The organism is Azotobacter beijerinckii, assembly GCF_900110885.1.
GTDB classification, from domain to species: domain Bacteria; phylum Pseudomonadota; class Gammaproteobacteria; order Pseudomonadales; family Pseudomonadaceae; genus Azotobacter; species Azotobacter beijerinckii.
In genome coordinates this window covers 56,489-171,831 of record NZ_FOFJ01000002.1, presented here as the reverse complement: position 1 = coordinate 171,831, position 115,343 = coordinate 56,489, and the positions used below count along the sequence as shown (strand labels likewise).

Annotated in this window: 84 protein-coding genes and 1 pseudogene (2 of these 85 running past the window's edge); 17 read left to right on the top strand and 68 right to left on the bottom strand. The window is 65.5% G+C overall.

Annotated elements, in window-relative coordinates:
- Nucleotides 1-1,542, bottom strand: the 5' portion of a protein-coding gene (locus BMY22_RS01640; RefSeq protein WP_244158771.1) for a tetratricopeptide repeat protein. It extends 168 nt beyond the left edge of the window; 1,542 of the gene's 1,710 nt are visible here — the first part of the coding sequence; the start codon lies at nucleotides 1,540-1,542; the stop codon falls past the left edge of the window.
- Between the two features lie 136 nt (nucleotides 1,543-1,678).
- The gene (locus BMY22_RS01635; RefSeq protein WP_143068438.1) at nucleotides 1,679-4,327 is read right to left on the bottom strand and encodes a VWA domain-containing protein; all 2,649 of its coding nucleotides are present in this window, start codon (nucleotides 4,325-4,327) and stop codon (nucleotides 1,679-1,681) included.
- 941 nt (nucleotides 4,328-5,268) lie between these two features.
- Between BMY22_RS01635 and BMY22_RS01630 the strand changes: the two genes are divergently transcribed.
- From BMY22_RS01630 to BMY22_RS25180, 6 genes are all read left to right on the top strand, one after another.
- The gene (locus tag BMY22_RS01630; protein ID WP_208599209.1) at nucleotides 5,269-7,338 is read left to right on the top strand and encodes a CHAT domain-containing protein; all 2,070 of its coding nucleotides are present in this window, start codon (nucleotides 5,269-5,271) and stop codon (nucleotides 7,336-7,338) included.
- A 67-nt stretch (nucleotides 7,339-7,405) separates the two neighbouring features.
- Entirely contained in the window at nucleotides 7,406-9,076 is a 1,671-nt protein-coding gene (locus BMY22_RS01625; protein WP_167363685.1) for a ShlB/FhaC/HecB family hemolysin secretion/activation protein, read from the top strand.
- A 13-nt stretch (nucleotides 9,077-9,089) separates the two neighbouring features.
- The gene (locus tag BMY22_RS01620; RefSeq protein ID WP_090619034.1) at nucleotides 9,090-15,581 is read left to right on the top strand and encodes a two-partner secretion domain-containing protein; all 6,492 of its coding nucleotides are present in this window, start codon (nucleotides 9,090-9,092) and stop codon (nucleotides 15,579-15,581) included.
- Between the two features lie 239 nt (nucleotides 15,582-15,820).
- On the top strand, nucleotides 15,821-16,621 hold the full coding sequence (locus BMY22_RS01615; protein ID WP_090619033.1) for a PP2C family protein-serine/threonine phosphatase: 801 nt from the start codon (nucleotides 15,821-15,823) through the stop codon (nucleotides 16,619-16,621).
- Between the two features lie 16 nt (nucleotides 16,622-16,637).
- Nucleotides 16,638-18,365, top strand: a complete 1,728-nt coding sequence (locus BMY22_RS01610) for a serine/threonine-protein kinase (protein ID WP_090619032.1) — start codon at nucleotides 16,638-16,640, stop codon at nucleotides 18,363-18,365.
- A gap of 57 nt (nucleotides 18,366-18,422) precedes the next feature.
- The gene (locus BMY22_RS25180; protein ID WP_090619030.1) at nucleotides 18,423-19,259 is read left to right on the top strand and encodes an FHA domain-containing protein; all 837 of its coding nucleotides are present in this window, start codon (nucleotides 18,423-18,425) and stop codon (nucleotides 19,257-19,259) included.
- A gap of 34 nt (nucleotides 19,260-19,293) precedes the next feature.
- Here the strand turns inward: BMY22_RS25180 and BMY22_RS01600 are convergent, their stop codons facing one another.
- From BMY22_RS01600 to BMY22_RS01555, 10 genes are all read right to left on the bottom strand, one after another.
- Nucleotides 19,294-19,887, bottom strand: coding sequence for a PqiC family protein (locus BMY22_RS01600; protein ID WP_244158770.1), 594 nt, complete (start codon nucleotides 19,885-19,887; stop codon nucleotides 19,294-19,296).
- Nucleotides 19,884-21,503 (bottom strand): PqiB family protein, encoded by a 1,620-nt coding sequence (locus BMY22_RS01595; RefSeq protein ID WP_090619029.1) that lies wholly within the window; start codon nucleotides 21,501-21,503, stop codon nucleotides 19,884-19,886. The genes BMY22_RS01600 and BMY22_RS01595 overlap by 4 nt, the downstream gene beginning before the upstream one ends.
- A complete protein-coding gene (locus BMY22_RS01590) occupies nucleotides 21,496-22,122 on the bottom strand; it encodes a paraquat-inducible protein A (RefSeq protein WP_090619027.1) in 627 nt (208 codons plus the stop codon). The genes BMY22_RS01595 and BMY22_RS01590 overlap by 8 nt, the downstream gene beginning before the upstream one ends.
- On the bottom strand, nucleotides 22,119-22,727 hold the full coding sequence (locus tag BMY22_RS01585; protein WP_244158769.1) for a paraquat-inducible protein A: 609 nt from the start codon (nucleotides 22,725-22,727) through the stop codon (nucleotides 22,119-22,121). The genes BMY22_RS01590 and BMY22_RS01585 overlap by 4 nt, the downstream gene beginning before the upstream one ends.
- 7 nt (nucleotides 22,728-22,734) lie before the next feature.
- Nucleotides 22,735-25,947, bottom strand: coding sequence for an efflux RND transporter permease subunit (locus BMY22_RS01580; protein ID WP_244158768.1), 3,213 nt, complete (start codon nucleotides 25,945-25,947; stop codon nucleotides 22,735-22,737).
- 13 nt (nucleotides 25,948-25,960) lie between these two features.
- Nucleotides 25,961-27,262: an efflux RND transporter periplasmic adaptor subunit gene (locus BMY22_RS01575; protein ID WP_244158767.1), complete on the bottom strand. Its 1,302-nt coding sequence runs from the start codon at nucleotides 27,260-27,262 to the stop codon at nucleotides 25,961-25,963.
- A gap of 75 nt (nucleotides 27,263-27,337) precedes the next feature.
- Nucleotides 27,338-28,120 carry an enoyl-ACP reductase FabI gene (gene fabI, locus BMY22_RS01570; protein WP_090619022.1) on the bottom strand — a complete coding sequence of 261 codons (783 nt, stop codon included), beginning with the start codon at nucleotides 28,118-28,120 and terminating at the stop codon, nucleotides 27,338-27,340.
- Between the two features lie 19 nt (nucleotides 28,121-28,139).
- Nucleotides 28,140-29,324 carry an acetate/propionate family kinase gene (locus BMY22_RS01565; protein ID WP_090619020.1) on the bottom strand — a complete coding sequence of 395 codons (1,185 nt, stop codon included), beginning with the start codon at nucleotides 29,322-29,324 and terminating at the stop codon, nucleotides 28,140-28,142.
- 4 nt (nucleotides 29,325-29,328) lie between these two features.
- Entirely contained in the window at nucleotides 29,329-30,285 is a 957-nt protein-coding gene (locus BMY22_RS01560) for a phosphate acetyltransferase (RefSeq protein ID WP_090619019.1), read from the bottom strand.
- 27 nt (nucleotides 30,286-30,312) lie between these two features.
- Entirely contained in the window at nucleotides 30,313-32,643 is a 2,331-nt protein-coding gene (locus BMY22_RS01555; RefSeq protein WP_244158766.1) for a DUF3141 domain-containing protein, read from the bottom strand.
- A gap of 221 nt (nucleotides 32,644-32,864) precedes the next feature.
- Between BMY22_RS01555 and BMY22_RS01550 the strand changes: the two genes are divergently transcribed.
- The 5 genes from BMY22_RS01550 to BMY22_RS01530 all read left to right on the top strand — a co-directional run bounded on the left by BMY22_RS01550 (nucleotide 32,865) and on the right by BMY22_RS01530 (nucleotide 38,193).
- Nucleotides 32,865-33,680 carry a sulfite exporter TauE/SafE family protein gene (locus BMY22_RS01550; protein WP_341865004.1) on the top strand — a complete coding sequence of 272 codons (816 nt, stop codon included), beginning with the start codon at nucleotides 32,865-32,867 and terminating at the stop codon, nucleotides 33,678-33,680.
- A 160-nt stretch (nucleotides 33,681-33,840) separates the two neighbouring features.
- The gene (locus tag BMY22_RS01545; RefSeq protein ID WP_090619016.1) at nucleotides 33,841-34,362 is read left to right on the top strand and encodes a rhodanese-like domain-containing protein; all 522 of its coding nucleotides are present in this window, start codon (nucleotides 33,841-33,843) and stop codon (nucleotides 34,360-34,362) included.
- Between the two features lie 99 nt (nucleotides 34,363-34,461).
- Nucleotides 34,462-35,439, top strand: a complete 978-nt coding sequence (gene epsC / locus BMY22_RS01540) for a serine O-acetyltransferase EpsC (RefSeq protein ID WP_090619014.1) — start codon at nucleotides 34,462-34,464, stop codon at nucleotides 35,437-35,439.
- Between the two features lie 56 nt (nucleotides 35,440-35,495).
- Complete coding sequence (locus tag BMY22_RS01535; protein ID WP_090619013.1) at nucleotides 35,496-36,428, top strand: family 2A encapsulin nanocompartment shell protein; 933 nt, start codon at nucleotides 35,496-35,498, stop codon at nucleotides 36,426-36,428.
- Nucleotides 36,403-38,193, top strand: coding sequence for a family 2A encapsulin nanocompartment cargo protein cysteine desulfurase (locus BMY22_RS01530; protein WP_208599208.1), 1,791 nt, complete (start codon nucleotides 36,403-36,405; stop codon nucleotides 38,191-38,193). The genes BMY22_RS01535 and BMY22_RS01530 overlap by 26 nt, the downstream gene beginning before the upstream one ends.
- A gap of 48 nt (nucleotides 38,194-38,241) precedes the next feature.
- Here BMY22_RS01530 and BMY22_RS01525 read toward each other — a convergent pair whose 3' ends face one another.
- Nucleotides 38,242-40,731: a heavy metal translocating P-type ATPase gene (locus tag BMY22_RS01525; protein ID WP_143068437.1), complete on the bottom strand. Its 2,490-nt coding sequence runs from the start codon at nucleotides 40,729-40,731 to the stop codon at nucleotides 38,242-38,244.
- Between the two features lie 366 nt (nucleotides 40,732-41,097).
- Between BMY22_RS01525 and BMY22_RS24775 the strand changes: the two genes are divergently transcribed.
- Nucleotides 41,098-41,394 (top strand): hypothetical protein, encoded by a 297-nt coding sequence (locus BMY22_RS24775; protein WP_244158765.1) that lies wholly within the window; start codon nucleotides 41,098-41,100, stop codon nucleotides 41,392-41,394.
- Between the two features lie 52 nt (nucleotides 41,395-41,446).
- On the opposite strand, the gene BMY22_RS01515 is transcribed toward BMY22_RS24775, so the two are convergent.
- The 22 genes and pseudogenes from BMY22_RS01515 to puuE all read right to left on the bottom strand — a co-directional run bounded on the left by BMY22_RS01515 (nucleotide 41,447) and on the right by puuE (nucleotide 69,030).
- Nucleotides 41,447-43,105: a carboxylesterase/lipase family protein gene (locus tag BMY22_RS01515; protein ID WP_090619011.1), complete on the bottom strand. Its 1,659-nt coding sequence runs from the start codon at nucleotides 43,103-43,105 to the stop codon at nucleotides 41,447-41,449.
- Between the two features lie 88 nt (nucleotides 43,106-43,193).
- Nucleotides 43,194-43,592, bottom strand: coding sequence for a response regulator (locus tag BMY22_RS01510; protein WP_090619010.1), 399 nt, complete (start codon nucleotides 43,590-43,592; stop codon nucleotides 43,194-43,196).
- Between the two features lie 61 nt (nucleotides 43,593-43,653).
- The gene (locus BMY22_RS01505; protein WP_167363684.1) at nucleotides 43,654-48,321 is read right to left on the bottom strand and encodes a PAS domain S-box protein; all 4,668 of its coding nucleotides are present in this window, start codon (nucleotides 48,319-48,321) and stop codon (nucleotides 43,654-43,656) included.
- Between the two features lie 76 nt (nucleotides 48,322-48,397).
- Nucleotides 48,398-50,209: a glycosyltransferase family 2 protein gene (locus BMY22_RS01500; RefSeq protein ID WP_090619007.1), complete on the bottom strand. Its 1,812-nt coding sequence runs from the start codon at nucleotides 50,207-50,209 to the stop codon at nucleotides 48,398-48,400.
- Nucleotides 50,206-51,378: an acyltransferase family protein gene (locus tag BMY22_RS01495; RefSeq protein WP_090619005.1), complete on the bottom strand. Its 1,173-nt coding sequence runs from the start codon at nucleotides 51,376-51,378 to the stop codon at nucleotides 50,206-50,208. Before BMY22_RS01495 ends, BMY22_RS01500 begins: the two co-directional genes overlap by 4 nt.
- 51 nt (nucleotides 51,379-51,429) lie before the next feature.
- Complete coding sequence (locus BMY22_RS01490) at nucleotides 51,430-51,858, bottom strand: ATP-binding protein (protein ID WP_167363683.1); 429 nt, start codon at nucleotides 51,856-51,858, stop codon at nucleotides 51,430-51,432.
- A 4-nt stretch (nucleotides 51,859-51,862) separates the two neighbouring features.
- Nucleotides 51,863-52,201, bottom strand: coding sequence for an STAS domain-containing protein (locus BMY22_RS01485; protein WP_090619002.1), 339 nt, complete (start codon nucleotides 52,199-52,201; stop codon nucleotides 51,863-51,865).
- The gene (locus BMY22_RS01480) at nucleotides 52,194-53,441 is read right to left on the bottom strand and encodes a PP2C family protein-serine/threonine phosphatase (protein ID WP_167363682.1); all 1,248 of its coding nucleotides are present in this window, start codon (nucleotides 53,439-53,441) and stop codon (nucleotides 52,194-52,196) included. Before BMY22_RS01480 ends, BMY22_RS01485 begins: the two co-directional genes overlap by 8 nt.
- A 1-nt stretch (nucleotide 53,442) precedes the next feature.
- Complete coding sequence (locus BMY22_RS01475) at nucleotides 53,443-55,401, bottom strand: glycoside hydrolase family 3 protein (protein ID WP_090618999.1); 1,959 nt, start codon at nucleotides 55,399-55,401, stop codon at nucleotides 53,443-53,445.
- Nucleotides 55,402-55,419: 18 nt separating this feature from the next.
- On the bottom strand, nucleotides 55,420-56,940 hold the full coding sequence (locus BMY22_RS23575) for a hypothetical protein (RefSeq protein ID WP_143068436.1): 1,521 nt from the start codon (nucleotides 56,938-56,940) through the stop codon (nucleotides 55,420-55,422).
- Nucleotides 56,937-58,310: a DUF3131 domain-containing protein gene (locus BMY22_RS01470; protein ID WP_090618997.1), complete on the bottom strand. Its 1,374-nt coding sequence runs from the start codon at nucleotides 58,308-58,310 to the stop codon at nucleotides 56,937-56,939. The genes BMY22_RS23575 and BMY22_RS01470 overlap by 4 nt, the downstream gene beginning before the upstream one ends.
- A gap of 39 nt (nucleotides 58,311-58,349) precedes the next feature.
- Nucleotides 58,350-60,041 (bottom strand): DUF3131 domain-containing protein, encoded by a 1,692-nt coding sequence (locus tag BMY22_RS01465; RefSeq protein WP_090618996.1) that lies wholly within the window; start codon nucleotides 60,039-60,041, stop codon nucleotides 58,350-58,352.
- On the bottom strand, nucleotides 60,038-60,406 hold the full coding sequence (locus tag BMY22_RS01460; protein ID WP_167363681.1) for an Hpt domain-containing protein: 369 nt from the start codon (nucleotides 60,404-60,406) through the stop codon (nucleotides 60,038-60,040). The genes BMY22_RS01465 and BMY22_RS01460 overlap by 4 nt, the downstream gene beginning before the upstream one ends.
- 230 nt (nucleotides 60,407-60,636) lie before the next feature.
- Nucleotides 60,637-60,873: pseudogene (locus tag BMY22_RS24770) on the bottom strand (IS630 family transposase); the annotation flags it as partial.
- Nucleotides 60,874-61,093: 220 nt separating this feature from the next.
- Nucleotides 61,094-62,185 carry an enoyl-CoA hydratase/isomerase family protein gene (locus BMY22_RS01455; protein ID WP_090618993.1) on the bottom strand — a complete coding sequence of 364 codons (1,092 nt, stop codon included), beginning with the start codon at nucleotides 62,183-62,185 and terminating at the stop codon, nucleotides 61,094-61,096.
- Nucleotides 62,182-63,078 (bottom strand): 3-hydroxyisobutyrate dehydrogenase, encoded by an 897-nt coding sequence (mmsB, locus tag BMY22_RS01450; RefSeq protein ID WP_090618991.1) that lies wholly within the window; start codon nucleotides 63,076-63,078, stop codon nucleotides 62,182-62,184. Before mmsB ends, BMY22_RS01455 begins: the two co-directional genes overlap by 4 nt.
- A gap of 18 nt (nucleotides 63,079-63,096) precedes the next feature.
- Nucleotides 63,097-64,608 carry a CoA-acylating methylmalonate-semialdehyde dehydrogenase gene (locus BMY22_RS01445; protein WP_090618990.1) on the bottom strand — a complete coding sequence of 504 codons (1,512 nt, stop codon included), beginning with the start codon at nucleotides 64,606-64,608 and terminating at the stop codon, nucleotides 63,097-63,099.
- Nucleotides 64,609-64,811: 203 nt separating this feature from the next.
- The gene (locus tag BMY22_RS01440; RefSeq protein ID WP_090618988.1) at nucleotides 64,812-66,002 is read right to left on the bottom strand and encodes a urate hydroxylase PuuD; all 1,191 of its coding nucleotides are present in this window, start codon (nucleotides 66,000-66,002) and stop codon (nucleotides 64,812-64,814) included.
- 38 nt (nucleotides 66,003-66,040) lie between these two features.
- Nucleotides 66,041-66,541 (bottom strand): ureidoglycolate lyase, encoded by a 501-nt coding sequence (locus tag BMY22_RS01435; RefSeq protein WP_090618987.1) that lies wholly within the window; start codon nucleotides 66,539-66,541, stop codon nucleotides 66,041-66,043.
- A gap of 43 nt (nucleotides 66,542-66,584) precedes the next feature.
- Nucleotides 66,585-67,580, bottom strand: coding sequence for an allantoicase (alc, locus tag BMY22_RS01430; RefSeq protein ID WP_090618985.1), 996 nt, complete (start codon nucleotides 67,578-67,580; stop codon nucleotides 66,585-66,587).
- Nucleotides 67,581-67,588: 8 nt separating this feature from the next.
- Nucleotides 67,589-68,104, bottom strand: coding sequence for a 2-oxo-4-hydroxy-4-carboxy-5-ureidoimidazoline decarboxylase (gene uraD / locus BMY22_RS01425; protein ID WP_090618984.1), 516 nt, complete (start codon nucleotides 68,102-68,104; stop codon nucleotides 67,589-67,591).
- Nucleotides 68,101-69,030, bottom strand: a complete 930-nt coding sequence (puuE, locus tag BMY22_RS01420) for an allantoinase PuuE (RefSeq protein WP_090618982.1) — start codon at nucleotides 69,028-69,030, stop codon at nucleotides 68,101-68,103. Before puuE ends, uraD begins: the two co-directional genes overlap by 4 nt.
- 115 nt (nucleotides 69,031-69,145) lie before the next feature.
- Here puuE and uraH point away from each other — a divergent pair, with 115 nt between their 5' ends.
- Nucleotides 69,146-69,496 carry a hydroxyisourate hydrolase gene (gene uraH / locus BMY22_RS01415; RefSeq protein WP_090618981.1) on the top strand — a complete coding sequence of 117 codons (351 nt, stop codon included), beginning with the start codon at nucleotides 69,146-69,148 and terminating at the stop codon, nucleotides 69,494-69,496.
- Between the two features lie 46 nt (nucleotides 69,497-69,542).
- Here the strand turns inward: uraH and guaD are convergent, their stop codons facing one another.
- The 6 genes from guaD to BMY22_RS01385 form a co-directional block, all read right to left on the bottom strand.
- Complete coding sequence (guaD, locus tag BMY22_RS01410; RefSeq protein WP_090618979.1) at nucleotides 69,543-70,850, bottom strand: guanine deaminase; 1,308 nt, start codon at nucleotides 70,848-70,850, stop codon at nucleotides 69,543-69,545.
- 112 nt (nucleotides 70,851-70,962) lie between these two features.
- Nucleotides 70,963-71,805, bottom strand: coding sequence for a xanthine dehydrogenase accessory protein XdhC (xdhC, locus tag BMY22_RS01405; RefSeq protein ID WP_090618977.1), 843 nt, complete (start codon nucleotides 71,803-71,805; stop codon nucleotides 70,963-70,965).
- A complete protein-coding gene (gene xdhB / locus BMY22_RS01400) occupies nucleotides 71,802-74,246 on the bottom strand; it encodes a xanthine dehydrogenase molybdopterin binding subunit (protein WP_244158764.1) in 2,445 nt (814 codons plus the stop codon). Before xdhB ends, xdhC begins: the two co-directional genes overlap by 4 nt.
- Nucleotides 74,239-75,687, bottom strand: a complete 1,449-nt coding sequence (gene xdhA, locus BMY22_RS01395; protein WP_090618976.1) for a xanthine dehydrogenase small subunit — start codon at nucleotides 75,685-75,687, stop codon at nucleotides 74,239-74,241. The genes xdhB and xdhA overlap by 8 nt, the downstream gene beginning before the upstream one ends.
- A 102-nt stretch (nucleotides 75,688-75,789) precedes the next feature.
- Nucleotides 75,790-76,737 (bottom strand): adenosine deaminase, encoded by a 948-nt coding sequence (locus BMY22_RS01390; protein ID WP_090618974.1) that lies wholly within the window; start codon nucleotides 76,735-76,737, stop codon nucleotides 75,790-75,792.
- 363 nt (nucleotides 76,738-77,100) lie between these two features.
- Nucleotides 77,101-78,015 carry a TauD/TfdA dioxygenase family protein gene (locus BMY22_RS01385; RefSeq protein WP_090618972.1) on the bottom strand — a complete coding sequence of 305 codons (915 nt, stop codon included), beginning with the start codon at nucleotides 78,013-78,015 and terminating at the stop codon, nucleotides 77,101-77,103.
- 417 nt (nucleotides 78,016-78,432) lie between these two features.
- Between BMY22_RS01385 and BMY22_RS01380 the strand changes: the two genes are divergently transcribed.
- On the top strand, nucleotides 78,433-79,470 hold the full coding sequence (locus tag BMY22_RS01380; protein WP_090619104.1) for a sigma-54 interaction domain-containing protein: 1,038 nt from the start codon (nucleotides 78,433-78,435) through the stop codon (nucleotides 79,468-79,470).
- A 94-nt stretch (nucleotides 79,471-79,564) separates the two neighbouring features.
- On the opposite strand, the gene BMY22_RS01375 is transcribed toward BMY22_RS01380, so the two are convergent.
- The 4 genes from BMY22_RS01375 to BMY22_RS01360 all read right to left on the bottom strand — a co-directional run bounded on the left by BMY22_RS01375 (nucleotide 79,565) and on the right by BMY22_RS01360 (nucleotide 83,741).
- Nucleotides 79,565-80,605, bottom strand: a complete 1,041-nt coding sequence (locus BMY22_RS01375; RefSeq protein WP_090618971.1) for an NADP(H)-dependent aldo-keto reductase — start codon at nucleotides 80,603-80,605, stop codon at nucleotides 79,565-79,567.
- Nucleotides 80,606-80,685: 80 nt separating this feature from the next.
- Nucleotides 80,686-81,306, bottom strand: a complete 621-nt coding sequence (locus BMY22_RS01370; RefSeq protein WP_090618969.1) for a glutathione S-transferase N-terminal domain-containing protein — start codon at nucleotides 81,304-81,306, stop codon at nucleotides 80,686-80,688.
- Between the two features lie 60 nt (nucleotides 81,307-81,366).
- Complete coding sequence (locus BMY22_RS01365; protein ID WP_090618967.1) at nucleotides 81,367-82,320, bottom strand: TauD/TfdA dioxygenase family protein; 954 nt, start codon at nucleotides 82,318-82,320, stop codon at nucleotides 81,367-81,369.
- A 59-nt stretch (nucleotides 82,321-82,379) separates the two neighbouring features.
- The gene (locus BMY22_RS01360) at nucleotides 82,380-83,741 is read right to left on the bottom strand and encodes an LLM class flavin-dependent oxidoreductase (protein ID WP_090618966.1); all 1,362 of its coding nucleotides are present in this window, start codon (nucleotides 83,739-83,741) and stop codon (nucleotides 82,380-82,382) included.
- Nucleotides 83,742-84,160: 419 nt separating this feature from the next.
- Between BMY22_RS01360 and BMY22_RS01350 the strand changes: the two genes are divergently transcribed.
- Complete coding sequence (locus tag BMY22_RS01350) at nucleotides 84,161-85,240, top strand: ABC transporter substrate-binding protein (protein ID WP_090618964.1); 1,080 nt, start codon at nucleotides 84,161-84,163, stop codon at nucleotides 85,238-85,240.
- A gap of 3 nt (nucleotides 85,241-85,243) precedes the next feature.
- On the opposite strand, the gene BMY22_RS01345 is transcribed toward BMY22_RS01350, so the two are convergent.
- From BMY22_RS01345 to BMY22_RS01335, 3 genes are all read right to left on the bottom strand, one after another.
- On the bottom strand, nucleotides 85,244-86,233 hold the full coding sequence (locus BMY22_RS01345; protein ID WP_244158762.1) for a PhnD/SsuA/transferrin family substrate-binding protein: 990 nt from the start codon (nucleotides 86,231-86,233) through the stop codon (nucleotides 85,244-85,246).
- Between the two features lie 73 nt (nucleotides 86,234-86,306).
- On the bottom strand, nucleotides 86,307-87,542 hold the full coding sequence (gene codA, locus BMY22_RS01340; protein ID WP_090618961.1) for a cytosine deaminase: 1,236 nt from the start codon (nucleotides 87,540-87,542) through the stop codon (nucleotides 86,307-86,309).
- A gap of 115 nt (nucleotides 87,543-87,657) precedes the next feature.
- Nucleotides 87,658-88,128: a MaoC family dehydratase gene (locus BMY22_RS01335; protein WP_039803644.1), complete on the bottom strand. Its 471-nt coding sequence runs from the start codon at nucleotides 88,126-88,128 to the stop codon at nucleotides 87,658-87,660.
- A 304-nt stretch (nucleotides 88,129-88,432) separates the two neighbouring features.
- Between BMY22_RS01335 and BMY22_RS01325 the strand changes: the two genes are divergently transcribed.
- A complete protein-coding gene (locus BMY22_RS01325) occupies nucleotides 88,433-90,121 on the top strand; it encodes a long-chain fatty acid--CoA ligase (protein ID WP_090619102.1) in 1,689 nt (562 codons plus the stop codon).
- 49 nt (nucleotides 90,122-90,170) lie between these two features.
- Here the strand turns inward: BMY22_RS01325 and BMY22_RS01320 are convergent, their stop codons facing one another.
- Genes BMY22_RS01320 through glcD form a run of 5 tightly spaced genes read right to left on the bottom strand, consistent with a single transcriptional unit; the run spans nucleotide 90,171 to nucleotide 96,592 of the window.
- Entirely contained in the window at nucleotides 90,171-92,348 is a 2,178-nt protein-coding gene (locus BMY22_RS01320; protein ID WP_090618959.1) for a malate synthase G, read from the bottom strand.
- Between the two features lie 37 nt (nucleotides 92,349-92,385).
- Entirely contained in the window at nucleotides 92,386-92,793 is a 408-nt protein-coding gene (locus tag BMY22_RS01315; RefSeq protein ID WP_090618958.1) for a heme-binding protein, read from the bottom strand.
- On the bottom strand, nucleotides 92,772-94,025 hold the full coding sequence (gene glcF, locus BMY22_RS01310) for a glycolate oxidase subunit GlcF (protein ID WP_090618957.1): 1,254 nt from the start codon (nucleotides 94,023-94,025) through the stop codon (nucleotides 92,772-92,774). The genes BMY22_RS01315 and glcF overlap by 22 nt, the downstream gene beginning before the upstream one ends.
- A gap of 9 nt (nucleotides 94,026-94,034) precedes the next feature.
- Nucleotides 94,035-95,093 (bottom strand): glycolate oxidase subunit GlcE, encoded by a 1,059-nt coding sequence (glcE, locus tag BMY22_RS01305; RefSeq protein WP_090618956.1) that lies wholly within the window; start codon nucleotides 95,091-95,093, stop codon nucleotides 94,035-94,037.
- Nucleotides 95,093-96,592, bottom strand: coding sequence for a glycolate oxidase subunit GlcD (gene glcD / locus BMY22_RS01300; RefSeq protein ID WP_090618955.1), 1,500 nt, complete (start codon nucleotides 96,590-96,592; stop codon nucleotides 95,093-95,095). The genes glcE and glcD overlap by 1 nt, the downstream gene beginning before the upstream one ends.
- A 235-nt stretch (nucleotides 96,593-96,827) precedes the next feature.
- Here glcD and glcC point away from each other — a divergent pair, with 235 nt between their 5' ends.
- Nucleotides 96,828-97,604, top strand: coding sequence for a transcriptional regulator GlcC (gene glcC, locus BMY22_RS01295; RefSeq protein WP_090618953.1), 777 nt, complete (start codon nucleotides 96,828-96,830; stop codon nucleotides 97,602-97,604).
- Nucleotides 97,605-97,760: 156 nt separating this feature from the next.
- Here glcC and BMY22_RS01290 read toward each other — a convergent pair whose 3' ends face one another.
- The 15 genes from BMY22_RS01290 to BMY22_RS01215 form a co-directional block, all read right to left on the bottom strand.
- Nucleotides 97,761-98,912: a polysaccharide biosynthesis/export family protein gene (locus tag BMY22_RS01290; protein ID WP_090618952.1), complete on the bottom strand. Its 1,152-nt coding sequence runs from the start codon at nucleotides 98,910-98,912 to the stop codon at nucleotides 97,761-97,763.
- A 580-nt stretch (nucleotides 98,913-99,492) separates the two neighbouring features.
- The gene (locus BMY22_RS01285; RefSeq protein ID WP_090618950.1) at nucleotides 99,493-100,536 is read right to left on the bottom strand and encodes a glycosyltransferase family 2 protein; all 1,044 of its coding nucleotides are present in this window, start codon (nucleotides 100,534-100,536) and stop codon (nucleotides 99,493-99,495) included.
- A 144-nt stretch (nucleotides 100,537-100,680) separates the two neighbouring features.
- A complete protein-coding gene (locus BMY22_RS01280) occupies nucleotides 100,681-101,667 on the bottom strand; it encodes a glycosyltransferase family 2 protein (RefSeq protein ID WP_090618949.1) in 987 nt (328 codons plus the stop codon).
- An 82-nt stretch (nucleotides 101,668-101,749) separates the two neighbouring features.
- Complete coding sequence (locus BMY22_RS01275) at nucleotides 101,750-102,751, bottom strand: glycosyltransferase family 2 protein (RefSeq protein WP_090618947.1); 1,002 nt, start codon at nucleotides 102,749-102,751, stop codon at nucleotides 101,750-101,752.
- Between the two features lie 95 nt (nucleotides 102,752-102,846).
- Nucleotides 102,847-103,683: a glycosyltransferase gene (locus tag BMY22_RS01270; RefSeq protein ID WP_090618945.1), complete on the bottom strand. Its 837-nt coding sequence runs from the start codon at nucleotides 103,681-103,683 to the stop codon at nucleotides 102,847-102,849.
- A 108-nt stretch (nucleotides 103,684-103,791) separates the two neighbouring features.
- Complete coding sequence (locus BMY22_RS01265) at nucleotides 103,792-105,870, bottom strand: polysaccharide biosynthesis protein (RefSeq protein WP_167363680.1); 2,079 nt, start codon at nucleotides 105,868-105,870, stop codon at nucleotides 103,792-103,794.
- A gap of 152 nt (nucleotides 105,871-106,022) precedes the next feature.
- The gene (locus BMY22_RS01260) at nucleotides 106,023-107,198 is read right to left on the bottom strand and encodes a DegT/DnrJ/EryC1/StrS family aminotransferase (protein WP_090618944.1); all 1,176 of its coding nucleotides are present in this window, start codon (nucleotides 107,196-107,198) and stop codon (nucleotides 106,023-106,025) included.
- A 761-nt stretch (nucleotides 107,199-107,959) separates the two neighbouring features.
- A complete protein-coding gene (locus tag BMY22_RS01250; protein ID WP_090618942.1) occupies nucleotides 107,960-108,577 on the bottom strand; it encodes an acetyltransferase in 618 nt (205 codons plus the stop codon).
- Nucleotides 108,574-109,170, bottom strand: coding sequence for a sugar transferase (locus tag BMY22_RS01245; protein ID WP_090618941.1), 597 nt, complete (start codon nucleotides 109,168-109,170; stop codon nucleotides 108,574-108,576). Before BMY22_RS01245 ends, BMY22_RS01250 begins: the two co-directional genes overlap by 4 nt.
- Nucleotides 109,170-110,294 carry a glycosyltransferase family 4 protein gene (locus BMY22_RS01240; RefSeq protein WP_090618939.1) on the bottom strand — a complete coding sequence of 375 codons (1,125 nt, stop codon included), beginning with the start codon at nucleotides 110,292-110,294 and terminating at the stop codon, nucleotides 109,170-109,172. The genes BMY22_RS01245 and BMY22_RS01240 overlap by 1 nt, the downstream gene beginning before the upstream one ends.
- Entirely contained in the window at nucleotides 110,291-111,511 is a 1,221-nt protein-coding gene (locus tag BMY22_RS01235) for a hypothetical protein (protein WP_090618938.1), read from the bottom strand. Before BMY22_RS01235 ends, BMY22_RS01240 begins: the two co-directional genes overlap by 4 nt.
- Before the next feature lie 17 nt (nucleotides 111,512-111,528).
- Nucleotides 111,529-112,614: a glycosyltransferase family 4 protein gene (locus tag BMY22_RS01230; RefSeq protein ID WP_090618936.1), complete on the bottom strand. Its 1,086-nt coding sequence runs from the start codon at nucleotides 112,612-112,614 to the stop codon at nucleotides 111,529-111,531.
- Nucleotides 112,611-113,864, bottom strand: a complete 1,254-nt coding sequence (locus BMY22_RS01225; RefSeq protein ID WP_090618935.1) for a glycosyltransferase family 4 protein — start codon at nucleotides 113,862-113,864, stop codon at nucleotides 112,611-112,613. The genes BMY22_RS01230 and BMY22_RS01225 overlap by 4 nt, the downstream gene beginning before the upstream one ends.
- Nucleotides 113,861-114,991: a glycosyltransferase gene (locus tag BMY22_RS01220; RefSeq protein ID WP_244158761.1), complete on the bottom strand. Its 1,131-nt coding sequence runs from the start codon at nucleotides 114,989-114,991 to the stop codon at nucleotides 113,861-113,863. Before BMY22_RS01220 ends, BMY22_RS01225 begins: the two co-directional genes overlap by 4 nt.
- On the bottom strand, nucleotides 114,960-115,343 hold the end of the coding sequence (locus BMY22_RS01215; protein WP_090618933.1) for a glycosyltransferase. The gene runs 759 nt beyond the window's last position; only the last 384 of its 1,143 coding nucleotides appear in the window; the start codon falls outside the window, past its right edge; it ends in the stop codon at nucleotides 114,960-114,962. Before BMY22_RS01215 ends, BMY22_RS01220 begins: the two co-directional genes overlap by 32 nt.

Sequence of the window (115,343 nt, the reverse complement as noted above, 5' to 3'; positions counted from 1 at the left end):
CTCGGCCTCCTCGTTCCGGCCCGCCGCGAGCAGCACCAGGCCGAGTTCCTCGCGTACCGGCACCGTCCATTCCGGGGGTTCGCCGTAGATCAGGCCGTCTTCGAGGCGGGCGGCTTCGCGCAGGTGGTCGATGGCCTGGGGGACAGCCTTTTTCCCCGCCGCGATCTGGCCGGCGAGCACCTCGGCGGCGATTTTCAGTATCGCGCCCGAGCTGTTGAACTCCAGGCGCAGCGCGGTCATCCGCGGGTCCTGCGCCGTGGCGCGCAGTGGCGCCAGGTCCGCCTCGGCGCCCGGCAGGTCGCCGCGCGCCGCCAGCGCCCGGCCGTGGGCGTAATGCCAGAGGGCGCGGGCATGGGGCAGGTCCTGCGGCGGGGCCGGCACCTCGAGGATTTCGTCCCAGCGGCCGAAGCGCACCAGCATCTGCAGCTGCCGGGCCTGGTGCTGCTGCAGGAAGGTCATCCCGGGCTCCCGCAGCATCGGTTGCGGAACCAGTTCGGCCATCTTCCGTGTGGCGGCCAGCGCCTGTCCGCTGCGGCCGATCATGCTCGCGGCGAAGGCCAGGAAGTCGTAGTTGTGCGGGTAGTAGCCGGCCAGGTAGACGCCGAACGCCGGGTTCTGGTCGCGGATGAAGGTTTCGTCGGCATGCACCGCGTGCTCGTTGGCCTTGATGGCGTCCTCGTAGCGGCCGACGCGGATGTAGATGTGCCCGGGCATGTGCACCAGATGGCCGGCGCCGGGCATCAGGCCGGCGAGCCGTTCCGCGCAGGGAACCGCCCGCTCCGGCTGGGTCGCCTCGACGGCATGGATGAAGAAGTGGCACGCCCCCGGATGATTGGGGTTCGCCGCGATCACCCGCTCCAGCTGGGCGAGCATCTCGGGGGTATCCGGCCGCGGCTGGCCGTCCTGGCTCCAGTACTGCCAGGGGCTCAGGTCCATCAGGGATTCGGCGTAGAGGGTCGCCGCTTCCTGATCCTCCGGGTAGGCGCGGACGACCTCGCCCATTGCGCGGGCATAGGCCGCATCCAGGGCGCTCCGCTCGGCGGGCGGGGGCACGGCGTAGCGCGTCGCCAGGGCACGGATCAGCGCCTGTTCCGTCGGATTCGCCTTGCGTTCGAGCGCCTTCTGGACCGCGGCATGCGCGGCGGTCCCGGCGGCGGCGTCCATCGGCGCGTTGATGTTGGGGCCGAGGGCGAGGGCGATGCCCCACTGGCACATGGCACAGTCCGGATCGAGCCGGGCGGCCTCCTCGAAGGCGCGGATCGCCTCCTGGTGGTTGAACGCGTAGTAGAGCCGCAAGCCCTGGTCGAAATAGCGCTGGGCGAGGGGCACCGAGGTGGTGATGGGGTAGTGATGGCTGCCGAGGTTGTCGTACAGCGGGACCGCGGGGCGCTCGGCCTGTTGCGCGTGGATTACGGGCGCCATGCCCCCCAGCACGAGGGCCACGCCCAGGGCAGGGAGGAGGCGACGGCACAGGGCCTTGGGCGGTTGGCGGAGCAGGAAACAGGAGAGGGTAGGCAAAAGCCCGATGATCCGGTCGCTCACGGTAGCGCTCCCTTCCAGGGTGCTTCGGAACAGCCCCGTACGAAGCGGCGCCGGCCGAACGCAGAGTGGATTGCCGGGTTGATGGATGGGTTGTTCGGGATGTCGAAAGAAGTTTTCAACGGCCTGTCAAGCCTCCTCACGGCAAGGTCTCGGCTTCCGCTTCCGTCTCGTGGGCATCGGTTTTGCCCTTATCCTTGCCATCCACGCGGATCATCTTCTGCTGGGTCAGGCGCACGTCTCCGAATTGCAGACTCAGGTTGCGGGTACCCGGTTTGGCATCCTGCCGAACCTTGTAGGTCAGCTCGATGCTTGTGGCCAGCCCCTTGTCGTCGTCCTCGGACTTCACGGAGGTAGCTTTTGCTTCGATCCCCTGCCCAAGCGAGACAAGAACTTGGTCAAGAATTGGTCTGGCATCGCGGACGCTCACCCGGATCACGCCTTCCGAGCCCGGCTCGACACGGGCCGTCTTGCGGGGCGAAATTACCTGCATGGAGGGGGCCGGAGGTTCGTCGGGAGATACATGGGTGGTTTCGGTCGAATAGGCGGTGAATTGCGTTACGCCGAGCTTGCGGTAGTCCTCGACCAAGGCGGCGAGGTCGGTGCCGGTCTCGTAATGGGCGTTCGGCGCCGGTACCGTGGTTGGGGTCACCGAGTACTGCACGTCGATCCGGACCTTTTTCGGGGATTTGCTCTTCTGGGTATCGGTATCGGACGACTTGATCGGTTTGATATCCAGGATGCCCGAATAGACACCATCGCCTGCATCGCTATCGTGGCCTTGCTTACCGTCGTCGAACATATCGATGGTCTGGATCTGTTTGGCGCCGTCGTAGATATGGGCCACGACATTCAGGTTTGTCAGAGGATATCGGTAATCCAGTCGGGCCTTGATGAGCCTGGACTTTTGATCTTTCTTCTTGTAGTCGAGCCACATATGTCCCTTCAGTTCCCGATTGTCCGCGAAGGCGATGATCTCGATGTTGTCGTCGAGGGGAAGCTTGCCGCTGAAGTTGTCGCCGGCGACAACCCGGAACGTCCACTTGCCCGCTTTGGCATCCGGTACGCGGATACCGTTGAAGCGCCCTCGTTGTGCCAGGCTCTGGGCGGCAATATCGATCTGCTGTCCATCGCTGTCGATCAGTTCGATGTTCAGGTTCGCGGCATTGTTTCTTTCGAGGAATACATAGAACAGTACGTTCTGGGTTTTCGGGGGAACCTGGAACTCCGAGGAAAAGTATTCCTTGCCGGCGCTTTCGCCGGTTTTGGTGACGATTCCCTTGTGGGTGAAGATCGGACTGTTGTCACGCAGTGTAGTGAGCTTGCGCACCATGTTCAGCTTGAGTTCCGCAGCGCTGTCGAGTTCCGACATTGACGTGGTGCTGCCTCCCGAACTGTCGGCAATCTGCTGCATGGTCGTGGCGTCGGCATTGCCGAAGGTCAGGGTATGGATCTGGATGCCCAGCCCGTTGGCGCGATCGACCTGCTCCCAGAGGCTGTCGCCGGTGGTCTGCTTGCCGTCTGACATCAGGACGATCTGGCCGGAGTTGACGCCCCCCTCGCCATGCTTCGCGATCATGGCGTCTATGGCCTCTTCCAGGGCCAGGGCGATGTTCGTCAAGCCTGAGGCCGTGCGGAAGCTCGCGGTGGGGAGCTGGTTGGCGGGGTCGTACAGATCGTAGTCGAACAGTTTTTCCACCGCGTCGTTGTACAGGAAGGTGCCGGCGTAATCCCCTTCTTCGGAGCTGTGATAGAGGTAGAGGCCCGCCTCCTGCACATACTGGCTGGCCGGTACGCCGTTGGTCTGTACGCTCATGCTGCCGGAGCGATCCAGCAGCAGCACGGTTCCCGGGAAGGGAGAGTCGACGCCGATGAAGCGCACGTCCACGGCGGGCATGGCGCCCAGCCCGGGAGAGCTGAAGTCGCCCTCGGTGTGGACGCCGGCGAGGTCCACATGCGTACCTGGAATGACGCTCCATTCATCCTGCGCAAAGGGTGTGGTGAACCCGTGGTGCGCTCGATCCGGTCCATCGTTGTTCGGGTTGCCGTCGGCGAGTAGGTCGGGGGTCAGTTCCTCGCCGCTGGTGGTACCGGGTCCGGGCTGGTCGTAGCTCAGGACCAGACGGGCATTGGTGGTATCGACGAACCGGTGCGGAAAGTTGCTCGCCATGACGGTGTTGGGGTCGCCTTCGTCCACGTCCACATTGAAGACGGTGGCTCCATTGTCTAAGGAACCCTTGTAGTAGTCGCCGCTTCTCGCGTACCGATCCGGCAGTTCATAGAAATAGTGCCCAAGTTCGTGGTGGAGAACATCGTGAATGCATTTGCGGGTGGCCGAGTTGAGGCTGAGCTGCAGGTCGACATTCCTCCAGCCGGCAGGCCAGGCACTTGAGCCGCCGCCGCCGATGTTCCACTTGATGTCCGCGGTGCTCCAGGCGCGTCCCCGGTCGGCGACATAGACGCGACGCAGGTAATGGGTGCCATGGGTGGAGGTGTAGATGTATTCGGCGAGATTGGAGATATCGCCCAGTAGCTTGTCGCGACCGCTGCAGGTGTCGCCACCGGCCGCGGGGCATGAGCCGGGGCTATCGGGTGCACCTTGTGCGGAGCGGGCGTTGTTCGTGGGGGTGCAACTCGCGGCGGCAGTGCTGTTTATCTGGGTAACGTTGTCGTCCACGCTTGCCCCGGGGGCATCGACATTATCGTAGGAAACCCACAGGGTAATACCGCCATCGGCACCGATAATCGATGAGTGTGCAGGCGTGGCAATCCACAGGGTGGAACTCAACAGCAATGCTGTCTGGAGGAGACGGTCCTTCGCTAGATGATTCACGGCTATCCCTCGCAATATGTTTTATACGTCACCTTCTGGGTTGCAGCCAAACCGAACGATAAACAGCAGTAGTTTCCGGATGAAATTACCGGTTTGTTCGGGGCGATCTCTCCGGATGTCATGCCAGCTATGGGCTGGCAACCTGTGCCGAGCGCGTTCTGAATCTAGACGGTCAATCTGTGGCGCGCTACCGGACCCGGGTTTGCCTATGCAGTGGTATGGTTAATTCCGATGAGCGGCTCGGCAGGCCGCCCTGTTTCGGCAAGTTCAAGCTCTGTGCATGGTGTTGTTCGGGAAAGTTCGAATTAGCCCCGACATTTCCTGCCCTCGTGCTCGATGGCTCGAAAACGGTAGTTTCGTGGCAATTCAGGCCGATACCTCTTTGCAAATCCATGCTTTGCCTTTGGTGAGGTGTCCGGAACGATCTCAAACCAGTGGCTAATCTTTCCCTGATTCGGGATGCCACCTGGTTTCTGAATGTAAATGTAAGAGAGCATGCTCAGAATGACAGGATAGTTAAAGTTCAGGGACGTACAGTTCTTGTACAGGCTGTCCAGATGTTTTACGACCAATGGCTGAATGTTTGCCAGCAAAACGGCAGGAGGTGGATGAGGCAGCCGTTTTAATAAAACTTTCCGAAAAATCAGCGCGGTAGAGCTTCAAGGTGTTTGCGGGGGCTGGAACTCTGGTTGTCGTTAAATCAGAGCAGCCCCATCTATCCACTTCGCTCTATCCCTTCCGGCCAATCAAGCGTCCCCGGCGCTCTCCTAGACTTTTGCATTTGACGGAGCGGCCACTACGTGTTGGTGGCCGGAGCGACGCACGAGCGGGCTTTCCCGCGGGCGGAGGCAGGACGGATGGGCGGAGCGGCGGGTTGGCGGAGGATCTGGGCGGGCTTGGCGCTGCCGTTGCTCGTGTGGCCGGTGTTCGCCGGCGCCGCCGGCGAGGCGGAGGTCGATCCGCAGGTGCCGCCGCTGGCTTCGCTGGTGCTGAAGGATGCCGACACCCTGCTGGGGCTGACCGAGGAGGGGGCGCTGCTCTACGAGCGGGACCCGCTCAAGCTCAGCGGCTACCAGTATTGCAGCCAGGCCGTGGCGCTGGCCGAGAGCGGCGAGCTGCGGCTCAGTGCGCGGGCCTCGAGCAAGGCTCTGCATCTGGGCCAGGCGTCCGGCGACGGCAACCTGCAGGCGCTGGCCAGCCGCGATCTGGCCATCGCCTTCAGCTATGCCGGGCAGTTGGACAAGGCCGAGGCGTTCGCCCGCGAGGCGTTGCGCCTTCCCGCCAAGGAGCCGGAGAAGGTGGTCGGTCCGGCCTACAAGGTGATCGGCGACGTGCAGGCCCGGCGGGGCGACTACGCCGCGGCGGTGGGCAGCTACGAGACGGCCCTGGCCGGCGCTTCCGAGCGCTACCGGCCGCTGATCCAGGCTTCGCTGGTCAATGCGCTGATCGACGCCGGCGATCTCGGCCGCGCCCGGCAGTTGCTGGAGGCCGCGCCGCCGCCTGCCGAGCCGGCCCTGGCGGCGCAGTGGCAGCGCACCGAGGCGCGCCTCCTGCTGGCCGAGCGGCGGCCCGCCGAGGCGGCCGAGCGCTATCGCCGGCTGCTCGACCGGCCGCCCGGCCTCGACAGCCTCTACTACCAGGTCTGGGCCTGGGACGGCCTGGCCCGCAGCGAGGCCGCGCTGGGGCATCCGCAGGCCGAGGGACAGGCGCTGGAGCAGGCGCTGGCGGGGCTGGATGCGGTGCGCGCGCGCTTTCGCAGCGAGGAGTTCCGGATGGGGCTGTTCTCCGACGTGCAGGATATCTTCGAGCGGGCGGTGGATTTCCACGCCGGGCAGGGCGACGAGCGGGGCGCCTTCGAGACCAGCGAGCGCAGCCGCGCCCGGGCGCTGCTCGATGCGGTGCGCGGGCGCGCCAGCCTGCCCGACGACATGACCCGCCTGGTCGGCCTGGCCCAGCTGCAGGAGGCGCTGGCCGAGGACGAACGGGTGGTGCAGTTCCATGTCCTGCCCGAGCGCCTGCTGGTCTGGGCGGTCGGCCCGCACAGCCTGGAGAGCCACAGCCTGCGGATCTCCGCCGCGGATCTGGCGCGGCTGGTCGAGGCGTTCCGCGATGCTCTGGCCGGCGGGCGGCGCAGCGTGGTGCCGGTCGCCGACCGATTGGGCGCGGCACTGCTCGGGCCGCTGCGGCTGAGGCCGGGGCTGCGACTGATCGTGGTGCCCCACGGGCCGCTGCACTACCTGCCGTTCCAGGCGCTGCGCCTCGACGGCGCCTGGCTGATCGAGCGCCATCCGCTGTCCCTGGCACCGTCGACCAACATCGCGGTCGGCCTGCTGAAGCGCGGTCCGCGGGCGCCGCCGGAACTGACCGCCTTCGGCAATCCGCGGGTGAGCGACGAGTACGAGCTGCCCGGCGCCGCCCGCGAGGTCCGCGAGCTGGGCGCGCTGTTTCCCCACCAGCGGCTGTTCCTCGGCCCGGCCGCGACCCGCACGGCCTTTCTCGGCAGCGCCGGCGACGCATCGCTGCTGCACCTGGCCGCCCATGCCCAGGCCGATCCGCTCGATCCCCTGCATTCGCGCATCCTGCTGGCCAACGAGGAGGGCCGGCGCAGTTTCCTCGAAGTCCGCGACCTCGGCGGGGTGGACCTTTCCGGGACTGCGCTGGTGACCCTCTCGGCCTGCGAGTCGGGGCTCGGCCGGGTCGAGCGCGGCGACGAGGTGCAGGGCTTTCCCCGCGCCTTCCTGGCCTCGGGCTCCTCGGCGCTGATCGCCTCGCTTTGGCCGGTCTCCGACGAGGCGGCGGAACGCCTGATGCGCACCCTCTACCGGGAACTGGCCCGCGGCGTCGACCTGCAGCGGGCGATGCAGGCCGGCCAGCTGGCGGTGCTGCGCCAGCCTCAGACCGCCCATCCGTTCTTCTGGGCACCGTTCAACCTGATCGGCAACTGGCGACTCACCTTGAGGGACTGAGATGGGCAAACCGGCGAAAGCAACCCCGGGCGGCAGGCCGACACGCTCCCCGTCCGCCTGGCGCAGGATGGCGCTGGCCGGCCTGCTGGCGTGCGCCGGACAAGCCCTCTGGGCGGCGCCGCGGGTGAATGAGAGCGACCTGCAGCGCCTGCCCGGCAGCCAGGGCAATCTGTGCGTGGGCTGCACGCCCGAGCAGCGCCTGGAGGCGCCGGCCGGCGGGGAGCCGGCCCAGCCCGCCGCTCCGCCCGCCGGCGGGCCGACCTTCGAGCTGCGCGAGGTGCGCTTTCGCGGCGCCACGCAGATCCCCGCGCAGCGCCTGCAGGCGCTGGCCGCGGAGTACGTGGGGCGTCCGGTGGGGCTGGCCCAGCTCGACGAGCTGGCGCAGCGGGTGACCGGGCTGTACCGCGACGAGGGCTACTTCCTGGCCCAGGCCCTGGTGCCGGTGCAGACCGTGCGCGACGGGGTGGTGGAGATCAGCGTGCTGGAGGGCAAGCTGGGGCGGATCGTGGTCGAACTCGACCGCGACGCGCCGCTCTCCGAGGAATGGGTGCGCAAGTACCTCGCCGCCCTGCAGCCGGGGCAGCCGCTGCGCGCGGCCAGCTATGAGCGGGCGATGCTGCTGCTCTCCGACCAGCCGGGCATCCAGGTGCGCTCGGGGCTGCAGGAGGGGGTGGAACCCGGCACCGCCGATCTGGTGGTGGAAGTCACCCGGGCGCCGCGCTGGTCGTTCGCCGCGAATGCCGACAACCACGGCACCCGCGAGACCGGGCGCAACCGCATCGGCGCCTCGACGCGCTGGGCCAGCCCGAGCGGGGTGGGCGACAACCTCGACCTGAACGGGCTGCTCGCCGAACACAACGACGTCAACTACGGGCGGATCGCCTACGAGCGCCCGCTGAACGGCGACGGCCTGCGCGCCGGCCTGGCCTTCTCGCGGGTCGAGTACAACCTCGGCGGCCAGTTGTCCGAACTGGACGCGACCGGCACCGCCTATCTCGGCGAGGCGCTGCTGAGCTGGCCGCTGCTGCGCCAGCGCTCGCAGAACCTGTTGCTGCGCGGGCGCCTGGAGTACCGCGATCTGGAGGACCGCTTCGAGGAGTTCGACTGGAAAAGCCGCAAGGACATCTACGGGGCGGGCCTCGGCTGGGCCTGGGAGCGGCGCGACGGCTGGCTGGGCGGCGGCTACTGGGCGAGCAGCGGGGAAGGCTATTTCGGCCACCTGAACTTCCGCGGCCAGGACGAGGAGGAGGCCGACCGCGGCCCCTACGGCCTGCACACCGGCGGCGACTTCTTCAAGCTCGGCGGCAACCTGGCGCGTCTGCAGGCGCTGGCGGCGCGGCACAGCCTGTACTGGGCGGTCGGCTTCCAGCTGGCCAGCCGCAACCTGGACTCCTCGGAAAAGCTGGCCCTCGGCGGCCCCCACGCGGTGCGCGGCTACGCCTCCAGCGAAATGCTGGTGGACGACGGGCTGATCTCCAACCTGGAGTGGCGCTGGTCGGCCAGCGAGTCGCTGACCCCCTACCTTTTCTACGATTTCGGCCGCGGCCGGCAGATGCACGACGCCCCCTTCCCGGGGGAGAACTGGCGCACCCTCACCGCGGCCGGACTCGGCCTGGCCTGGGCGCAGCCGGGGAACTTCCTGGTCAACCTGTCGCTGGCCTGGCGGCTGACTGGCCCGGGAGAAACCGACAAAGACCGGCAGCCGCGGCTGTTCGTGGAGCTGCAGAAATGGCTCTGAGAGGAGTGGCGAGATGAATACCCCCATCGGTTCTTTCCTGCAGCCCTTCCTGCAGCGCGCCGGCTGCCTGTCCCGCCTGGCGCTGGCCTGCCTGGCCGCGCCGCTGGCGGCAGCGGGCGAGCTGCCCACCGGTTTCAAGCCGGTCAGCGGCTCGATCACCCAGGACCTCGGCACGCCGGGGGCGCTGAATCTGCAGCAGAACAGCGAGCGGGCGATCGTCAACTGGAATTCCTTCTCCATCGGCCAGGACAACGCGGTGAACATCAGCCAGCCGGGGCGCAGCAGCATGCTGCTCAACCGCGTCCAGGGCGGCCTGCCCTCGGAGATCGCCGGGCGCCTCACCGCCAACGGCCGGGTCTTTCTGGTCAACCCCAACGGCGTGGTGTTCGGCTCCGGGGCACAGGTCAGCACCGGCGGTCTGGTGGCCTCCAGCCTGGACATCGCCGACGACGACTTCAACGCCGGCCGGCTGAAGTTCAGCCGCGCCGACGGCAACCAGGCCGCGGTGATCAACCGCGGCGCGCTGCAGGCGGGGCCGGGGGGCACGGTGGCGCTGCTCGGCGCGGTGGTGCGCAACGAGGGCACGATCAAGGCCGACGGCGGCACCGCGGCACTGGTGTCGGCGCGCCAGCTGTCGCTGGATTTCGAGGGCGACGGGCTGACCACCTTCCGCATCGACGCCGACAAGCCGGCCAGCCAGGCCCTGGTGGAGAACGCGGCCGGCGGCGTGGTCCAGGCCGACGGCGGGCGGGTGGCGATCCTCGCCGACCCGGCCTCGGCGGCGCAGCTGGTGGTCAACCAGCAGGGCGTGCTGCGCGCGCGTTCGCTGGAGCAGCGTGCCGGGGAGATCGTCCTCGGGGTGGGCGCCGACGACCGGGCGGAGGTCGCCGGCCGGCTGGACGCCAGCGGCGGCCCGGGGCTGCAAGGCGGCACGGTGGTGATCGGCGGCGGCGGCCTGTACCTGAACGAGCGGGCCGAGGTGGATGCCGGCGGCGGAGCGGGCGGCGGGCGGATCGAGGTCAGGGCGAGCCGGTCGGCGGCGCTGGCCGCGGGATCGCGGCTGAACGCCGATGCCCGCGACAACGGCAAGGGCGGCACCCTGAATCTGCAGGGCGGCGACAGCCTGCGCGCCCACGGCAGCCTGCAGGCGCGCGGCGCCGGCCAGGGCGCCGGCGGCTTCGTGGAAACCTCGGCGCGGGCGCTGGATTTGACCGGCGTGCAGGTGGGCACGGCCGGCGCGCCGGGGCAGCCGGCGGGAAGCTGGCTGATCGATCCGTTCAACATCACCGTGCTGCCGTGCTGCGATACCGGCGAGTCTTCCGACCCGGTCCTGGACAGCCCGTTCGACCCGGTCGTGGCCGACTCGATCGTCTTCGACAGCGCCATCAGCGCCGCCCTGGATGCCGGCAGCAACGTGCGCATCCATACCGGCCCGGCCGCTGCCGGGGAGATCGGCGGCGATATCGTCATCGGCGACGGGGTGTCGATCCTGCGCCAGGAGGCGACCGGCGGCGCGCTCGAGCTGCGCTTCGACGCCAACCAGTCGATCAGCGGCGGCTTCTTCAGCATCGCCTCGACGGCCGCGCCGCTGAACCTGGTGTTCAACGCCAATGCCAACGGCTTCCGTCCCGAGGCGGGCTTCATCCGCTTCGTCGGCAACGTCGAAGTCGCTTCCCGCCTGCGGACCCAGGGCGGCAGCGTCCATTTCATCGGCCAGAGCGACCCCGACAACGGCACGGCCTCGAACGCCTTCGGCAGCGGCATCCTCATCGACGGGATGGAGATCGACACCCGCGACGCGACCCTCGGCGGCAGTGGCGCGGTGGTCATGCGCGGGCGGGCCGACGTGTCGTTCAGCAGCGAGGATGCGCCCGATGCCGGGGTGAAACTGCAGAACGCGCGGATCGACGCCGCCGACGGGCGGGTCCTGGTCCAGGGCAGCGTCGCCGGGGCGGGCAGCTTCGGGCTGTACGGCGCACTGGTCGGGCAGAGCGAGATCGCCACCCGCGGCGGCGCCATCGAGTTCGACGGCACCGCGCTGCCGGGCGGCAACGGCGGCCTGCAGGTGAGCGGCAGCAGCCTTCTCTCGCAGGCCGGCAACATCCGCCTCGCGGGCCAGGGGCAGGCCAGCGACTTCGGCCTGGCGATCTTCCAGAGCACCCTGAGTACCTCGGCCGGCACGGTCGAGCTGGACGGCACGACGGCCGCCGGCACCGTCGGGGCGGTCGTTTCGGCCAGCCAGATCGGCTCGGGCAGCGGCGACACCCTGATCCGGGGGCGCACGGGCAGCGGGCAGTTCGGTCTGCTCCTGGCCAGCAGCGACGTCGGCGCGGACAGCGGCGATCTGACCCTGATCGGCCTGGCCGGGCAGGCGGACGCGGCGCCGGCGGCCCGGATCGGGCTGGCGGTGGCGGGCGGCAGCCTCGTCGCCGGGCAGGGCGACATCGACCTGCGCGGCCGGGTCGCAGCGGCGAGCGAGACGGACGGTTCGTCCTCCGCCGGACTGCTGTTCGGTTTCGGCGAGATCGGCAGCGGCGAGGTACGCGCCGACGCCGGCAACGTCAGCCTGGCCGGCGAGGCGGCCGAGGGAAGCAGCGTCGCCGGGCTGCGCTTCGCCGACAGCGGCGCCTCGGTGTTTGCCGGCAACGAGCTGCTGATCCGTGCGGCGTCCGCCGATCCGGCGCAGCCGGCGCTCGACGTCGCCGCCGCCAGCGCACTGGGCGGCGCCGCGCTGGTCAACCTGCGCCCCGGCGGCGTGGCGGCCGACGGCAGTCTGACCGACCATTTCGCGACGCCGATCCAGATTGGTGCAGACCCGGTGGAGGGTGGCCTGTCCGTCAGCAATTTCCTGATCGACCAGACTCTGATCGACCGGCTGTCGGCGACGCCCCGTCTGGCGCTCGGTAGCGATGGCCAGGCGGGGAGCATCGTGGTCGTCGGCTCGCCCTCGTTCGCCGAAAGCACGCTGGGCGAGCTGACCCTGCAGGCCGAAGGCAGCGGCGGCGCCATCGACCTCAGCGCGCCGCTGAGCCTGCCGGGCGGCGGCCTGGCGCTGCTCGCCGACGGGCCGCTCACCCAGCAGGACGGTGCTCCGTTGACGGCTGCGCGACTGGTCGCCAGCTCGCGCAGCGACTCGGTCCAGCTGGCGGCGGCCAACGGGGTTGGCGCACTGGCCGGCCGCGCAGCCGGCGCCTTCCGTTTCCACAATGCCACCGGGGATCTGCGCCTGGCGGAACTGACCTTCACCGCCATGAGCGGCGAGGTGGGCGGCGAACGCAGCCAGGCCGGCGTCCAGGCCGGCACCACCCTGGTCCTGAATGCCGAGGGCGGCAACCTCACCCAGGACAGCCCGGCCAGCCTCGCAGCCGCCAGCTTGCTGGCGACCAGCAGCAGCGGCGTGCTGCTGGATAATCCGGACAACGAGACGGGCTCGCTGGCCGGGGTGGCCGGGCAGAGCTTCAGTTATCGGGATGCCACCGGCATCGTTCTCGGCAGCGTCGACGGGGTGAGCGGCGTCCGGGGCGACCAGGTATCGCTGCGCGCCGGGAGTGGCGACCTGAGCCAGAACGCCGGTGCTGACATTCTTGCGGATAGTTTGCTGGCGAGCAGCGAGACGGGCAGCGTGTTGCTGGGCAATGCCGCCAACGAAACCGGCTCGCTGGCCGGGCTGGCTGGACAGACGTTCAGTTACCGGGATGCCACCAGCATCGTCCTCGGTGGCCTCATCGATGAGGTGAGTGGTGTCCGGGCCGCTCAGGTATCGCTGCGCGCCGGGAATGGCGACCTGAGCCAGAGCCCCGGAGCCGATATCGCTACGAATAACCTGCTGGCCAGTAGCGAGACGGGCAGCGTGCTGCTGGCCAATGCCGACAATAACACTGGGTTGCTGGCTGGGCGCGCGGCGAGGGCATTCGCTTTCGTCAATGCGAACGATCTGCGCATCGGTACCGTAGACGGAGTGAGCGGAATCCAGGCCAGCCAGGTGCTGCTGGGCGGAGATGGCGATCTGAGCCAGAACCCCGATGCCAACATTCTCTCGGACAACCTGTTGGCAGCCGGCAGCGGCAGTGTCCGGCTGGACAATCCGGGCAACGAGACGGGCTCGCTGGCCGGGCTGGCTGGACAGACGTTCAGTTATCGGGATGCCACCGGCATCGTCCTTGGTGGCTTCGATGGGGTGAGCGGCGTCCGGGCCGCTCAGGTATCGCTGCGCGCCGGGAATGGCGACCTGAGCCAAAGCCCCGGAGCCGATATCGCTACGAATAACCTGTTGGCCAGTAGCGAGACGGGCAGCGTGCTGCTGGCCAATGCCACCAACGAAACAGGTTCGCTGGCCGGGGTGGCCAGGCAGACCTTCAGTTACCGGGATGCCACCGGCATCGTTCTCGACAACATCGATGACGTGAGCGGTGTCCAGGCCACCCAGGTGTCGCTGCGGGCCGGGAAGGGCGATCTGAGCCAGAACGCCGGCGCCGATATCGCTGCGGGCAGTTTGCTGGCGACCAGCAGCAGCGGTGTGCTGTTGGACAATCCGGACAACGAAACCGGCTCGCTGGCCGGGCTGGCTGGGCAGACCTTCAGTTACCGGGATGCCACCGGCATCGTTCTCGACAATATCGATGACGTGAGCGGTGTCCAGGCCGCCCAGGTGTCGCTGCGCGCCGGGAAGGGCGATCTGAGCCAGAACGCCGGGGCCGATATCGCTGCGGGTAGTTTGCTGGCAACCAGCAGCAGCGGCGTGCTGTTGGACAATCCGGGCAACGAGACGGGTTCGCTGGTCGGGCTGGCTGGGCAGACCTTCAGTTACCGGGATGCCACCGGCATCGTCCTTGGTGGCTTCGATGGGGTGAGCGGCGTCCGGGCCGCCCAAGTGTCGCTGTGGGCCGGGAGGGGCGATTTGAGCCAGAGCGCCGGCGCCGATATCCACTCGGACAGCCTGCTGGCCAGCAGCGAAACGGGCAGCGTGTTGTTGGCCAATGCCACCAACGAAACGGGCTTGCTGGCCGGGCAGGCCGGGCAGACGTTCAGTTACCGGGATGCCACCGGCATCGTCCTCGGCAGCGGCGTCCGGGCCGCTCAGGTATCGCTGCGGGCCGGTAAGGGCGACCTGAGTCAGCAATTCGGTGCCGACATCCTTGCGGACGGCCTGCTGGCCAGCAGCGAGACGGGCAGCGTGTGGCTGGCCAATCCCCGCAATGCGCTGCATGCCTTGGCCGGGCGCGCGGCGGGGACGTTCGTTTTCACCAATGCGGACGATCTGCGCATCGGCAGCGTCGACGAGGTGGGCGGAATCCAGGCCAGCCAGGTGCTGCTGGTCGGAAATGGCGATCTGGATCAGGAGCCTGGGGCCGATATCGTCGCGGGCCGCCTGGTGGCGGTCGGCACCGGGAGTGTCCGGCTGGAAAATCCGGGCAACGAGATGAGCCTGCTGGTCGGGTTGGCGGGGCCGACCTTCAGTTATCGGGATGCCACGGGGATCGTTCTGGGCGTCATCGATGAGCGGAGCGGGGTTAAGGCCAGCCAGGTATTGCTGCAGGTCGGGAAGGGCGATCTGAGTCAGATCGTCGGTGCCGACATCCTGGCGGACAGCCTGCTGGCGATCAGCGAAACGGGCAGCGTGCGGCTGGAAAACCCGACCAATGCGCCGTATGTCCTGGCCGGGCGCGCGGCGGGGGCGTTCGTTTTCGTCAATGCGGATGCTCTGCGCATCGGCACCGTCGACGGGGTGAGCGGGGTGGTGGCGGGCAGCGTGCTGGTGCGCAATCTGCTCGGCGACCTGACCCTCGACGCTCCGGTCGCGGCGACTGCCGGCAGCGCGGTGCTGGCGACCGGCGGGCGCCTGCAGAACCCGGGCGGACAAGGGGTGACGGCCCGCAGTTTCTGGCAGATCTGGGCGGACACCTGGATCGGCGAAACTCGCGGCGGACTCGCCGGTTCCGGCCCGACGCCGAATCTCTACGGCTGTGCCTACGGCGGGGCCTGCGTCAGCGCCGCTGCCTTGGCGTCGAGCGCCGCCGACAACCATTTCCTCTACCGGCAGCAGCCGTCGGCCCGGATCGTCTTCAACTCCTACGCGCTGCCCCTGGGGACGCTTCCGGGGCCGCTGTTCGGGGTCGATGGGTTGGTCCTGGACGACGCCGGCAACGGCATCGAGGTTTCGCCGCAAAGCGACGGATTGCGCGGCGGCCCTCCGGGCGTCCATGTCCTGAATGGCTCGTTCACCTCGGCCGAGGGGTACCTGCTGACGTCGGTGCCCGGCACGCTCACCTACTACCTGAGTCCGGAAGTGGTGCAACGCCCGGACTGGGTGCGCCGCCGTCCCGATACCTGGCTCTACGATCACAACCTGGCCAGCGCCAGCATGTGTCCGGCGCCGGGGATTACCACGCCGTCGCGGGTCGAGGAGGGCGACGAGCTGTCCCGCGAGTGGTCCCTGGTCAAGTCGCGGCCGAGGCTCGGCTCTTGCGTGCCCGGAGACAAGCGCAACGGCTGCGCCGATTTCTGAGCACCGTCCTGGTTGGCGCAAGGCTGGATCGGCAACGACCAGCCTTCGTCGCGCCGCGCCACCCGGCCCTGCTGCGCCATCCGCCCGTCCGTTCCCGCGAACTGTGCGTCCTTTCACCTTCCTGACGTCGTGTCCGGCAATCGGCTGCCGGGGCGGTGGCAGCGGAGTATGCTGCCGGCCAATAGCCATTGGCTCCGTCGCCGCCCCCGCCAACGTCGTCCCCGAGATTTTTCACCGTCATGTCGATCACTTGGTCTTCCGATCCCGCTTTGGGATATGCGGCGCTCACGGCCGTGGGCCGGGTGCGTCGGCACAACGAAGACGCGCTGCTGTGCTGTCCGCAGCTGCGTTTGTGGGCGGTGGCCGACGGTATGGGCGGCCATCGGTGCGGCGAGCTGGCCAGCGCTCTGGCGCTGGATGTCCTGCGCCGGCAGATCGCCCGCGGCGAGGGTCTGCACAGCGCCGTCCTGACCGCCAATGCCGCCGTCCTCGCCGCCGCCGAGGCCGAGGAGGGGCGGCGCGGCATGGGCACCACCCTGGTCGCGGTGCGTTTTTCCGGGGCGGATTTCCAGCTCGCCTGGGCCGGAGACAGCCGCGCCTACCGGATCGGTACCGGCTCCATCGAGCAACTGACCCACGATCACAGCTGGGTGCAGACGATGATCGACGCCGGCCGGCTGAGCGCCGAGGAGGCCAGCCGGCATCCCCTGCGCAACATGGTGACTCGCTGCCTCGGCCAGAGCGGCGAGGCGCTCGAGGTGGCGCTGGTGCAGGGCCGCTTGGGCCACGGCGAGCTGCTGCTGCTGTGCAGCGACGGCCTGACCCGCGAGCTGGGCGATGCGCAGATCCTGCAATTGTGTGCCGGCGCCGCCACCCTCGACGCGTTGGTCGGTGCGCTCGTCGAGGCCGCCAACCGCATGGGCGGCAGCGACAACATCACCTGCATCGCGCTGGGGCTGGCCTCGCCGCCGCCGATGCAGGCCACGGCGCAAAAGCCGCGCAGCTTCCTCGACAAACTGTTGAAACCCGCAAAGAACTGATCCGGCGCCCGATTCCATGAACGACAGCGTGCTCGATATTCCCGGTTACCGCCTGCATGGCCTGCTCGGCAAGGGCGGCATGGCCGCCGTCTACCTGGCCACCCAGCAGTCGCTGCAGCGCCAGGTGGCGATCAAGGTTCTGGGCAAGGCCGAGGAGCGGAGCTTCACCCTGCGTTTCATCCGCGAGGGGCACCTGCTCGCTTCCCTGCATCACCCGGCGATCATCACCATCTACGACATCGACCGGTTGCCCGACGGCCGCCACTACCTGGCCATGGAATACCTCCCCGGCGGCGACCTGGCCCGTCACAAGGGCGAGCTGTTCGCCCCGGAGCGGGCCCTGGAGATCGTCCGGCAGATCGCCAGCGGTTTGGCGGTGGTGCACACCAAGGGGCTGGTGCACCGCGACGTGAAGCCGGCCAACATCCTGTTCCGCGGCGACGGCAGCGCGGTGCTCACCGATTTCGGGGTGGCCAAGGACCTCGATCTCGACAGCGAGCTGACCCAGTTCGGCATCGCCGTCGGCAGCCCGGCCTACAGCAGCCCGGAGCAGGCGCAATGCCAGCCGCTCGACGCGCGCAGCGACATCTACAGCCTGGGGGTGATCCTACTGGAGATGCTCATCGGCACCAACCCCTTCCGCGGCAGCAACTATACCCAGACCGTGATGAACCACATGCAGCTGCCGCTGCCGAGCCTGTCCGGCGCGCTGGGGCCGTTTCGCGGCGTGCTCGAGCGGATGCTCGCCAAGGAGCCCGGCCAGCGCTTCGCCGACTGTCGGGAAGTGCTGGCGGCGCTGGACGAGATCGAACTGGGCGACCCCGACGAAACCCGCCTCGGCCCCGGCCTGCCGCCGAGCGCCAGCCGCGCGGCGGAGGCATCGCCGGCCGAACCGGCGCCACGCAGGGCTCGCCGTGCGCGGTGGCCGGCCGTGCTCGGTGTCCTGTTGCTGGGCGGCGCCCTGGCCGGTGGTGGTTTCTACTGGCACCAGCAGCGGCAGGTCGACGAGTTCCTTGCCAAGGCCGAACGGCGCCTGGCCGAGGGACAGTTGCAGGCGCCGGCGCAGGACAACGCCGAACACTACTTCCGCGAGGCGCTGCGCCTGGACGCGCGCAGCCTGGCGGCCCGGGTCGGCCTCGAACGGGTCGGCAGGGCCGCGCGCATCGCCGGCCTGCTGGCCCTCGGCGAGCAGCGCCTGGCCGAGGGCCGGCTGCAGGAGCCGGCACAGGACAGCGCCGAGCACTACTTCCGCCAGGTTCTGGAGCTGGAGGGCGGGCATGCCGGCGCCCTCGACGGCCTGAGGCGGCTGATCGAGGCGCGCATCGCCGGCCATCTGGCGCGCGCCGAGCAGAGCATCGCCGACAAGCGCCTGCTGCTGCCCGAGGACGACAGCGCGGTCTACTACTACCGCCAGGTCCTCGGCTGGATGCCCGACAACGCGCAGGCTCTGGCCGGTCTGCACCGCATCGCCACGCACTACCGCGACCTGGCCAACGCCACCTACCGGCGCAAGGACTTCCCCGGTGCCCTGGAGATGATCGAGCGAGGGCTGCAGGCCGAGCCGGAGAACCCCGAGCTGCTGCGGATGCGCGAGGAGCACCGGGAGCTGCTGGCCTCGGCGCGGGCGGCCAGGGCGGCCCAGGCCCGCCGGCCCGTGCAGCGGGCGCCAGCGCCGCGCAGCGAGGCGCCCAGCGAGGACGGCAACCCGATCAAGCAGGCCTGGAACAACCTATTCGGCAACTGACCGGCAGTCGCCGCCCCCCACCGAGTCTGCGTCACGAGAACAGGGCTCATACCGCATATGCTCAAGCTGAACTTCAAAGACAGTCGTCAGGCGCCCATCTGGTTGGTCGAGGAACGCTTCACCATCGGCCGGGACCGTCGCAATCACCTGGTGCTCGACGATTCCGGGATAAGCAACTTCCACGCGGAAATCCGCCAGCGGAACGGCCTCTACTACCTCCATGACTGCGAGAGCGAGAACGGCACCTTCGTCAACGACGCGCGCATCGCCAGCCACTACCAGCTGCGCGCCGACGACCTGCTGCGGGTCGGTCCGGTGGAGCTGCTGCTGCTCGACCCGAGCAAGGCCAAGCCGCGGGCGGAGGCCGCGCCGCGCTGGTTTTTGCAGGTGATCCAGGGCGAGCACGAGGGCCGCAAGTTCCATGTCCAGGGCTCGATGACCTTCGGCCGCTCGACCAAGTGCGAGCTGTGCTTCGGCGATCCCGAGCTGTCGCGCCGCCACGGCGAGTTCTTCCTCAAGGGCGACGTGCTGGAAATCAAGGACCTGGCTTCGGCCAACGGCGTCTACGTCAACCGCCAGCGGATCGACAGCGCCGTCCTGCAGCCCGGCGACCAGGTGCGCATGGGCTCGGTGACCCTGCTGGTGATCGGCCCCAGGGTCGAGGTGCCGCAGGCCGAGGACGAGGACGCCACGCTGTTCATGGCTGCGGTCGACCTGCCCAGACCGGAGAAACCCAGGACGAGCGACCGCGCACCCGTCGCCAACCCCCTGCACGTCGCTGCCCAGGCGGTGGCCGCGTGCCCGCCCGAGGCGAAGGCCGGCGCCAGCCGGCTGGTGCTGGGACTGCTGGCCGGCGGGGCGCTGCTGGCGGCGGCGGTGCTGGTGGTGTGCTAGGCCCGGTCCAGGCGGAACGCTCGGCAGGGAAGGTTCATGGCGCCGGGCGGGTGCCCGGAAGGAACCGGGCGATGTCCCGGCTCAGCGTTGCCAGGGCCCGGTCATGGGCCGCCACCAGGGCTTCGGTATCGCTCCCCGGGGCCGGTTCGCTGACCGTCGTGCGGCCCGCCTTGAGCACCGTGCCCTGGGCGCTGCGGATCGTCCACAGGGCGTCGAGGCTGGCCGCGGTGCCGGGTGCCGACTCGAAGCGCTGCACGTCCACTGCCACCCGGTAGTCGGGATCGGTCGTGGCGTTCTGGGGATAGGCCGCCACCCGGGCGCCGCCCAGCAACTGCGCCAGGTTGGCGGCGACGACCTGGCCGATGCCGCTCGACAGCGGGGCGGCCCAGCGCGTGTGCTCCTGGATCGCCACCCGGTTGGCGTCGAGCCGCAGCACCAGCTGCGGCCGGTCCACCGTGTCGGGTACGGTGATCGGCCCCACGGCCACCGTATAGGTCGCCCGGGGCGCTGCCGGATTGGCCGTAGCGACCGCGCTGAGGGTATAGAAACGCTCCTCGGGGGCGCTGGCGCAGCCGCCGAGCGTCGCCAGGGCCAGGCCGGCCGCAAGAACTAGAACATGGCGCTTCACTTCTTATCCTCCTGCTTGCCCCAGAGCAGCGCTTCGGGATGGCGTTCGAGATAGTCGGACAGGGCGCGCAGGGACTTGGCGGTGCGTCCCAGCTCGCGGATGGCCTCGCGGGTGTCGTACTGCAGGGGCTTGTCGGCGGCCATCATGCCCTGGGCGGTGTCCACGGCCTTGCGCGCTTCGCTCAGGGTCGCGACGACCTCGGGGGCTACCTGGGCGTCCAGCCGGGTCATCAGGCGATTGGCGGCCTGCAGGGTCTGGCGCAGGTCGGTGCTGATCTGCTCCAGCGGCAGTTTTTCCAGCTTGCCGGCGACGTTCTTGAGGGTCGCCTGCAGTTCGCCCAGGCTGCCCGCGGTGGTGGGCAGTTGGGGGGGGGCGCTGCTCCAGTCGATCCCGGCCTTGGGCGCGTCGGGGAGGAAGTCGAGGGCGATGTAGAGTTGCCCGGTGAGCAGGTTGCCGCTGCGCATCTGCGCGCGCAGGCCGTTGGCCACCATGCCGTCCAGGAATCGTTTGCGTGCCTCGTCCGACAGCGGGGGCTGGTCTTTTTCCTTGGAGCGTAGGCGTAGCCGCTGCGGATAGAGGTTTACCTCGACGGGCATGATGATTCGCCGGCTGACCGGGTCCAGTTCCACCCGGATGGCGGACACTTCGCCGAGGGCGATGCCGCGGAAGTCCACTATGGCGCCCGGTGCCAGGCCCCGCAGGGATTCGTCGAAAAACATGACCATCTTCAGCACGTCGTGCTCGGGGTTGCGCATGGCCTGGCCCCGGTCGGCGAACAGCTCGAAGGGGGTATCCGCCGCCGCGACGGCCCCTGCGGCGGACTCCGGCGGGGTTTCGAAGGCCACCCCGCCGAGCATGATCGACACTATGGACTGGGTATTCACCTCGATTCCGGAGGCGTCGAGCTTGACGTCCAGCCCGCTGGCGTTCCAGAAACGGGTGTTTTCGGTGACATATTGGTCATAGGGGGCGTTGACGAAGATGCGCAGGTCCACCCCGCGGCCGTCCTGGTCGAGCCGGTAGGACACCACCTGACCGACCTGCAGGCGGCGGAAGAAGATCGGCGAGCCCATCTCGAGCGAGCCCAGGTCGCTGCTGCGCAGAATGAACTCCCGGCCCGGCGTGTCGACCTGGATGACCGGCGGCACCTCCTGGGCGGTGAAGGCCTTCTGCGCCTGGGCGGATTTGCCCACGCCCACCCCGATGAAGGAGCCGGACAGCACCGTGCCGAGCCCCGACACGCTGCCGCCGGAAATGCGCGGCTTGACCAGCCAGAAGGTGGTGTCCTCGACCAGGTGGGGCTTGAAATCCTTGACCAGCTCGGCGGTGGCCACCACCTGCTTGAGGTCCTGGGAGAGGGCCACGGTGGTGACCAGGCCGATCTCCACGTCCTTGTACTTGAGCTTGGTCTTGCCGGCCTCCAGGCCTTCGGCGTTCTTGAAGACGATGGTGATGATGGGGCCCTGATCGAGGACGGACTTCACCGCCAGCCAGCCGCCGATGAGGGCGGCCACCAGGGGCACCAGCCAGACCAGCTGCGGCTTCCAGCGCGACTTGGGGGCCGCCTCGGCCTCCGGAAGGGTGGATAGATCGGGGGGCGGGGGGGCGTCAGGCATCGTCTTTCTCCATGGAATCCCAGATCAGGCGAGGATCGAAGCTCATCGCCGCGAACATGGTCAGCACTACCACGGCGCCGAAGGCCAGGGCCCCGGCGCCGGGGCGGATGGTCGCCAGGGCGTCGAGTTGCACCAGGGCGACGAGCAGGGTCACCACATACACGTCGAGCATCGACCAGCGCCCCACCAGCTCCACCAGGCGGTAGAGCTGGGTGCGCTGCACCGGTTGCCAGCGGGAACGCAGCTGCACCGACACCACGAGGACGACTAGGGCGAGGAGCTTGGCCATCGGCACCAGGATGCTGGCGATGAACACCACCAGGGCCAGGTGCCACGAACCGCTTCGCCACAGATACACCACGCCGCTCATGATGGTGTCCTTCTGGGAGCCGAACAGGGAGCTGGTTTCCATGATCGGCAGCAGGTTGGCGGGGATGTAGAGGATCGCCGCGGCGAGGATGAAGGCCCAGGTGCGGGCGATGCTCTCCGGCTTGCGTCCGTGCAGGGGGGTGCCGCAGCGCGGGCAGCGGATGGCGTGGCCGTGGCCTGCGCGGGCCAGCAGGCCGCAACCATGGCAGGTCGCCAGGCCCTGGCGGGCGGCGCTCGGCGGGCCCTTCATCGCGGCGGCCCCAGTCGTGTCCACAGATCGCGGGGATCGAAGGCGGCGGCGGTGGCCGCCATGAGCATCATCACCCCGGCGAAGGACCACAGGGCGATCCCCGGTACCACGATGGCGAGGTGGGCGAGCTTGACCAGGGACACCAGGATGCCGAGCACGAACACTTCCACCATGCCCCAGGGCTGGACCAGGGTCATGGTGCGAAAGACCAGCTCGGCATGGGGCGGCCGGCGCCTGAAGCAGGCCGGCAGCAGCAGGTAGGTCATGGCCAGCATCTGCGCCAGAGGCGCCGCGAAGGTGGTCGCCAGCACGAGCCCGGCGACCAGGCGCATGTCGTCGCGGTACATGACCTGCGCCGCACCCAGCAGGGTGGCCTGCACGACGTCCCCGCTGAGCTTGAGGCTGACGATCGGAAAGACATTGGCGACGAGAAAGAGGAGGAGGGCGCCGAGGGTGCAGGCCAGGGCGCGCTCGGTGCTCTGCGGATGACTGTGGAAGAGGGTCGCTCCGCAGCGCCGGCAACGGGCCACGCCGCCCTGGGGCAGGTGTGGCTCGCGCTGCAGGAGATCGCATTCGTGGCAGGCGATCAGGGGCTGCTCCGCCATGGCCATTTCAGTCGCCCTCGTGTCGCTGCTGCGGGACGCTGCCCGGCGTCCCACCCGGCACCGCCGGTTCGGTGGGCAGCGCGGCTTTCCCGGTGTCCTTGGCTTTTTTCTCGGAAAGCCGCTCCACCAGGTAGTAGAACACCGGGATGAAGAACACCGCGATCACCGTCGCCGCCAGCATCCCGCCGATCACCCCGGTGCCGATCGAGTGGCGGCTGTTCTCCGAGGCGCCGACGGCGATCGCCAGGGGTACGCAGCCGAGGATGAAGGCCAGCGAGGTCATCACGATGGGGCGCAGGCGTTCCTTCGCCGCGGTCATCGCCGCATCGAAGACCGACATGCCCTGTTCGCGGTTCAGCACGGCGAACTCGAAGATCAGGATGGCGTTCTTCGCCGCCAGGGCCACCAGCATGGTCAGGCCGATCTGGAAGTACACGTCGTTGACCAGCCCGCGCAGCAGGATCGCCAGCAGGGCGCCGAACAGCGCGAAGGGCACCGCCAGCAGCACGCCGACCGGCAGCGACCATTTCTCGTACTGGGCGGCGAGGATCAAAAACACCATGATCAGGCCGAAGACGAAGACCTGGGAGGTGGTGCCGCCGGCTTTCTTCTCCTCGAAGGCCTCGCCGCTCAGGGCCAGGCCGTAGTCGCTGGTCATGGTCTCCGCGGCCACCGCTTCGAGGGCCGCGAGCGCCTGCCCGGAACTGAAGCCCGGCGCCGCGTTGGCGGTGATCTTCACCGCCGGGAAGTTGTTGAAGCGGGTCAAGAGGTCGGGGCCGGTGACGTAGCGGGTGGTCAGCAGGGCCTTGAGCGGGACCATCTCGCCGCTGCGGCTGCGCACGTAGATCTGCTGCAGGTCGTCGACCTTGAGGCGATAGGCGGGCTCGGCCTGCAGGATCACCTGCCACAGACGGCTGAACTTGTTGAACTGCGACACGTACAGCGAACCGAACATGGTCTGCATGGTGCTGTACACGTCCTCCACCGGTACGCCCAGGGTTTCCGCCTTTTCCCGGTCCACGTCGGCGAGCAACTGCTGGGAGAAGGCGTTGAAGGTGGAGGTGATCGCACCGAGTTCCGGCCGCTGTCTGGCCTTGGCCACGAAGTTGTTCACCAGCTCGGCCAGCTGGCTGACGGTGCCGTCGCCCTTGCTCTGAATCCACACCTCCATGCCGCCGGTGGTGCCCAGGCCGGGAATGGACGGTGGATTGACCGGCAGGATGAGCCCCTCGCGCACCTGGGAGAGTGTCTGGCCGGCCGCCTTGATGACGGCGGAGGCACCCTGCGCCCGGATGGTTTCCGCGTCCTTGTAGCGCTCCTCGAAATCCTTGAAGCCGACGAAGAAGGTGCCGGCATTGTTCTTGTTCTGGCTGTCCAGCAGGCTGTAGCCGTTGACGACGGCCACCCCTTCGACGGCCTCGTTGTTCATGAAGTAGTCGCTGGCGACCTTGCCCACCTCGCTGGTGCGATCCAGGCTGGCGGCGTCGGGCATGATCACCGCGCCGAGCAGGTAGCCCTGATCCTCCGGCGGCAGGAAGGCGCCGGGAATCCGCTGCGCCATCAGCACCGTCAGGACGATCATTCCGGCGAACAGCAGCAGGGCCAGCACGAAGCGCTTGATCATGAAGCCCACCGAGCGGGAGTAGCCCTCGGTCATGCGCTCGAAGCTGCGTTCGAACCAGCGGAAGAAGCCGCGCTTCTCGCCGTGGCTGGGCTTGAGCAGGATGGCGGCCAGGGCCGGCGACAGGGTCAGGGCCACCAGGCCGGAGATCACCACGGAAATGGCGATGGTGATGGCGAACTGCTTGTAGAGCTGGCCGGTGATGCCGCCCATGAAGGCCACCGGAATGAACACCGCGCACAGCACCAGCACGATGGCCACCACCGGGCCGGCCACCTCGTCCATGGCCCGCTTGGCGGCGTCCTTGGGATTCATCTTGTGGACGTGCATGTTGCGCTCGACGTTCTCGATCACCACGATGGCGTCGTCCACCACGATGCCGATCGCCAGCACCATGCCGAACAGGGTCAGCATGTTGACGGAGAACCCCAGGGCGGTCATGCCGATGAAGGTGCCGACGATCGACACCGGCACCGCCAGCACCGGGATCAGGGTGGCGCGCAGGCTCTGCAGGAACACGTAGACCACCACCACCACCAGCACCAGGGCCTCGAAGAAGGTTTTCACCACCTCGTCGATGGACGCGCGGGTGAAGGCCGTGGTGTCCATCACGATCGTGTACTCGATGCCGGCGGGGAAGCTCTTCTCCATCTCCGCCAGGGTCGTCCGGACGGCGTTGGACACCTCCAGGGCGTTGGCGCCGGGCTGCTGGTAGACCGCCATCAGGGTCGCCGGTCGGCCCTGGTAGGTGCTGCGCAGCGAGTAGTCCTTCTGGCCGAGTTCGGCACGCCCTACGTCGCGCAGACGAACGATGGCCGCCCCGCCGCTGGCGGCGCGGATGATGATGTCTTCGAATTCGGTGGGTTCGGTCAGGCGGCCCTTGGTGGTGACGGCGAAGGACTGCTCCACCGGCTGGCCGGTGGGGGACTGGCCGATGCGGCCCACGGCGAACTGCTGGTTCTGGTTGGCCACCGCCTGCTGCACGTCGGTGGCCGAGATGCCCAGTTGGGCCATCCGGTCCGGCTTCAGCCAGATCCGCATGGCGTAGTCCGGGGTGCCGAAGATGGCGGCCTGGTTGGCCCCGGGGATGCGCTTGATGGCATCCAGGAGATAGATGTTCGTGTAGTTGGCGATGTAGGTGCTGTCGTAGCGGTTCTCGGGGGAATACACCGCAATGACCATCATGAAGGCCGAGGACTTCTTCTGTACGTTGATGCCCTGGGCCTGGACCGCCGACGGCAACTGCGGCAGGGCCAGGTTCACCCGGTTCTGCACGTCCACCTGGGCGAGGGAAGGGTCGGTGCCGATCTCGAAGAAGACGTTGAGGGTCATGTTGCCCGTCGCCGAACTCGACGAGTACATGTAGATCATGTTGTCGGAGCCATTGACCTGCTGTTCGATGGGCGCCGCCACGTTGTTGGCCACCACTTCGGCGTCGGCGCCGGGGTAGGTGGCCGACACCGTGATTTGCGGCGGGGTGATGTCCGGATACTGGGCTACGGGCAGATTGAACATGGCCACCGCCCCGGCCAGGGTGATGACGATGGAGATCACCGAGGCGAAGATCGGCCGGTCGATGCAGTAATGGGAGATGCTCATGGGGTCCGTCCGCTCATGGCGCCGATCCTTTGTCGGATGGGCCAACCTTCATCCGCTCCTGCTGGCCGGGCAAGGCTTCGGCCGCCACCGGGCGCTGGCTATCGCTCGTGTCCCCGGCGGATTCCGCTGCGGGAGACGCTTCGACGATCTTCAACTGGGCTCCGGGCGCCACCCGGATCGCGCCGTCGACCACGATGCGCTCGCCGAGGCGCAGCCCCTGGCTGACGAACCAGTCGTCGCCGTGCCAGTCGCCCATCTCCACGACGCGCTGCTCGGGTTTGCCGTCGTTGTCGATCACCCACACGTAATGGCTCCTGGGGCCCTGCAGGACCGCCCGCTGGGGCACCAGCACGGCCTTGGGCCGGATCGCGCCCTTGACGTGGGCGCGCACGAACTGGCCGGGACGCAGCAATCCCTTTGAGTTGGCCAGCTCGGCCCGGATCAGGAAGGTGCCGGTTGTCTCGCTGAAGGCGAAATCGGCAAAGCTGAGGCGGCCGCGATCGGGCACCACCGAGCCGTCGGCCAGCACCACTTCGACTTCGAAGGCGTTGTTCGGCGGGAACCTGAGCTGGTTGGTGGCAATTTCGTTGCGATACTTCAGCATCTCGTTTTCCGAGAGGCTGAAGTTGACGTACATGGGATCGACCTGCGACACGTAGGTCAGCAGGCCCGCTTCGCCCGGCGTCACGTAGCTGCCATCCTGCTGCTTGGCGAAGCTCGACACGCCGGTGAGGGGCGAGGTGATGGTGGTATAGCCGAGATTGATTTGCGCCGTGCGCACCAAGCCCTCGGCGCTGAGCACGGCGGCCTGGGCCTGCCGCTCGTTGCCGATGGCATCGTCGAGACTCTTCTTGCTGAGTGCCCCGATCTTCACCAGGGGGCGGACACGGACCAGGTCGGCCCGGGCCATTTCCAGAAGCGCCTGCTGCTGGGCGAGTTGTCCCTGGGCCGACTGCAGCGCCGCTTCGAAAGGCTTGCGGTCCATCTGGAACAGGACTTGCCCGACCTTCACCAGGTCGCCTTCTTTGTACAGCCGCTTATCCAGGAAGCCCGCGACGCGGGCGCGGATTTCCACCTCCCGGGAACTCTCGGTCTGGGCGACGAACTCCAACGTCACCGGGGTATCCCGTGCGGCCAAGGTCATGGCGGTCACTTCAATGGGCGGCCGCGTCGGGGCGGCCGGCTTTTCGTCGCAGCCGGCCAGTAGGGCGAGGCCCCCGGCCAGGCAGGCGATCCGCAAACCGAGACGGCTTGGGAGCCTGCCGAAACCCGGACGCGTGCGCCGGAAAGAACGAGTGATCATGGGAAACCCCACGTGATGAGTGTGCCGCCAGCCTTGCCTGCCGGACTTGCTGCAGATTTCTCCGGGCTTTTCGGTTCTGCGCAGTTCTCAGGCCATGATGTGAACGCCGCCGTCCACATACAGCGTTTCGCCGGACAGGCGGCGAGCGTAGGGGCTGGCCAGGTAGGCGCAGGTGAAGCCCACGTCCATGATGTCCACCAGTTCCCCGAGGGGCGCGCGCTGGGCGGCCTCGTTGAGCAGCAGGTCGAAATCCTTGAGGCCGGAGGCGGCGCGGGTCTTGAGGGGGCCGGGGGAGATGGGATGCACGCGGATGCCTTTGGGGCCGAGTTCGTAGGCGAGATAGCGGCAGCACGCCTCCAGCGCGGCCTTCACCGGCCCCATCAGGTTGTAGTTGGGCACCACCTTGTTGGCCCCGTAGTAGCTCATGGCGAACAGGGCGCCGCCGTCGGTCATGAGGGGCGCCGCCAGACGGGCCATGCGCACGAAGGAGTGGCAGGAGATGTCCATGGCCAGGCCGAAGCCCTCCGCCGAGGAGTCGAGCAGGCCGCCCTGCAGGTCTTTTTTGGGCGCCCAGGCGACGGCATGCACCAGGATGTCCAGTCGTCCCCACTGTCGGCCGATGGTCTCGAACACCGCCTCGAGTTCGCCGGCCTTGGCGACATCCAGCGGCATGAAGATCGGCGCCTTCAGTTCCCTGGCCAGGGGTTCGACGTAGGGGCGGGTCTTGTCGTTGGCGTAGGTGATGGCCACCTCGGCACCGAGTTCGGCGAAGGCCTTGGCGCAGCCGTAGGCGATGGAGTGTTCGTTGGCCACGCCGACCACCAGTGCCTTGGTGCCCTTCAAGAGGGTGCGGGGAGTCTCCGGAGTCATGTCCTTTTTCCTCGGGTTCTCAGGTAGACGAAATCGTCTGCCGAGTATGGCGGGCGATCATCAGTTCTTCGTTGGTGGGGATCACCCAGGCCGACACCGGGCTGGAGGCCGTGCTGATCCGAGGCCCGCCGGCCTCGTTCGCGGCTTCGTCGAACGCCAGGCCCAGCCAGGCGGCGTCGCGACAGACGCGCTCGCGGATCGCCGCGGCGTGCTCGCCGATGCCGCCGGTGAACACCAGGGCATCGAGCCCGCCGAGGGCTGCGGCCAGGGAGCCGATTTCGCGGCCGATGCGGTAGACGAAGAGATCCACGGCGAGGGCGGCGCGTGGCGCGTCGCTGTCCAGCAGCTCGCGCATGTCGCTGGAAATTCCCGACACGCCGAGCAGTCCGGATTCCTTGTAGATCAGCGTCTCGATGGCCCGGGCGTTCATCTTCAGTTCGTCCATGAGGTAGAGGATCACTCCCGGGTCGAGGTTGCCGCAGCGGGTGCCCATCGGCAGGCCGTCCACGGCGGTGAAGCCCATGGTGCTGGCCATGCTCCGCCCGGCGGCCATGGCGCACAGGCTGGCGCCGTTGCCCAGGTGGGCGACCACTGCCCGGCCGGCGGCGGCCTCCGGGGCGAATTGCGGCAGCACGCTGGCGATGTATTCGTAGGATAGCCCGTGGAAGCCATAGCGCCGCACGCCGCGCTCGGTGATCGACGGCGGCAGGGCGAACAACTGGGCCAGTTCGGGCTGGCGGCGGTGGAAGGCGGTGTCGAAGCAGGCCACCTGGGGCAGCTGCGGCGCCCGTTCGGCCAAGGCGCGGATCGGCGCCAGGTTGTGGGGCTGGTGCAGGGGCGCGAGGGGAATGAGTTTCTCGAGCTTTTTCAGCAGCTCGGCGTCCACGCGTACCGGCAGGGAATACTCCTGGCCGCCGTGGACCACCCGATGGCCTACTGCCAGCAACCGGTAGCGGTCCCGGTAGTCCTGCAGGAACTCGACCAGATGGTGGGCGGCGCCGTCGTGGCCGAGCTGGGTGCCGTCGGCCCAGCGCCGCTCGTCGAGGATGGTGCCCGCGGTGTCCCGGGCGATGAAGTGCGGCGCCCCGTTGAGCCCCTCGATCTGCCCGCGCAACTGGAGTTCCGGTTCATCGGGATGGTCGGCGAAGAGCGAGAACTTGAGGCTGGAGGAGCCGGCGTTGAGGACCAGGATCGCGTTCTGCATGGGCTCACCCGATCGCCTTGCCGGTGCTCTCGCGGCGGGCCTTGGCCACCAGGGCCGCCACCGCGCAGGACGCCAGGCGAGTGGTCAGCGAGTCGGCGCGGCTGGTCAGGATGATCGGCACCCGCGCGCCGAGCACGATGCCGGCGGCATCCGCGCCGGCGAGGAAGGACAGGCTCTTGGCGAGCATGTTGCCCGCCTCCAGGTCGGGCACCACCAGCACGTTGGCGCGGCCCGCCACCGGCGAGTCGATCTTCTTGATCTGCGCCGCCTCCAGGCTGATGGCGTTGTCCAGGGCCAGGGGGCCGTCGAGGATAGCGCCGGTGATCTGCTGGCGGTCGGCCATCTTGCACAGGGCGGCCGCCTCGACGGTGGAGGGCACCGCGGGGTTGACGGTTTCCATCGCCGAGAGGATCGCCACCCGCACCTCCTTCTTCTCCGGGCTGACCTGCAACAGTGCGTGGGCCAGGTCGATGGCGTTCTGGGTGATGTCCCTCTTCTCGGCCAGGGTCGGCGCGATGTTCACCGCAGCGTCGGTGATGATCAGGGTGTCCGCGTGCCCCGGCACGTCCATCACGAAGCAGTGGCTGACCCGGCGCGCGGTGCGCAGCCCGGTATCCCGCTTGACCACCGCGCCCATCAGCTCGTCGGTGTGCAGGCTGCCCTTCATCAGCGCCTCGGCCTTGCCTTCGCGCACCAGCGCCACCGCGCGGGCGGCGGCGGCCTGGCTGTAGGGGGCGTCCTCGATGGGCAGCCCGCCGATGTCGATGCCGTGCTGTGCGGCCAGCGCCTCGATGCGCTCCCGCGGGCCGACCAGGATCGGCGCGATGAGGTTGTTCTTCGCCGCGTCCACCACGCCCTGCAGGGAACTCTGGTCGCAGGGCCAGGCCACCGCCGTGGGGGTGGGCGGCAGGGCGCTGCAGTAGTCGATCAGGCGTCGGTATTTTTCGTGGCTGCCGGTCATCGGGAGGCTCCCTTCTCGGTGTGGCGTTCAGGCTTTCCGGGCGGCGGCGAGGCGATGCCGGGTGGCGGGTTTGCCGCCCAGCACGCCGCGGATGCGCTCCAGGATGGCGCGCTGCTCGGCGGTCGGTTTGGAGCGCTGGACGCGCGGGTCCGCCACCAGGCGGTCCAGCAGCGTCAGCAGCCGCTCGCGGTCCGCTGCCTCGGCCAGCAGGTCCGGCAGGGTGGCGATGGCCCGGTCGGGTTCGTAGCTGACGATGATTTCCTGTTCGCCACGGATGCGCCGCCAGGTCTCGGGCGGCAGGTCGGGCAGGTACTCGGCATAGTCCCGGGCGATTTCCTGCTTTGCCACCAGCCGCGACAGGGGGACGTCGCCCTTGTGCACGAGCAGGGCCGCGACCCGGGCGAAGGCTTCGCCGTAGCCGCCTTCGCCGATGGCGGCCAGGGCTTCCTGGACGAAGGCCTGTTCCCGTGGCTCGGCTACGCCGGCCGCAACCGGCTGCTCCGCGCCGGGCCGGTCGGCCAGGTACATGCAGAACAGGCTGCCGTAGACTTGGAAGAACAGTCTCTCTCTGAAGGCATCGCGTATCGCCCGGTAATAGTCCAGGGAGGCGCTGATCAGTTCGGACGTCAGTCTTTCGCTGCGGTGCGGCAGGTCGTTCGTGTCCGCCGCCTGGCGCTGCGCCTTGACCGCGGCGGCGGTGGGACCCAGCCACCAGAGCCAGGGGTTGCGGTCGGAAATGGCCCAGTGCTGCACCCGCAGGGGATGAAACTCCCGCAGCAGTTTGGCGGAGCGCTCGTTGGACAGGGCTTGCACCAGGGGCTGGGCGAAGATCTGGTAGGCACGCTGGTTGAACTCGGACAGCGCGGCCACCGCCTCGAAGGGCTTCTCGTCGGCCCGCTGCAGGCGATTGAGGCGGGCGCTGACGTCCTCCAGGCGGTGCTCGTGGAACTCCACCTCGTACTCCACCCGGCCGTCGTCGCCCTTGCGCTCGCCGATGGACATGCCGTACAGGCCGGGCGGCAGCATCTCGATGGATTTCAGGACCTCGACGATCTGTGCGTGTTCCTTGCGGGCCACCTTGCCGGACACGAAGATCCCCAGGTGGCCGATGTCTTGGTGCAGCAGGCCGACGATGACCTGGCCGCGCGCTTTGATCTCCTCGGTGCTGCCGTAGACGTCCGCCACCCAGTTGAAGGCCTGCTGGGGCGGGGTGATGTTGTCGCCCAGGGAGGCGAACAGGATGATCGGCGACTTGATGTCGCGCAGGTCGAAGGCCTTGCCGCTAGCGCTGCGGGTCTCGCCGGACCAGAGCTTGTTGCCGACGAAGAGGTTGCGGGTGATCCACTCGATCTCCTCGCGGTTCATCAGGAAGTAGCCGCCCCACCAGCGCTCGAACTCCAGGAAGCGCGGCGGCTCGGTGTCGACGTTGGCGAACAGGTGGTAGTACTTGTCCCAGAAGCTGTTGGCGGGATTCAGGCTCTCGAAATTCTGCACCAGATAGGCGCCGTCGAAGACGCCGTTGCCCAGGTCGGCGGTAAAGGAGGCCAGCCAGGTGCCGCCGAGCAGTCCGCCGGCGTAGCGCATGGGGTTGTCGCCTTCGCCTTCCTGCCAGGCACCGCCCCAGTAGGACATCGGCGCGCCGTTGATCACCACCGGACCGGCGGTGTCCGGATCCGAGGCGGCCAGCATCATCGTCGCCCAGCCGCCCTGGCAGTTGCCGACCAGCACCGGCTTGGGACTGTCCGGGTGCAGCTCGCGCACCTTGCGCACGAAGCGCTGCTCGGTGGCGGACACGTCGAGCAGGGTCTGGCCCGGCTCCGGCTCGCGGAAGAAGATCACGAAGTACACCGGATGCCCCTCGCGCAGGGCCACCCCCACCTGGGAGTCGTCCTTGAAGCCGCCGATCCCCGGGCCGTGTCCGGCCCGCGGGTCGATGATCAGGAAGGGCCGCCGCTTGGGGTCCACCTGCACGCCGGGAGGGGGGAGGATGCGCAGCAGGGCGTAGTTGACCGGCTGCTCGAAGGTGCGCCCGTCCAGCACCGTCTCGTAGTCGAAATGCAGCAGCGGCGGCTGACCCTGCTGGAGGTGCTGCAGATAGTTGTTGCCGCGCTGGCGCAGCGTGTCCCAGAACAATACCGAGCGCTGGGCGGCGTCCACGCCATAGCGGTACCAGGCGTTCCATAGGTCCCACGGCGCCGGGGGCTTGGCCATCAGGTCGGCCATCTCCTTCTCGCAGGCCTTGTGCATCCGTTCTTTGAAGTTCTCCTGGGCGATCTGTGCGCGTTTGTCGAACAGCTGCTTGGCCTTGCTTGAAATGATTTGGCTGCGAGCCAGCCGGGCTGCGGTATCCATGCTCATGCCCCACAAAGTGTCTTTCGAGCCGAAGTCTAGGAGACGTCACTGCAGCGTCCATACCGTTCGTCGGCCAGGGTGGCCGCCTCCATTCCGATAGCCGGCAGTTGCACGGCAAGGGGCGTTCGTTTCCACAAAAAAAGTGGGGCTGCGTCGACGAAGGCAGGGCGGAGAGAGTCCGGCTTTTCCGCAAGACTGGAATATCCTTATGGCCAGAAGTGGATTGGGTGCAGGGGAAAGGCATGCTGCTGGAGGGGCTGTACGGGCTGGGAGTGGGGCTGGCACTGGGCTTGACCGGTGGGGGCGGAGTGCTGGCGGTGCCGACGCTGGTGCTCGGGCTCGGCCTGAGCCTGGGCGAGGCGGTGCCGGTGTCGCTGATCGCCGTCGGGTTGGCGGCGCTGCTCGGCTGCCTCGACGGCCTGCGCCAGGGACTGGTGCGCTACAAGGCGGCGCTGTTGATGGCCGGTTGCGGTGCGCTGTGCGCGCCGCTCGGCCTCTGGCTGGCCGGACGCCTGCCGGTTGCGCTGCTGATGGTGCTGTTCTGCCTGGCGCTGCTGTTCATCGCCGCTCGCATGGCGCGCCAGGCGTTGGCCGGCGCCGGGGGGGAGGCAGCGCCGGGGGTGCTGGGCAGGAACTGCATGCTTAATCCGGACACCGGCCGCTTTCGCTGGAATCCGCGCTGCTTTTTCAGCCTGTCGGCCATCGGCGGCCTGTCGGGGTTGTTCAGCGGCCTGTTCGGGGTCGGCGGCGGTTTTCTGATCGTCCCGGGGATTCGCCAGTTCAGCAACCTGGCCATGCACGCCATCGTCGTCACCTCGCTGGCGGTGATCGCGCTGATTTCCGCCAGTACCGTGGCCGGGGTGCTGCTCTCCGGCCGGGAACTGGTGCCCGGCGCCTGGACCTTCGTCGCCGCGGCGGTCGTCGGGATGCTCGGCAGCCGCCTGCTGGCGCCGCACCTGCCGGCCCGCTATCTGCAGCTGGGCTTCGCCGTGCTGGCCGGGCTGTCGGCGCTGATGCTGCTGGGCAAGACGCTGATGGCATGATGGCTGTTCGCAAGCGATGGCTTTGATCTTATATTCTATTTAGTTTTATAAATAAAATAACAAGTTATTTTTTTGGAATATAAAGGCGGCATAGAGTAGTCCCCAACGTGGTGCGGCGGATTGGCTGCCGGGCCTCGACCAGTCAACCGGAGGACTCCCAATGCCAGCCGCCGCCCCAGCCCCCCATGCCACCGAAGACAGCCGGCGTCCCGCCGATCTGTCCGCCGTGTTCGCCGCCAGTCCGGCCGAGCTGCTCGCCCGCGCCCGCAGCCGTGGCGCCGCCAACGGCCTGAGTTACGCCGGTAGCCTCTATCCGCCGGAGGCCTGGGCGCTGCTGCAGGCCGGCGCGGCGACCCTGGTCGATGTGCGCAGCGCCGAGGAGCTGAAGTTCGTCGGGCGCGTCCCGGACAGCCTGCACGTGGCCTGGCAGACCGGCCCGACGCTGGTCAGGAACCCGCGCTTCCTCCGCGAGCTGGAAAGCCGGGTCGGCCGCGACGGCGTGCTGGTGCTGCTCTGCCGCAGTGGAAAGCGCTCCGCGGCGGCAGCCGCAGCGGCGGCGGCAGCTGGCTTTGCTCAGGTCTTCAACGTGCTGGAGGGCTTCGAGGGCGACCTCGACACCCATCAGCAGCGCGGCGAGAGCGGCGGCTGGCGGCACTGGGGCCTGCCCTGGGTGCAGGACTGATTCCCGCCCCGGATTCCTTCCCGTTCGTTTCCGATCTTCACGTCCTTCCCGTTCTTCTCGTTCAGGGCCGGCCGCTCCTGCGGCCGGCAGGGTTTCCCCATGTCCAACAAACTCAAGGCCGTCTTCGACGGCGTCTCGCACATTCCGGAGGCGGCGGCGCCCCGCCCGGTGAACTGGCAACTGGAGCAGATCGTCGACGATCTGCGCGCCGCCCGCGACGACTGGCGCAAGGGCTGCGGCCGGACGCGCGAGCTGGGCGGTCGCGAACTGCCTTCGCGGCAGACCGTGGCGGAGATTCTCGCCGCGCTCTGCGGCGCGCTCTTTCCGATGCGCCTGGGGCCCAGCGACCTGCGCGAGGAGAGCGAGGATTTCTACGTCGGCCACACCCTCGACAGCGCGCTGAATGCCCTGCTCGGCCAGGTGCGCCTGGAGCTGCACTACGTCGCCCGCCAGTGCGGGCAGCGCGAGCCGGACCTGGAGGCCCGCGCGGTGCAGATCGTCCGCGAGTTCGGCGCGGCACTGCCGGAGCTGCGCCGGCTGCTGGACAGCGACGTGATCGCCGCCTATCAGGGCGATCCGGCGGCGCGCAGCCTGGACGAGGTGCTGCTCTGCTATCCGGGCGTCCAGGCGGTGATCCACCACCGCCTGGCCCACCGCCTTTACTGCGCCGGGGTGCCGCTGCTGGCGCGGATCGCCGCGGAGATCGCCCATTCGGCCGGCGGCATCGACATCCATCCGGGGGCGCAGATCGGTCACAGCTTCTTCATCGACCACGGCACCGGCGTGGTGATCGGCGAGACCGCGGTGATCGGCAACCGCGTGCGCATCTACCAGGCGGTGACCCTGGGCGCCAAGCGCTTCACCGTCGACGAGTCCGGCCAACTGCTCAAGGGCCAGGCTCGCCACCCCATCGTCGAAGACGACGTGGTGATCTACGCCGGGGCCACCATCCTCGGGCGCATCACCATCGGCAAGGGCTCCACCATCGGTGGAAACGTCTGGCTGACCCGCAGCGTGCCTCCGGGCAGCAACGTCACCCAGGCGACCCTGCAACACCAGCCAGGCAACGCGGAGTAGTCATGACGACGAACCTTTCGGCCCTGGCACCTATTCGCATCTTTCTGGAGTGATTCATGACCGAATATCAAGATATACGCCAGGCGTTAGGCGACAGCGCCGCCCGCCAGTTGGCGAACGCGACCAAGACGGTTCCGCAGCTTTCCACCATCAGCCCGCGCTGGCTGGTGCACCTGCTGCAGTGGACGCCGGTGGAAGCGGGCATCTTTCGCCTGAACCGGGTGAAGAACCCGCTGAACGTGCAGGTCGCCTGCTCGCAACGCGACGAGGCGGTGCTGCCGCAGACCTTCGTCGAGTACGAGGAGCAGCCGCGCGAGTACTTCCTCAACGCGGTGACCACCATCCTCGACGTGCACACCCGGGTTTCCGACCTTTACAGCAGGCCGCACGACCAGATCCGCGAGCAACTGCGCCTGACCATCGAGACCATCAAGGAGCGTCAGGAAAACGAGCTGATCAACAACCCCGAATACGGCCTGCTGGCCAGCGTCGACCCGAGCCAGCGGATCTCCACGCTGAACGGCGCGCCGACCCCCGACGACCTCGACGAGCTGATCACCAAGGTGTGGAAGGAGCCGGCGTTCTTCCTCGCCCACCCGCTGGCCATCGCCGCCTTCGGCCGCGAGTGCACCCGTCGCGGCGTGCCGCCGCCCACCGTCAGCCTGTTCGGCGCGCAGTTCCTGACCTGGCGCGGCCTGCCGCTGATCCCCTCGGACAAGGTGCCGTTCGACGAGGAGGGGCGGACCAAGATCCTCCTGTTGCGCGTCGGCGACAAGCGTCAAGGGGTGGTCGGCCTGTATCAGCCCGGCGTGGCCGGCGAGCAGAGCCCGGGGCTGTCGGTGCGCTTCATGGGGATCAACCGCAACGCCATCGCGTCTTACCTGATCTCGCTGTACTGCTCGCTGGCGGTGCTGACTGAAGATGCCCTGGCCGTGCTCGATGACGTGGAGGTCGACAAGTACCATGACTATCCGGCCACTTATAAATAATCCGCCGCAGCCGGCGGACGCCCCGGTGCCGGCCGGCCTGCCGGACGTGGCGGGGCTGGCGCAGTTGGCCAATGCCTTCTTCGCCAGCCTGCCGGGTGGCGCTCCGGCGCATCCCGGTGCGCTGCCCGGCGAGCCCGCCCCGGCCGCCTCCACGGCGCAGGTTCGGGAGGCGCCGCCGGTGGGCGGCGCCGACGGCCTGGCGCTCGGTTCGCCCGAGGCCTACGCCGCAGCGCTGCCCACGGTGTTCCCGAGTGCCGGCGGCCTGGCGCCTTCGGCCGGCGGTGCGCCGTCCTCGCCGTACTACTTCCTCGGCGAGGGCAGCGCCTATGCGGGCGAGCCGGAGCGCTTCGCGGAGATTCCCGTCGAGCTTGGCAGCCTCGCGGTGCCGGGGGGGGACGCGCTGGGCGAGATCCTCCGCTCGATCCTCGCCGAGCCGTCCGCGCCGGCAGCGGCGCCGGGACAGGGCGGCGGGCAGTTCTACTTCCTCGACCGGGTCGCACCGGGCCTGGAGAAGGCGCCCGATTCTGCCGGCCAGCCGCAGGTCCGCAGCGGTTTCGACGTGCAGGCGATCCGCCGGGACTTCCCGATCCTCGCCGAACGGGTCAACGGCAAGCCGCTGGTATGGTTCGACAACGCGGCCACCACGCAGAAGCCGAAGGCGGTGATCGACCGTCTGACCTACTTCTACGAGCACGAGAACTCCAACATCCACCGCGCTGCCCACGAACTGGCGGCGCGGGCGACGGATGCCTACGAAGGCGCCCGCAACAAGGCGGCGCGCTTTCTGGGGGCGAAGTCGGCGGAGGAGATCGTCTTCGTGCGCGGGGCGACCGAGGGCATCAACCTGCTGGCCAACACCTTCGGCCGCCAGTTCATCGGCGCGGGGGACGAGATTATCGTCTCCCACCTGGAGCACCACGCCAACATCGTGCCCTGGCAGCAGTTGGCGAACGCGGTCGGCGCCAAGCTGCGGGTGATCCCGGTGGACGACTCGGGGCAGATCCTCCTCGAGGAGTACGCCAGGCTGCTCGGCCCGCGCACCAAGCTGGTGAGCATCACCCAGGTGTCCAACGCCCTCGGCACGGTCACCCCGGTGGCCGAGGTGATCGCCCTGGCGCATGCCGCCGGTGCACGGGTGCTGGTGGACGGGGCGCAGTCGGTGTCGCACCTGAAGGTCGACGTACAGGCGCTGGATGCGGACTTCTTCGTGTTCTCCGGGCACAAGATCTTCGGTCCGACCGGCATCGGCGTGGTCTACGGCAAAAAGGCGCTGCTCGACGAGCTGCCGCCCTGGCAGGGTGGCGGCAACATGATCGCCGACGTGACTTTCGAGAAGATCCTCTACCAGGGCGCGCCGGCGCGCTTCGAGGCCGGCACCGGCAACATCGCCGACGCGGTGGGGCTGGGGGCGGCGCTGGACTACGTCGAGCGCATCGGCCTGGAGCGGATCGCCCGCTACGAGCACGAGCTGCTGGAGTACGCCACCCGTGGCCTCTCGGCGATCCCCGGCCTGCGGCTGATCGGTACCGCGGCGGACAAGGCCAGCGTGCTGTCCTTCGTGCTGCAGGGCTACCGCACCGAGGAAGTCGGCGCCGCGCTCAACCGCGAGGGCATCGCCGTGCGTTCCGGCCACCACTGCGCGCAGCCGATCCTGCGCCGCTTCGGGGTGGAAACCACGGTGCGGCCGTCGCTGGCGTTCTACAACACCTTCGAGGAGATCGACCTGCTGGTGAGTACCGTGCAGCGCCTGGCGACCCGGCGCTGAAGACAAGCCCCCGGCCATGCGGCCGGGGGCTTCTTCTATTTATCCCGCTCAGGTGCGTGCGGCCGGCCGGAAGCGCTTCAGGCGCAGCGCGTTGCCGAGCACGAACACGCTGGACAGGGCCATGGCGCCGGCGGCGAGGATCGGCGAGAGCAGTATGCCGTTGACCGGGTAGAGCAGGCCGGCGGCCAGCGGGATCAGCGCGGTGTTGTAGGCGAAGGCCCAGAACAGGTTCTGGCGGATGTTGCCGAGGGTCGCGCGGGACAGGGCGATGGCCGTGGGCACGCCGCGCAGGTCGCCGGACATCAGCACCACGTCGGCGGCCTCGATGGCGATGTCGGTGCCGCTGCCGATGGCCAGGCCGACGTCTGCCGCGGCCAGCGCCGGGGCGTCGTTGATGCCGTCGCCGACGTAGGCGAGCCGGCCGTATTCGGTCTTGAGGCGCTGGACCGCCGCGACCTTGCCGTCGGGCAGCACCTCGGCCACCACCTCGTCGATGCCGAGCTGGCGGGCGATGGCCTCGGCGGTGCGGCGGTTGTCGCCGGTGATCATCGCCACCTTGAGACCCAAGTCATGCAATGCGCGGATCGCTGCCGGGGTGCTGTCCTTGAGGGGATCGGAAACGGCCAGCATGGCCGCCAGGCGACCGTCGACGGCGGCGTAGAGCGGAGTCTTGGCTTCGTCGCCGAGGCGCCTGGCCTCGCCGGCGAAGACCGCCACGTCGAGGCCGAGCTGGGCCATGAAGCGGTCGGCGCCGATTTCCACCCGTGCGCCGTCCACCGTGGCGCGCACGCCGTAGCCGGTGACCGACGCGAAGTCGTCCAGTTGCCCGAGGGCGAGGTTTTCCGCCTGTGCCGCCGCGACGATGGCGCGGGCGATGGGGTGTTCGGACTTGTCCTCGACGGCGGCGACCTTGGCCAGCACGATGCCGCGCTCGAAGCCTTCGGCGAGGATCAGGTCGGTCAGCTCGGGCTTGCCGCGGGTCAGCGTACCGGTCTTGTCCAGCGCCACCACTTTCGCATCCTTGAGCAACTGCAGGGCTTCGCCCTGGCGGAACAGCACGCCCAGCTCGGCGGCGCGGCCGGTGCCGACCATGATCGAGGTGGGCGTGGCCAGGCCCATGGCGCAGGGGCAGGCGACGATCAGCACGGCCACCGCGTTGACCAGGGCGAAGGTCGGCTCCGGCTGCGGGCCGAAGACCATCCAGGCGGCGAAGGTCAGCAGCGCGGCGAGCATCACCGCCGGGACGAACCACAGGGTGACGCGGTCGACCAGCGCCTGGATCGGTAGCTTGGCGCCCTGGGCCTGCTCGACCATGCGGATGATCTGCGCCAGCACGGTGTCGCCGCCGATCCGGGTGGCACGCAGGGTCAGCGCGCCGTGCTGGTTGATGGTGCCGCCGACCACGCCGGCGCCGGGCGTCTTCTCCACCGGCACCGGTTCGCCGGTGATCATCGACTCGTCGACGAAGCTCTCGCCCGCGATCACCTCGCCGTCCACCGGCACCCGCTCGCCGGGACGCACCTCGACCTCGTCGCCACTGCGCACCGTGTCGATGGCCACCTCCTGCAACTGGCCGTCGCGGCGCACGCGGGCGGTCTTCGCCTGCAGGCCGATCAGGCGCTTGATGGCTTCCGAGGTGCGGCCCTTGGCGCGGGCCTCGAGGAGGCGGCCGAGCAGGATCAGGGTGACGATCACCGCCGCCGCCTCGTAGTAGACGTGCACGGTGCCGGCCGGCAGCAGGCCGGGGGCGACGGTGGCGAGCAGCGAGAACAGCCAGGCGGCGCTGGTGCCGACCGCGACCAGCGAGTTCATGTCCGGCGCCCCGCGCAGCAGGGCCGGGATGCCCTTCTGAAAGAAGCGCAGGCCGGGGCCGAACAGCACCGCCGTGGTGAGCACGCCCTGCACGATCCAGTTGGCCTGCTGGCCGAGGGTGGCGAGGATCAGGTGGTGCAGAGCGGGGATCAGGTGCGCGCCCATCTCCAGCAGGAATACCGGCAGGGTGAAGAGGGCGGCCAAGGTCAGGTCGCGCCTGAGCGAGGCCAGTTCGGCACCGCGTCGTGCCTCCTCGGCATCGAGCAGGTCGCCGGCGGCGGCAACGGGTTTGGCTTCGTAGCCGGCGCGCTCGATGGCGGCGATCAGCGCGGCAGGCGGCACACCTCGCAAGACCTGCACCCGGGCGCGCTCGCTGGCCAGGTTGACGCTGGCGGCGGTCACTCCGGGGACCTTGCCCAATGCGCGTTCGACGCGGCCGACGCAGGAGGCGCAGGTCATGCCGGTCACGCTCAGCTCGATGCGGTCTTCGGCTACTTCGTAGCCGGCCTTGTGCACCGCGGCGATGGCGGCGGCAACGTCGGGAGCGCCGGCAAAGGCGATCTCCGCCCGCTCGCTGGCCAGGTTGACGCTGGCGCCGGTCATGCCGGGCACCTTGTTCAGGGCACGCTCGACGCGGCCGACGCAGGAGGCGCAGGTCATGCCCCCGACCGTCAGGCTCAGATGCGTACCCTCGCTCGGATGGCGGGCGTTGATCGATGAATTCATGGTGGCTTCCCTGGAAATATCGGATGCCGGCCACCTTAGAGCTTCCGGTGGTGGCAAGGTCAAGCTCGGGGCTGCCGACCGCTTGGAGCTTGTCCCAAATCATCGGTCGGCGCGGAGCTGGCTGGCAGAATGGCATGGTCGCAAGGACAATCCGGGACATGAGCATGCCCGGATTCCCACAGCGGGCCAGGGACGGAATCAATCCATCGGATCTTCAATCGACAGTGTTTTGCCATTGCTGTGTTTCTCCCCCGACGGAGCCCGGCACTCCGTGCCGCGACGCCACTGCGCGGCGGCCTGCGGGGAATTTGCGGAGAGCGGCAATGGCAAAGATCAGCGAAACGTTCCTTGGAGGGAACCGCCACCATGAAAAAGCCCCGCGCCCTAGCCCTGACCCTCAGCCTGTTGGCCATTGACGGCGTGCCGCTCGCCAAGGCCGGCGACGAGCCCGGGTCTGAAAAACAAGCCGCCGGCAAGTCGCTGGGCGGCATGAACGGCATGATGATCGGCGCGATCGGCGGTCCGATCGGCATGCTGGTCGGTGCCGGCGTCGGTCTGCTGGTCGGCGACGGCGCGGAGGAGGTGGCCAAGGATGCCCTGTCCGACACCGACAAGTCCCAGCCCGCCGAGTCCGCCGCCTCCGGCAAAACCATCACCCGCTGACGCCCGCCGGCCCGGTCCGTTCGCGACCGGGCCGGCTTGTCCATTGGCACAGTCACTTGCCTTGGCGCCCTTCGAGAACATAGCGTTCTTTTCTATCCGGATCGTTTTCCATCCAGGCATTGTTGCTGATTACCATCGTTTGTCCTCTCGATGGAGTGAATCTTTCCCAATGGGATAGCGCCGAGCCCGAAAGGTTCGGATCTCCATGGCGCGCGAACGCCACCCATGAGGAGCTTACCCTGGCTGCCAGTTCCAGGGCTTCGCTTCCCCCTCCCGTGATACTGGCCGCACGGCTGGCATTGTCGAATACGAATGGAAGTTCTACCCCATGAAAGGCTAGGGGTTTTCCTTCAAAGACCGGGGGACGCCAGCCAAACCAATACATGTAGACGGGAGCCTTCCCCGAATGAAATTTTGCTTCTGCATGGCTTATTACATGGGTTCTTGGGCTGATGATCAGGGATAACAGCTCGATGGGTGTCGACAGCGGATTTTCCCGCTTGTAGGCATCGATGATGGTCGAGGTTCTTTCGCCGAAGCGCGGATGAAGATAGGTATGCAGCTTCGCCATGTCGATCGAGGCCAGCGAATGATCGCCGACACTGGGGTTCCACTCATGCATCGTCGATCCCACCAGCATGGGAACATGGCTGGATAGTGCGAGAGCCTTTGTATCGAACAGGTGGCTGGGGATGTCCTGTTCGTCCACGACAGGTTGCCACCGGAACCTGTCCTTGTATTCTTTTGATTTACCGTCCGATATCTTTTTCTGGATGGACACGCCGGCTTCAATGAGTGCGTTGGTCGGTATGCCCTGGATCTTTCTGACCGACGCTTTTGTAAGGCTCAGTTCCCTGAGTAGCTGTTCCGTCAAGAAAAGACTGTCTTCCACCGTACCAAGATTCGGCCTGGAGCCGCTCTGAACAATTGCTTTGTGGAAGAGTCCCTTGGCCAAAGGCATTATCATCAGGGTACTGATTTTATATCCGCCCCCGGACTGACCGAACAAGGTGATATTGTTGGGGTTTCCTCCGAACTGGGAGATATTGTCCCTTATCCACTCCAGCGCTAGTATCAAGTCCAGTACGCCGACGTTTGCCGACGACCGGTAGTCCTCTCCGAGGGTGTCCCCCAGGTTCAGGTGTCCCAATAGTCCCAGTCGGTGATTGACGGAAACCACGACCACATCGCCCCGGTGGCTTAACCTTTCCCCATCGTAAGAGGGGAGTTCGTGGCTCGAGCCTGTTTCGAAATACCCTCCGTGTATCCATACCATGACGGGGCGCTTGTAGGTATCGGCCGAGGGCGTCCAGATGTTGAGACTCAGACAGTTTTCATCTTGGTATCCTTCGTCCCAATCGAACAGGAAGGCGATGTTTTCATACTTCCAGTCGACTCTTTTTGCTTGGGGGCAAACGGCACCATATGCCAGGGACGGACGGCTCCCGGCTCTCGGCTTCAGCCGCTGTGCCGGTTTGAAGCGGTTTTCACCGGTTGGTGAAGAGGCATAGGGAATGCCCTTGAACGTATGGATTCCGTTTCGGATGTACCCGCTGATCTTGCCGTCGGTTGTTTCGATGGTCGGGCCTGGTACAGTCAACAAAGCTTTGTCGGAATCATATGCCTTTGCCTCGGCATCACGGCTCCATATGTATGGAATGGTTGGGATTAAAGCCAGCAACTTATTGAAGTTTCTGCGTGAGGCATTCATTTCAAATCCCTTGATGCTCGTGATGGACGTTTGACATCGCCAAGGATTTTAGGAACACCTCCTTGTTCAGGTCAAACCCTGCATCTTTTCATGCTTTTCCGCTTTTGGAGAAGTCACGGACTATCTTGTTTATCTCTTCGTGCAAGGTCATCGGGTCGAACGGCTTGATTATGACGCCGCTAGCCCCGAGGGTGCGGTAGTGCTCGATTTCCTCCGGGGTTACCTTGGCTGTCATGAATATGACGGGCGTGTGCTCCATGTCTATTTTTTCCTTCAGTTTTTTCAGCGTCTCGGGGCCATCCATGCCGGGCATGACGACGTCGAGCAATATCAGGTCTGGCGAATAGTCGCCGACTATTTCCAGGGCTTCCTTCCCGGAGGAGACGCAGAGAACCTCGAGTCCTCCGATTGCCTTGAGGGATGCTTTGACAATTGCCTGGATGAGGCCATCGTCCTCTATGTGGAGAATCTTTTTCAGGTCGTTCAATTCAAGCCCTCCTTGTTCGTTCGGATAAAAGCAACATGCGCGTGCTTTTCAATCCATGGGGTTAGCCTTGCTTGCCTTCTTCCTCCGAAGGCGTCGCCTGCGGTACGGAGCCGATGGCCGCCTCGATCTGATCGGCCGTTCTCGCCAGCAGTCGTCTCAGCTCATCCAGCTCCGGCTGTTTGAGCAGGTCCGCCGCCAACTGGGCATCGGCTCCCTTCAGCCGGGCTTCGAGCGCGCTGGCGCGAGCGGCCAGCATGCCGGCCCCGAGGGTACCGGCAGAGCCCTTGAGGGTGTGTAGCACGGCAGCGGCTCCCTCGGCATCCCGCTCCTGGAGACGTGCTTCGAGCGTATCGAGTATCTTGCCGATCTCGGGACGGAAGCTGCTTAACACGTTGCGGAACAGATCGAGATTGCCGCCAAAGCGGCTGAGGAAAGAGTCGACTGACTCGATGTCGCTCGCCTCGCTCTGCTTCGGCTGTTGCGGGGAGGGCAGGGGCTTGCGCCCGGTCAGGGCCAGGGTCGCGGCGACCAGCTCTTCCAGATCGATCGGCTTGCCGACATGCTCGTTCATCCCGGCCGCCAGGCAGGTTTCGCGATCGGCAGCCGAGACGTTCGCCGTCATCGCCAGGATCGGCAGGCTGGCGAAGCGGCGGTCCGAGCGGATGCGCCGGGTCGCCTCCCGGCCGTCGATGCCCGGCATCTGCATATCCATGACGACCAAGTCGTAGGGCGGGTCGGCGGCCAATACCCGGCTCACTCCTTGCAATCCGTCTTCCGCCAGTTCCACGTCGGCCCCTTCGTTGCCGAGCAGTTCGGCTGCCACCTGGCGGTTGAGGGCGTTGTCTTCCACGACCAGCAGACGCAGGCCGCCCAGGCGTTGTGGACGTGCCGTCGGTAGCGGCGGGCAGGGAGCGGGCGATGCATTGCTGGCGAGTGCGCGCTGTACGGCGTCGGCCAGTTGCTGGGGAGTGACGGGTTTGGTGAGAAAGTCGACGAAGGGCGCCTGCCCATCCTTCTGCGCGTCGGCGAGCACTTCGCGCCCGTAGGCGGTAATCATCAGCACCACCGGCGGGCGGCTTTCTCCCGCGTGCTCCTGGATCAGTTGGGCCGCGCTGAGCCCGTCCAGATCGCGCATGCGCCAGTCCATCAGCACCACATCGTAGGGCTCGCCGCGCTGCCGCGCCGCGCTCACCCGTTCGACCGCCTCGGTGCCGCCGCTGGCATGCTCGGCACGCCAGCCCAAGGCAGCGCCGGTACGCATCAGAAGCTCGCCGACCAGGGGAGTGTCGTCGACCACCAGGACGTGGATGGGCGAGGCGACGGGCAGGCTGGTTGTCGGGAGCATATCTTGCGGTACGGCGAAATCGAGGTCGAACCAGAAGAGGCTGCCCTTGCCCGGCTCGCTTTGTACCTGCAGCTCGCCGCCCATCAGTCTGACCAGGCGCTGGCTGATGACCAGCCCGAGCCCGGAGCCACCGAAGCGGCGGCTGGTCGAAGCCTCCGCCTGGGTGAAGCCCTCGAATATGTGTTCGAGCTGATCGGGGCTGATGCCGATGCCGGTGTCGCTGACGGCCATGCGCAGGCGAATGCTGTTTTCGGTGCGACCGAGCGTGGCGATGCGGAGTACCACCTGGCCCTGCAGGGTGAACTTCAGCGCATTGCCGGCCAGGTTGATCAGCACCTGCTGCAGACGCAGGCTGTCGCCGATCAGTTGGAGCGGCAGCGACGGGTCGAGGTCGTACATCACCTCGATATCCTTCTGCCCCTGGTTGCCGGACAGCACGACGGCCAGATCGCGCATCAAGGTTTCCAGTTCGAAGGGGTGCAGGTCGAGTTGTAGCTTGCCGGCCTCGATCTTGGAGTAGTCGAGGATATCGTTGAGCAGGCCGAGCAACGACTTTGCTGCCGATTTCGCCTTGACCGCATATTCGTGCTGGCGATGGCTCAGCTCGGTTTGCTGGAGCAGTTGCAGCATGCCCAGCACGGCATTCATCGGTGTGCGGATCTCATGGCTCATGTTGGCCAAGAACGACGATTTGGCCGCACTGGCGGCGAGCGCCTGCTCCTTGGCCTGCAGCAGACTGCTCTCCAGCTCGCGCTGGGCGGTGATGTCACGGTTGATGCCGATGACACGCAGGGCTTTGCCGGAGGCATCGCGTTCGATTTGGGCTCCGGCCTGGATATAGCGTATCTGGCCATCGGGGCGCTGGATACGAAAGACCAGATTGTAATTCCCATGGCCCGCCACCGCGGCCTGCAGGCAGGCCTCGGTGGCTTCGAGGTCTTCAGGATACACCCGCGAACGCCAGTGCCCGTAGTTCAGGCCGCTGTCGCGCAGCTCCAATGGCAGGGCGTAGAGTTCGAGCATGCGCTCGTTCCACTGCAGCGAGTCATCGGCAAGGGTCCAGGTCCAGATGCCCAGCTCGGCCACCTCGGAGGCCATCAGCAACTGGTCGCGCGCCGCCATCAGCTCGCTGCGTTGCTGCTGCTGCTGGGTGATGTCGGCGATGACGCCGACAAACATCGGCTCTTCAGCCGCCAGCATGGCGCCGACATACAGCTGCAAGGGGAACACCGAACCATCCTTGCGCTGGCCGAGTACCTCGCGGCCGATCCCGATCAGCCGTGGTCTGCCTTCGCGCAGGTGGCGTTCGATATAGCCATCGTGCTCGCTGCGATAAGGCTCCGGCATGAGCATCTTGATGTTGTGCCCGACCACTTCTTCCCGGCGGTAGCCGAATACTCGCTCGCCGGCAGGATTGAACGAGCGCACCATGCCCCGCGCATCGATGGTGATGATCGGGTTGATCGCCGTGTCGAGAATCGCCTGCGTGGTTGCCAGGCTGGCGGCCAGCTCCTGTTCAGCGGCCTTGCGCTCGGTGATGTCCACGGCAATGCCGAGGTAGCCACTGACCTGGCCGGCCTCGTCGCGCATGGCCGTGACCACCAGGCTGACCGGAAAGCGTGTGCCGTTCTTGCGCACATAGGTCCATTCGCGGTTTTCCGAACCCTCAACCTCGGGTTTACACACGAAGACCCGAAAACCCTCGACAGGCTTGCCGAGTTCGGCGCTCAGCTCGGCGCTGCGAGCGCTCACTTCGTTGCTCTCGTGAATCCGCATGGGAGTGCACTGGCCCACCATCTCGTCGGCGCGGTAACCCAGCAGGCGCTCGGCGCCACGGTTGAATATGCGGATCATGCCATCCAGGTCGGTGGCGATGATGGACACCTCGGAAGCGGATTGCAGCACGGAGCCCAGCAGCAGGTTGAGCTGGCGCAGCTCGGCCGTGCGTTGCGCTACCTGCGCCTCCAGGCCGGAGTTGAGTTCGAGGATATGCGCCTCGGCGGCCTTCTGGGCGGAAATGTCCCGCACCGTCGTCGAGGCGCCTATCACCTGCCCATTGCCCGCATAGATTGGCGAGACGGTAACGGAAACATCGATCGGATGACCGTCGCGACAGCGGCGCCGGGTCTCGAAAGACTGCACATGCTCACCGCGGCCAATGCACGCCAGGATATCGGCCTCCTCGGCCAGCAATTCCCGCGGAACCACCAGATCGCTCAGGAGATGCCCCAGGGCTTCGTCGGTCGTGTAGCCGAACAGGTGTTCGGCACCATGGTTCCAACTGGTGACCACCCCCACGAGGTTCTTGCCGATGATGGCATCGGCCGACCCCTCGACGATGGCCGCTAGCCGTGCCTGCTCGGAAGCGATCTGCCGGCGGCGTTGCTGGCTGATGCCCAGCACGCGGGCCAGGGTTGCCGCCAGCAAGCTGACCAGCCCACCGAGCAGCAGCACCAGCTCGGGCGACGGCAGGTGCATTTGTTGTACGAACAGCGGACCGACACTGAACTCGATCTGCCAGCGCCGGCCGAACAACTCGCGTTGCAGAGTTTCGGTGAAGAGTTCGGGCAAATGGCTGCCATCGGAATCGTAGAACTGCTCGGCCTTTCCCGCGTCGGTGACGTCGTACAGACGCAGATGGACCTGCGCCTTGTCCAGCCGCAAGCTGGCCAGGACTTCTTCCATCACCAGCGGCGCAAAGCTCCAGCCGAACAGCTCGGCCTCGCGGTCTGCCACACTGGCTGGCGTTTGCACCGTGCGGTAGATCGGCAACAGGATCAGGAACGACTGCAGCGGATTGCCGCTGGCCTGAAGCAGGGTGATGGGGCCGGTCAGGCGCGCCTCGCCCGAGCGCATGGCCGCATTGGCCGCCTCGAGCCGGTTGCTTTCCGAGGCGATGTCCAGGCCAATCGCCGGGCCATTGCGCTCGACCGGCTCGAGGTACTGGGTCACATAGCGCTCACCGGCGTGGGAGGTGAGCTGGTGGATGGTGAAATCGGCCTTGCCGTCGGCCCGAGCCTGCTCCAGGAAACGCGCCTCGTCGGCTTCCGCTACCCGGCGAATGAAACCGAAGCCACGTGCACCGGGAAACTCGACATCGATATCGCGGGTCTTGCTGTAGCGGAGGAACTGCTCGCGATTGATCGCCTGTTCGCCGGCGCTGGCGATAATGCCGCGAGCACCGCGGACCCCGTACTGGTAAAGGTACAGGCGTTCGACCACGGTATCGGCCGCATGATTGGCCGCCTTCGCGACGGCTTCCCGGGTTTGCGCCTCGTTGCTGCGCGACACGTGCCAGGAGGCAAGGGCGCTGCAGAGCAGGCCGGTGAGCAGGGTGGCGTAGGTCCAGAGGGTTGCTCTGGAAAGCCTGGGCGCTTTTTTCATGTGTCTGTATCCAATTTTCCGCAAGCTTATTCGCTCTGTTCCAGGGAACATATGTGTGTTCGCCCTTGGCGAATCCTTAATCGGCATTCCATATGGCCGCACGAAGTATCAGCGACAAGGCAAGCACGTTGTTCAGCCCCCAAAAAGAGTTGGAGATGATCCCCAGCAAGGTGTAATCGGTTTTCAGGTAAAAGTAGGAAAAGGACGCATAGCCAATTCCCAGTAGAGTGAGCGCTATCAGCGTTATATGTGGCCAGACCAGTCGCAGATGGCGGCCGGACTGGCGATCCTTGGGCGTGACATGAAAGCTGATCTTCTTGCCTCGCAGGACGGTGTAGAGAGCCTTGAGGTTTACATAGAAAAAGGAAAGATAGCTCGCACGCGCCTGATAACTGGCTATCCCCCAGGTACCGAACAGCATGGCCAGCTCCAGGGATATCAGGAAGGGCAGAATATGAAGGTAGAAATCCAGATCGTATGCCGCCAACGGAGATACGCCACTGAAAAAATAAACGATGGGGGCCGCCAGGAAAAGCAGGTTCCACAAGCAGCCGAAATACGAATAGAAGGTCGCACCGTACATCAGCTTCTGCGGGAGGGACAACCCCTTGCGAAACAAGGGGTTGTCATGGAAGAAAATATCCAAGGTGCCTCCGGCATACTTGAAGCGTTGTATGGTCCAGCTCAAGAGATCCTGGGGCGACAGCATCTTTGATTCTACTCTCGGGTGCAGGATGGATTTCCAGCCTCTTTCCCGATCGGCGTGAATAATCAAGGAAGTATAAATGTCTTCGGACACGTGAAACTTGTAAGGCGTAAATTCGTTCGCATGCACGCTTTCGCCGCGCATCGCCGCTAAAAGTATCGGCGGAATTTCTTTGTCTTTTGTCCGTCTTTTGAGCTTTTTCAGCGTTCGTTCGAAATCATTCGTGACCGTGGAGCTATAGCTCTTCAAGGCCGCTTCCATGATAGCATCACGTCGATGAATAGAGCCGGCACCACAACAAAAAGCTGCGTTGGCCCAGTTTCTTCTTCTTTGAATCACGTCATAAAACATCTTGGGATCGTTGACAAAGGGATCATATCCCAGCTGAACCGGTCCCAATATCCGCTCGATGGTTTTCCCTAGCGTTTTTCCAAGTATCCCGAAAGACTTTTCTAGGAACGCGGAGAGCGCGACTCCTTCGGGGATATCGTAAAACCACTGAGGTGTTTGCACCCATGCAACGGACGGATCACGAAAATAGCCTAGCGTATTGGTCAGGATGGTCGGAAACGGCCTGGTGTCGGCGTCGAAAATAACAATGAAATCCCCGGAGGTATGATCCATTGCATTGCGCAGGTTGCCCGCCTTGAAGCCAATGTTGTTCTCTCGAGAGATATACAGTACCTGCTCCTCCTGAGCGACCCGTCTCATCTCTTCTCGACGGCCGTCGTCCAGCACAAAAATCTTTATATCGATGGGGGCGGGGTATGTTATTTTTTTTGCGTCCTGAATCCCCAGCCTGACCAGTTCGGGGTCTTCGTTGTAGGTGGCAAAAAAAATATCTACACTGATTTTTCGCTCTTCTAACGAATCGTCCAGAGCACAATCCGAGATTTTTTCCGGAGGCGAACCGATGGGAACGTCTTCCGTTTTCCATAAATTTACAAAAAATAGTATTAATCCATTGTAGGCAAGGGTTTCTGCAATCACGAGAGGGAGGGCCAGCCAAAGAGCATCGTAATTCAGTGAATACATCCAGCGCCAGTATAGGTATCGTCCGCCGAGAATGAGAGACAGGCAAGCCAATACCTGCCAGAAGAATTCCAGGAAGATAGAGTTTTTCAGGGGCTCGGGGGGGCGCCTGTGCTCATATTTGATGAAATAGAATTCCTGGTTTTTCATTGGATTGTAACATCCTTCTCGTGTGTGGAGGGGCGGCCAGATATAAACCTACTTAAAAAGGGGATTGGACCGATACCGACGATCCAGGCAGTAGCTTTGCTCTTGGATATCAAATAAACGCTAGCAAAGGCCAGTGGCAATACAAGTGTGTATTTTGCAAGTACAATCCAGAGAGGGCGTTGGTCACTTGTGAATCCCTTGAGTGTAACATCGAAGATATCGATCCAGGCGGGATGGATCAAGTATACTCCGTATGTTAGTTTTGCAAGCCTGCTATATCGCCATGACCATTCCTTGTATTGTCCCATGAGGAACATCGAGAATATGATTATAGGGAGCAACAGGTGAGCAAAAAAGCTGGCGCCCTGGTTAACGAGCCACTTCCCTGCAAGAACCGATTCGGCAACATAGGCAACCTTGGCCAGATATGCCAGTAGCGCCAGCGTGAGCAGAAACCAAAACAGGGAGCGGCAATCTTCACGACTCAAACCGCGCTCCCAGATTCCATACAAGGCAAATGCAGCTATTCCATAGCTCGTGTAGCCTAATATTTTTACTGCGCGAACCAGATAATCTCTTGTGTCGGGGTCGGCGATGTGTCCCCATAACCAGACGTGGATCCAGTTCATTGTGTAAATCATGGGCAGAGCAACAAGAATAAGGGCCGGATATCTAATGGCGGCACGCATCGCCGGATAAAGCAATACCAGAAAGAACATGGTTGGAAGAAAATGCAAGTGGTATTGGGCACTTCCCAGAAGCAAGTACTCAACCCATGAATTCCATTGCTGCAACTGGTTGATGACTGACTGTTCATAGCCAAAAGCGCTTGCTTTCATTAGCTTGAAAAAGGCATAGAAGACACTCCATACGATCAGTGGCACTATCAATCGCTCTATCTGAAGTCGTATGACGGATGAATATGATAGGGGTCTCTTGTCAACTTTCAAGGCAATCAGGAACAATGAAAACAAGAGAAAAAGTTCGGAGCTGGAAATGGTTGCCAGTGAGCGTAGGAGCGCCGGGCCGAGCCTGTCCGCGATTTCATATTTGGAGAAAGGTCCGCCCGCGGTGTCTGTAGAGCAGTGGATCATCACAACGCCGCAGGCTGCATAGAATCTGTTGGCATCTATCCATACCAGGCGACTACCAACGGCTTTTTGTGACATTTTGAAATCCCTATGTTTTCGTTAATTCCTGGTTTGGAAAGAGTCTGGCTTTTATTTTCTGCCGCCAACAACAATCAGCATTATATTGTTTGACCCGAAACGCCGATAGCGCACCTTGTCCACGCATGATTTAATCAAAAATATCCCGCGCCCCCCTTCGTCGAGATCGCTTGGAAGCATTGCTTTTCCCTCGGAGTCGTTGAGCGACTTCGCAAGGGAGCCAGGCATTCTCTTGCCATTATCAATAAATAATATCCTGAGCATGTCTTCGTGTATGTCTATCGCAACATGAATGCGACATGCAGGACGACCACTGTCGAATGCATGTTTTACTATGTTAGTCAGTATTTCCGATGTGGCCAGCTCAAGCTCATATAGTTTCTCGTCCGATATGGATTTTGACAGGGCTTCATGCAGCCACGCACAAGCAGCTCGCACATGAGCGTACGAAGCGTCGATAATGAGCTTGTGGCGCTTCATAGCGTTAGTCCTGCAACTGCTTGAGGGCAGCATCTACATCCGGGGCTATTGAAAAAACGCGATCCATTCTGGTCAGGGTAAAGGTCTTCAGCACATTGGGAGCCAATCCCACCAGCACTAGATCACCCATGGGGCCAATTCGCTTCAATATGGAAACAAGTCCTCCCAAGCCACTGGAATCAACAAACTGGACAGTATGCATGTTCAGGACAATCCTGGAGAGGCCATTTTTCAATTGCTCGATCACCAACTCTCTGAACTGGGGAGTGTTTGCCGCATCCAGGCGGTTCTCCGTTAGCGTCAGAATCAGGATGCCATCTTCATGCAGGTCGGTTTTAATCATGGCAGTTGCTCTTGTAGTCGAAGATGATCATGGATATGTCGTCTCGCAGCTCTTGTTCGCAGGTCCAGTGCTGGAGATTATTTATCAATATATTACTCAGGTCTTCGAGGCCATCTTCAGGTAAGCGTAGCATCAGTTTCAGGAGTCTTTGTTCGCCATACGAAACAAGCTCGGAGTTCATCGCTTCCGTGATCCCGTCCGAATGCACGATCAGTCGATCTCCAGGCGCGAAGTCGCAGCATTGGTTTGTGTACTCGCTTTGCTCAAAGAGTCCGATGGGGAATCCTCCTTCCCCAAGCCAGTAGTTCTTTCCGCTCTTTGTTATGTGCAATGGGCGCGGATGTCCGCTCTGGCAGTAGGTTAGTTTCTGCTTTATCGGGTCCAGTATTCCGCAGATCATCGTAAAATAGGCAATATGATCAGCCGCATTGCTGATGCAAAATCGCCTGTTGAGTTCGCCTGCCAGTTTAGCCGGGCTATAGTCTGTTACGGAGGAATCGAAGGTCATGGAGTTAAAAAGCTCTTGGTCTACGATATGGGATACCGTGGCCGCAAGAAGGGCAGCCCTCACCCCATGACCGGCAACATCGACTGCATAAAATCCGATGCACTCATGGTCGAGTAGAAAGAAGTTGTATGTGTCGCCAGATACGTAGTGGGATGGCTCGAATATGTGAGTAACCTCGTAAAAGCGAGAGTTAAGGCCTTTTTGCGGCAGTATGGCTTGCTGAGCCTTGCCGGCTGCCAAGAGATCCTGCTGCAAATTCTGATTGGCTTTCATCAGGCTGTTCGTCTTTTGAACCAGTTCGCTTTGGTAGTTCAATATGCGTCTCGCCACATTGACCCGAATGGAAAAAAGCGCTGGGGTGATGGGTTTGAGCATGAAATCGTCCGCGCCGGCTGCCAAACCGGCCTCGTAGTCGCCTTCGATATTTCTCGCGGTAACGAGAATGATATAAATATATCGATCAACGGAGCTGGAGCGAATCTTGGCCGTAATTTCCAATCCGTTCAGGCCAGGCATTTCGATGTCGCATATCAACAGGGCTGCATCCGTATCCTGGATAAAACCCAAAACAGACTCGCTATCCAGGCATTTTGTGCAGCGAAACCCCATTCCCTGTAATAGGGCGGCAATATACTCGACTTGCAAGGGGTCGTCGTCGGCGACGATCACATGCAGGTTTTCTGCCGGTGGGGATTTAAACGGTATAGCCTCCTTAATTTGTTGGTAGGGCATTTCAGTTCTCCTTGGGTAGGCGCTTATCAGCTGTTGGTTCATGCTGATAGCGCAGGCCATAGTCCAATGGAAACAGGGGCTTGGAGAGTTCAGAGGCCTCGGGTGAGTCGGGCCAGGGAAACGACAGCCTGCCCTCGAAGTCGAAATTTATTTCGCCATTCGGCTTGCGAACCAGTACGTCGGCAACACCTGCGCCTTCAGTTCCTGGCAGCCAGGCAGCAACAAAGGCATCCGAGTGGATCATTTCTGGAGTGACCCATAATGGTCGACCTGACAGGAATACGCTGATTATCGGCAGACTGGCACTCTTGAGCTTTTTCAACAGTTCGAGAGGTTGGCCGTTCAGCTGGCTGAATGAAAGGGTGTTGATATCGCCTTTCATCTCGGCATAGGGTGTTTCCCCGAATACCATGACTACATAGTCTGGTCTTTCAGTAAAGTCACCATTTTCACTGAAGCTTACCTTTCCACCGCTAGCCTCTATTGCACGTTGCAGACCTTGGAGAATTGACTCGCCTTTGGGAAAGGACTCATTTCGATCGATGCCGCCCTGCCATGTCAATGTCCAGCCGCCAGATTGCATTCCTATATCGTTTGCGCCTTTTCCAACCACCAGTACACGGCTATTCGCTGGAATCGGCAATACGTCGTCTTGGTTCTTCAAGAGTACCAGGCTTTGCCTCACGGCTTGTCTGGCCAAGGATCTATTGGCCATATTTCCCAATATGGACGGATCGCCGCCACCTGGCCTCAAGGATGGGTGTGGCTGATTGAACAACCCTGCCCGGTACTTGACCCTCAAGATCCTTCTGACGGCATCGTCAACACGCTCAAGGTGGATTTCACCATTTTCGACCTGCTTGATAGTGTTGAAGTACAACTCTTTCCATGGCTCGGTTACCATCAGCATATCGACCCCGGCATTGATTGCTTGAGGGCAGCTCGATTTTGAACAACCAGGCACCTGAGCATGCCCATTCCAATCACCGACAACAAATCCATCAAACCCCATGCGTCCCTTGAGCACATCGGCGATCAAATAGTGGTTTTCATGCATCTTGACTCCGTTCCAGCTTGAATACGAGGCCATAATGGTTTGAACACCCGCCTGGATTGCCGGCTCATATCCAGCGGCATGGGTTTTCACGAGGGTCTCTTCATTAATGCTGGTATTGCCTTGATCGCGGCCGTCAGTGGTTCCACCGTCACCTACGAAGTGTTTGGCTGTGGCTATAACATGCCGGTCGCTTAGAAAATCGACGCCTATCTCCCCTTGCAAGCCCTTCACGATTTCTGGTGCAATTTTTTCAACGATTGCAGGGTCGCTTGAGTAGCTTTCGTATGTTCTCCCCCATGAATAATTCTGAGCTACGGCCAGCGTTGGAGCAAAGACCCAGTTTTGACCGCTGACGATTACTTCCTGCGCTGTAGCAACTCCTATTTTACGGATCAAGGGGGGGTTGTGAGTTGCGCCTAATCCAATATTGTGTGGAAAAATTGTGGCGCCAATGATTTTGTTTTGACCATGTACGGCGTCGGTACCCCACAGGAGCGGAATATAAGCCCCGTCCCTGGTTTTAACGATGTCATGAAATTTATCGGCCAAAGAAACCCACTCGGCTAGGGGGGTGTTTTTATACCCTCCAGGACTCGAATCTCCGCCATTGAGAACCGCCCCTATGGGGAACTTTGCCAAGTCTTCCGCATTGATGAATGGCAATTCAACTATGATCATTTGCCCGACTTTTTCCTTCAGGCTCATGGTGTTGATTATTTTTGTTATGTAGTCCTCCGTTTGGCTATCGTGTGGAAAGGGGCTTTCTATCTGCGGCCAGTTATCTATATTCGTCAGATCTTCGGTTTCGGTCTGCGCAGCCAGGCAAACGCTGGAGCCCGATCCAGCAATCAGGCCGAGAAGTATGGCAAACCCAAAAAAATTGTATTTTTGATTGTTTCTCATGAGCCAATCTCCTAAATATCAGTCTAGCTTGTAGGTCATTCGCAGGGAGCCCTTGGCCAGGCCTTCTCCCACCCCGGGGTCTTTGTTCCATGGCCAACGCCCTCCTGAGTAATTGCTATAGCCCAACGATAATTTATCGGAAACCTTGTAGCTTATATTGAGCGTATAGTCAGGATCCCAGCTTTGTTGTTGGTCTGAGATGGGGTAGTACAGTCCGCTAAAGACAATGTTGAGTCTACTGATATCTAATGGGCTGAACGAGCACGATATCCCAAGTACGGTCTTCAAGTTTCCACTGCCATTCTCTTTTTGATATTCCGGCGAGGTGGCTGCGGATGTGGCACACCTCAGACTATTGACCGAGGAAAGGCGGCTGTCTATGTACTTGTTCCAAGGGTCTGGAATGGCATACGAAATACGGAACGACCCGGAGCCTAGCGCGCCTGTACCATCCTTGTTGTGCCAGGGGAAGCGGTTTCCGGAGTAGTTCGAGTACTCCAGGTTTATACTCTTCGAATAGTGATAGGCCAGGGAGAATGTATAGTCAGGGTCCCAGGGTTGTTGGTCGTTATGGTCCGGATAGTAATTGACGGTTCCGCGCATCGTGATATTTGAAAAAAACATGCTGGCGCAGGTCAGCGACAGTTTTTCCTTGCCTGATTTGTTTTTTTCAGAGGCATCATCATAATATTTGATGCCGTACTCTGTCGAAATTGCACAGCTGGTCGATTTATCGTCTTTTTTTGTGAAGGTATGAATCGGGTTGTTGTCGGGAGGCGATGTGGCTACTTGATCGGCAGCTTTCCTGATTGTGGGACGATCATTGGTTTTCTTTTGTGCAGTATTTTGGTTTTTTTTAATTTGGGCAGTGGGTTTTGTGTTCTTTCTGTCAGGATTTTTTTGGGGGGCTTTCGGAGGAGTAGCTGTCGGATTTGACGGACTGGCTTTATTTTCTGCAGGGGTTTTCTCCATTTTTTTCGGGAGATGGATCTCGTTCTCATGCTTGTCAGCACCGGGTGGGCTGGTTTTTCCGGTGGGCTTCTCCGTCTTGGAAGAGAAGCTTGAGCGTAGAGTCTTTGAGTTTTTGAAAATCCATGAAATGTAACTTTTCGCTATCGACAGGCCATTGCTTTCGGAGGGAACGGGCAAGAGGGCTTCAGATGGGCCGATGCTCACCGGATTGCCGTCTGGTCCGGTGATGGTGCATCCATGCGCCAGTTTGCAACTGACTTTGTAGATATCGTCATGCAACCGTGGCGATCGGCCAAATATTGCAGATCCGTCGGGGGAGAATCTGTAATGCCAGCCATCTATTATTCCTGCCTGGTATGTTTGCCATACAAAAGGGCTTCTAACGTCTGTAATTTCCTCAGTTGCTCCCTCGGAGAATGGTAGCGAGGTGTCAATCAAATATTCTCTATATACATTTTCATTTTCGCTGCCGTTGTTTTCTCCATGAGCATACCCAGTCAACAAGAATTGAGCACTTATTAAGGCAGTAAAGGCTCGCTTAATCCCGGGCATGACAAGATTTTTCATGGCTCAGGATGCAATAAGGGGCCGAGTGAGCGAAAAGCAACAGACTCCAATATTATTGCATTGGTGTTTGCTGTTTCTACATCGTTTACATCTTTGGTCAGTTCGTAGTATCCCTCCAGCCATCCGCCTTTGGGGGTGTTCAAGGCGAACGTAAAATCAAGCATTTTCTTGGTGTATGTCGTTCCATAAATTGCGTCGTATGCAAAGACTGTCTTTGTGCTTAAGAATCTCAGCTCGTCTCGTCGCTCGCCTTTGTCTGTCAGCACTGCCCATGCGTTACCGTTGCCAGATATCGTTGAATACACAAAGCTGGGCTTTCGATTGACGTGTCCTTCGCTCACCGCTGTCATGATGCCGGTGTTGTTATAGCGCTCCTCTTGGGCAAAGTATATTTGCTCGGAGAAAGCTCTGGATCTTGTATCGAAACCAAACTCCAATCCATCCAATATGTAAGGTTCGCTGGTTGTGTAAACCTGTGCTCCATGGGTGCTGACGGTGCGACTATCGCTGGGGACTCTAATGGCTTCCACAGTCTGGAATTCAATGTAGTCATCTGTGCGCCAAGCCTGAAATGCATCGTAGCCGGCGGCGATCAAGGCCTTGGCAGCATACTCTTCATAGCCAATGCGCCCCTCCTGAGTGATAACTATCTTTCCATCTTCGCCCAGCACTGCTCCATATAATCTCCCATCCTTGAGCATGCTTTCGATGCGCCAGCCAGAAATTACTCGGTCAACTGCTTCGGTGTGCTTTGGGTATTTTCTTTTCAGTAGCGTTAACGGAATAAATAGTCGTGCAATATCAAGAGCAGACCACCCCAAGCCTTTGTCCGTTGCGTGGTTGTTGTAATCCACCATGGACAGGGTTTTGGTATTGTAAGCCTTGTTGGGGAGTTTTCCATCGAACAGGGGAAGCTTTGCCAGGCTGCTCAAGGCTTTTTCTATTATTCGGTCAAAAGTCTTTTTATCGATCAGACCTATTTTCTGAGCGGAAATTACTGCGAGCAAGAACGAACCGGTGTCCCACATGGTCGTGGATTTGTAATCGTTGGTAGCGTTTGCCAGGCCACTCGCCGGGTCAATGTTGTTCTCAAAATATCTCCATGCTATTTTTGCCCATTCGATTTGATCTTTTCTCAGTGGGATCGCAGTGGAAATAGCGAGCCGTCTTTCCTGGTTTGTCAATTGATCCGTATAGTCAGTTGGTGGGGAAGGTTGGGGCGATAGAGGATTGGAGGCCGAGGGGGCGGTCGGATCGCCGATTTTGCCAGGCGCGGCATCCAGGTATAAGACCAGAGGGAAAGCCAAGGAGAGGGCTACAATAAAAGCGATTCTACTGCGTGCCTTTAAAAGATCATCCCTGAAGCTCATGCAGAACACCTCGTTTCAATCAATATTGTTTATTGATTCCTAATGGCCCTGGCGTCGGAGCGGGGTAACCAGCTTGAACGACTTGGGCTCTTCAACTTGACAGTTCCTGGCGGCTGGTTCTTTATGGAGAAGCGCGTCGCCCGGATACCACCCGTCAGAGGGGACGGGTTCGCAGTATAGATACTCTTCAAGCTTCAGTGTGGCTTGAGCCTCCTCTCTTTCACAACGGCAATTGCTCTTGCTACAAGCGATCTCCAAAGGCTGCTTCGGCAAGCACCGCTGTTCTCTCTGCTCGTCAACCAGGCTCCCTTCGTACCAAGCCTGAGTATCCTGAGAAATATTCTTTTGCTGGAGAATAGGTCCCTGCGCCTTGTAAAGCAGCGCCTCCAATACAACACCATTGTTGTTGGCGGTATGCAGTGGAATAAATCCACTGCCATTCTCATACACACCTTCATAGAATCCTTTCTCGGGAGTGTATACCTCGGCAACGCTATCAAATAGCTTGCTGGTATACTCCGTGTTCCAAAGGGCCCACATTCCCAATGCCCCTTTTATGGCGACTGCAGCTCGCTCTGGAACATATTCCTCTTTAGGCGACAGGGTGTTCCATGGATATCCGGAAGCATATATCGAGTCGTATACGAAGAATGGATCGCCTTTCACTTGGTGCTCGCTGCGAGCCGTCAGGATGCCGGTCTTTTCAAATCTCTTTTCTTGTACGACGTATATGCGTTGTGCAAACTCCGCTCTCCATCCATCGGTATGCAGGAAGGGATCCGAGTAATTGTCATCCGGCAGGTCCCAGTTAAGCTCCAGTCCATCAAGGAGGTACGACTCCGTCAGTACATAGTTTTGTGTTTTGTATACTCTGGGATCTCGCGTATCATAAGGTACTTTTATTCCGAGGATGTCAATGAAGTCAAAGGGGCCGGCCTCGCTGGCCCGCCTGGTGTCGAACCCCCAAAGCGCAAATCCTTTTGCGGCATACTCCTCATACCCGAGTCGACCTTCCTGATGGTATTTGGTCTGGTTGTTTGCGCCAATTCCTGCGCCATACAGCTTTCCATTTGCATCCACCACGTTGCAGAATTTCCATCTCAGCATGACTCCATCCGCGGAGTTGGCCAGATAGGGATATCTTTGCTTCAAGATGTATAGCCAGACCATCATTCTTCCGATATCCAAGGCCGAGTATCCCACCTCGCCGGGCTTGTTTTCGTAGTTGACCTTTTCTCCGGTTTTCGTGTTGTATACTTTATTGGGCAACTCTCCCCTGAACAAGTTGAACCCCTGCAAGGTGCCCAGCAGCTTCAGGGTTCTCAAGTCGAACTCCCTTTTGTCTATGATCCCAAGCTCTCTTGCCGAAACCAGGGCCGCAATGTAGGAGGCTGTATCCCAAAGGGTTGTGGATGGATAGTTCAGTACGGCATTGGCCAGGCCGGTATTTTCTTGCGTGGCCGCCACGAAGTACTGCCAGGCTGCTTTGGCCATCTCCATCTCTCTTGGAGTCAAGGCGCCCTGTCGACCGGGATGACTATTTCCGGCGGGCATGGCGGAGCCTTGGGTGTCCTTGATGTTTTCTGCTTGATTGCTTTCTGACGTATTTCGATCGTTTCCTTCAATCAGGCCTCTATACCATGAGGGCTTGGATATAACTATTCCAGCGAGTATGGATAGCGCAACAATTACCGCTACGACTAGGCCGGCTCTCGACAGATTCTTTGTCATTTTGAGCTCTCCAAGCCGGATATTTTTTGGTTGTCAGGAGATCCTCTGGCTGCTTTTATCTCGAGCACAAGAGCCTTGCTGTGCTCTAGTATTGCATTCATGGACTTTATCGCTCCCTCTGACCTGGTGTCCGTGCTTTTATCCAGAATTGATGCCGCTTGTTGAATTCCATCGAAGCCCAATGATCCGCTGATTCCGGCGAGTCTGTGTGCGATATTCCGAATGTCATCAATCATCTCGTTGTGCAGAGGTTCATCGCCGAGCATCGAGCACAGGTGCTCCAGCGATGACTGATCTTCCTCTAGTCTTTCAATATATTTGGTTCTTATTATTTTAAGGATTTCATTAAGCTCGTCCTTGTCCATGAGTTTATTCTCTACAGGCAAAGCATTTGTGGGTGCGGATGTGCGAGCTTGGCAAGGCCAATGTTCTGCTTCTGAAGCAATCTTTGTCGTGGGTGTTGAGTCCATGATTTTCGCGGGCCACTGTATATGGTGCGAGAAAGTGCATGGCCCGTGCGCGACGGGCGTGCTATGCCGAATAGGGTTATGTTTTGGGATACGGATATGGTCGACGCTGAGTCGAGATCTTTCCTTGGCGCATCGAGCAATCTATACCGTTGCCGCTCTTGAAGGCGCTGGCACCAACGAGTGATAGAAGCCAGGGGAAATCCGGCCAACCGGGCTGTTGAGTTGCATGAACAGCCTTGGGCTGCCAACGGGGATACTCGTGTCCGACGACTATCGCGCTGACTGATTGTGGCTGATCGTGTCCGGCGCCTGGGTGCGATCATCTGCCCATCTTGGGTAAGTACGATGTCCTGAGCACTCATCGCCGTTCCCTATGCGATTGTTCATCAGTGCAGCTGTAGCAGCTTATGCTGGAAGTTTATTTTCGAGCAAGACCTGAGTGTTTCTCAGGTCTGTCGAGAGTGGAACCGTCCGCTGCAGGCCGGCAGCATTACGCACAATGGCGGTACCGCGATGCTCCGCTATCGCAGCTAATCGCATCCCTCCTTACAAGACGGAGGGGGACCGGCCAGAGCCTTCCCTTTACATCCCCCAGCCCACCCGCTCCTCGCCTGGTCTGAAGTCGGCGAAGAAGGCCTGGACCTGCTCGGGCCTGACTTCGCCGAGGGTCGGCGGGCTCCAGCGGGGGGACTTGTCCTTGTCGACCAGCAGGGCCCGCACGCCTTCCATGATGTCGCCCTGGGCGAACCACTGGCGGTCCAGGTGCAGTTCCAGGGCGAAGCAGTCGTTGAGGGACAGGTGGCGGCCGCGTTGCAGCAGCTCCAGGGTCACGCAGAGGGACAGCGGCGAGCGGCTGTCGAGCAGGCGGACGGTTTCCTCGGCCCAGGCGCGGTACTCCGGGCGGTGTTCGGCGAGCAGCGAGGCGCGGATGGTCGGGATGTCCGGGAGGGAGAAGTGGGTTTCGATGGCCGGGTGCAGGTTCTTGAGTTCGCCGCCCGCCAGATGCCGCTTGCCGAAGCTGGCGAGCAGATTGCCGATCGCCTGGCGCGGGTGTACGTCCCAGCTCAGGGTGTCCAGGCTGCGCTCCAGTTCGGCGAAGCCCTCGCTGGGCAGATACCAGTCGGCCAGGCCGGCGTAGAGGGCGTCGGCGGGGGAGAGATGCACGCCGGTGACGCCCAGGTAGAGGCCCAGGGCGTCGGGCAGGCGGGAGAGGAAGTAGCTGCTGCCGACGTCCGGGAAGTAACCGATGCCGACTTCCGGCATGCCCACGCGGGTCCGCTCGCTGATCACCCGCAGCAGGCTGCCCTGGACCAGGCCCATGCCGCCGCCGAGAACGAAGCCGTCCATCAGCGCCAGCACCGGCTTGGGATAGCAGTGCAGGTAGTGGTCGAGGGCGTATTCCTTCTCGAAGAAGCTCAGGTAGCGACCATCCTCGGCAAGGAAGCTGTCGTACAGCGCGCGGATGTCGCCGCCGGCGCAGAAGGCTTTTCCGCCGGCGCCGCGCAGCACTACGGCGAGGATCGTCGGGTCCGCCGCCCAGGCTTCGAGCTGGCGCTGCAGGGCGCAGACCATGGGCAGGGTGAGGGTGTTGAGGCTGGCCGGGCGGTTCAGGGTCAGATAGCCGATACGGTTGCTCTCTGCAACCAGAACGGGGCAGTCGGAAAGGTGCGTCATGGGTGATTGTCCTTGTTGTAAAGGCGGATGATAGCGGAGAAGTCCAGGGCTTCATGGCCCTGGACTACAAAGGTCTGATAGAGCTGCTGGGCGAGGGCGCCGAGGATCACCGGCTGGCCCACCTGGCGGGCGGCTTCGCTGGCCAGGCCGAGGTCCTTGAGCATCAGGTCGCAGCGAAAGCCGCCGCTGTAGCCGCGCGCGGCAGGAACGTCGTCGAGCACGCCGGGGAAGGGGTTGTAGGTGTCGGAACTCCAGCAGCGGCCGCTCGAGCTGTTGATCACGCCGGCCAGCACCCTGGCGTCCATGCCCAGCGCCACGCCCAGGCTCATGGCCTCGGCGGCGCCGATCATCGAGATGCCGAGCAGCAGGTTGTTGGCGACCTTGGCCACTTGGCCGTTGCCGGCGTCGCCGCAGTGGACGATGTTTTTGCCCATGGCGGCGAGGATCGGCCGGGCCTGTTCGAAGTCCTCCGCGGCGCCGCCGACCATGAAGGTCAGGGTGCCGGCCGCGGCACCCGCCGTGCCGCCGGAGACCGGCGCATCGAGCATGGGGTTGCCGTGCGCACGCGCGGCGGCGGCGACTTCGCGGGCGCTCAACGGGTCGATGGTGGAGCTGTCGATCAGCAGGACTCCCGGACGGATCTGCTCGAGCAGGCCGCCTTCGCCCAGGTAGACCGCCTTCACATGGGCGGCGGCGGGCAGCATGGTGACGATCAGCTCGGCCTCGCTGTGCGCCACGGCGGCGGGCGAGTCGCAGGCGCTCGCGCCGGCCTCGGCCAAAGCGGCGACGGCCGCTGCGGAAAGATCGCAGACGCTCAGCCGGTGACCGGCCTTGAGCAGGTTGCGCGCCATCGGCGCCCCCATGTTGCCGAGCCCGATGAAACCGATGTGCATGACGATTTCCTCCTCGGCTCACTTGAGGGTGATGGTGGTGTTCACCGGGCCGCCGACGTCGCCTTCGTCGAACCAGCGCGCCGTGACGGTCTTGGTCTGGGTGTAGAACTGCACGATCTGCTTGCCGTAGGGGCCGAGGTCGCCGAGCTTGGAGGCCCGCGAACCGGTGAAGGAGAAGAGCGGCACGGGTACCGGGATGGGCACGTTGATGCCCACCTGGCCGACGTCGATCTCCTCCTGGAAATGCCGGGCGGCGGCGCCGGAGCGGGTGAACAGGGCGGTGCCGTTGCCGTGGGGGTTGGCGTTGACGAGGGCGATGGCCTCGTCGAGGGTCGCGGCCTGCATCACGCAGAGCACCGGGCCGAAGATTTCCTCGCGGTAGATGCTCATTTCGGGGGTGACCTCTGAAAAGACGGTCGGGCCGACGAAATTACCCTGCGGATAGTCGGAAACCGGCGGGTGGCGGCCGTCCAGTTCGAGCCGGGCGCCTTCTTGCACGCCGCATTCGATCAGGCTGCAGACCCGCTCCAGGGCGGCACGGGAGATCAGCGGGCCGAGGTCGCTGCCGGGCTCGATGCCGGCGTTCACCTTGAGGCTCGCGGCCTTCGCCACCAGCTCCGGCAGCCACTGGCGCGCCTCGCCGACCAGGATCGCCACCGAGACCGCCATACAGCGCTGTCCGGCCGCGCCGAAGGCGGCACCGACGAGGTTGGCGAGGGTCTGCTCGCGGTGCGCGTCGGGCAGGACGATGGCGTGGTTCTTCGCGCCCATCATGCACTGCACGCGCTTGCCGGCCTGGCTGGCGCGCCGGTAGACGTGGCTGCCGACGCGGGTCGAGCCGACGAAGGAGATCGCCTTGATGTCCGGGTGCTCGCAGAGCCGGTCGACCACCTCGGCGCCGCCGTGGACCACGTTGAGCACCCCGGGGGGCACACCGGCCTCCAGGGCCAGCTCGGCCAGGCGCATGGCGACCATCGGGTCCTGCTCGGAGGGCTTGAGGACGAAGGTGTTGCCGCAGGCGATGGCCATCGGAAACATCCACAGCGGGATCATCGCCGGGAAGTTGAAGGGGGTGATGCCGGCGCAGACGCCGAGCGGCTGCAGCAGGGTGTAGGTGTCGACGCCGGCGGCCACGTTGTTGGCCAACTCGCCGAGCTGCAGGTTGCCGATGCCAGCGGCATGCTCGACCACCTCCAGGCCGCGCAGCACGTCGCCCTCGGCGTCGGCCAGGGTCTTGCCCTGCTCGGCGGTGAGGATCGCCGCCAGTTCCTTGAGATGTTCGCGGATCAGTTGCTGGTATTTCAGGAAGATTCGGGCGCGAGCGGCGATCGGCGTCTTGCGCCAGGTCGTGAAGGCCTCGTGGGCACTGGCCACCGCCGCGTTCAGTTCCGCCCCGGTGGCGAAGGGTACGCGGGCCAGGACTTGCTGGGTGGCCGGATTGACGATGTCGCGCCACTGTTCGCTGACGGATTCGACGAAGCGACCGTCGATCAGCAGCCTGACGCTGGGAATGGCGTCTCGCTCGCTCATGGGGAACCCCCATTGTTCTTTTTGTCCTCGCCCGACGCTGGGGCGGACTCTGTCTAGGAGGCTAGCAGCGGGACAGGGCCGGTGCCATTGGCAGGATTGCCAATTGCGCGGCACCGCCATGGGCTAGCTCCTGTTCCGACTGTGCGGCATTGCGGACGGCGAAACACCGCCGGCGGTCAATAAATGTGCGATGTCCGCCCGCTTCAGTCGATCCGCGCCCCCGCAGCGATCCAGGCGCCGATCAGCTCGCGTTCTTCCACCGTCATGCCGGTGAGGTTGCCGAGCGGCATGAGCTGGCTGGCCACCGCCTGGGCGTGGATCTTCGGCGCCAGGGCGCGGATCTGCGCGGGGCTGTCGAGCATCACCCCGCCCGGCGCGCTGGCGAACAGCGGGCTGGTGGGCCTGGCGGAATGGCAGACCGTGCAGCGCTCCTCGATCACCGCGGCGACCCGGGCGAACTGGCCGGCCGGCGGCGTGCTGCCGGCGGCCGGCACGGGCGTCTGCCGCGGCGCGCTGACGAAGGCCAGGCAGAGCAGCCCGAGGGCGGCGGCCGGCAGCGCCCAGGCGAAGCGCTGGCTGGCGTGGCGGGTGTTGAAGTAGTGGCGTACCAGCACCGAGAGCGCCGAAAGAGCAGCGAGGATCGCCCAGTTCCAGGGGTTGCCGTAGGTGCTGGGGAAGTGGTTGCTGATCATGATGAACAGCACCGGTAGGGTCAGGTAATTGTTGTGCCGCGAGCGCAGGAGGCCCTTGGCCGGCAGGCGCGGGTCCGGTGCGCGGCCCTGCTCGATGGCGCTCACCAAGTCGCGCTGGGCCGGCATGATGATGCGGAACACGTTGCCGACCATCAGGGTGCCGATCAGCGCACCGGTATGGATGTAGGCGGCGCGGCCGCCGAACGCCAGGCTGTAGCCCCAGGCGGCGAGGACGACCAGCACGAAGAGCAGGCCGCCGAGCAGCGCCGGGCGCCGGCCCAGCGGCGAGTCGCACAGCCGGTCGTAGACGAACCAGCCGGCGATCAGCGAACCGAAGCCCAGCGCCACCGCTGCCGCCGGCGGCAGTGCGCTGCCGGGGGCGAGCAGGTAGAGGTTCGGGTTCAGGTAGTAGACCGCGCTGAGCAGGGCGACGCCGGACAGCCAGGTGCTGTAGGCCTCCCACTTGAACCAGTGGAGCTTTTCCGGCATGCGCGGCGGGGCCAGTTTGTACTTCTCCAGGTGATAGATGCCGCCGCCGTGGATCGCCCAGAGATCGCCGGCGAGTCCTTCGCGGGGATTGCGCCGGTCGAGGTTGTTCTCCAGCCAGACGAAATAGAAGGAAGCGCCGATCCAGGCGATGCCGACGATCATGTGAATCCAGCGGATGGCGAGGTTCAGCCATTCGGTCAGGTGTGCTTCCACGCAAGATACCTCTGGCCCGCGGCGGCGGACCCTGTCTGTCACGGATGGCGCAGGAGCAGTTGCTCGTCTTCGCCGAAGAAATGCTCGTCGCAGTTGGCGCCGGCGCCGCTGCGGTCGATCACCAGGAATTCGTCGTCGTCCGCCAGCGCCAGCACTGGGTGGTGCCAGACGCCGCGCTGGTAGTTGACACCCTGCCGGCCGTTGCTGAGGAAGGCGCGCACCTGTTCCGGATGCGGGGCATCCCCCGGTGGGGCGACCACGATCAGGAAGGGGTTGCCGCGCAGCGGCACGAAGGCCTGGCTGCCCTGCGGGTGGCGCTCCAGCATGCGGATGGTCAGCGGCAGGGGCAGCGTCCGGGCGACGAAGATGCTGAGGATGGCCTGGTCCTCGGGCGCGGCGGTCTGTACCCGGGCGAGGGCATGGTAGCGGCGGGTCGAGCCGTTGTTGATCATGAAGTAGTCGCTGCCCTCGGTCTCGATCACCTCGCCGAAGGGGGCGAAGGCGGCCTTGCTCAGGGGTTCGATGCTCAGGGTGCGCATGGACTGGGCTCTCAATGAAAAATGGCAGTTTCAAATCCGCCGGCTATCTGGCCAGCCGGCCGAACAGCCGCAGGCGGCTGACGCCGCCGTCGGGGAAGACGTTCAGGCGCACGTGGGTGATCGGCCCGAGCGGGGCGATCTCTTCGACGAATTCGTGCTCCTGGTGCATCGAGAGCTTCCGGTTGGGCAGCAGCTCGCGCCAGAACAGGCTCTGGGTCTCGATCTGGCTGTCGGTGCCGCCCTTGACGAAGGCCGCCTGGATCGAGCAGCTATCCGGGTAGTTGCCCTTGAAGTGCAGGGTGTCGACGACGATCCGCTCGATCTCGCCGGGATGGCCGAGGGCGACGATCACCCAGTCGTTGCCCGGCGTGCGCCGCCGCGCGGTTTCCCAGCCGTCGCCCATGTTCATCCCGCGTCCCGGATTGAGCAGGTTGCCCATGCGCCCGAAGTGCTCGTCGGAGCAGGCCAGGGCGCGCCCGCCGTTGAGCGCGGCGGCCAGGTCGAGCGGCTCGTCGGCGTCGACCGCGCTCCAGTCGCGGTGCGGGATGCCGTAGACGCGCAGGCGCGCCACGCCGCCGTCCGGGTAGATGTTGAAGCGCAGGTGGCTCCAGGGACGCTGGTCGGCGATGGCGTGGTAGTGGTGGCTGTTGCCCTGCAGCTCCACCGCCGGCAGCACCTCGACCCATTCGGTGTGCTCGTCGGGATCTCCTTCGGCGAGGAAGCAGGCCTCCAGCGAGGCGGACGGCGGGTAGTTGCCGGTGAAGTAGCGGGTGTCGATGTCCACGCCCTTGATCGTGCCGGGCACGCCGAGGCGCAGCACCGCGTGGTCGTAGCCCTCGAAGCGCTTGCGCCGCGACTCCCAGCCGTCCATCCACTTGCCGTTGTCGTCGTAGACGCCTTCCTTCCACTCGGGCTCGGTGGGCTGGAGCATCCGCTCGACCGGCGCGAACCAGTCGTCGGTGACGTAGAGGGCGCGGGTGCCGAGGCGGGCGTCGGCGAGGTTGAGGTATTTCTCGAAGGGGGCGGCGTATTTTTTCATGGGCATCCTTACATCGCCTGCAGGCGGAACAGGGCGATCTTGTCGATTTCGGCCAGGGCGCGGGCGAATTCCTGCTCGGGCGTGTGGTTCAGGCGCTCCTCGAAGGCGGCGAGGATTCGCTGCCGGTCGCTGCCCTTCACCGCCATGATGAAGACGAAGCCGAAGCGTGTCTTGTAGGCGGCGTTGAGGCGCTCGAAGCGCTCGAACTCCTCGGCCGTGCAGTCCTGGATGCCGGCGCCGGCCTGCTCGGCCGTGCTGGCCGCGCTCAGCTCGCCGCGCACCGCGGCCTTGCCGGCCAGGTCCGGGTGGGCCTGGATCAGCGCCAGCTGCGCCGCGCGGGGCGCCGTGCGGACGACCTGCGCCAGGCGCGCGTGCAGGCGTTCGATGTCGTCGTCCGCAGCGCTGATGCCTTGAGCGAACAGTGTTTCGGCGATCCACGGCGAATGCTCGTAGACGCCGCCGAAGGTTTCGACGAAGGCCTCGCGGGACAGGGCCGAGGGCTTTACGGTGGCGAAGGCGGTCATTGGCCGGCTCCCGGGAAGGGGTGGGTGACATGCCAGTGGCGGGCGATGTCGACGCGCCGGGCGAACCAGACCTTGTCGTGGCCCTTCACGTAATCGACGAAGCGCTGCAGGGCGGCGAAGCGCGCCGGACGGCCGAGCAGACGGCAGTGCATGCCGATCGAGAGCATCTTAGGCGCGCCGGCCTCGCCCTCGGCGTAGAGCACGTCGAAGGCGTCCTTGAGATAGGTGAAGAAGTCGTCGCCGCTGTTGAAGCCCTGCACCTGGGTGAAGCGCATGTCGTTGGTGTCCAGGGTGTAGGGGATCACCAGATGGGGTTTTGCCGCGCTGGAGGCCGGGTCCCAATAGGGCAGGTCGTCGTCGTAGGCGTCCGAGTCGTAGAGAAAGCCGCCTTCCTCGCGCACCAGCCGGCGGGTGTTGGGGCCGAGGCGCCCGGTGTACCAGCCGAGCGGGCGCTCGCCGGCGATCCGCGCGAGGATGTCGATGGCCCGGTCCAGGTGCGTCTTCTCCTCGGCCTCGTCCAGGTACTGGTAGTCGATCCAGCGGTAGCCGTGGCTGCAGATCTCGTGGCCGTCGGCGACCATCGTCCTGATGATCTCGGGGTGGCGCTCGGCGGCCATGGCCACGGCGAACACGGTCAGCGGAACGCCCTCGCGGCGGAACAGCTCGAGCAGGCGCCAGACCCCGGCGCGGCTGCCGTATTCGTAGAGCGACTCCATGCACAGGTTGCGCACGCCCGGCAGCGGCTGGGCGGCGACCATCTCGGAGAGGAAGGCCTCGGACTCCTGGTCGCCGTGGAGGATGCAGCGCTCGCCGCCTTCCTCGTAGTTGAGCACGAAGGACAGGGCGATGCGCGCCTCGCCCGGCCACTGCGGGTGGGGCGGCTGGCCGGCGTAACCGATCAGGTCGCGGGGATAGGGGCTGGTCACGGGACTCTCCTGTCGGCGGGTGTCTGGGCTTGAAACTATCGGGACAAGGGTATTTCCTGCAAATCTACCGCTCATCCGGATGCAGGAGGAAGGGGCCGCCGGCTCCGCAGTACCCATGGCCAGACTGACCACCCACGTGCTCGACACCACCCACGGCTGCCCCGGCACAGGCATCGCCATCGACCTCTACCGTCTCGACGGCGAACAGCGGCAGCTGCTGGCGCAGGCCGTGACCAACGCCGACGGGCGCTGCGACGCGCCGCTGCTGGAGGGCGAGGCGTTTCGCGCCGGTATCTACGAGTTGCACTTCCATGCCGGCGACTACTACCGCCGCCGTGGGTCGAGCCTGGCCGAGCCGGCCTTTCTCGACGTGGTGGTGCTGCGCGTCGGGCTGAGCGGCGAGGGGCATTACCACGTACCGCTGCTGGTATCGCCCTACGGGTATTCGACCTACCGGGGGAGTTGAGAGGTCGCCGGTACTGCCGGTGGAAAACGCTGCGCGGTTTTCCAGCCTACGGCTGGGGCCGGTCGCGCCGGTGCAGCGAACGCCCGGCGGCGAAGGTTTCCCGCACCGCCCGGTCGTCGCCGAGGATCGTCAGGGCGAAGAGTTTTTCCTTAAGGCTGCGCGCCTGTTCCAGGCGGCGGGCGAGCAGCGGCGTGGCCTTGCAGTCCAGCACCACAAAGTCGGCGTCCTTGCCCTGCTGCAGGTTGCCGATGTGCGCGTCCAGGTAGAGCGCCCGGGCGCCGCCGAGGGTGGCCAGGTACAGCGCCTTGAACGGATCGAGCTGCTGCCCCTGCAGCTGCAGCACCTTGTAGGCCTCGTTGAGGCTCTGCAACTGGGAGAAGCTGGTGCCGCCGCCGACGTCGGTGCCCAGGCCGACGCGCACGCCGTGCCCCTCCAGCCTGGCCAGGTCGAACAGGCCGCTGCCGAGGAACAGGTTCGAGGTCGGGCAGAAGGCCACCGCCGAGCCGCTCGTGCCGAGGCGCCGGCACTCGTCGTCGCAGAGATGGATGCCGTGGGCGAACACCGAGCGGGCGCCGAGCAGGCGGTAATGGTCGTAGACGTCCAGGTAGTGCTGGCGCTCGGGGAACAGTTCCTTGACCCACTCGATCTCCGCACGGTTCTCGGAGAGGTGGGTGTGCAGGTAGAGGCCGGGGTATTCGCGCAGCAGCCGACCGGCCAGCTCGAGCTGCTCGGGCGTGCTGGTCGGCGCGAAGCGCGGGGTGACGGCGTAGTGCAGACGGCCCTTGCCGTGCCAGCGCTCGATCAGTGTCTTGCTCTCGTCGTAGCCGGAGGCGGCGTCGTCGCGCAGGTCGTCCGGGGCGTTGCGGTCCATCAGCACCTTGCCGGCGATCATCCGCAGATCGAGCCGGCTCGCCTCCGCGAAGAAGGCGTCCACCGACTGCGGGTGCACGGTGGCGAACACCAGCGCGGTGGTGGTGCCGTTGCGCAGGAGTTCGGCGAGGAAGAAGCGCGCCTGGGCGCGGGCATGCTCCGGGTCGGCGAAGCGCGCCTCGGCGGGGAAGGTGTAGGTCTCCAGCCATTCCAGCAGCTGGGTGCCGTAGGAGGCGATCACGTCCACCTGGGGGTAGTGGATGTGGGTATCGACGAAGCCGGGAACGATCAGCGCGTCGCGGTGCTCGGTCATTTTGACTCCGGCGGGCAGGATCGGCAGCAGGCTGGCGGCATCGCCGATCTGCGCGATCTTGCCGTCCTCGACCAGCAGCAGGCCGTCCTCGAAGTACTGGTAGGAGTGCTCGATGCCGACCTCGCGGGGATCGGCGAGGCAGTGGAGCAGGGCGGCGCGGTGGACGTGCATCGGGCGGTCCTTCATGTGTTGAGTCGGTCTCGACAAGGTAGGAGCCAGCTTGCTGGCGATACTCCTCGCAGAGAGCTGATCGCCAGCAAGCTGGCTCCTACCGAGAGGTCATTCAGGCCGGGCTGCGCCGCGAGGCCGGCAACAGTTTGGCGATGCGCTCGCCGCCCTGGCTCTCTTCGCCGAAACGGGCGTTGTAGGTGGCGATCACCTCGCCGGCGATGGAGATGGCGATCTCCAGCGGCAGCTTGCCCTTCACCTCGGGCAGGCCCATCGGGCAGCGCATGCGCTGCACCGTCTCGGCGGCCAGGCCGCGTTCGTGCAGGCGGTGCTCGAAGCGGGCGCGCTTGCTCTTCGAGCCGATCAGCCCGAAGTAGGCGAAGTCGTTGCGTTTGAGGATGGCCTCGGCGAGCTGCAGGTCGAGCTGGTGATCGTGGGTCATGACGATGAAGTAGCTGCCGGCGGGCATCCGCTCGACCTCCTCGAGCACCTCGTCGTTCACCACCCGTTCCACCGCGGCGGGCAGGGGATCGGGAAATTCCTCCTCGCGCGAATCGATCCAGCGCAGCCGGCACGGCAGGCCGGCGAGCAGCGGCGCCAGGGCGCGGCCGACGTGGCCGGCACCGAACAGGGCGATGCGCGCCTGCGGCTGGCCCAGCGGCTCGAACAGCAGCACGGTGGCGCCGCCGCAGCACTGGCCGAGGCTGGCGCCAAGGGCGAAGCGCTCCAGGCGCGCGGCCTGGCTGCGACTCTCCAGCATCTCGCGGGCGATCTGCATGGCCTTGAATTCCAGGTGCCCGCCGCCGATGGTGTCGTGCAGCCGCTCGCCCTCGACCACCATCTTCGCCCCGGCGTTGCGCGGCGTGGAGCCCTGTTCCTCGACGATGGTCACCAGCACGCAGGGCTCGCCGCGTTGCTTGAGCTCGGCCAGGGCGTCGATCCAGCTCATGTTGCTCATGCGTGGCTCCCCGATTCGTAGGGCGGGTGCAACCCGCCATTGGGAGTTGCGCCTTGACCCTGTCCGGCGGGTTGCACCCGCCCTACGTCCTGGTGCAGCTTTTTCATCTGTTCCACGCCCCAGAGCACCCGCTCCGGGGTCGCCGGGGCGTCGATGGCGGGCTGCAGGCGGTAGTCAGCGAGGCTGGCCACGGCGTCCTTGATCGCGCACCACACCGAGATGCCGAGCATGAACGGCGGCTCGCCGACGGCCTTGGAGTGGAACACCGTGTCCTCCGGGTTGCGGCGGTTCTCCACCAGCTTGACCCGCAGGTCGGCCGGCACGTCGGCGACCGTGGGGATCTTGTAGCTGGCCGGCCCGGCGGTGAGCAGCCGGCCCTGGTCGTCCCAGACCAGCTCCTCGCTGGTCAGCCAGCCCATGCCCTGGACGAAGCCGCCCTCGACCTGGCCGATGTCGATGGCCGGGTTCAGCGAGGCGCCGACATCGTGGAGGATGTCGGCGCGCAACAGGCGGTACTCGCCGGTCAGGGTGTCGACCAGCACCTCCGAACAGGCCATGCCGAAGGCGTAGTAGTAGAACGGCCGGCCGCGCGCCTGGGCGCGGTCGTAGTAGATCTTCGGCGTGCGGTAGAAGCCGGTGCTGGAGAGCGACACCTGGCCGACGTAGGCCGCCTGGATCAGCTCCTCGAAGCTCAGGTAGCGGTCGCGGATGCGCACCTGGCCGTTCCTGAACTGCACGTCTTCCTCGCCGACCTGCCAGTGCCGGGCGGCGAATTCGACCAGGCGCTGCTTGATGGTCTGCGCGGCCTCCTTGGCCGCCTTGCCGTTCAGGTCGGCGCCGCTGGAGGCGGCGGTGGGCGAGGTGTTGGGCACCTTGCCGGTGTTCGCCGGGCTGATCTGGATGCGCGCGATGTTCACCTGGAACACCTCGGCGACCACTTGGGCGACCTTGGTGTTGAGGCCCTGGCCCATCTCGGTGCCGCCGTGGTTGAGGTGGATGCTGCCGTCGGTGTAGACGTGCAGCAGCGCGCCGGCCTGGTTGAGAAAGCTCGAGGTGAAGCTGATGCCGAACTTCACCGGGGTCAGCGCCAGGCCCTTCTTCAGCACCGGGCTATGCGCGTTGAAGGCGCGGATCTCCTCGCGGCGCGCGGCGTAGGCGCAGCTTTCCTCCAGCTCGGCGGTCATCTCCTCGAGCAGGTTGTGCTCCACCGTCTGGTGGTAGTGGGTGACGTTGCGCTCGGTCTTGCCGTAGTAGTTGAGCCTGCGCACCGCCAGCGGGTCCTTGCCGAGCCGGCGGGCGATGGCGTCCATGATCTCCTCGATGGCGAGCATCCCCTGCGGGCCGCCGAAGCCGCGAAAGGCGGTGTTGGAGGCCAGGTTGGTCTTGCAGCGGTGGCCGTCGATCAGCGCCTCGCCCAGGTAGTAGGCGTTGTCGGCGTGGAACATCGCGCGGTCGACGATGGCCCCGGAGAGGTCCGGCGAATAGCCGCAGTTGGCCGCCAGCTGGATGTGCACGCCGTGCAGGCGGCCGTCGTCGTCGAAGCCGACCTCGTACTCCAACTGGAAGGGGTGGCGCTTGCCGGTGATCCGCATGTCCTCGCTGCGCGGCAGGCGCATCTTGGTCGGCCGCCCGGTCAGGCGGGCGATCACCGCGCACAGGCAGGCCGGCGCCGCGGCCTGGGTTTCCTTGCCGCCGAAGCCGCCGCCCATGCGGCGCATGTCCACCTCCACCTTGTTCATCGGCACGCCGAGCACCTCGGCGACCAGCTTCTGCACCTCGGTGGGGTGCTGGGTCGAGCTGTGGACCAGCATGCCGCCGTCCTCGGTAGGCAGCACCGCGGCGATCTGCGTCTCCAGGTAGAAATGCTCCTGGCCGCCGATCCGCAGGCTGCCGGCGAGGCGATGGGGGGCACCGGCCAGCGCCGTGGCGGCGTCGCCGCGCTTGTGGCTGTGGCTGTCGAGGACGAACTGCCGGCGGCGCAGGGCCTCGTCCACCGTCAGCACCGGCTCCAGATCCTCGTATTCGATCACCGCCGCCAGCGCCGCGCGGCGGGCGTTCTCCAGGCTGTCGGCGGCCACCGCCAGCACCGGCTGGCCGAGGTACTGCACGGTGCCGTCGGCGAGCAGCGGATCGCCGGGAAACACCGGGCCGATGTCCAGCTTGCCGGGCACGTCGGCGCTGGTGATGGCGATGGCCACGCCGGGGATCGCGTAGCAGGGCGCGGTGTCGATCCTGAGGATGCGTGCGTGGGCGCGCTCGGACAGGCGCGCGTAGACGTGCAGCTGGTTGGGGAATTCCAGGCGGTCGTCGACGTAGAGCGCCTCGCCGGTCACGTGCTTGGCCGCGCTCTCGTGCTTGACGCTGCGGCCGACGCCGCTGGCCAGTTCGGCGCGGAACAGTGCGGCGAGTTCTTCCTGACTGTGGGAGATGAGCTCAGACATGATCGGTCACCCGGGTCGGCAGTGCCGGCGTGTGCAGTTCGAGGAAGGCCTTGCGCAACAGGTTCTGCGCGGCGAGCAGGCGGTATTCGCGGCTGGCGCGGAAATCGCTGAGCGGCGCGAAGTCGCCGGCCAGCGCCGCGCAGGCGCGCTCGACGGCGGCGGCATCGAACGGCTGGCCGACCAGTGCCTGCTCGCAGGCCGCGGCGCGTTTGGGGATCGCCGCCATGCCGCCGAAGGCGATGCGCGCCTCGCGCACCCGGCCGTCCTCGAGCGTGAGGTTGAAGGCGGCGCAGACCGCCGAGATGTCGTCGTCCAGGCGCTTGGACAGCTTGTAGGCGCGAAACGCCTGGCCGGGACGGGCGCGCGGCACGAGGATCTTCTCGATGAACTCGCCCGGCTGCAGGGCGGTGGCCTTGTAGTCGAGGAAGAAGTCCTCCAGCGCCAGCGTGCGGCTGGCCTCGCCCTGGCGCAGCAGCAGGCGCGCGCCGAGGGCGATCAACAGCGGCGGTGCGTCGCCGATCGGCGAGGCGTTGCCGATGTTGCCGCCCAGGGTACCCTGGTTGCGGATCTGCAGGGAGGCGAAGCGCGCGAGCAGCGCGCCGAAGTCCGGATACTCGGCGGCCAGCGCCGCATGGCAGTCGGTCAGCGGCGTGGCGGCGCCGATCTCGAGGGTGTCGCTGCCCACCGTCACCCGCTTGAGCTCCTCGACCCGGCCGAGGTGGATGGTCAGCGGCAGGGCGCGGTGCTGCTGGGTCACCTCCAGGGCGAGATCGGTGCCGCCGGCGAACAGCCGCGCCTCGGGGTGGGCCGCGTACAGCGTGGCCAGCTCGGCGACGCTGCTCGGCAGCAGGCAGCGTTTGTCGCCGTCGGCCAGTTCGGTGCTGCCTTGGGCGATGGCCTTGAGCGCGGCGACGATCTCGGCCTCGGCGGCGTCGAACTGGTCCGGCTCCGTAACGCTGCAGGCCTGCTCGGCGGCGGCGAGGATCGGCCGGTAGCCGGTGCAGCGGCAGAGGTTGCCGGCCAGGGCGGCGCAGGCCTGCTCCCGGTCGGGACTGTCGGCGTTTTTCTGCAGGGCGAACAGCGACATGACCACGCCGGGCGTGCAGAAACCGCACTGCGAGGCGTGCTGGTCGACCATCGCCTGCTGCACGGCGTGCAACTGGCCGTCGTGCCTGAGGTCTTCCACCGTGAGCAACTGCTTGCCGTGCAGGGCGGCGACGAAGGTCAGGCAGGCGTTGAGGCTGCGGTAGCGCAGGTGCTCCCGTCCCGCCTCGCCGACCAGTTCGCCGATCACCACGGTGCAGGCGCCGCAGTCGCCGGAGGCGCAGCCTTCCTTGGTGCCGGTCTTGTGCCGGTGCTCGCGCAGGTAGCGGAGCACCGTGAGGTTCGGGTCGAGGGTGCGCTCGCTGCGCAGTTCGCGGTTGAGGAGAAACTGGATCACTGCATCCTCCGGAGATTCGACGGTGCCGCGCGTAGGGTGAAAAACTCGCGCAGCGATTTTCCACCATGACCGCGCCGCCGGTGGGAAAGGCCTGTAACCAATTCAGACCAAGCGAGCATCCAGGCTGTTCTGGGCCAGGCGTTCGGCCTGCTCGCAGGTCATGCCGAGGCTTTCCTGCAGGGCGGCGAAGTTCTCCGTGACGTAGCCGCCGAAATAGGCCGGGTCGTCGGAGTTCACCGTCACCTTCACGCCCATTTCCAGCAGCTTGAGGATGTTGTGCTCGGCCATGTCCTTGAACACGCAGAGCTTGACGTTGGACAGCGGACAGACGGTGAGCGGGATCTGCTCGTCGATCAGCCGCTCCAGCAGCCTGGGGTCCTCCGCGGCACGCACGCCGTGGTCGATGCGCTTGACCTTGAGCAGGTCGAGGGCTTCCCAGATGTACTCCGGCGGGCCTTCCTCGCCGGCATGGGCGACGGCGGCGAAGCCCTCGGCGCGGGCGCGCTCGAACACCTGGCGGAACTTGCGTGGCGGATGACCCTTTTCCGAGCTGTCCAGACCCACGGCGATGAAGGCGTGGCGGAAGGGCAGGGCCTGGTCGAGGGTCTTGTGCGCTTCCTCCTCGGAAAGGTGGCGCAGGAAGCTGAGGATCAGCCCGCTGCTGATGCCGAGCTGCTTGCGGCCGTCCTCCAGCGCCTGGCCGATGCCGCTCAGCACCGTCTCGAAGGGGATGCCGCGCTCGGTGTGGGTCTGCGGGTCGAAGAAGGGTTCGGTATGGACGACGTTCTGCACCTTGCACTTTTGCAGGTAGGCCCAGGTCAGGTCGTAGAAGTCCTGTTCGGTGCGCAGCACCCCGGCGCCCTGGTAGTAGAGGTCGAGGAATTCCTGCAGGTTGCGGAAGGCATAGGCCTTGCGCAGGCTGTCCACGTCGGCCCAGGGCAGGGCGACCTTGTTGCGTTCGGCGAGGGCGAACAGCAGTTCCGGCTCCAGCGAGCCTTCGAGGTGCAGGTGCAGTTCGGCTTTGGGCAAGGCGTTGAGCCAGGCGTACATGGGATGGCCTCTTGTCGATCAGGGGCAGGCTGGGCAGGGCGGCGGTTCTCGAGTGGCCTGTTTGGTTGATTCGATTAGTCAATTTCAGCGCCCGAAGTCCCGATACGGCGTTGCCACTCCTCGCCATAGCCCTGCTATGACTCGTCGCGGCGCCTTGTCTCGGAACCTCGGTCATCCGAACTTGAGTTAACCAATCAACCGCACAGGCCACTTAGCCCTGCGTATGGTGACTAGCTTGCCTCTTGTCGCCGCGCCCTGCCACTGCCGCGAGGGCCGTGGGCACGGGTTCGGCGATCCGACGAGGGGCGATCCTCGCGGGGAATGCGCAGGCAGCAGCGGCGACCGCGCGGGCCGCCGAAGGTTTCAGCCGGCCTTCTTCAGCGCCAGCTTGTCCGCTTCGCTGCGCGGGATGCGGGTCTCCGGGCTGGGCTTGATGGCCCGGCTGGTTTCGCCGCCGACCGACACCGGAATCTCCCCGAGCACCGTGGTGCGGCGCACGATGCGCCGGGCGCTGCCGTAGTCGTCGACGGCGATGTGCTGGGTGGCGCGGTTGTCCCACAGCGCCACGTCGCCCTTGCTCCAGCGCCAGCGCACGGTGTTCTCCAGCCTGACGATGTGCGCCTGGAAAATCTCCAGCAGCGCGTGCGAATCGCGGGAGTTGAGGCCGAGGATCTTCTGCACGAAATGGCCGAGCACCAGCGCCTTCTCGCCGGTTTCCGGGTGCACGCGGACCAGCGGGTGCTCGGTCTCGTAGCGGGTGGCGGTGAACTCTTCGCGAAAACGCTTGTTGGCGACCGCCTCGATCTGCTTGGGCGCGGCGTAATCGTAGACGTTGGTGTGCAGGGTCCACAGGCTGTCGGCCAGCACGCGCAGCGGCTCCGGCAGATCCTGGTAGGCGCTGACGGTGTTGGCGAACACGGTGTCGCCGCCGGCCTCGGGAATCACCTCGCCGCGCAGGATGGTGACCTTCGGATAGTCGGCGACGAACGTGATGTCGGTATGCCAGGAATTGGCTCGCGAGCGCTCGGAGTCCACGTCGAAAATACCGGCGGTGTTTTCCGCGGTATGCACGGTCGGATGGACCACCAGATCGCCGAAGCGGCGGCCGAAGGCTTCCTGCTCGGCGTCGCTGAGGTGCTGGTCGCGCAGGAACAGCGCCTTGTGCCTGAGCAGGGCCTGTTGCAGCTCGGCGAACTGCGCATCGGACAGATCGGTCAGGCGCACGCCGCTGACGATGGCGCCGATGCGGCCGGTGACGGGGCGGATATCCAGGGGCATGTCGTTTCTCCTGTGGGACTACTGCGACTCCTTGCCGCAGGCGATGGGATTGAGCCTGCGCGGCGCTGCGGCCGGCGGCAGGCCGCTCGGCGAGCAGGGGGCCGCGCATTCGTCCCCAGGGCAGGAGCAGAAAGCATGCCATTGCCGGTGAGTCAGTGATTTCGCGGCTTTTGGCCGCCTCATGGCTGCGGAACTGTTGGATTTCGCGCAGCTTGCGCAGCCCGCTGGCGATTATCCCGCAGTTGCCGGCTGTGCTCCGGCAAGGGCATATATCGATTAAATGGAATATACAAATCCGATTTGATTATTTTTAAACATAAGCATTGGCCGCTAGAGTCCTGCCGCACCGAATATCTGTCCGCGAGGCCGTCCATGAGCGCTCCCGTCCTGACCCTGGCTCCCCACGAAAACAGCCGCATGGAGATCCGCGCCAAGGCCCTGCTGTTCGCCGATGCCCGCTCGCAGCAACTGCTGGCCCAGGCCGAGCTGGTCGCCGGCAGCCCGGTGCCGGTGCTGATCCAGGGCGAGACCGGCACCGGCAAGGAGCTGCTGGCCCGCCACCTGCACCAGCGCAGCGGGCGCAAGGGGCCGTTCGTCGCGGTGAACGGCGCGGCGATCAGCGAGACCCTGGCCGAGAGCGAGTTCTTCGGCCACGAGGCCGGCGCCTTCACCGGCGCCACCGGGCGCCGCGAGGGCTGGTTCGAGGCGGCCAACGGCGGCACCCTGTTCCTCGACGAGATCGGCGACCTGCCGCTGGCGCTGCAGGTCAAGCTGCTGCGCGTGCTGCAGGAGCGCGAGGTGGTGCGGGTCGGCGGGCGCAAGCCGATTCCTATCGACGTGCGGCTGGTCACCGCGACCCACGTCGACCTGCAGTCGGCGATTGCCGCCGGGCGTTTTCGCGAGGACCTGTTCTACCGCCTGAACATCGTCACCCTGGCCATTCCGCCGCTGCGCGACCGGCCCGGCGACATCCTGCCGCTGGCCCGCCACTTCCTCGGCCAGTTCGCCCGCGAGCACGCCCGCGAGGAGCCGGCGCTGGCGCCGGACGCCCTCGAGCGCCTGCTCGGGCACAGTTGGCCGGGGAACATCCGCGAACTGGAGAACGTGTTGTTGTCCGCCGCGCTGCTCGCCGGCGGCCAACCGATCGAGGGCCGCCACTTGCAGCTGCGCCCGCGCAGCGCGCCGCCGGTCAGCGCCCGGCCGCTGACGGCGCCGGCCGAGGCCCCGGTCGATCCGCTCTGGCAGGGCATCCAGAAGCAGCTCGGCGAGCTGCTCGAGCGCGGCGACGACGGCCTGCTGGCGCGCTGGGAGTCGCTGCTGCTGGAAACCACCCTGCAGCGCCATCGCTACAACCAGGTGCACAGCGCCGACCGCCTCGGCATCAGCCGCCACGCCCTGCGCACCCTGCTGAAGCGTTACGACCTGCTGCCCGAGACGCGCGCACCGCGGGTCTGAGGTGTTCTCGGGGCAGCAGTAGGGTGGATGGCCGAGGCCATCCACCATGGTGGACAAGCCTGCGGCGTTGTCCACCCTACGAAAGCGGCGGCTTTCAAGGCGCCGGGTTGGGCTGCTCGGTATGGATGCGCTCGATACCGGCGAGCAACTCGTCGCCCAGCTTCAGGTCGAGGCTGGCGATATTGCTCTCCAGCTGTTCCAGGCTGGTGGCGCCGATGATGTTGCTGGTGACGAACGGCCGGCTGGTGACGTAGGCCAGGGCCAGTTGCGCCGGATCGACGCCGTGCTCGCGGGCCAGGGCGACGTAGGCGCTGGCGGCGCGGCGCGCCTGCGGGCTGTTGTAGCGCTGGAAGCGCTCGAACAGGGTCAGCCGCGCCTTCGGCGGCTGGGCGCCGTTCTCGTACTTGCCGGAGAGCAGGCCGAAAGCCAGCGGCGAGTAGGCGAGCAGGCCGACCTGTTCGCGGATGGCGATTTCCGCCAGGCCTACCTCGAAGCTGCGGTTGAGCAGGTTGTAGGGGTTCTGGATCGACACCGCCCGCGACCAACCGTGGGTTTCCGCCAGGTGCAGGAAGCGCTGCACGCCCCACGGCGTCTCGTTGGAGAGGCCGATATGGCGGATCTTGCCGCTCTTCACCAGGCCGTCGAGGGCCTCCAGGGTTTCCTCGATCGGCGTGATATGGGCGTCCGGGTCGTGCCGGTAGCCGAGCTGGCCGAAGAAGTTGGTCTGCCGGTCCGGCCAGTGCAGCTGGTAGAGGTCGATGTAGTCGGTCTGCAGGCGCGCGAGGCTGGCGTCCACCGCGGCGGTCAGGTTGGCGCGGTCGAAATGGTTGCGGCCGCCGCGGATGTGGGTGATGCCGTTGCCCGGCGGTGCCGCCTTGGTGGCGACGATCCAGTCGCCGCGCCCGCCGTGGCGCCTGAAGTAGTGGCCGATGATGGTCTCGGTGGCGCCGGCGGTTTCCGCCTTCGGCGGCACCGGGTACATCTCGGCGGTGTCGATGAAGTTGATCCCGGCTGCCTGGGCGCGGCGGATCTGCTCGAAGCCTTCGGCTTCGCTGTTCTGTTCGCCCCAGGTCATGCTGCCGAGCGCCAGCGCGCTGACCTGGAGATCGGTCCTGCCGAGTGGGCGGTAGATCATTGCGGATTTCCTTTGCCGAGGTGGGTGGAAGGGCAGAGTACCCCATGTGGCGGCCCGCCGCGGATCGGCGGGCGCCGGACCTACAGCAGCCCTTCGGCGGCCAGAGCCTTCTGGACCGCCGGGCGGGCGCGGAAGGCCGCGCCGACGCGGGCGATCTGCGCCAGGTCGGCGAAGCGCTCGCCGAGGCGCGGCAGCCAGCCGGCGAACACCCCGAGATAGGCGTCGGCGATGCTGTAGCGCTCGTCCACCAGCCACTGCCGCCCGTTCAGGTGACGCTCGATGTGCGCCAGCGCCTGGTGCAGCTGTTCGGCGGCCTGGGCGCGGATGCCCGGATGGGCGCCTTCGTCGGCCGAGTAGCGCTCCGGACGGTTCAGCGGGCGGAAGCCGCCGACATGCACCTCGGAGGTCAGGTAGCCGATCCAGCTCTGGATCTGCGTGCGCTCCCAGCTTCCGGCCGGGGCGAACAGCCCGGCTTCCGGCCTGAGGTCGGCCAGGTAGGGCAGCAGCGCGCTGTTCTCGGTGAGCACCGTGCCGTCGTCGAGCTGCAGCGCCGGCACCCGGCCCAGCGGGTTGACGGCGTGGATCGGCGAGTCGGGGGTGCGCAGGGCCACCGATTCGATGCGGATCGGCAGGTCGAGTTCGTGGACCAGGCTGTGGGCGGCCAGGGAGCAGGCGCCGGAGGCGATGTACAGGACGGTCATGCGATACCTCGTGGCGGGGGCGACGGCGTGGTCACGCCCCCGTTGGATGGATGGAAGGGATCAGGCGGCCGGATGGGCCAGCACCGGCTCGCCGGCGATAACGCGGGAGGGGCGGCCGTCCGGGCCGACGGGGATCTCGCCGACCAGGGTGATGCGGTACAGCTGGCGGGCGAGGTCGGTGGCGTGGATGTCCGTCGGCGGCTGGTGGGCGGTGACCCGGTTGTCCCAGAAGGCCAGCGAGCCGGGCCGCCACTTGAAGCGCACGGTGTATTCGGGGCGGATCGCCTGCTCGAAGAGCAGTTCCAGCAACTGCTCGCTCTCGCGCGGGCTGAGGCCGACGATGCGCTTGAGGAAGCTCGGGCTGACGAACAGCGCCTTCTCGCCGGTTTCCGGGTGCACCCGCACCAGCGGGTGTTCGCTGATCAGCGGGCGGGCCGCCAGCGGTTCGCTGAAACCCGGCCGCGCCTCGGCGCCCTCCGGCGGGGTGAAGCGGTGCTCGCCGCGCAGGCCGTCGACGAAGGCCTGCAGGGTCGGCGACAGGCCGTTGTAGGCGGCCACCAGGTCGGTCCACTGGGTGTCGCCGCCATAGGGCGGGATGTCCACGCCGCGCAGGATCGCCGCCGCCGGCGGGTTGACCGCCGCGCTCACGTCGGTGTGCCAGCCGCTCCACGGGCGCACCAGGCGCTCGTCGGTGAAGCGCGCCTTGAAGCGGTCGCGGCCGACCGAATAGATCTCCGGGTGTCCCTCGACATGGCCGAACACCGGGTGGCCGACGGTCAGCTCGCCGAACTGCCGGCCGAGCGCCACCTGCTGGGCGTGGTCGAGGTGCTGGTCGTGGAAGAACAGCACCTTCCAGCGCAGCAAAGCGGCGCGGATGGCCTCGCGCTGGGCGGAGGGCAGCGGGCGCGACAGGTCGATCCCGTCGATCTGGGCGCCGATGTGCAGGGACAGCGGGGTGATGACGAGCGCCTCGGCTCGAGGCACGGCCTGCTGCAGGCGGGCGGGGGACGGCATGGCAACTCCTTGTGCGGATGAACGCTGGGGCGGGCCGCGGCGGCCCGCCGGGACGGGGATCAGCTCGCCGCGCGCCGGTCGCGCCCGGCGGCATGGCGGTTTTCCGGGCGGGCCAGGCCCAGGTGCTCGCGAAGGGTGCTGCCGCTGTACTCCTCGCGGAACAGCCCGCGGCGGCGCAGTTCCGGCACCACCAGTTCGATGAACTCCTCCAGGCCGCCGGGCAGCCAGGGGGCCAGCACGTTGAAGCCGTCGGCCGCGCCCTGCTCGAACCAGCTCTGGATCTGGTCGGCGATCTGCACCGGGGTGCCCACCACCGTCCAGTGGCCGCGGGCGCCGGCGATACGCAGGTAGAGTTCGCGGATGGTCAGGTTCTCGCGGTGCGCCAGTTCGAGCAGCAGGGCCTGGCGGCTCTTGTTCTGGTTGGTGGCCGCCAGCTCGGGCAGCGGACCGTCGACATCGAAGCCGGACAGGTCGCTGCCGATCAGCGCGCTGAGCAGGTTGACGCCGACCCGCGGGTCGATCAGCTCCTGCAGTTCGCGGTACTTGGCCTGGGCTTCGGCCTCGCTGCGGCCGACCACCGGGAAGATCCCCGGGAGGATCTTCAGTTCTTCGGGCGCGCGGCCGTACTTGGCCAGGCGTCCTTTCACGTCGGCGTAGAAGGCCTGGGCGCTTTCCAGGCTCTGGTGGGCGGTGAAGATCGCCTCGGCGCTGCGCGCGGCGATTTCCCGGCCCGGCTCGGAGGAGCCGGCCTGCACCAGCACCGGGTAGCCCTGCGGCGAGCGCGCCACGTTCAGCGGGCCGCGCACCCGGTAGTGCTCGCCCTGGTGGTCCAGCACGTGCAGCTTGGTCGGATCGAAGAACTGGCCGCTGGCCTTGTCGCGGACGAAGGCGTCGTCCTCCCAGCTGTCCCACAAACCCTGCGCCACGTCGAGGAACTCCTCGGCGCGTCGGTAGCGCTCGCCGTGGTCGGGCAGCTCGCTCTGGTTGAAATTCAGCGCCTCGGCCGGCGCCGAGGAGGTCACCAGGTTCCAGCCGGCGCGCCCCCTGGAGATCCAGTCCAGCGAGGCGAACTTGCGCGCCAGGTGGTAGGGCTCGTTGTAGGTAGTGCTGACGGTGGCGATCAGGCCGATGCGCTCGGTCACCGCGGCCAGCGCCGCGAGCAGGGTGAAGGGTTCCAGGCGGGTGCCGCGGGCGGTCAGTGCCAGTTCCTCCTGGCCGCTGCCGCTATTGGCCGCGTTCACCGCCACCGAGTCGGAGACGAACACCGCATCGAACTTGGCCGCCTCGGCCAGGAGGGCCACGCGGACGTAGTCGCCGAAGTCGTGGTTGGCGTGCTCCGGCACGTCCGTACGCCGCCAGGCGGCGATGTGATGGCCGGTCGGCAGGATGAAGGCATTCAGCGCAAGCTGGCGTTTGCTCATGGCGCGTTTCCTTGGCAGGGAGTCGTGAAGAAGGCTTCCGGAGTGGCCGGAAGGTCGCGGGACTACCAAGGCAGAATGCATGCCAGCACTTCGCCCTGCCGCTGGAGGCCGCGCCGGCTCGGGGCTGCAGGGGATCGCCAGGGTTTCCGGCGCCCGCTTCGGCAGAAACGGCGGGAGCACGCTGGGAGATTTTCAACAGTTGGCCGCGGCGGCTGCGCCGTATGCAACAGTTGCCGCACTTGAGGCCGCCGCGAATCGGGACGTTTCGCCGGGCCATTCGGCCAGCGGCGTGAAGCGCTCCCCGCGCGGGCATGGCGCAGCCGGAGCTTCGTCCGCTTCGGCACAGCGCTTGCTCCGTGGCTATCGGGCGGTTGTCCTGCGCACCGCCAAGCCCCTCGAGCCGAATAAGGACATCCGCGATGAAGAAGACCAACCTGCTGGCCTCCCTGCTGCCCGGACTGCTGAGTGCGGCCCTGCTGCTGGCGCCGCTTCCGCTCAGTGCCGCCGAGCCCGTGACCATCCGCTTCGGCGTCGCCCAGGTCGGCAAGGGCGGCGTGCCCTTTTCCAACGGCGGGGTGGCCGGCCTCGCCGACCAGCGCAAGGCCCTCCAGCAGGAACTGGAGGGCAGCGACGTGCGAGTCGAGTGGCACTACTTCAAGGGCGCCGGCCCCGCGGTCAACGAGGCGCTGGCCAACCGGCAGCTGGATTTTGCCGTGCAGGGCGACCTGCCGGCGGTGGTCGCCAAGGCCGGCGGCCTGGATACCCGGCTGATCGCCGCCGACAACCTGCTCAGCTCCACCTACCTGGTGGTGCCGGCCGATTCCCCGGCCAGAACCCTGAACGACCTCAAGGGCAAGCGCGTGGCGCTCTTCAAGGGCACCAACCTGCACCTGGCGATCCTGCGCGCCCTGAAGCACCGGGGCCTCGGCGAGCGCGACTTCCGCACCCTCAACATGGACTTCGCCACCATGGCCGCCGCGCTGACCTCGAAGGATATCGACGGCGCCTGGTTCGACGCGCGGGCCTTCGATCTGCAGGCTTCCGGCGTCGGCCGGATCCTCTACGACACCCGCGCCGTCGATCCGCGCCTGACCCGCCAGGGCCATGTGCTGGTGCGCGGCGAGTTCGAGCGCGAGCATCCCGAGCTGGTGCAGAAGGTGGTGACCGCCCTGGTCAGGACCGCGGCCTGGACCTCGGACCCGGCCAACCAGGAAACGGTGCTTTCGCTCTGGGCCAACTCCGGCACGCCGCTCGAGGCGCTGCGCGCCGAGCAGGAGGGGCAGTCGTTCCAGCGCCGCTATTCGCCGCTGCTGGATGCGTTCTTCGTCGAGCGCTACCGCACCACGGTGCAGGAATCCAGGGAACTCGGCCTGATCCGCGGCGACATCGACGTGGCCCAATGGATCGAGCCGAAGTACGTCGACACCGCCATCGACCGGCTCGGCCTGCAGGCGCGCTGGCCGGCATATGACGCCAGCAACCGGCCTATTGCCCGCTGATCCTTAGTCGCCGATGAACTTGTCGTATTCAGGATAACCAGCCGTGGCATACATGGATCGCACGTAGTCATAGTCGCTGTCGTCGACGTGGGTGACGAAGCGCATGCCACGGTATTTCTTATTGCCGCGACCGTTGACAATGGCGGAGATGAGTTCATCGGAGTGCGTCGAGACGGCATTGCGGACCTTCTCGACCGCCTGCTCGTCCACGTGCGCTCCCGCCACCAGCACGTCGCTCGGCAAAACGGGCCCGTGGGCGATCACGCGGAAGGCGTCGGGCGGCAAACCGCCCATTTTCTTTTCCAGCTTGCGCGCGGCGATGAAGTTGGCGTTGTTCATGCCGATGGCGGCGACTTCCTTTCGCTTCAGCGCATCCCAGAGCGTCCGCGTATCGAAGTTGACGACCTTGGCGTCCTTCAGCGGATTCAGACCGGCGTCGGCCAGGGCCTGGAGCGGCCCCAGGTGCCTGGAGGTGGAGCCGGCGTCGCCGAGACCGATCTTGGTGCCCTTCAGGTCCTGGACGCTACGATAAGGGCTGTCGGCGAGCGTTACGATGGTCGCGAAATAGTCGGGGCGCAAAAGTCCCACGACGATGCGGGCCTTCGTTTGCTTGTGGATCACCACATATTCGGCCGGTCCGGTGAGCAGGAAGTCGACCTTCTTGGCGCGCAGGGCCTCCAGCGCCGCCGTATGGGTTTCCACCGGCAGTAACGTGATCTCCTGTCCAGTCGCCTTCGATAACGCATCCTTGAACGGGCCGAAGGACTCCTGCAGCTTCTTCATGCCCCCCACATCGGTAACCGCCAGCGTGATGCTTTCCGCCCGTGCGGCAGGAATCAGGCACGCGAGCAACGCGGCGGCCAGTCCGATTCTTTTCAAGAAACCCATCGACGTGAACTCCCGACTGTGAACAATAAAAACCACGATTATGGCATGCACCCTGTTCGGCCAGCCGAAGTACTGCGGCGTTGCAGCCAAGCGCCGCTGGGGCATGTGCGCTGGACAAGCATCGCCTGCAAGCCCCGGTCGGCGCCTTCGCTCCGGGGGAGGTGCGCTGTCAGGCGATTCAGGAGTAGCGTTCGATCCGCGCCGGGGTGCGGCGCATCAGGACTTCCCCGTGGCGGATCGACACCAGCGCATGGCCCTGGCTGCGCAGCAGCTCGTAGTCGCTGGCCGCCGAGAGGATCAAGAGGTTGGCCGGCCGCCCGACCTCCAGGCCGTAGCGCTCGCCCAGCTGCAGGGTCCTGGCGCTGTGCCCGGTGACCAGGTCGAGGGCGCGCTGCAGGTCGGCATAGCCGAGCATGTGGCAGATGTGCAGGCCGGCTTCGAGGATGCGCAGGATGTTGCCGTTGCCAAGCGGGTACCAGGGGTCGACGATGGAGTCCTGGCCGAAGCAGACGTTCAGCCCGGCGCGGTCGAGTTCGGCGACCCGGGTCAGGCCGCGGCGCTTGGGAAAGGTGTCGAAGCGCCCCTGCAGGTGGATGCTCTCGGTGGGGCAGGAGACGAAGTTTATCCGCGACAGCTTGAGCAGACGGAACAGCTTGGAGCAGTAGGCATTGTCCCAAGAGCCCATGGCCGTGGTGTGGCTGGCGGTGACCCGCTCGCCCATGTCGCGCACCCGCGCCTCCTCGGCGAGCACCTCGAGAAAACGCGACTGCGGGTCGTCGGTTTCGTCGCAGTGCACGTCGACCAGGCAGCCGCTGCGTTCGGCGAGGTCCATGAGGAATTTGATCGAGCTGACCCCCTGTTCGCGGGTGTTCTCGAAGTGCGGGATGCCGCCGACCACGTCGGCGCCCAGGGCGATCGCCTCGGCCATCAGCTCGCGGCCGCCCTGGTAGGACTCGATGCCCTCCTGCGGGAAGGCGACGATCTGCAGGTCGATCAAGTGGCGGGTTTCCTCGCGCACCTCGAGCATCGCCTTGAGTGCGGCGAGCGTCGGGTCGGTGACGTCGACGTGGGTGCGCACATGCTGGATGCCGTGCTCGACCAGCATGTCGATGGCCTTCCTGGCCCGCGTCTTGGTGTCTTCATGAGTGACCAGCGCCTTGCGCTCGGCCCAGCGCTCGATGCCCTCGAACAGGGTGCCGCTCATGTTCCAGGCAGGCTCGCCGGCGGTGAGGGTGGCATCCAGGTGGATGTGCGGCTCGACGAAGGGCGGCACCACCAGGTTGCCGGCGGCGTCCAGGCCGTCTCCGGCGTCGGCGAGGGCCGGTTGGGCGACGATGGCGGCGATGCGCGCGCCGTCCAGTTCGATGCGGTGGAGGCCTTCGCGACCGCGCAGGCGGGCGTTGACGATCTTCATGGCGAACTTCCTTCTGCTGTACGGAGATGGCCGCCGATCCGGCGGCCGGACCATTCAAGCAGTTCGCCTCGGCGCTTGCGAGAGGCCCGTCCGGCAGACGGGCCGGCGATGCGGGTCAGCCGATGCTGATCGGCGGCAGCTGGGTCAGTTCGACGCTCTGCTGGCGGCGCGGGGCGAGGATTTCCGCCTCGCCGTCGACCACCAGTTCGTCGTGCTGGTTGTAGACGCGGGTGGCGATGCGTACGCGGAACTTCGGCAGCTTTTCGAGGATTTCCAGGCGCACGGTGAGGGTGTCGCCGAGCTTTACCGCGCGGGTGAACTGCATGGTCTGGCCGAGGTAGATGGTGCCCGGGCCGGGCATGGTGCAGGCCACCGCGGCGCTGATCAGCGCGCCGCTGAACATGCCGTGGGCGATGCGCTCCTTGTACGGGCTGCGGGCGGCGAACTCGGCGTCCAGGTGTACCGGGTTGTGGTCGCCGGAGAGGGCGGCGAACAACTGGATGTCCTTCTCCTCCACGGTCTTGCTGTAGCTCGCTTGCTGGCCGACTTCGAGATCGCCGTAGGGGACGTTGGTAACCTGGCTCATGCAGTTTCCTTGGTGTTCTATCTATAGAGGAGAAGAATCCCCATCGGGGCGATGGGAGAGGGCGGACTCGGGCCCGTTGCAGAACCCCGCATTGTAGTGCCGGGCGCCGGGGTTTTCACGGAAAGGAAAGCCGATTCGTACGCCGCCGAACGTCCCCCCGCCGGCAGCCGCCGCGCGGTGGGGCGGAGCCCTTGGTTCGCGGGCCTTCCGGGCACCGGGCGTGCCTGTTACTCTCGAGACGCCCGTCTGCCCGTGGACAATAAGAATTCAACCCGCGCCGATGCGTGAAGTGGAGTGGCATTGCATGATCGAGACTTTCTGGAAGGACAAGTACCCGGCCGGCGCCGTCCGCGAAATCGATCCCGACCGATACCCCAACATCCCCGCCGTGCTGAAGGCCTCCTGCCAGCGCTTCGCCGACCGGCCCGCCTTCAGCAACCTCGGCCGGACCTTGAGCTACGGCGAGCTATACGCGCTGTCCGGCGCCTTCGCCGCCTTCCTGCAGGGACTCGAAGGGCTGCAGCCGGGCGACCGCATCGCCATCCAGCTGCCCAACCTCCTGCAATACCCCGTGGCGGTGTTCGGCGCCCTGCGCGCCGGGCTGATCGTGGTCAACACCAATCCGCTGTACACCGCCCGGGAGATGCAACAGCAGTTCGCCGACGCCGGAGCCAAGGCCCTGGTCTGCCTGGCCAACAAGGCCCATCTGGTCGAGGAGGTGCTGCCGCAGACCGGCATCCGCCACGTCGTGGTCACCGAGGTCGGCGACCTGCTGCCGCCGCTCAGGCGCCTGCTGGTCAACGGCATGGTGCGCTACGTCAAGCGGATGGTCCCGGCCTACCACCTGCCGCAGGCGGCGACGTTCACCGCCGCCCTGGCCGAAGGGCGCGACCGGCCGCTGCGGGACATCGAGGCCGACCCCGGCGACGTCGCCGTGCTGCAGTACACCGGCGGCACCACCGGCACGCCCAAGGGGGCCATGCTCACCCACCGCAACCTGGTGGCCAACATGCTGCAGTGCCGGGCGTTGGTCGGCGCCGCGATGGGCGAGGGCTGCGAGACCCTGGTCGCGCCGCTGCCGCTCTACCACGTCTACGCCTTCACCCTGCACTGCATGGCGATGATGCTCACCGGCAACCACAACCTGCTGATCAGCGATCCGCGCGATCTGCCGGCCATGGTCCGGGAGCTGTCGAAGTGGCGGTTCACCGGCTTCGTCGGCCTCAACACCCTGTTCGCCGCGCTGTGCCACGACGAGGGGTTCCGGGGCCTGGACTTCTCCGCGCTGAAGCTGACCCTGTCCGGCGGCATGGCCCTGCAGCAGGCCACCGCCGAGTGCTGGAAGGCCGTCACCGGCTGCGAGATCCTCGAAGGCTACGGCCTCACCGAGGCCAGCCCGGTGGTTTCCGGCAACCCCTACGGGCACATCCGCCCCGGCACCATCGGCATGCCGCTGCCCTCGACCCTCTGCAAGGTGCTCGACGAAGAGGGGCACGAACTGCCGCCCGGCAACAGCGGCGAACTCTGGGTGAAGGGACCGCAGGTGATGAAGGGCTACTGGCAGAACCCCGAGGCCACTGACGCCGTGCTCGATGCCGAGGGCTGGCTGCGCACCGGCGACGTCGCGGTGATCGAGGCGGATGGCTACCTGCGCATCGTCGACCGCAAGAAGGACATGATCCTGGTGTCCGGCTTCAACGTCTATCCGAACGAGCTGGAGGAGGTCCTCGCCAGCCTGCCGGGCGTACTGCAATGCGCCGCCATCGGCGTGCCCGACGAGCGCACCGGCGAGGCCATCAAGCTCTTCGTGGTGGTCAAGCCCGGCGCGACCCTGACCACGGAGCAGGTCATACGCCACATGCACGACAACCTCACCGGCTACAAGCGCCCGAAATACATCGAGTTCCGCGACCGTTTGCCGACCACCAACGTCGGCAAGATCCTGCGCCGCGAGCTGCGCGACGAGGCTCGGGGGAAGCCGGTCGGGGCCTAGCCGCAAGGCCCGCGAAGCGGCGAACCGCCTCGCGGGTCCGGGGTGCGCTTCAGCTCCGGCCCTGCTTGAAGGCGAGGCGGAACCGGTGCAGCAGCGGCTCGGTGTAGCCGCTGGGCTGGGCGCAGCCCTGGAACACCAGGGCGCAGGCCGCCTGGAAGGCTACCGAGCGCTCGAAGTCGGCGGCCATCGGCTGGTAGAGGGGATCGCCGGCGTTCTGCTGGTCGACGATGCGGGCCATGCGCTGGAGGACTTCCATGACCTCTTCCGGGCCGGTCACGCCGTGGCGCAGCCAGTTGGCCATGTGCTGGCTGGAGATGCGCAGGGTGGCACGGTCTTCCATCAGGCCGACGTCGTGGATGTCCGGCACCTTGGAGCAGCCGACGCCCTGTTCGACCCAGCGCACCACGTAGCCGAGCAGGCCCTGGGCGTTGTTCTCCAGCTCCTCGCGGATCTGGGCGGCGCTCCACTGCGGCGCGGCGACCACCGGAACGCTGAGCAGGCCGTCGAGCAGTTCGTCGCGCACGCTGCCCAGGTCCACCCCCTCCAGCTCCGCCTGCACGGCGGCGACGTCGACCTGGTGGTAGTGCAGGGCGTGCAGGGTCGCGGCGGTCGGCGAGGGCACCCAGGCGGTGTTGGCGCCGGCCCTGGGCTGGACGATCTTCTGTTCGAGCATGTCGGCCATGCGGTCGGGCATCGCCCACATGCCCTTGCCGATCTGCGCGCGGCCGCGCAGGCCGCAGGCCAGGCCGGTCAGCACGTTGCTGCGCTCGTAGGCGGCGATCCACGCCGAGGACTTCATGTCGCCCTTGCGCAGCACGGGGCCGGCTTCCATGGCGCTGTGGATCTCGTCGCCGGTGCGGTCGAGAAAGCCGGTGTTGATGAAGGCCACCCGCGCCGCAGCGGCGCCGATGCAGGCCTCGAGGTTGACGCTGGTGCGCCGCTCCTCGTCCATGATGCCCATCTTCAGGGTGTGGCGCGGCAAGCCGAGCAGGTCCTCGACGCGGCCGAACAGTTCGTCGGCGAAGGCCACCTCGTGCGGGCCGTGCATCTTCGGCTTGACGATGTAGACCGAGCCTTCGCGCGAGTTGCAGCGGCGCTCCAGGTCGTGCAGGGCGGCGAGGCTGGTGACCACGCAGTCGAGGATGCCCTCGGGGATCTCGCGGCCCTCGCCGTCGAGGATCGCCGGGTTGGTCATCAGGTGGCCGACGTTGCGCACGAACATCAGCGCGCGGCCGGGCAGGGTCAGCGTCGAGCCGTCGGCGGCGAGGTACTGGCGGTCGAGGTTCAGGCGGCGGCTGAAGGTCTTGCCGCCCTTGCTGACGTTCTCGACCAGGTCGCCCTTCATCAGGCCCAGCCAGTTGCGGTAGACCAGCACCTTGTCTTCGGCATCGACCGCGGCGACCGAATCCTCGCAGTCCATGATGGCGCTCAGCGCCGCCTCCAGCAGGACGTCCTTGACCCCGGCGACGTCGGTCTTGCCGATGGGATGGGTGCGGTCGATCTGGATCTCGACGTGCAGGCCATGGTTGCGCAGCAGGATCGCGCCGGGGTTGCCGAGATCACCCTGGTAGCCGGCGAAGCGCTCGGGGTGCTTGAGGCCGGTCAGGGTCTGGCCCAGGCCGACCTGCAGCCGGCCGTCGACCACGCGATACGCCGTGGCTTCGGCGTGGGAGCCTTGGGCCAGCGGCGCGGCCTGGTCGAGGAAGGCGCGGGCGCGGGCGATGACCCGGGCGCCGTGCCGCGGGTCGTAGGGCGAGCCCGGCTCGGGGCCGTGCGCCCCGCCGAGCGCGTCGGTGCCGTAGAGCGCGTCGTACAGGCTGCCCCAGCGGGCATTGGCGGCGTTCAGCGCATAGCGCGCGTTGGACATCGGCACCACCAGCTGCGGGCCGGCCTGGACGGCGATCTCGCGGTCGACGTTGGCGGTGCCGACGGTCACCCGCGGTGGTCTTGGCAGCAGGTAGCCGATGCCTTCGAGAAAGCCGCGGTAGGCCGCCAGGTCGCGCACCGGGCCGGGATGGGCGCGGTGCCAGGCATCCAGCTCGGCCTGCAGGCGGTCGCGCTCGGCGAGCAGGGCGCGGTTCTTCGGCGCCAGCTCGTGGACCAGGGCGTCGAAGCCCAGCCAGAACCGGGCGCTATCCAGGCCGGTGCCCGGCAACGCTTCATCCTCGATGAAGCGGGCCAGGTTCTCGGCGACTTGCAGGCGGTGACGGGTGATGCGCTTGCCCATGGGGGGTGTTCTCCTGTTCCTGTTCGGCTCGTTGAGGTCACTCGGCGATGGCTTGCACGCCGGCCCTGGCCACCTGGGCATCCTGATCGGAGCGCACGCCGGACACGCCGACGGCGCCGACCACCTGACCGTCGACCAGCACCGGCACGCCGCCCTCCAGGGTGGCGCTGAGCAGCGGCACGGAGAGGAAGGCGGTGCGCCCGCCGTTGATCATTTCCTCGTAGACCTTGGACTCGCGGCGGCCGAGGGCCGAGGTGCGGGCCTTCTCCAGGGCGATGTAGGCGCTTGCCGGGCTGCAGCCGTCGAGTCGCTCCAGGGCCAGCGGGTGGCCGCCGTCGTCGACCACCGCGATGCTCACGGCCCACTGGTTGTGCTGCGCTTCGGTGCGGGCGGCGGCGAGCATCCGCGCGACTTCGGTCTGGGTCAGGACTGCTTTGCTGTGCATGGGGGGTTCTCCGGTTGAGTCAGGGCTTCTTCGACCAGCTCGATCCAGTGCCGCACCGGGGTGCGGCCGGCACCGTCCAGATGGATCTGGCAGCCGATATTGGCGGTGGCGATCAGCGTCGGCCGGCCGCTTTCCAGGGCGTCGAGCTTGTTGTCGCGCAGCCGGCGCGACAGCGCCGGCTGGGTGATCGAGTAGGTGCCGGCCGAGCCGCAGCAGAGGTGTCCGTCCGGCACCGCGGTGAGCTGGAAACCGAGGCGCGTCAGCAGCTCCTCGACGGCGCCGCCGAGCTTCTGCGCGTGCTGCAGGGTGCAGGGGCAGTGGAAGGCCAGGCGCAGGTCGGCCCGGATGCCGAGGCTTTCCAGGGGCTCGCCGCGCAGCACCTCGACCAGGTCGCGGGCCAGTTCGCTGACCCGGCGGGCCTTGGCGGCGTAGCGCGGGTCGGCGGCCAGCAGGTGGCCGTAGTCCTTGACGAAGGCGCCGCAGCCGCTGGCGGTCTGCACGATGGCCTCGGCGCCGGCCTCGATGGCCGGCCACCAGGCGTCGATATTGTGCCGGGCGCGTTCGAGGCCGGCCCTCTGGGCGTTCAGGTGGTAATCCACGGCGCCGCAGCAGCCGGCTTGGCGGACCGCCGTCACGCTGATGCCGAGGCGGTCGAGCACGCGGGCGGCGGCGGCGTTGGTGTTCGGCGACAGCCCCGGCTGCACGCAGCCTTCGAGCAGCAGCACGCGGCGCGCATGGTGCGGCTGCGGGCGCGCCTTGGCCGGGCGGATCTGGCGCGGCAGCTTGGCCTTGAGCCTTTCCGGCAGCAGCGGGCGGAAACGCTCGCCGCTGCGCACCAGGACCTTGAAGGCCGCCGGATGGGGTAGCAGCGCGCGCAGCCCGGTCGTCAGGGCGCGCTGCTCCAGGGAGCGCGGCACCTGCCGTTCCAGCACTGCCCGGCCGATGTCCAGCAGGTGGTGATACTGCACGCCGGACGGGCAGGTGGTTTCGCAGTTGCGGCAGGTCAGGCAGCGGTCCAGGTGCTCGCGGGTGCTGGCGCCGGGCGTGGCGCCCTCGAGCACCTGCTTGATCAGGTAGATGCGCCCGCGCGGGCCGTCCAGCTCGTCGCCCAGCAGTTGGTAGGTCGGGCAGGTGGCGTTGCAGAAGCCGCAGTGCACGCAGCTGCGCAGGATGCGTTCGGCCTCGGCGCCGCGCGGCAGGGCCAGGCTGTCTTCGTTCAGATGGGTTTGCATGGTCCGCCCTCAGAAGTCCGCGTACATCCGCCCGGGATTGAAGATCCCCTGCGGGTCCAGTTGCGCCTTGAGCTGGCGGTGGTAGCGCATCAGCGGCGCGGGCAGCGGCTGGAAGGGGCTGTCGCAGACGCCGGCGTCGTGGCAGCTGGCATGGCCGCCGACCTCGGCGGCGATGGCGCGGATCGCCTCGGCGCCGGCCTCCGACTTCAGCCAGCGCTGCGCGCCGCCCCAGTCGATCAGCTGGCTGCCGGGCAGCGCCAGCGGCGGCACGGCGTTGGGCAGCGACAGGCGCCACAAGGGTCGCGGGTCGGCGAAGAAGGCCAGGCGCCGTTCGCGCAGGTCGTCCCAGAAGCCGTCGGCCAGCGCCTCGCCGCCGAGGCACTGGCGGGCCGCGGCCAGCGAGCCTTCGCCGCCCTCCAGGCGCAGGTAGAGGGCCTCGCCGTCGTGGCAGGCGGCGCTGAGCGGGATCGGCTGCTGGCCCCACTCGGCGAGTTTGCTCAGTGCGCGCTCGGCATTCATCGCCAGGCGCAGGCTGGTGCTGGCGCGCGGTCGCGGCAGCACCTTGAGCGAGACCTCGGTGATCACCCCGAGGCAGCCGAAGCTGCCGGCCAGAAGGCGCGAGAGGTCGTAGCCGGCGACGTTCTTCATCACCTCGCCGCCGAAGTGCAGGTGCTTGCCGTGGCCGCTGATCAGCCGCGTGCCGAGGACGAAGTCGCGCACCGCCCCGGCCCAGGGCCGGCGCGGGCCGGACAGCCCGGCCGCGACCATGCCGCCCACCGTGGCCGTGCCGAGGTGCGGTGCCTCGCAGGCGAGCAGTTGGCCCTGGTCGGCCAGCGCCTGCTCCAGTTCGGCCAGCGGCGTGCCGGCACGCACGGTGACCACCAGCTCGGTGGGGTCGTAGCCGACGATGCCGCGGTGGCGGCGGGTGTCGAGCACTTCGCCTTCCACCGGGCGGCCGAGGAAGGCCTTGCTGCCACCGCCCTGGATACGCAGGGGCGTGCGCTGGGCGATGGCCCGGTTGACCTGTTCCAGCAGCTCGGCGCTGGCGTCGAAGGAGGACGGGCTCATCAGAAGCGCTCCAGTTCGGGGAAGGGCAGCCGGCCGTGGTGCACGTGCATGGCGCCGAACTCGGCGCAGCGGTGCAGGGTCGGGATGTTCTTGCCGGGGTTGAGCAGGCGCTCGGGATCGAAGGCCGCCTTCACCGCGTGGAACAGGGTCAGCTCGTCGGCATCGAACTGGGCGCACATCTGGTTGATCTTCTCGCGGCCGACGCCGTGCTCGCCGGTGATGCTGCCGCCCACCGCCACGCACAGTTCGAGGATCTTGCCGCCGAGGGCTTCGGCGCGCTCCAGCTCGCCGGGCCGGTTGGCGTCGAAGAGGATCAGAGGGTGCATGTTGCCGTCGCCGGCATGGAACACGTTGGCCACGCGCAGGCCGTATTCGGCGGAAAGCTCGGCGATGCCCCGGAGCACGCCGGGCAGCTCGCGGCGCGGGATGGTGCCGTCCATGCAGTAGTAGTCCGGCGACAGGCGCCCGACCGCCGGGAAGGCGTTCTTGCGCCCGGCCCAGAACCTCGCCCGCTCGGCCTCGTCGCGGGCCTGGCGCACCTCGGTCGCGCCGGCCTGCTCGAGCACCCGGCGCACCCGTTCGCAGTCGTCGTGCACGTCGGCTTCCACGCCGTCCAGCTCGCAGAGCAGGATGGCCTCGGCCTCCACCGGGTAACCGGCGTGGATGAAGTCCTCGGCGGCGCGGATCGCCAGGTTGTCCATCATCTCCAGGCCGCCGGGGATCACGCCGGCGGCGATGATCTCGCCCACCGCGCGGCCGGCTTTCTCCACCGAGTCGAAGCTGGCCAGCAGCACCTTGGCCATCTGCGGCTTGGGCAGTAGCTTCACCGTCACCTCGGTGACGATGCCGAGCATGCCTTCCGAGCCGCTGAACAGGGCGAGCAGGTCGAAGCCGGGGCTGTCCAGGGCGTCGGAGCCCAGGGTCAGGCGCTCGCCCTCGACGCTGAGGATCTCGACCTTGAGCAGGTTGTGTACGGTCAGGCCGTATTTCAGGCAGTGCACGCCGCCGGCGTTCTCCGCCACGTTGCCGCCGATCGAGCAGGCGATCTGCGAGGACGGATCGGGCGCGTAGTAGAGGCCGAAGGGCGCTGCCGCCTGGGAGATCGCCAGGTTGCGCACCCCGGGCTGGACGCGGGCGAAGCGTCCTTCGGGATTGACTTCGAGGATCTTGTTGAAGCGCGCCATCACCAGCAGGATGCCCTGTTCCAGGGGCAGCGCGCCACCGGACAGGCCGGTGCCGGCGCCGCGCGCCACGACCGGCACCTGGCGGCGGTGGCAGAGCCTGAGCAGCGCCTCGACCTGCTCGATGCGCTCGGGCAGCACCACCAGCATCGGCATGGTCCGATAGGCCGAGAGGCCGTCGCATTCGTAGGGCTTGAGGTCTTCCTCGCGGTGGAGGATGTCCAGGCCCGGCAGCCGCTCGCGCAGCTCGGCGAGCAGGGCGGCCTTGTCGACCCGGGGCAGCGCGCCATCGACGCGCTCGTCGTAGAGGATGTTCATGATGGACTCGATCAGACGGAATATTGTTGTTGTTCGCGCGGCCCGCAGTCTGCGTCTGCAGCCCGTGCAGCATCGGCGCGGCGGTGCCGGCCGTCCAGCGCCAGGCGCACTGGTCCTACCAGTTCGTGCGGGCGGTTGTCCCGTTCGTCCGGCAAACCCCTATTCAGACTAGGCCGCGGGCGGATAGGCTTCCCGTCCTCTCGCACTGGTCAGACCAGCCATGACAGATTCCCGCATGCCTCCCGAACCCGCCGTCGAACGCCGCCAGGTCGCCGACGTGGTGGCCCAGCGCATCGAGCGACTGATCGTCGACGGCGTGCTCAAGGTCGGCCAGGCGCTGCCCTCGGAGCGACGTTTGTGCGAGCGGCTGGGCATCTCCCGCTCGGCATTGCGCGAAGGCCTGCGCGTGCTGCGCGGGCGCGGCATCATCGAGACGGCACAGGGACGCGGCTCCTTCGTCGCGCCGTTGTCCGACGGCGGCGACACCAGTCCGCTGCTGCACCTGTTCGCCTCGCAGCAGCGCACCCTCTACGACCTGCTGGAGGTACGCGTCCTGCTGGAGGGCGAGTCGGCGCGGCTGGCCGCCCTGCGCGGCAGCGAGGCGGATTTCATCCGGCTCGGCCGGCGCTACGCGGAAATGGTCGCCGCCCAGGCCGCCCCGCCCGAGAGCCTCGACCCGCGCGAGCACGCCCGGCTGGACCACGCCTTCCACCTGGCGATCTGCGAGGCCGCGCACAACCCGGTGCTGCTGCACACCCTGCAGTCGCTCACCGACCTCATGCTGACCACGGTGTTCGCCTCGGTGAACAACCTCTACCACCGCCCGCCGTGCAAGAAGCAGCTCGACCGCCAGCACGCGCGCCTCTACCACGCGGTGATCGAGCGCCTGCCGGAACAGGCCCGGCGCGCCGCCCGCGACCACATCCACGGAATCCGCGACAGCCTTCGGGAGATCGAGCAGGAAGAGCAGCGCCTGGTGCGGACGACCATGCGCCTGGAGAGCGAGGATTGAGGAGGAGAGGACGGGAGGGGGGATGGATGCCGTTCAGGCGGGCGGCTATACGGACAGCGGGGGGACAGCCTCGATCCTGGCTGGCTCACGTACGAGCCCCGCGACTCCTGAGGCGCGGTCACGTACCTGGCTTGCATCCATGCTTGCCGGGCAAAATCATTTGGTTATCGTATTGATATCGTCTTCTACGCCTATTCCCATGTTTAGGAAGGAGGCCGAGGGGAATAGCTGGCTGATGAAGCGGTTCCAGCGGGTGATGCCGGCGGCGCCGACGTAGACCACGTCCTGCGGTTCGACCTGGAAATGCGCGGCCAGCACCATGGAGGCCGGCGACTTTGCATCCAGCTGGAAGACCTGGGCCGTTTCCCGTTCGAGATCCCGCACGCCGCGGATCACGTAGACGGCTTGCGGGTTGGAGGTTTCCTGGCGCAGTCCCCTGACCGAGCCGATCACTTCGGTCAGGTTCATACTGCGGCTCCTGAAAGATAGCGGTCCGGGCGAGACGACCTCGCCGAGGACGAAGATCCGTCGGCTGTCGTTGGTGGGTAGGTGCAACTGGTCGCCGTCCTTGAGGTAGATGCGGTCCAGCTCCGCGCCGCCGCGGTTGAGGGCGTCGAGGTCGAGGCGGTACTCCCGGCCGTCGCGCTTGAGGATCAGTCTGGCAATGTCGGCTCCCCCACCTACGCCGGCCTGGCCGACGGCCGCCGGCAGCGTCATGGGGACGGTGGTTAGGGGCATCGGGCCTGTATGGCCGAAGGCGCCGGTGAGAATCACCCGGCGGCCGCCGAAGCGGGTTACGGCGACGTCCACCTGCGGGCTTTCGATATAGCGGGTCAGCCGCTCGGCGATGCTGTTGCGCAGCTCCTCGATGGTCAGGCCGGCAGCCTCGGTCTCGCCGATGTAGGGATAGAACAGTCGGCCGTCGGGACGCACCAGGCGTCCGTTGGCGTCGGGTGCCTGCTGCACGCCGCCCGGTGAGTTCAGTTCCGGGTGCTCCCAGACGGTGATGTTGAGCACGTCGCCTACCCCGATCACGTAGGGGCCGGGAGCGTAGCTGGTCAGTTCGGGAGGCAGTGTCTCGACGACGCGTGCCGCGTTCTGGGTCGCCACCAGCCTCGGGGTGATGGGCACCAGCTCGAAGCGGGGGCTGTCCGGCGGGCCTTGGTGCGCAAGGTCGGAAGTGTCGAGGTGCTGCCCGGGGGAGAATATGCAGCCCTGGAGGCCGATGGTAGCGGCCAGTATGACGGCGAGTGTGCGGTGCACCGGCGAGCTGCCGGTATGCAGGACGGACAAGGCAAATCCCTCCATGGGCCGTGGTTCGCGGGGATGAAGACCTGTTTCGGACGATCAATGGGGAAATGCAGAGCCGGGCGCCCGGCACATGCGGATGCCACAACCGACCGGCCTGGTCGCTCCCGCTATGGGGGGCTCCTGGTGTCCGTGGTGCCCTGGTGGCCGAAGGTTGCAGCGGCTGCCTCGCCGGCAATGGCCTGGCCGGGAAGACTCGGCAACAGGCTGGGTGGGAGTGTTTTCATGCTTCAGGCTCCATCGCAGGAAAAGGAGAGCCCTTCACACCACGTGGGCTACCAAAGGCTAGGCTGTGTTGCAGAGGGCTGCAAATCGGCTGGGCGTTCCCCTGACAGTCGGAAAGGCATTTGCCGGTGGTCTGGCCTGGAACTCTCACCGTTGGGTCGGGCCTCGTGCGGGGCGCCGAGGTTCTTTCTGGCGGGGGGGCAGCTGGTCAGCTGTGCTGTTGAAAGCGATAAGTTTCATGATGATGTACGAATGGCGGCCTGTAACGGCTTACCAGAGCTTCCCGTCACTCACCAGTCATGTGCATCAGGTGCCGTCAGGTTACGGTGAAAATATCGAATTAATTTTGTATGGCTTATTGCATCTTTTGGTGGTCTTTGGGTGCGCTGTTTTGCAGTGCTTTAGGGGGCTCGGATTTTTTGATGATTGAGGGTTTTCTTAGTAGATTTCTTATTGTTAGCAATTCTGGAAAGGCATAAAGTGCAATGCTTTTTATCCTTATTGGTTTTGTTTTTGAGAATAGGATTATTAGTTTTTTTCTCGTGCGGTAGGGAAGTCTGTCGCCATAAATCGATCTGTAGGTGGTCAACGCATGGCTCAGCAGGCTTTGGATGAAGCAATTCAATGCTGCTCCTGTTTCGCTTTTTTCCTTGGCTAGGTTGAGCTTCAAGAGCTCTTCGGCAATGACAAAAAATCCATCTACATGCTTTTCATGTTTTTTCTGGGTCATGATCGATTCTGGCCTGACTCGCCTGTTGTAGAGCTTGTCAGTGATGCAGGTGACTTTTATTTTCTCGTTTTCGAGCAGTAGCCTGGTGGTGAACAGGTTATCTTCGTATAGTATTCCCGGGTGGAATTTTATGCTGTCCAGCCTGTTTTTTTTGTAGACATAGAAGCATGCTGAAACCTGGTAGTTGTTAATGTTTATCGATTGGACGAAAAAGGAACGTGCCGGACAGGATTTGTTTTGCAGGGCTGGAGTCCTTTCGGTTCTGAATTTGCGGCCTATATCCTCGCTGATTCCATCGAGAAATACGTTTGCTGAAAAAAAGACTACATCTGTCTGGTGCTGTTTTAAATGCCCGAGGCAGGTTGATAGGGTGTGTTTCTCTATAAAGTCGTCGCTATCAAGGAATAGGATGTATTCGCCGGTTGCGATTTCGAGTCCCGTGTTTCTGGCGACTGATAACCCCTGGTTTGGGATGCTTTTTACTATTATGTTTTGATGCTTGGCGTGGAACTCTTCAAGTATTGACAGGCTTGCATCTGTCGAGCCGTCGTTGATTGTGATGATTTCTACGTTCTCATAGTCTTGGCGGAGGGCAGAGTCCAAGCATTCGGCAAGATATTTTTCAACATTATAGACAGGTATGATGATGCTGACTTTTTCTGAGTTCATGGTGTATTCCTTTGTTGCCAAGAGAGCAGTAAGGCTATCAGAAGCTGCCTGTTTGGTTGGCTGAGTCCATCTCATCTTTCCCGATATTCTTTTGGCAGGGTCACCGTTTCACAGGGGTTGGCTTGGCTTTCAGGGTGAGCGAATTTATTGGGTATTGAAAATTTTAATGGATTTTTTTATGGCTAATAGTTCTGGGAAAATGTTGGGTAAGATTTTTTTTATTCTTGTGGGTGTCGGTCTTGTTTTGATATATAGGATCATCAGTCTTTGTCTTATGCGATAGGAGAGTTTTCCATCATAAACCAGCCTGTGGGTGAGCGATGCTTTTCTCAGCATGGCTTGGATGAACTGGTTCAATGCTGCCCCTGTTTCGCTTTTTTCTTTGGCTAGATCAAGCTTCAGCAGCTCTTCGGCGACGACAAGGAAGCCATTTACATGCTTCTCATGCTTTTTTTGAGTCATGATCGACTCTGGCCGGATACGCCTGTTGTAAAGCTTGTCAGTGATGCAGGTGACTTTTATATTGTCGTTCTCGAGCAGCAGCCTGGTGGTGAACAGGTTGTCTTCGTATATTATGCTTGGGTAGAACGTTATGTCGTTCAGCTTGTCTTTTCGGTAGATGTAGAAACATGCTGAAGCCTGGTATCTTTTAAGTTTTATCGATTGGGTGAAAAAGAATCGTGCCGAACAGGATTCGCTTTGCAGGGCTGTGGCTCTTTCGGTTTTGGTTATGCTGCATGAATTTTCACTGGCGCCGTCGAAAAATACACTCGTTGAAAAAAAGACGATATCTGTCCGATGTCGTCTGAAATGTTCCATGCAGGTGGATACGGTATGCTGCTCTATAAAGTCATCGCTATCCAGGAATAAAATATATTCGCCGGTTGCGATTTCAAGCCCGGTGTTTCTGGCAACTGACAATCCCTGGTTTGGAATGCTTTTGACGATCATGTTTTCGTGCTTGGTGCGGAACTCCTCAAGTATCGATAGACTTGCATCGGTGGAGCCATCATTGATGGCGATGATCTCTATATTGTCATGGTCCTGGCGGATAGCCGAATTCAGGCATTCGGCAAGATATTGTTCAACGTTATAGATAGGTATGATTATGCTGACCTTTTCTGAGTTCATGGTGTTCTCTAGGGCTGTGAAGGGCCGGCATAGGCATGCGTACGAAAAGTGCTGAATTATTTTTATTTATTCGAGCACTTGGTCACGGGTATGGCCTTTCGAGTAGAAGGATTTTTTTCATGGACTGCTTTATCGTGCACAACTCCGGAAAAGCACTGAGAACGATGGATTTTACTTTTTTATGTTTGAACCTGGTTTGTGCAAATAGAACTATCAGTCTCTTTCTTGCGTGATAGGGGAAATTGTTCCCATAAGCCTGCCTGCATGCGTCTAATGCAATGGTCAGGGTGGTCTGGATGAATTGATTCAAGGCTGATCCTGCTTCGCTGTTTTCTTTGGCCAACTCAAGCTTCAGGAGTTCTTCTGCAACGACGAGGAGTCCGTTTATGTGCTTTTCCTGCTTTTTTTGCGTCATGATCGAGTCGGGCCGGACACGTCTGTTGTAGAGCTTGTCTGAAATGCAGACCATCTTTGCATGCTGGTTTTCAAGGAGAAGCCGGGTTGTAAACAGGTTGTCTTCATGCAGAATGCCTGGATAAAACTTTATGTCGCCGAGCTCGTGTCGTTTGTAGATATAGAGGCATGCTGATACCAAGTAGCTCCCAAGCTTTATCGATTGGTTGAAAAAAGACTGGGCGGAAAAGGACTTGTTTTGCAGGGGCAAGGCTCTTTCGCCTCTGAATCGTTTTCCCGTGCTTTCATCAACTCCATCGAAAAATATTTTTGCCGAGAAAAACACTATATCTGACTGATGCTCCCTAAAGGCTTTCAGGCATGTGGAGACGGTATGCTTTTCTATGAAATCGTCACTGTCCAGGAATAAAATATATTCGCCGGTTGCGATTTCCAGCCCCGTGTTTCTGGCGACTGATAGCCCCTGGTTTTTTATGCTCTTGATCGTGATGTTGTCGTGCCTGGTACGGAATGCTTCAAGTATCGATCGGCTCGCATCGGTGGAGCCGTCGTCAATGGCAATGATTTCTATGTTGTCATGGTCCTGGGAGATGGCCGAGTTCAGGCATTCGGCAAGATACGGTTCAACGTTGTAGACCGGTATGATAATGCTGACTTTTTCTGAGTTCATGACGTCTTCGTTGTCTGAGTAGGGCGCAAGAAAGTAGCGGGCACCTGTCGGTCATCGCATGACGACCCGGCATGCCGTTTGGCAATCTGTACAAGTCACAGAGAGGCCCTGTCGACCGCTTCGAAGTAGCTCTTGATTTTTTTGAAAGACACATCGTTGTGGCATACTGAAATTCCCAGTCGGCCGAGAGTGTTTATCTTGATGTTGTCCAAAAGCTTGCCTGCCAAGCTGCTCGAGGTCAGGGTGTTTTGTTTTTCCAGGCCGTGCTCATGTTTGATGAAGAGAAGTTCACGCATGGCCTCCGGGCATGACAGGACAGGGGTTCTGGAGCGGGCGATTATTTCGCTTATCCAGAAGTCGTCGCTTTTCGGGCAGATTTTCAAATAATCCTGGTTCGTCAGGAAGTCTTCTTTTATATGCTTTTTTTTGAGGATTACCCCGCCTACGCCAGTGATCAGATAATCGCTGTCGAGTTCGACTTCCTTTTTCAATATGGGCCAGAGCATATAGGACTTGTGGCGGCCGAATAGGTTTCGCTTGCTGATTCGGACGCGCGAGGCCACGATTTTTTCTTCGTTGTGCTCTTGGAATTTGCTGATCAGCAGGTTGAGCCAGTTTTCCTTGTATATCGTGTCATCATCGGCGTAGACAATAGTCTGATCCTCGCTTGCCGCGGCAAGGGCAGGGAACAGCTTTCTATAAGGACCGGTATTGGTTGTCCATTTGAACTCTATCAGGTTTTTTATTTTATTCAGGTCGCTAACCCAGTATGGTTCTCTGTCTATTCCTTTATCTATCAGGTAGGCCTCTTTCGAAACCCAGACCACTATTTTTTCGGGAGGGGCCGACTGATTCAGAAGTGACCATAGGGTTTGAGAACACAACTCCAACCTGTTGTATGTGGTAGTAATGTTTATGGTGATTCTGCTCATTGGTCGCGGTGTGCTCGCTCAAGCAATGGAAGGTCTTTGGAGTACGCTCATGCGTGTCGGATCTTGCCCGGCATCGGCAGCGGCTACTTCATCTCCAGCCGGTATCGATCAGGACTTCTTGCTGTTCGGCCGGGCGTCCTGCGGCACGACGAGGTGTATCCAGGCGGGCACTGTGTGGCCGCCGTCCGGGTATTCCTGCGGGGGCCGTTCGAGGATTTCCGGGCTCGGCCGGTAGCCGCTGACGGTGCCCTGCAGCAGCTCGCGGATGCGCGGGAAGTCGTCGGTTTCCAATGCGGCGAGCAGGGCTTCCAGCCGCGGCTTCAGCTCCCGCCAGGGCAGGTGTTCCTCGTGGGCACGCAGGATCCGGCTGTGGCTGGTCGGCGTCGCGCCGTCGCCGATCAGCAGCTCCTCGTAGAGCTTCTCGCCCGGGCGCAGACCGACGAAGCGGATTTCGATGTCGCCGTCCGGGGCGCTTTCCGTGCGCAGCGACAGGCCGGACAGATGGACCATTTTCTGCGCCAGGTCGCGAATCTTCACCGGCTCGCCCATGTCCAGCACGAAGACGTCGCCGCCTTCGCCCATGGCGCCGGCCTGGATCACCAGCTGCGCCGCCTCGGGGATGGTCATGAAGTAGCGGGTGATCTCCGGGTGGGTGACGGTGATCGGCCCGCCGCGGCGGATCTGCTCGCGGAACAGCGGGATCACCGAGCCGGACGAGCCCAGCACGTTGCCGAAGCGGACCATGGTGAAGCGGGTGCGGTTGGGTTGCGGCGGCAGGCCGGGTTCGTCGAACAGCTCCACCTCGCGCTCGCGGGAGAAGGCCTGCAGCACCATCTCGGCCAGGCGCTTGCTGCCGCCCATCGCGTTGGTGGGGCGCACCGCCTTGTCGGTGGAGATCAGCACGAAGTTGCGCACCCCGGCGCGCAGCGCCGCCTGGGCGGTGCGCAGGGTGCCGAAGGTGTTGTTGAGCACGCCCTCGCTGACGTTGAGTTCGACCAGCGGCACATGCTTGTAGGCCGCGGCGTGGTAGAGGGTGTCGACCCCCCAGTGGCGCAGCGTCTCGAGCAGGCGGGGGCTGTGGCGGACCGAACCGAGCACGGGCACCAGGCTCAACGCCAGGCCGTCCTGGCGGACCCGCTGCTCGAGTTCGCCGTGAATGCTGTACAGGTTGTATTCCGAGTGCTCGAAGAGGATCAGTGTGGCCGGCCCGTTGGCGAGGATCTGCCGGCACAGCTCCGCGCCGATCGAGCCGCCGGCGCCGGTCACCATCACCACCTGGTCGCGGATGCAGCGCTCCTGCAGTTCGGGCTGGGCAGGCACCGCATCGCGGCCGAGCAGGTCGGCGATGTCGACTTCCTGCAGGTCGTTCACCGTGAAGCGGCCGCAGGCCAGCTTGGCGATGCTGGGCATCGAGCGCACCGGCAGCGGATGGACCTGCAGCATCTCGAGGATCTCGCGGCGGCGGCTGCGGCTGGCGGAGGGGATCGCCAGGACAATCTCCGCGGCGCCGGTTTCCTTGAGCAGGCGCGGCAGATCCCCGGGGCCGTAGACCGGCAGGCCGGCGATCGTCCGCCCGGCGAGGTGCGGATCGTCGTCGACGAAGGCCACCGGGCGCAGCGCATGCCCCATGAGCAGCGCATGGGCGAGCTGGTTGCCGGCCGACCCCGCGCCGTAGATGGCCACCCGGGGCAGGCCGCCCTGGCGCCGGAAGGGCAGATCGCGCAGGTTGAACCAGTCACCGGTGAAATACTGGCGCATGGCGAGGCGCAGGCCGCCGATCAGCAGCAGGCTGAGGCCCCAGTAATTGAAGATCATCGAGCGGGGAATCAGCAGCGTTGTATGGGTATGGAGGATGACCACCAGCCCCAGCAGCAGCGCCGACAGGCTGACCGCCTTGGCGATGGTCAGCAGCGCCTCGTTGCCCAGGTAGCGCATGACCGCGCGGTACATGCCCAGGCGCACGAAGATCGGCAGGGCGACGATGGGCGCGGAAAGGAACAGCCAGGCGTGGCCGCCGAAGGGCTGGATGACGCTCATGTCCTCCAGGCGGAGGTAGAACGCCAGCCAGAGCGCCAGCCAGACGAGCAGGACGTCCACGCCGACCTGGATGAGCCGCTTGTGGCCGTGGGACAGGTCCAGCAGGCGCTGTCGAAAGGGCTGGGAAGGTTCCTTGAGCGGCGATTTCATCGGGTGATGCTCCCCCGTGCGATACGGCTTCTGCCGATAAGGGCTGGAATGCGAAGGCGGTGTTCGGTTGCCGAAGGCGTGACATGCTCCTGAAGGAGTGACGGGGATGGAAATTGCCCTTGTGGGTGGAGAGTCGAAACCGGCCGGCAGGCTCAGCGGGCCGCCTCGTCCAGCACGTCGGTCAGCGCCGCGCAGGTTCGCTCGATCTCTGCCGCGCTCAGGGTGGGATGGACGAGGAACATCAGGCTGGTCTCGCCCAGTTCGCGGGCCACCGGCAGGCGTTCGGCCGGGCGCCAGGGGGTGCCGTCGAAGGCCTTCTCCCGGTACAGCTCGGGACAGCTGCCGGAGAAGCAGGGCACCCCGCGGGCGACGATCTCGCCGAGGATGCGCTCGCGGTCCCAGCCGCTTTTCAGCTGCCGAGGCTCGACGAACAGGTAGCACTTGTAGGCGGCATGCTCGATGTCCGCCGGCAGCTCCGGCACGCGTAGCCCCGGCAGGCGTCGTGCGCACTGCCAGAGGCGTTCGGCGTTGGCCCGCCGCCTTGCATGCCAGTCGGGCAGCCGGCGCAGCTGGAGGCGGCCGAGCACCGCCTGCATCTCGGTCATCCGCCCGTTGCCGCCGAAGCTCTCGTGCAGCCAGCGAAAGCCCGGCGGATGCCGGCGGGCGTGGACCGCCTCCCAGCTCTTGCCGTGGTCCTTGAGCGACCACATCCGCGACCACAGGGCCCGGTCGTTGGTGGTGACCATGCCGCCCTCGCCGCCGGTGCTGATGATCTTGTCCTGGCAGAACGACCAGGCGCCGACATGCCCGAGGCTGCCGACCGGTCGGCCCCGGTAGCGCGCGCCGTGGGCCTGGGCGCAGTCCTCGATGACCTTGAGGCCGTGGGCTTCGGCCAGCGCGATGATCGGCTCCATGTCGCACGGCCAGCCGGCCAGGTGTACGCAAAGCAGCGCCCGGGTGCGCGGCGTCAGCACCGCGCGGATGGTGTCGGCGGTGAGGTTCTGCGAGTCGCGGTCGACCTCGGCGAACACCGGCACGGCCCCGGCGTTGACGATGCTGGCGGCCGAGGCGAAGAAGCTGCGCGGCGTCACTACCACCTCGTCGCCCGGGCCGATGCCCAGGGCCTTGAGCGCCACGTCCAGGGCCACGGTGCCGTTGGCCAGGGCGATGGCGTGGGCGCAGTCGCTCCAGGCGGCGAATTCCTCCTCGAAGGCGCGGCATTGCTCGCCGGTCCAGTAGTTGACCCGGTTGGAGAGCAGCACCGTGCGCACGGCGTCGGCCTCTTCCTCGGTGAAGCAGGGCCAGGGGGAGAAGGGGCTGTCCGGCATCTTGGAAAAACCTCCAGGATATTGGCGACGGTGGTTCGATGGGTGCGGCGCTGTGAGCGGGAGCGGTTCCGGCGTTGCCTTCGGCTCTGCTGCATTGGCTGCTTGTCGAGTGGCCGGAAACGCCCTGTTTCGGCCCCCCGGCCGAGTCACTTTTTCTTGTCTGGCCAAGAAAAAGTGACCAAAAAGAAGGCCACCCCCTCATCCGGCCCTGCGCTTCGCTTCGGGTTCCCTCTCTGCGTCGCCGCTCCAGGGGTACGGCCCGAAGGGCCATCCATGGCCCACGGGCCTTTCGCCGCATCCCTGCGGCTCATCCCCTTGCGCGACGACTCCGTTCGGCCTCCTGAAGGGGGCATCCGGCGCTGTCCGACAGGCTGTGCCGCAAGAGCGAAAGCGCTTTCAGGCGGCTCGGAGCCCACCCCCGTTCAGGAGGCCGAGCGCAGGTGTCGCGGAGGGGGACGCGAGGCAGGACGCCGAGCGAGTCACGAAGGGACAGGGACGTCCCTTCGTGACGTGCCCCCGGAGCGGCGCCGGAGCGAGGGAACCCCGGCGCAGCCGGGGCTGGATGACCGGGCGCGCTTTCTCTTTGGTTACTTTCTCTTTCGCGCGAGCAAAGAGAAAGTGACTCGGCCGGGGGGGGGCCGAAACTGGGCGTTTCCGGCCACTCGGCAAGCAGCCATGCCAACGCCCACACAATCTTTCCCGTCCACTTTCAACCCCCCGCAGTGGCATGTGATTGCCCCGGCGCCGCCGTCCTGATCGGCTCAGAGCGGCCGCGCCGGCACGCCGACCACCGTGGCGCCGTCCGCCACGTCGGCCACCACCGCCGCGCCGGCGCCGACCATCACCCTCCGGCCGAGGCGCAGCGACTGGCGCACGCTGGCGCCGATGCCGATCCAACTCAAATCGCCGACCTGCACGCCGCCGGCCAGGTGCGCGCCGGGGCTGACGTGCACCGCCTCGCCCAGCTGGCAGTCGTGATCGACGCTGCAGCCGGTGTTGAGGATGGCGCCCAGCCCGACCTGGGCGTCGACGTTGAGCACCGCGCCGGCGAAGACCACCGAGCCGGCGCCGAGCCGCGCATGGGCGCTGACGATGGCCGCCGGGTGGATCAGCGTGACCAGCGGCGCCCCGGCGTCGCGCAGGCGGCGCAGCCGGTCCTGGCGGATACGGTTGTCGCCGATCGCCACCAGCACCCCGTCGAAGCCGGCCAGGGCGTCGAACAGCATCGCGCCGTTGCCGATCACCACCCAGGGGCCGTTGTGCTGGCGCTTCGGCCAGGCGTCGTCGAAGAACACCAGCGAGCGCCAGCCGCAGCGCTCGGCGGCGTCCGCCACCACCTTGCCGTGGCCGCTGGCGCCGAGAATGGCCAGTCTTTTCATGATTTGCTCCCGGTGAACCGTGCCATGGTCGCCTCGCCCTCGGCGTTGATGCCTTCGCGGGCCAGTACCCGCTTCAGGGTCAGCAGGAGGATGTGCAGGTCGAGACGCAGCGAGCGGTGGTCCACGTACCAGACATCCAGGCGGAACTTCTCCTCCCAGCTCAGGGCGTTGCGGCCGTTGACCTGGGCCCAGCCGGTGATACCGGGGCGGACCGCGTGGCGGCGGGCCTGTTCCGGGGTATAGAGCGGCAGGTACTCGATCAGCAGCGGGCGCGGGCCGACCAGGCTCATGTCGCCGCGCAGCACGTTCCACAGTTCCGGCAGCTCGTCCAGGCTGGTGGCGCGCAGGAAGCGGCCGAACGGCGTCAGGCGCTCGGCGTCGGGCAGCGGCCGGCCGCGCTCGTCCAGCGCCTCGCGCATGCTGCGGAACTTGAGCAGCGCGAACGGCCGGCCGTGCAGGCCGGGACGCAGCTGGCGGAACAGCACCGGAGCGCCGATCCGCCGGCGGACCAGCCAGGCCAGTGCCAGCAGCAGCGGGGCGAGCAGCAGCAGGCCGAGGGCGGCGGCGAGGAGGTCGAACAGGCGCTTGAGCATCACAGCCCCATCTCCCGCAGCAGCAGGGCATTGACCCGCTGCACGTCGTATTTCGCCTCGGCCAGCCGGCGCGAGCGGGCGCCCATGCTCGCGGCCAGCGCCGGCTCCTCGATGAAGCGCTGCATGGCGCGGGCCAGCTCGTCCACCGCTTTCACCGGCACGCGAAAGCCGTTGTCGCCGTCCACCACCGTCTCGCGGCAGCCGGGGGCGTCGGTGGTGATCACCGCGCGGCCCATGGCCATGGCTTCCAGCACGGTGCGTGGCGTGCCTTCTCGGTAGGAGGGCAGGACGTACACGCTGCAGGCAGCGATCGCCGGGCGCACGTCGTCCAGACGGCCGAGATAGCGCAGCGTGCCGTCGGCCACCCAGCCATCGAGTTCTTCCTGGCCGATGGCGTCGGGGTTGTTGTCGATCCAGCCAGCCAGCGTGAAGAGCGCCGAGGGACAACGGTTCTTCACCTGGCGCGCCGCCGCGGCGTATTCGCGCACGCCCTTGTCGCCCAGCAGCCGGGCGATCAGCAGGAAGTGCGGCTGCGCCGGCACGGGGGCGACGGGGTATTCGGCCAGGTCCACGCCGGAGCCGTTGACCACGCAGGAGGGGGTCGCCGGACCGAGGATGCCCTGGACGCGGAACAGCGCCTGGTCGTCGGGGTTCTGGAAGAACACCTTGTGGGTCCGCCGCAGCGCCAGGGCGTAGAGGCGCGGCAGCAGGGCGTGCAGCAGGCCGCGGGCGCCGTGCTCCCCATCCTCGCCGGTGAAGGCGTAGCCCAGCCCGGTGATCAGCGCAAAGCGCTGCGGCACCCCGGCCAGCGCGGCGGCCAGCGAGCCGTAGATCACCGGCTTGGCGGTGTAGCCGAGGACATGGGTCGGGCGGATGCGCCGCTTGAGCCGCCACAGGTGCAGCAGGGTGGCGCAGTCCTGCAGCGGGTTCATGCCGGTGCGCCGCAGCGGCAGGTCGTGCACGCGCAGGCCGCGCGCCTCCAGGCGAAGGCGCAGGGGACAGCCGGGCGCCAGCTGCGGCGCCGCCACGTGCACCTCCAGACCGCGGGCGAGTAAGGCTTCCAGCAGCGGGCCGCGAAAGGCCAAGAGCGAGTCGGCGAAGCCGGCGACGAGCAGGAAGATCATGGCTTGCGCCTCTGCTGGCCGGGACGGATGCCGTAGCGCTGGTAGATCTGCATGACCGGCGTCGGCGGCGGGCCCACCGGGCGCAGCGGCTGCGGGCGCGGCGTGCCGAGCGCGGAGAGGAGCAGGAGGATCAGCATGGGCGCGAACATCCACTTCTGGCGCAGGGAGATTCCCAGGTTGGCCGTGGTCATGGCCAGCATCAGCCAGGCGATCAGGGCATAGCTCCAGAGAAAGAGGCGGTTTTCCTGGTAGCGCCGGCCGGGATGGCGCAGCATGGCGCGCCCGCCCATGACGAACAGGTAGAGCAGGATCACGTTGTCGACGGAGGCGGCCAGGGCGAAGAGGCTGTGCGCCTCGAACGGCAGCGGGCGGAACAGGTAGGTGAACAGCTGCATGGGCAGGCTCATCGAGGAGATGTCCACCGCGCCGCTGCCCTGCATGTTGTAGCCTTGGCGGCCCTCCACATAGCTCATCAACGCTTCGGTGTCGGGGCTGCTCACCCCGGCGTACTCCAGCCCGAAGGGCACCAGGGCCGCCGCCCCGGCGAGCGCGACGCTGCCCAGCAGCACCCGTCTGGCCAGGGAGGTCCCGGGATGCAGCAGCAGGGCCAGGCTCACCCCCATGACCAGCATGGCGGCCATGTGCGGGCGGACCAGCAGCATGACGGCGACGGCGATGCCGATCAGGGGGATGCGCCGCTGCAGGTCCAGTGCCGCCCACAGGGCCAGACCGGTGGCGAGGAAGGACAGGGCATCCTTGCCGATGCCCGACGACCAGAAGCTCACCGAGGGCAGGAACACGATCAGGGTGGCCAGCCGGCGGAGCGTGCGCGACTTGTCCCGGGTGACGATGCGCAGGCTGGCGTCGAAGGCCAGCAGGCCGAGGCTGCCGAAGAGGTTGTAGACCAGGAAGGCGCCGAGCAGGGAAACGCCAAGACCCTCGATCAGCAGGCGGGTCAGGTAGACGACGCCGTAGGTGCCGACATCGAAGGCGCGCGCGCCACCGCTGGCCGTGCGGTAGTAGCCGATGGCATCGCCCCCATATTCCAGGACATACCAGAAATAGACCAGGCAGAACAGCGTGTGCCAGGCGTAAAGGGCCAGGCTGCGGCGGGAGCCGGTCCCGAAATGGCGACCGGCCCAGGTGACGAGGAGCGCGCCGGCGAGAAACACCAGGAGGGCTATGGCGACGTGCCAGGCGGAAGAAACCAGTGCCATGGGCATCCCTCTCGGGGTTAATGGGCGAGGGCCTTGCCGGCGGCGGGGAGCGCCGCGGCGAGGGTTTCCAGCAGCACCGGCAGCTGGCGCTGGAGGGAGTAGCGGTTTTCCACGGCCTGGCGCCCGGCTCGGCCCATCCGCTCCCGTTCGGACGCCGAGGTCAGCAGCCGGGACAGGGCGTCGCTCCAGTCATCGCCGGAGTCGGCAAGCAGGCCGGCTCCGCTGTCTTCGACGATTTCCCGGTTGGCGCCGGTCGGCGAGGCCACCAGCGGCACGCCGCAGGCCATGTACTGGATCAGCTTGTAGCCGCATTTGCCGTGCTCCCAGGGGCCGTCGCGCAGGGGCATGATGCCGACGTCCATCTGGCGGATCAGCGCCGCCTCGCGGTCCTCGCTCCAGGGCTCGACTTGTACCTCGAGGCCGGGTAGGCCGGGCAGGATCTCCGGCGTGGCGCCCACCAGCAGCAGGCGTGCGCCATGCCGGCGACAGGCCTGCTGCAGGGGCTCGCGGATGTCCAGCAGGTATTTCTGGGTGGACGGCGAGCCGATCCAGCCGATCACCGGGTGCGCGGTCGGCGCCACGAGCCGTGGCCGGTAGCGGTTGTGGTCCACCACGCTGGGAATGATCGCCACCCGGGCCGCGCCGGCAGCGCGGGCGCGCTCGGCCAGGTAGCGGTTGCCGACGATCACGCCGCTGGCGCTGCGCATGACCGCATCGATCTTGCCGCCCAGCAGCCGGCGCACCAGGGGGTTCTGCGCCAAGTCGTAGTTGTGGAACAGCGCATCGTCGTAGTCGACCACCCAGGGGGTGCCGAGCCGGGATTCGATCCAGGCGGGCAGGTAGGGGAAGAGCTCCTTCTCGATCCACAGCAGGTTGTGCTCGCCGGCCTTGGCGAGCGCCGCCAGGCGGCGCAGGTAGAGCGCCGCGGTCCGCAGCGGCGAACGCCGGCCGCTCTGGTAGAGGCTTTCCAGGTAGGCCTCGTCGAACAGGCTCTGCACCCGGACTTCGTGTCCGGCGGCCTCGAGGTGGGGCAGGTACTGCAGGGTGCGCAGCCGGCTGCTGGCGCCGCTGCGCGGGTAGCGGGTGAGCAGGAGGATCTTCATCTCGGTTCTCCGCAGGGATGGCCGTCGGGCAGCGGCTCCTGCACGGGCGTCCGCAGGGGCAGCAGGGCCGCCGCATAGGCATTGGCGCAGGCTTCCAGGGAAAAGTGGCGCAGGCCCGTGTTTCGGCAGTGCTCACGCAAGCCCTCGCGCTGCGGCAGGACCTCGTCGCAGAACCAGCGGGCCGCCCGCGCCAGCTCGGCGTCGTCCAGCCCGGCCAGCAGCCGTCCGGCGCTGGCGACGATGGCGTCGGTGTCGCCGATGCCGGGGCTGGCCAGCACTGGCAGTCCGCAGAGCAGGTACTCGCCGAGCTTGATCGGCGCTACGGCGCGCATGGAAAAGCTGCTCCGGCGCAGCGCCAGGCCCAGGTCGGCACAGGCCAGGTAGCCGGGCACCGCATGTCCCGGCAGGCTCAGGGTGGACACTGCCGGTGCCAGCGCGGCGAAGCGCTCCAGCAGGGGTTTCAGGGCTTCCGGCGAACCGCTCAGGACGAGCAGGCGGGCATCGCTGCGGATCTGCCGGACTTGCTCGAACAGGCGGAACATTTCCTCCAGGCAGTACTGCGGGCCGAGCGAGCCGGCGTAGACCAGCAGCGGCGCCTCGGCGGCCAGCCCCAGCTGTTCGCGCACCCGCCGGCGCGAGACTGCGTCCCCCGGGCTGAAGCGTTCGGTGTCGCGGCCGTTGCCGACCACCTGGAACTTGCCGGGCGAGATGCCGGCGCCGGCCCGCGCCAGGAGGATCTCCACTGCCTGCTGCGAGCGGGTCAGCACGCGGTCGGCCTGGCGCACCGCCTGGGCCTCGACGTCGCGCAGCAGGCGCTGGATCAGGCCGGACGGCGACTGGCCGGCGAACTCGACCCGCTCGTCCAGCGGCAGGCCGTCGGCATCGAAGACCATCGGCACGGCGCGGCCGCGCAGCGCCAGCAGGGTGGCCAGGGCCGGCAGCGTGCTGCGCGGCATCACCGCGTCGATGCGCTGCTCGCCGATCGCCCGGCGGATCAGCCGGGCGCCCTCGAGCGCGGTCAGCAGGCCGCCGAGGGCGCGGGGCCGGCGCCAGATCCGCTGCGCCCGGTAGGCCAGCCCGGCCTGTCGGCAGGCCTGGCGGCGCTGCTCGATGAGCGGCTCGTCGCCCCAGGTGAACTGCAGGATATGGACGTGCAGCCCCATGCCGGCCAGGCGCTGGAAGATCGGCAGGAACAGGCTTTCCAGGTAGGTGACCTGCGGGCCGTCCCAGGTGACGAAGAGGATGTTCATGGGCCGATGCGCTGCGCGGCGAGCCGCCGGTAGAGGTGGTCGACGTCGCGGACGTAGCGTTCCGCGCCGAAATTGGTTGTGGCCAGGGCCTGGCCGGCCCGTCCCATGCTCTGGCGCCGGGCGGGGTCGCGCCGCAGCTCGAGGATGGCCTCGGCGAGCGCCTGCGGCTGGCCAGGTGAGACCAGCAGGCCGCTTGCGCCCTCGTCGACCACGCCGGGGATGCCGCCGACCCGGGTCGCCACCACCGGCAGTCCGGCCTGCATCGCCTCGACCAGCACCAGGCCGAAGGCCTCCATGGCCGAGGCCAGGGCGAAGACGTCCATGAGCGCGTAGCAGGGCTGCGGATCGGCCTGGTAGCCGGCGAAACGCACCTGGGCGGCGACCCCGAGCGTCTCGGCCAGTTCGCGCAGCGCGCCTTCGTCCGGTCCCTTGCCGACCACCAGCAGGCGCGCCTCGGGGCACGCCGGCAGCAGCACGGCCAGCGCGCGGATCAGGTCGCTGACGCGCTTGTGGCGATCGAGCAGGCGGCCGACGGTGCCGATCACGAAGTGTTCCGGCGCCAGCTCGAACTGCTCGCGCAGCGCGCGGATCTGGTTCTCGTCGGGCGGCGCCATCTCGGCCACGCCGTTGTTGATCAGGGTGACCTTGCTGCGCGGGAGATGCAGGCGCCCGAGCAGGTACTGCTCGACGGCGGGGGATACCGCCACCATCTGGTGGCTCAGGGCGCCGAGCAGGCGCAGCAGCAGGTGACCGCGCCAGCGGCGGTTGACCGGGTCGGAAGTTTCCTCGCCGATGATCACCGGCACCCGGGCGAGCCGGCCGAGGATGGTGGCCAGGGAGACACCCTCGAACACCGCGCCGTGGATGATGTGCGGGCGGAACTCGCGCACCACGCGCAGGGCCTGCCGGTAGGGCTCGCGGTCCAGCACGCCGCGGAACACCCCGACGGCATGCAGCGGGCAGCCCGCCTCGGCGAAGCGCGCCGGCAGGGCGCCCACGGCCTTGGTGCAGACCAGCGACTGCTCGTAGCGCGCGCTGTCCAGCTGGCGGGCCAGGGTCAGGCGACGCTGTTCGACGCCGCCGGAGCCGACCGTCTCAAGACAGTGCAGAATCCGTATCTTGTCCATGTTTGCCGTTGGCCTTGCGAGGGGCGAATTGCCGGTACAGCGCTTCCAGCCGGCTCTTGTACTCGGCGGGCTCGAAGCGCCCCGCGACCGCGCTCCGGGCCCGCAGGCCCATGGCCCTCAGTTGCTCCGGGCCGAGCCGCCAGGCTTCTTCGAGAACGCTGGCGAGGGCGCCTGGTGTCGCTTCCGGCAGCAGCCAGCCGGTGACGCCGGGTTCGACGATCTCCGGCGCGCCGCCCACCGCGGTGGCGATGACCGGAACGCCGCAGCCCATGGCCTCGACCAGCGCCAGGCCGAAGCCTTCGGAGCGCGAGGGCTGGACGTAGACATGGCACTGGCGCACGTACTCGTCGGG

Coding starts and splice junctions, on each gene's coding strand:
- BMY22_RS01235 (WP_090618938.1), bottom strand. CDS start 111,511: ATGGCACTGGTTTCTTCCGCCTGGCACGTCGCCATAGCCCTCCTGGTG.
- BMY22_RS01560 (WP_090619019.1), bottom strand. CDS start 30,285: ATGACCGGCAGCCACGAAAAATACCGACGCCTGATCGACTACTGCAGC.
- BMY22_RS01280 (WP_090618949.1), bottom strand. CDS start 101,667: ATGAACTCAGAAAAGGTCAGCATAATCATACCTATCTATAACGTTGAA.
- BMY22_RS01565 (WP_090619020.1), bottom strand. CDS start 29,324: ATGCAGAACGCGATCCTGGTCCTCAACGCCGGCTCCTCCAGCCTCAAG.
- BMY22_RS01625 (WP_167363685.1), top strand. CDS start 7,406: ATGGCGCTGGCCGGCCTGCTGGCGTGCGCCGGACAAGCCCTCTGGGCG.
- BMY22_RS01225 (WP_090618935.1), bottom strand. CDS start 113,864: ATGAACATCCTCTTCGTCACCTGGGACGGCCCGCAGGTCACCTACCTG.
- BMY22_RS01580 (WP_244158768.1), bottom strand. CDS start 25,947: ATGAGCATCTCCCATTACTGCATCGACCGGCCGATCTTCGCCTCGGTG.
- BMY22_RS01610 (WP_090619032.1), top strand. CDS start 16,638: ATGAACGACAGCGTGCTCGATATTCCCGGTTACCGCCTGCATGGCCTG.
- BMY22_RS01470 (WP_090618997.1), bottom strand. CDS start 58,310: ATGAGCTTCAGGGATGATCTTTTAAAGGCACGCAGTAGAATCGCTTTT.
- BMY22_RS01590 (WP_090619027.1), bottom strand. CDS start 22,122: ATGAAGGGCCCGCCGAGCGCCGCCCGCCAGGGCCTGGCGACCTGCCAT.
- BMY22_RS01390 (WP_090618974.1), bottom strand. CDS start 76,737: ATGTACGCCTGGCTCAACGCCTTGCCCAAAGCCGAACTGCACCTGCAC.
- BMY22_RS01475 (WP_090618999.1), bottom strand. CDS start 55,401: ATGAGAAACAATCAAAAATACAATTTTTTTGGGTTTGCCATACTTCTC.
- BMY22_RS01220 (WP_244158761.1), bottom strand. CDS start 114,991: ATGGACAAGATACGGATTCTGCACTGTCTTGAGACGGTCGGCTCCGGC.
- glcF (WP_090618957.1), bottom strand. CDS start 94,025: ATGCAAACCCATCTGAACGAAGACAGCCTGGCCCTGCCGCGCGGCGCC.
- fabI (WP_090619022.1), bottom strand. CDS start 28,120: ATGACTCCGGAGACTCCCCGCACCCTCTTGAAGGGCACCAAGGCACTG.
- BMY22_RS01535 (WP_090619013.1), top strand. CDS start 35,496: ATGACCGAATATCAAGATATACGCCAGGCGTTAGGCGACAGCGCCGCC.
- xdhB (WP_244158764.1), bottom strand. CDS start 74,246: ATGTCTGAGCTCATCTCCCACAGTCAGGAAGAACTCGCCGCACTGTTC.
- BMY22_RS01325 (WP_090619102.1), top strand. CDS start 88,433: ATGATCGAGACTTTCTGGAAGGACAAGTACCCGGCCGGCGCCGTCCGC.
- BMY22_RS01315 (WP_090618958.1), bottom strand. CDS start 92,793: ATGCACAGCAAAGCAGTCCTGACCCAGACCGAAGTCGCGCGGATGCTC.
- BMY22_RS01350 (WP_090618964.1), top strand. CDS start 84,161: ATGAAGAAGACCAACCTGCTGGCCTCCCTGCTGCCCGGACTGCTGAGT.
- BMY22_RS01250 (WP_090618942.1), bottom strand. CDS start 108,577: ATGAAAAGACTGGCCATTCTCGGCGCCAGCGGCCACGGCAAGGTGGTG.
- BMY22_RS01285 (WP_090618950.1), bottom strand. CDS start 100,536: ATGAACTCAGAAAAAGTCAGCATCATCATACCTGTCTATAATGTTGAA.
- guaD (WP_090618979.1), bottom strand. CDS start 70,850: ATGCACGTCCACCGCGCCGCCCTGCTCCACTGCCTCGCCGATCCCCGC.
- alc (WP_090618985.1), bottom strand. CDS start 67,580: ATGAAAAAATACGCCGCCCCCTTCGAGAAATACCTCAACCTCGCCGAC.
- BMY22_RS24775 (WP_244158765.1), top strand. CDS start 41,098: ATGAAAAAGCCCCGCGCCCTAGCCCTGACCCTCAGCCTGTTGGCCATT.
- BMY22_RS01595 (WP_090619029.1), bottom strand. CDS start 21,503: ATGCCTGACGCCCCCCCGCCCCCCGATCTATCCACCCTTCCGGAGGCC.
- BMY22_RS01490 (WP_167363683.1), bottom strand. CDS start 51,858: ATGAAGCGCCACAAGCTCATTATCGACGCTTCGTACGCTCATGTGCGA.
- BMY22_RS01345 (WP_244158762.1), bottom strand. CDS start 86,233: ATGCCCCAGCGGCGCTTGGCTGCAACGCCGCAGTACTTCGGCTGGCCG.
- BMY22_RS01380 (WP_090619104.1), top strand. CDS start 78,433: ATGGAGATCCGCGCCAAGGCCCTGCTGTTCGCCGATGCCCGCTCGCAG.
- BMY22_RS01525 (WP_143068437.1), bottom strand. CDS start 40,731: ATGAATTCATCGATCAACGCCCGCCATCCGAGCGAGGGTACGCATCTG.
- BMY22_RS01615 (WP_090619033.1), top strand. CDS start 15,821: ATGTCGATCACTTGGTCTTCCGATCCCGCTTTGGGATATGCGGCGCTC.
- uraH (WP_090618981.1), top strand. CDS start 69,146: ATGGCCAGACTGACCACCCACGTGCTCGACACCACCCACGGCTGCCCC.
- BMY22_RS01290 (WP_090618952.1), bottom strand. CDS start 98,912: ATGGAGGGATTTGCCTTGTCCGTCCTGCATACCGGCAGCTCGCCGGTG.
- BMY22_RS01620 (WP_090619034.1), top strand. CDS start 9,090: ATGAATACCCCCATCGGTTCTTTCCTGCAGCCCTTCCTGCAGCGCGCC.
- BMY22_RS23575 (WP_143068436.1), bottom strand. CDS start 56,940: ATGAAAAATCTTGTCATGCCCGGGATTAAGCGAGCCTTTACTGCCTTA.
- mmsB (WP_090618991.1), bottom strand. CDS start 63,078: ATGCACATCGGTTTCATCGGGCTCGGCAACATGGGGGCGCCGATGGCG.
- BMY22_RS01375 (WP_090618971.1), bottom strand. CDS start 80,605: ATGATCTACCGCCCACTCGGCAGGACCGATCTCCAGGTCAGCGCGCTG.
- BMY22_RS01360 (WP_090618966.1), bottom strand. CDS start 83,741: ATGAGCAAACGCCAGCTTGCGCTGAATGCCTTCATCCTGCCGACCGGC.
- BMY22_RS01385 (WP_090618972.1), bottom strand. CDS start 78,015: ATGCCCCTGGATATCCGCCCCGTCACCGGCCGCATCGGCGCCATCGTC.
- BMY22_RS01320 (WP_090618959.1), bottom strand. CDS start 92,348: ATGGGCAAGCGCATCACCCGTCACCGCCTGCAAGTCGCCGAGAACCTG.
- BMY22_RS01460 (WP_167363681.1), bottom strand. CDS start 60,406: ATGGACAAGGACGAGCTTAATGAAATCCTTAAAATAATAAGAACCAAA.
- BMY22_RS25180 (WP_090619030.1), top strand. CDS start 18,423: ATGCTCAAGCTGAACTTCAAAGACAGTCGTCAGGCGCCCATCTGGTTG.
- BMY22_RS01455 (WP_090618993.1), bottom strand. CDS start 62,185: ATGACGCACCTTTCCGACTGCCCCGTTCTGGTTGCAGAGAGCAACCGT.
- BMY22_RS01230 (WP_090618936.1), bottom strand. CDS start 112,614: ATGAAGATCCTCCTGCTCACCCGCTACCCGCGCAGCGGCGCCAGCAGC.
- BMY22_RS01515 (WP_090619011.1), bottom strand. CDS start 43,105: ATGAATGCCTCACGCAGAAACTTCAATAAGTTGCTGGCTTTAATCCCA.
- BMY22_RS01260 (WP_090618944.1), bottom strand. CDS start 107,198: ATGCCGGACAGCCCCTTCTCCCCCTGGCCCTGCTTCACCGAGGAAGAG.
- BMY22_RS01335 (WP_039803644.1), bottom strand. CDS start 88,128: ATGAGCCAGGTTACCAACGTCCCCTACGGCGATCTCGAAGTCGGCCAG.
- xdhC (WP_090618977.1), bottom strand. CDS start 71,805: ATGAGCAACATGAGCTGGATCGACGCCCTGGCCGAGCTCAAGCAACGC.
- BMY22_RS01270 (WP_090618945.1), bottom strand. CDS start 103,683: ATGAGCAGAATCACCATAAACATTACTACCACATACAACAGGTTGGAG.
- BMY22_RS01245 (WP_090618941.1), bottom strand. CDS start 109,170: ATGCTCAAGCGCCTGTTCGACCTCCTCGCCGCCGCCCTCGGCCTGCTG.
- BMY22_RS01480 (WP_167363682.1), bottom strand. CDS start 53,441: ATGCCCTACCAACAAATTAAGGAGGCTATACCGTTTAAATCCCCACCG.
- BMY22_RS01495 (WP_090619005.1), bottom strand. CDS start 51,378: ATGTCACAAAAAGCCGTTGGTAGTCGCCTGGTATGGATAGATGCCAAC.
- BMY22_RS01365 (WP_090618967.1), bottom strand. CDS start 82,320: ATGCCGTCCCCCGCCCGCCTGCAGCAGGCCGTGCCTCGAGCCGAGGCG.
- BMY22_RS01465 (WP_090618996.1), bottom strand. CDS start 60,041: ATGACAAAGAATCTGTCGAGAGCCGGCCTAGTCGTAGCGGTAATTGTT.
- BMY22_RS01435 (WP_090618987.1), bottom strand. CDS start 66,541: ATGCGCACCCTGAGCATCGAACCCCTGAGCAAGGCCGCCTTCGCCCCC.
- BMY22_RS01585 (WP_244158769.1), bottom strand. CDS start 22,727: ATGGCGGAGCAGCCCCTGATCGCCTGCCACGAATGCGATCTCCTGCAG.
- epsC (WP_090619014.1), top strand. CDS start 34,462: ATGTCCAACAAACTCAAGGCCGTCTTCGACGGCGTCTCGCACATTCCG.
- BMY22_RS01370 (WP_090618969.1), bottom strand. CDS start 81,306: ATGACCGTCCTGTACATCGCCTCCGGCGCCTGCTCCCTGGCCGCCCAC.
- BMY22_RS01500 (WP_090619007.1), bottom strand. CDS start 50,209: ATGAAAAACCAGGAATTCTATTTCATCAAATATGAGCACAGGCGCCCC.
- BMY22_RS01555 (WP_244158766.1), bottom strand. CDS start 32,643: ATGAGCATGGATACCGCAGCCCGGCTGGCTCGCAGCCAAATCATTTCA.
- BMY22_RS01240 (WP_090618939.1), bottom strand. CDS start 110,294: ATGATCTTCCTGCTCGTCGCCGGCTTCGCCGACTCGCTCTTGGCCTTT.
- uraD (WP_090618984.1), bottom strand. CDS start 68,104: ATGACCGCCTTCGCCACCGTAAAGCCCTCGGCCCTGTCCCGCGAGGCC.
- BMY22_RS01530 (WP_208599208.1), top strand. CDS start 36,403: ATGACTATCCGGCCACTTATAAATAATCCGCCGCAGCCGGCGGACGCC.
- BMY22_RS01265 (WP_167363680.1), bottom strand. CDS start 105,870: ATGAAATCGCCGCTCAAGGAACCTTCCCAGCCCTTTCGACAGCGCCTG.
- BMY22_RS01545 (WP_090619016.1), top strand. CDS start 33,841: ATGCCAGCCGCCGCCCCAGCCCCCCATGCCACCGAAGACAGCCGGCGT.
- glcE (WP_090618956.1), bottom strand. CDS start 95,093: ATGAGCCCGTCCTCCTTCGACGCCAGCGCCGAGCTGCTGGAACAGGTC.
- BMY22_RS01445 (WP_090618990.1), bottom strand. CDS start 64,608: ATGAGCGAGCGAGACGCCATTCCCAGCGTCAGGCTGCTGATCGACGGT.
- codA (WP_090618961.1), bottom strand. CDS start 87,542: ATGAAGATCGTCAACGCCCGCCTGCGCGGTCGCGAAGGCCTCCACCGC.
- BMY22_RS01485 (WP_090619002.1), bottom strand. CDS start 52,201: ATGATTAAAACCGACCTGCATGAAGATGGCATCCTGATTCTGACGCTA.
- glcC (WP_090618953.1), top strand. CDS start 96,828: ATGCCTCCCGAACCCGCCGTCGAACGCCGCCAGGTCGCCGACGTGGTG.
- BMY22_RS01275 (WP_090618947.1), bottom strand. CDS start 102,751: ATGAACTCAGAAAAAGTCAGCATTATCATACCGGTCTACAACGTTGAA.
- glcD (WP_090618955.1), bottom strand. CDS start 96,592: ATGAACATCCTCTACGACGAGCGCGTCGATGGCGCGCTGCCCCGGGTC.
- BMY22_RS01505 (WP_167363684.1), bottom strand. CDS start 48,321: ATGAAAAAAGCGCCCAGGCTTTCCAGAGCAACCCTCTGGACCTACGCC.